The 96,222-nt window shown below is 66.5% G+C and carries 84 protein-coding genes, 2 tRNA genes, 2 rRNA genes and 3 riboswitches (1 of these 91 cut by a window edge); of the genes, 29 read left to right on the plus strand and 59 right to left on the minus strand.

Going from position 1 to position 96,222, the window contains the following annotated elements; translation table 11 throughout:
• From AB0280_RS18595 to AB0280_RS18650, 12 genes are all read right to left on the minus strand, one after another.
• Positions 1-348: the 5' portion of a ribose-5-phosphate isomerase gene (locus tag AB0280_RS18595; RefSeq protein WP_224025091.1), read on the minus strand. The gene continues 147 nt to the left of window position 1, outside the view; only the first 348 of its 495 coding nucleotides appear in the window; its start codon is at positions 346-348; its stop codon lies beyond the left edge, outside the window.
• Positions 349-360: 12 nt separating this feature from the next.
• A complete protein-coding gene (locus AB0280_RS18600) occupies positions 361-2,082 on the minus strand; it encodes a dihydroxyacetone kinase family protein (RefSeq protein WP_366368289.1) in 1,722 nt (573 codons plus the stop codon).
• Between the two features lie 43 nt (positions 2,083-2,125).
• Complete coding sequence (locus tag AB0280_RS18605) at positions 2,126-3,124, minus strand: sugar phosphate isomerase/epimerase family protein (protein ID WP_366368291.1); 999 nt, start codon at positions 3,122-3,124, stop codon at positions 2,126-2,128.
• Positions 3,125-3,254: 130 nt separating this feature from the next.
• Positions 3,255-3,944, minus strand: a complete 690-nt coding sequence (locus AB0280_RS18610) for a GntR family transcriptional regulator (protein ID WP_255174540.1) — start codon at positions 3,942-3,944, stop codon at positions 3,255-3,257.
• Positions 3,945-4,065: 121 nt separating this feature from the next.
• Positions 4,066-4,842, minus strand: a complete 777-nt coding sequence (locus AB0280_RS18615) for an SDR family NAD(P)-dependent oxidoreductase (protein ID WP_366368293.1) — start codon at positions 4,840-4,842, stop codon at positions 4,066-4,068.
• Between the two features lie 9 nt (positions 4,843-4,851).
• The gene (locus AB0280_RS18620) at positions 4,852-6,201 is read right to left on the minus strand and encodes an MFS transporter (protein WP_159632835.1); all 1,350 of its coding nucleotides are present in this window, start codon (positions 6,199-6,201) and stop codon (positions 4,852-4,854) included.
• Positions 6,202-6,426: 225 nt separating this feature from the next.
• Positions 6,427-7,158 carry a FadR/GntR family transcriptional regulator gene (locus tag AB0280_RS18625; RefSeq protein WP_159632836.1) on the minus strand — a complete coding sequence of 244 codons (732 nt, stop codon included), beginning with the start codon at positions 7,156-7,158 and terminating at the stop codon, positions 6,427-6,429.
• Positions 7,159-7,341: 183 nt separating this feature from the next.
• On the minus strand, positions 7,342-8,244 hold the full coding sequence (sucD, locus tag AB0280_RS18630; RefSeq protein ID WP_104996906.1) for a succinate--CoA ligase subunit alpha: 903 nt from the start codon (positions 8,242-8,244) through the stop codon (positions 7,342-7,344).
• Between the two features lie 11 nt (positions 8,245-8,255).
• Positions 8,256-9,425: an ADP-forming succinate--CoA ligase subunit beta gene (gene sucC, locus AB0280_RS18635; protein WP_159632837.1), complete on the minus strand. Its 1,170-nt coding sequence runs from the start codon at positions 9,423-9,425 to the stop codon at positions 8,256-8,258.
• A 224-nt stretch (positions 9,426-9,649) separates the two neighbouring features.
• Positions 9,650-10,357: a hypothetical protein gene (locus AB0280_RS18640; RefSeq protein WP_307492109.1), complete on the minus strand. Its 708-nt coding sequence runs from the start codon at positions 10,355-10,357 to the stop codon at positions 9,650-9,652.
• 21 nt (positions 10,358-10,378) lie between these two features.
• Positions 10,379-12,925, minus strand: coding sequence for a DNA helicase PcrA (pcrA, locus tag AB0280_RS18645; protein WP_370871817.1), 2,547 nt, complete (start codon positions 12,923-12,925; stop codon positions 10,379-10,381).
• A gap of 83 nt (positions 12,926-13,008) precedes the next feature.
• A complete protein-coding gene (locus tag AB0280_RS18650) occupies positions 13,009-13,839 on the minus strand; it encodes an inositol monophosphatase family protein (RefSeq protein WP_224025082.1) in 831 nt (276 codons plus the stop codon).
• 32 nt (positions 13,840-13,871) lie between these two features.
• On the opposite strand from AB0280_RS18650, the gene AB0280_RS18655 reads away from it, so the two are divergent.
• Positions 13,872-14,498, plus strand: a complete 627-nt coding sequence (locus tag AB0280_RS18655) for a hypothetical protein (protein WP_307492105.1) — start codon at positions 13,872-13,874, stop codon at positions 14,496-14,498.
• Here the strand turns inward: AB0280_RS18655 and AB0280_RS18660 are convergent.
• The gene (locus tag AB0280_RS18660) at positions 14,495-15,268 is read right to left on the minus strand and encodes a DUF998 domain-containing protein (protein WP_159632841.1); all 774 of its coding nucleotides are present in this window, start codon (positions 15,266-15,268) and stop codon (positions 14,495-14,497) included. The two genes, AB0280_RS18655 and AB0280_RS18660, sit on opposite strands and share 4 nt — an antisense overlap.
• An 85-nt stretch (positions 15,269-15,353) precedes the next feature.
• Between AB0280_RS18660 and AB0280_RS18665 the strand changes: the two genes are divergently transcribed.
• The 3 genes from AB0280_RS18665 (at position 15,354) to AB0280_RS18675 (ending at position 16,320) form a co-directional block, all read left to right on the plus strand.
• Positions 15,354-15,426 (plus strand) — tRNA-Arg (locus tag AB0280_RS18665).
• Position 15,427: 1 nt separating this feature from the next.
• Positions 15,428-15,907, plus strand: coding sequence for a DUF6314 family protein (locus tag AB0280_RS18670; protein WP_307492103.1), 480 nt, complete (start codon positions 15,428-15,430; stop codon positions 15,905-15,907).
• Positions 15,904-16,320 carry an NUDIX hydrolase gene (locus AB0280_RS18675; protein WP_159632842.1) on the plus strand — a complete coding sequence of 139 codons (417 nt, stop codon included), beginning with the start codon at positions 15,904-15,906 and terminating at the stop codon, positions 16,318-16,320. The genes AB0280_RS18670 and AB0280_RS18675 overlap by 4 nt, the downstream gene beginning before the upstream one ends.
• 22 nt (positions 16,321-16,342) lie before the next feature.
• Here AB0280_RS18675 and AB0280_RS18680 read toward each other — a convergent pair whose 3' ends face one another.
• Entirely contained in the window at positions 16,343-18,256 is a 1,914-nt protein-coding gene (locus AB0280_RS18680; protein WP_275181856.1) for an ABC transporter ATP-binding protein, read from the minus strand.
• A gap of 2 nt (positions 18,257-18,258) precedes the next feature.
• On the minus strand, positions 18,259-19,920 hold the full coding sequence (locus AB0280_RS18685; RefSeq protein ID WP_307492099.1) for an ABC-F family ATP-binding cassette domain-containing protein: 1,662 nt from the start codon (positions 19,918-19,920) through the stop codon (positions 18,259-18,261).
• A 262-nt stretch (positions 19,921-20,182) separates the two neighbouring features.
• On the opposite strand from AB0280_RS18685, the gene AB0280_RS18690 reads away from it, so the two are divergent.
• Both AB0280_RS18690 and AB0280_RS18695 read left to right on the plus strand, forming a co-directional pair.
• Positions 20,183-20,914 (plus strand): hypothetical protein, encoded by a 732-nt coding sequence (locus tag AB0280_RS18690; RefSeq protein ID WP_159632845.1) that lies wholly within the window; start codon positions 20,183-20,185, stop codon positions 20,912-20,914.
• A complete protein-coding gene (locus AB0280_RS18695) occupies positions 20,911-21,648 on the plus strand; it encodes a hypothetical protein (protein WP_224025074.1) in 738 nt (245 codons plus the stop codon). Before AB0280_RS18690 ends, AB0280_RS18695 begins: the two co-directional genes overlap by 4 nt.
• Positions 21,649-21,869: 221 nt before the next feature.
• Here the strand turns inward: AB0280_RS18695 and AB0280_RS18700 are convergent, their stop codons facing one another.
• The 10 genes from AB0280_RS18700 to AB0280_RS18745 all read right to left on the minus strand — a co-directional run bounded on the left by AB0280_RS18700 (position 21,870) and on the right by AB0280_RS18745 (position 33,083).
• On the minus strand, positions 21,870-24,902 hold the full coding sequence (locus tag AB0280_RS18700; RefSeq protein ID WP_307492096.1) for an alpha-mannosidase: 3,033 nt from the start codon (positions 24,900-24,902) through the stop codon (positions 21,870-21,872).
• 124 nt (positions 24,903-25,026) lie between these two features.
• Complete coding sequence (gene fdhD / locus AB0280_RS18705; RefSeq protein ID WP_307492094.1) at positions 25,027-25,905, minus strand: formate dehydrogenase accessory sulfurtransferase FdhD; 879 nt, start codon at positions 25,903-25,905, stop codon at positions 25,027-25,029.
• A gap of 79 nt (positions 25,906-25,984) precedes the next feature.
• Positions 25,985-27,397, minus strand: coding sequence for a molybdopterin molybdotransferase MoeA (locus tag AB0280_RS18710; protein ID WP_307492092.1), 1,413 nt, complete (start codon positions 27,395-27,397; stop codon positions 25,985-25,987).
• Positions 27,394-27,687: a DUF6457 domain-containing protein gene (locus AB0280_RS18715; RefSeq protein ID WP_275181861.1), complete on the minus strand. Its 294-nt coding sequence runs from the start codon at positions 27,685-27,687 to the stop codon at positions 27,394-27,396. Before AB0280_RS18715 ends, AB0280_RS18710 begins: the two co-directional genes overlap by 4 nt.
• Positions 27,684-28,400, minus strand: coding sequence for a molybdenum cofactor guanylyltransferase (gene mobA, locus AB0280_RS18720; protein ID WP_307492089.1), 717 nt, complete (start codon positions 28,398-28,400; stop codon positions 27,684-27,686). Before mobA ends, AB0280_RS18715 begins: the two co-directional genes overlap by 4 nt.
• A gap of 46 nt (positions 28,401-28,446) precedes the next feature.
• Positions 28,447-28,947, minus strand: a complete 501-nt coding sequence (locus tag AB0280_RS18725) for an HNH endonuclease (RefSeq protein WP_056331149.1) — start codon at positions 28,945-28,947, stop codon at positions 28,447-28,449.
• Positions 28,948-29,212: 265 nt separating this feature from the next.
• A complete protein-coding gene (locus AB0280_RS18730; RefSeq protein ID WP_224025063.1) occupies positions 29,213-29,977 on the minus strand; it encodes an NlpC/P60 family protein in 765 nt (254 codons plus the stop codon).
• Between the two features lie 164 nt (positions 29,978-30,141).
• The gene (locus tag AB0280_RS18735; RefSeq protein WP_307492242.1) at positions 30,142-30,822 is read right to left on the minus strand and encodes a C40 family peptidase; all 681 of its coding nucleotides are present in this window, start codon (positions 30,820-30,822) and stop codon (positions 30,142-30,144) included.
• 70 nt (positions 30,823-30,892) lie between these two features.
• A riboswitch (cyclic di-AMP (ydaO/yuaA leader) is annotated at positions 30,893-31,072 on the minus strand.
• A 128-nt stretch (positions 31,073-31,200) separates the two neighbouring features.
• Positions 31,201-32,022: a M23 family metallopeptidase gene (locus AB0280_RS18740; RefSeq protein ID WP_224027277.1), complete on the minus strand. Its 822-nt coding sequence runs from the start codon at positions 32,020-32,022 to the stop codon at positions 31,201-31,203.
• A gap of 10 nt (positions 32,023-32,032) precedes the next feature.
• Positions 32,033-32,244, minus strand: a riboswitch (cyclic di-AMP (ydaO/yuaA leader).
• 137 nt (positions 32,245-32,381) lie between these two features.
• The gene (locus AB0280_RS18745; protein WP_159632851.1) at positions 32,382-33,083 is read right to left on the minus strand and encodes a metal-dependent transcriptional regulator; all 702 of its coding nucleotides are present in this window, start codon (positions 33,081-33,083) and stop codon (positions 32,382-32,384) included.
• 296 nt (positions 33,084-33,379) lie between these two features.
• Here AB0280_RS18745 and serC point away from each other — a divergent pair, with 296 nt between their 5' ends.
• On the plus strand, positions 33,380-34,510 hold the full coding sequence (gene serC, locus AB0280_RS18750; protein ID WP_366368297.1) for a phosphoserine transaminase: 1,131 nt from the start codon (positions 33,380-33,382) through the stop codon (positions 34,508-34,510).
• A 114-nt stretch (positions 34,511-34,624) separates the two neighbouring features.
• On the opposite strand, the gene AB0280_RS18755 is transcribed toward serC, so the two are convergent.
• Both AB0280_RS18755 and AB0280_RS18760 read right to left on the minus strand, forming a co-directional pair.
• Positions 34,625-35,170, minus strand: a complete 546-nt coding sequence (locus tag AB0280_RS18755; RefSeq protein WP_366368298.1) for a DUF3027 domain-containing protein — start codon at positions 35,168-35,170, stop codon at positions 34,625-34,627.
• A 6-nt stretch (positions 35,171-35,176) separates the two neighbouring features.
• Positions 35,177-35,560 carry a cold-shock protein gene (locus tag AB0280_RS18760; protein WP_018762148.1) on the minus strand — a complete coding sequence of 128 codons (384 nt, stop codon included), beginning with the start codon at positions 35,558-35,560 and terminating at the stop codon, positions 35,177-35,179.
• A 224-nt stretch (positions 35,561-35,784) separates the two neighbouring features.
• Here AB0280_RS18760 and AB0280_RS18765 point away from each other — a divergent pair, with 224 nt between their 5' ends.
• The 3 genes from AB0280_RS18765 to AB0280_RS18775 are packed head-to-tail and all read left to right on the plus strand — an operon-like array spanning position 35,785 to position 40,166.
• The gene (locus AB0280_RS18765; RefSeq protein WP_275181864.1) at positions 35,785-36,018 is read left to right on the plus strand and encodes a hypothetical protein; all 234 of its coding nucleotides are present in this window, start codon (positions 35,785-35,787) and stop codon (positions 36,016-36,018) included.
• A gap of 10 nt (positions 36,019-36,028) precedes the next feature.
• Entirely contained in the window at positions 36,029-38,506 is a 2,478-nt protein-coding gene (locus AB0280_RS18770; protein ID WP_275181865.1) for a helicase-associated domain-containing protein, read from the plus strand.
• 13 nt (positions 38,507-38,519) lie between these two features.
• Positions 38,520-40,166, plus strand: a complete 1,647-nt coding sequence (locus AB0280_RS18775) for a DNA repair helicase XPB (RefSeq protein WP_366368300.1) — start codon at positions 38,520-38,522, stop codon at positions 40,164-40,166.
• A gap of 18 nt (positions 40,167-40,184) precedes the next feature.
• Here the strand turns inward: AB0280_RS18775 and AB0280_RS18780 are convergent, their stop codons facing one another.
• Both AB0280_RS18780 and AB0280_RS18785 read right to left on the minus strand, forming a co-directional pair.
• Positions 40,185-41,054: an FHA domain-containing protein gene (locus AB0280_RS18780; protein WP_275181866.1), complete on the minus strand. Its 870-nt coding sequence runs from the start codon at positions 41,052-41,054 to the stop codon at positions 40,185-40,187.
• Between the two features lie 5 nt (positions 41,055-41,059).
• Positions 41,060-41,317 (minus strand): hypothetical protein, encoded by a 258-nt coding sequence (locus AB0280_RS18785; RefSeq protein ID WP_159632858.1) that lies wholly within the window; start codon positions 41,315-41,317, stop codon positions 41,060-41,062.
• Between the two features lie 245 nt (positions 41,318-41,562).
• Here AB0280_RS18785 and AB0280_RS18790 point away from each other — a divergent pair, with 245 nt between their 5' ends.
• From AB0280_RS18790 to AB0280_RS18805, 4 genes are all read left to right on the plus strand, one after another.
• Complete coding sequence (locus AB0280_RS18790; protein ID WP_159632859.1) at positions 41,563-42,063, plus strand: DUF427 domain-containing protein; 501 nt, start codon at positions 41,563-41,565, stop codon at positions 42,061-42,063.
• Between the two features lie 73 nt (positions 42,064-42,136).
• On the plus strand, positions 42,137-42,847 hold the full coding sequence (locus tag AB0280_RS18795) for a response regulator transcription factor (protein WP_056331118.1): 711 nt from the start codon (positions 42,137-42,139) through the stop codon (positions 42,845-42,847).
• 2 nt (positions 42,848-42,849) lie between these two features.
• Positions 42,850-44,358: a sensor histidine kinase gene (locus AB0280_RS18800; RefSeq protein WP_366368303.1), complete on the plus strand. Its 1,509-nt coding sequence runs from the start codon at positions 42,850-42,852 to the stop codon at positions 44,356-44,358.
• 106 nt (positions 44,359-44,464) lie between these two features.
• A complete protein-coding gene (locus AB0280_RS18805) occupies positions 44,465-44,752 on the plus strand; it encodes a WXG100 family type VII secretion target (protein WP_159632861.1) in 288 nt (95 codons plus the stop codon).
• 9 nt (positions 44,753-44,761) lie between these two features.
• Here AB0280_RS18805 and AB0280_RS18810 read toward each other — a convergent pair whose 3' ends face one another.
• Positions 44,762-45,838: a ribonuclease HI family protein gene (locus tag AB0280_RS18810; RefSeq protein WP_366368305.1), complete on the minus strand. Its 1,077-nt coding sequence runs from the start codon at positions 45,836-45,838 to the stop codon at positions 44,762-44,764.
• A gap of 196 nt (positions 45,839-46,034) precedes the next feature.
• On the opposite strand from AB0280_RS18810, the gene AB0280_RS18815 reads away from it, so the two are divergent.
• Positions 46,035-47,345 carry an ABC transporter substrate-binding protein gene (locus AB0280_RS18815; RefSeq protein ID WP_366368307.1) on the plus strand — a complete coding sequence of 437 codons (1,311 nt, stop codon included), beginning with the start codon at positions 46,035-46,037 and terminating at the stop codon, positions 47,343-47,345.
• Positions 47,346-47,444: 99 nt separating this feature from the next.
• Here AB0280_RS18815 and groL read toward each other — a convergent pair whose 3' ends face one another.
• The 5 genes from groL to AB0280_RS18840 all read right to left on the minus strand — a co-directional run bounded on the left by groL (position 47,445) and on the right by AB0280_RS18840 (position 51,932).
• A complete protein-coding gene (groL, locus tag AB0280_RS18820) occupies positions 47,445-49,079 on the minus strand; it encodes a chaperonin GroEL (RefSeq protein WP_159632864.1) in 1,635 nt (544 codons plus the stop codon).
• 290 nt (positions 49,080-49,369) lie between these two features.
• Complete coding sequence (locus AB0280_RS18825) at positions 49,370-50,638, minus strand: ABC transporter substrate-binding protein (protein WP_366368309.1); 1,269 nt, start codon at positions 50,636-50,638, stop codon at positions 49,370-49,372.
• Positions 50,638-50,844 (minus strand): cold-shock protein, encoded by a 207-nt coding sequence (locus AB0280_RS18830; protein WP_141180812.1) that lies wholly within the window; start codon positions 50,842-50,844, stop codon positions 50,638-50,640. The genes AB0280_RS18825 and AB0280_RS18830 overlap by 1 nt, the downstream gene beginning before the upstream one ends.
• A gap of 65 nt (positions 50,845-50,909) precedes the next feature.
• Positions 50,910-51,551, minus strand: coding sequence for a LytR C-terminal domain-containing protein (locus tag AB0280_RS18835; protein WP_159632866.1), 642 nt, complete (start codon positions 51,549-51,551; stop codon positions 50,910-50,912).
• A 51-nt stretch (positions 51,552-51,602) separates the two neighbouring features.
• Complete coding sequence (locus AB0280_RS18840) at positions 51,603-51,932, minus strand: DUF3263 domain-containing protein (RefSeq protein WP_159632867.1); 330 nt, start codon at positions 51,930-51,932, stop codon at positions 51,603-51,605.
• A 127-nt stretch (positions 51,933-52,059) separates the two neighbouring features.
• Between AB0280_RS18840 and AB0280_RS18845 the strand changes: the two genes are divergently transcribed.
• Positions 52,060-52,830 carry a uracil-DNA glycosylase gene (locus AB0280_RS18845; protein WP_366368312.1) on the plus strand — a complete coding sequence of 257 codons (771 nt, stop codon included), beginning with the start codon at positions 52,060-52,062 and terminating at the stop codon, positions 52,828-52,830.
• Positions 52,831-52,843: 13 nt separating this feature from the next.
• Positions 52,844-53,683 carry a siderophore-interacting protein gene (locus tag AB0280_RS18850; RefSeq protein WP_366368313.1) on the plus strand — a complete coding sequence of 280 codons (840 nt, stop codon included), beginning with the start codon at positions 52,844-52,846 and terminating at the stop codon, positions 53,681-53,683.
• Between the two features lie 20 nt (positions 53,684-53,703).
• Here AB0280_RS18850 and AB0280_RS18855 read toward each other — a convergent pair whose 3' ends face one another.
• The 3 genes from AB0280_RS18855 to AB0280_RS18865 all read right to left on the minus strand — a co-directional run bounded on the left by AB0280_RS18855 (position 53,704) and on the right by AB0280_RS18865 (position 57,837).
• Positions 53,704-55,191 (minus strand): threonine/serine ThrE exporter family protein, encoded by a 1,488-nt coding sequence (locus tag AB0280_RS18855; RefSeq protein ID WP_159632870.1) that lies wholly within the window; start codon positions 55,189-55,191, stop codon positions 53,704-53,706.
• Between the two features lie 34 nt (positions 55,192-55,225).
• Complete coding sequence (locus AB0280_RS18860; protein WP_275181874.1) at positions 55,226-56,542, minus strand: peptidoglycan bridge formation glycyltransferase FemA/FemB family protein; 1,317 nt, start codon at positions 56,540-56,542, stop codon at positions 55,226-55,228.
• Positions 56,543-56,703: 161 nt separating this feature from the next.
• A complete protein-coding gene (locus AB0280_RS18865) occupies positions 56,704-57,837 on the minus strand; it encodes a lipid II:glycine glycyltransferase FemX (protein ID WP_307492053.1) in 1,134 nt (377 codons plus the stop codon).
• 121 nt (positions 57,838-57,958) lie between these two features.
• On the opposite strand from AB0280_RS18865, the gene AB0280_RS18870 reads away from it, so the two are divergent.
• A complete protein-coding gene (locus AB0280_RS18870) occupies positions 57,959-58,504 on the plus strand; it encodes a TspO/MBR family protein (RefSeq protein WP_159632873.1) in 546 nt (181 codons plus the stop codon).
• 49 nt (positions 58,505-58,553) lie between these two features.
• Here the strand turns inward: AB0280_RS18870 and AB0280_RS18875 are convergent, their stop codons facing one another.
• The 4 genes from AB0280_RS18875 to AB0280_RS18890 form a co-directional block, all read right to left on the minus strand.
• On the minus strand, positions 58,554-60,005 hold the full coding sequence (locus AB0280_RS18875) for an L-serine ammonia-lyase (RefSeq protein WP_307492049.1): 1,452 nt from the start codon (positions 60,003-60,005) through the stop codon (positions 58,554-58,556).
• Positions 60,006-60,304: 299 nt separating this feature from the next.
• Positions 60,305-61,453, minus strand: a complete 1,149-nt coding sequence (gene gcvT / locus AB0280_RS18880; protein WP_307492047.1) for a glycine cleavage system aminomethyltransferase GcvT — start codon at positions 61,451-61,453, stop codon at positions 60,305-60,307.
• Positions 61,454-61,465: 12 nt separating this feature from the next.
• Complete coding sequence (gene gcvP / locus AB0280_RS18885; RefSeq protein WP_366368315.1) at positions 61,466-64,315, minus strand: aminomethyl-transferring glycine dehydrogenase; 2,850 nt, start codon at positions 64,313-64,315, stop codon at positions 61,466-61,468.
• 192 nt (positions 64,316-64,507) lie between these two features.
• Positions 64,508-64,605, minus strand: a riboswitch (glycine riboswitch).
• A 91-nt stretch (positions 64,606-64,696) separates the two neighbouring features.
• Positions 64,697-65,233, minus strand: coding sequence for a TetR/AcrR family transcriptional regulator (locus AB0280_RS18890; protein ID WP_364403463.1), 537 nt, complete (start codon positions 65,231-65,233; stop codon positions 64,697-64,699).
• Positions 65,234-65,316: 83 nt separating this feature from the next.
• Here AB0280_RS18890 and AB0280_RS18895 point away from each other — a divergent pair, with 83 nt between their 5' ends.
• A complete protein-coding gene (locus AB0280_RS18895; protein ID WP_366368316.1) occupies positions 65,317-66,873 on the plus strand; it encodes an MFS transporter in 1,557 nt (518 codons plus the stop codon).
• An 88-nt stretch (positions 66,874-66,961) separates the two neighbouring features.
• Here the strand turns inward: AB0280_RS18895 and AB0280_RS18900 are convergent, their stop codons facing one another.
• Entirely contained in the window at positions 66,962-67,441 is a 480-nt protein-coding gene (locus tag AB0280_RS18900; protein WP_366368318.1) for a Dps family protein, read from the minus strand.
• A gap of 221 nt (positions 67,442-67,662) precedes the next feature.
• Between AB0280_RS18900 and AB0280_RS18905 the strand changes: the two genes are divergently transcribed.
• Positions 67,663-69,219: an APC family permease gene (locus tag AB0280_RS18905; RefSeq protein ID WP_324644227.1), complete on the plus strand. Its 1,557-nt coding sequence runs from the start codon at positions 67,663-67,665 to the stop codon at positions 69,217-69,219.
• Positions 69,220-69,290: 71 nt separating this feature from the next.
• On the opposite strand, the gene AB0280_RS18910 is transcribed toward AB0280_RS18905, so the two are convergent.
• The 7 genes from AB0280_RS18910 to araB form a co-directional block, all read right to left on the minus strand.
• A complete protein-coding gene (locus tag AB0280_RS18910; RefSeq protein WP_366368320.1) occupies positions 69,291-69,842 on the minus strand; it encodes an AMIN-like domain-containing (lipo)protein in 552 nt (183 codons plus the stop codon).
• Positions 69,843-70,028: 186 nt separating this feature from the next.
• The gene (locus tag AB0280_RS18915; RefSeq protein ID WP_142131097.1) at positions 70,029-70,331 is read right to left on the minus strand and encodes a DUF4193 domain-containing protein; all 303 of its coding nucleotides are present in this window, start codon (positions 70,329-70,331) and stop codon (positions 70,029-70,031) included.
• A 92-nt stretch (positions 70,332-70,423) separates the two neighbouring features.
• Complete coding sequence (locus AB0280_RS18920) at positions 70,424-70,627, minus strand: hypothetical protein (RefSeq protein WP_159632882.1); 204 nt, start codon at positions 70,625-70,627, stop codon at positions 70,424-70,426.
• 76 nt (positions 70,628-70,703) lie between these two features.
• Positions 70,704-71,735, minus strand: coding sequence for a LacI family DNA-binding transcriptional regulator (locus AB0280_RS18925; RefSeq protein ID WP_366368322.1), 1,032 nt, complete (start codon positions 71,733-71,735; stop codon positions 70,704-70,706).
• A 39-nt stretch (positions 71,736-71,774) separates the two neighbouring features.
• Positions 71,775-73,295 carry an L-arabinose isomerase gene (gene araA / locus AB0280_RS18930; protein ID WP_159632884.1) on the minus strand — a complete coding sequence of 507 codons (1,521 nt, stop codon included), beginning with the start codon at positions 73,293-73,295 and terminating at the stop codon, positions 71,775-71,777.
• A 29-nt stretch (positions 73,296-73,324) separates the two neighbouring features.
• The gene (locus tag AB0280_RS18935; RefSeq protein ID WP_366368324.1) at positions 73,325-74,053 is read right to left on the minus strand and encodes an L-ribulose-5-phosphate 4-epimerase; all 729 of its coding nucleotides are present in this window, start codon (positions 74,051-74,053) and stop codon (positions 73,325-73,327) included.
• Complete coding sequence (gene araB, locus AB0280_RS18940; protein ID WP_366368326.1) at positions 74,050-75,810, minus strand: ribulokinase; 1,761 nt, start codon at positions 75,808-75,810, stop codon at positions 74,050-74,052. The genes AB0280_RS18935 and araB overlap by 4 nt, the downstream gene beginning before the upstream one ends.
• Before the next feature lie 267 nt (positions 75,811-76,077).
• Between araB and chvE the strand changes: the two genes are divergently transcribed.
• From chvE to mmsB, 3 genes are all read left to right on the plus strand, one after another.
• The gene (gene chvE / locus AB0280_RS18945) at positions 76,078-77,205 is read left to right on the plus strand and encodes a multiple monosaccharide ABC transporter substrate-binding protein (RefSeq protein ID WP_224025006.1); all 1,128 of its coding nucleotides are present in this window, start codon (positions 76,078-76,080) and stop codon (positions 77,203-77,205) included.
• A 106-nt stretch (positions 77,206-77,311) separates the two neighbouring features.
• The gene (gene mmsA / locus AB0280_RS18950; RefSeq protein ID WP_224025004.1) at positions 77,312-78,841 is read left to right on the plus strand and encodes a multiple monosaccharide ABC transporter ATP-binding protein; all 1,530 of its coding nucleotides are present in this window, start codon (positions 77,312-77,314) and stop codon (positions 78,839-78,841) included.
• A 4-nt stretch (positions 78,842-78,845) separates the two neighbouring features.
• On the plus strand, positions 78,846-80,126 hold the full coding sequence (gene mmsB, locus AB0280_RS18955; RefSeq protein ID WP_307492022.1) for a multiple monosaccharide ABC transporter permease: 1,281 nt from the start codon (positions 78,846-78,848) through the stop codon (positions 80,124-80,126).
• Positions 80,127-80,227: 101 nt separating this feature from the next.
• Here mmsB and AB0280_RS18960 read toward each other — a convergent pair whose 3' ends face one another.
• The 5 genes from AB0280_RS18960 to AB0280_RS18980 all read right to left on the minus strand — a co-directional run bounded on the left by AB0280_RS18960 (position 80,228) and on the right by AB0280_RS18980 (position 85,382).
• Positions 80,228-81,478, minus strand: coding sequence for an MFS transporter (locus AB0280_RS18960; RefSeq protein WP_307492020.1), 1,251 nt, complete (start codon positions 81,476-81,478; stop codon positions 80,228-80,230).
• Positions 81,479-81,517: 39 nt separating this feature from the next.
• A complete protein-coding gene (locus AB0280_RS18965) occupies positions 81,518-83,689 on the minus strand; it encodes an elongation factor G-like protein EF-G2 (protein ID WP_366368328.1) in 2,172 nt (723 codons plus the stop codon).
• A gap of 85 nt (positions 83,690-83,774) precedes the next feature.
• Positions 83,775-84,200 (minus strand): ChaB family protein, encoded by a 426-nt coding sequence (locus tag AB0280_RS18970; protein WP_366368330.1) that lies wholly within the window; start codon positions 84,198-84,200, stop codon positions 83,775-83,777.
• Positions 84,201-84,268: 68 nt separating this feature from the next.
• Positions 84,269-84,345, minus strand: a tRNA-Thr gene (locus AB0280_RS18975).
• 149 nt (positions 84,346-84,494) lie between these two features.
• Positions 84,495-85,382 (minus strand): DsbA family protein, encoded by an 888-nt coding sequence (locus AB0280_RS18980; RefSeq protein WP_366368331.1) that lies wholly within the window; start codon positions 85,380-85,382, stop codon positions 84,495-84,497.
• Positions 85,383-85,560: 178 nt separating this feature from the next.
• Between AB0280_RS18980 and AB0280_RS18985 the strand changes: the two genes are divergently transcribed.
• The 4 genes from AB0280_RS18985 (at position 85,561) to AB0280_RS19000 (ending at position 90,759) form a co-directional block, all read left to right on the plus strand.
• A complete protein-coding gene (locus AB0280_RS18985) occupies positions 85,561-87,063 on the plus strand; it encodes an alpha,alpha-trehalose-phosphate synthase (UDP-forming) (protein ID WP_366368332.1) in 1,503 nt (500 codons plus the stop codon).
• On the plus strand, positions 87,053-87,889 hold the full coding sequence (otsB, locus tag AB0280_RS18990) for a trehalose-phosphatase (RefSeq protein ID WP_366368333.1): 837 nt from the start codon (positions 87,053-87,055) through the stop codon (positions 87,887-87,889). Before AB0280_RS18985 ends, otsB begins: the two co-directional genes overlap by 11 nt.
• A 217-nt stretch (positions 87,890-88,106) precedes the next feature.
• A complete protein-coding gene (locus tag AB0280_RS18995; RefSeq protein ID WP_159632896.1) occupies positions 88,107-89,189 on the plus strand; it encodes an ABC transporter ATP-binding protein in 1,083 nt (360 codons plus the stop codon).
• Between the two features lie 151 nt (positions 89,190-89,340).
• Positions 89,341-90,759, plus strand: coding sequence for a DUF4032 domain-containing protein (locus tag AB0280_RS19000; RefSeq protein WP_142131112.1), 1,419 nt, complete (start codon positions 89,341-89,343; stop codon positions 90,757-90,759).
• Between the two features lie 3 nt (positions 90,760-90,762).
• Here the strand turns inward: AB0280_RS19000 and AB0280_RS19005 are convergent, their stop codons facing one another.
• Positions 90,763-92,133 (minus strand): FAD-binding oxidoreductase, encoded by a 1,371-nt coding sequence (locus tag AB0280_RS19005; protein ID WP_224024996.1) that lies wholly within the window; start codon positions 92,131-92,133, stop codon positions 90,763-90,765.
• 189 nt (positions 92,134-92,322) lie between these two features.
• Between AB0280_RS19005 and AB0280_RS19010 the strand changes: the two genes are divergently transcribed.
• Positions 92,323-94,056 carry a glycoside hydrolase family 13 protein gene (locus AB0280_RS19010; RefSeq protein ID WP_425328627.1) on the plus strand — a complete coding sequence of 578 codons (1,734 nt, stop codon included), beginning with the start codon at positions 92,323-92,325 and terminating at the stop codon, positions 94,054-94,056.
• Positions 94,057-94,058: 2 nt separating this feature from the next.
• Positions 94,059-95,114 carry a LacI family DNA-binding transcriptional regulator gene (locus tag AB0280_RS19015; protein ID WP_366368334.1) on the plus strand — a complete coding sequence of 352 codons (1,056 nt, stop codon included), beginning with the start codon at positions 94,059-94,061 and terminating at the stop codon, positions 95,112-95,114.
• Here the strand turns inward: AB0280_RS19015 and AB0280_RS19020 are convergent.
• The 3 genes from AB0280_RS19020 to AB0280_RS19030 form a co-directional block, all read right to left on the minus strand.
• On the minus strand, positions 95,111-95,638 hold the full coding sequence (locus AB0280_RS19020) for a hypothetical protein (protein WP_224024990.1): 528 nt from the start codon (positions 95,636-95,638) through the stop codon (positions 95,111-95,113). The genes AB0280_RS19015 and AB0280_RS19020 overlap by 4 nt on opposite strands.
• 104 nt (positions 95,639-95,742) lie before the next feature.
• Positions 95,743-95,859 (minus strand): 5S ribosomal RNA (rrf, locus tag AB0280_RS19025).
• A gap of 158 nt (positions 95,860-96,017) precedes the next feature.
• Positions 96,018-96,222: ribosomal RNA gene (locus tag AB0280_RS19030) — 23S ribosomal RNA — on the minus strand; the annotation flags it as partial.

A 96,222-nucleotide genomic window follows, 5' to 3' on the forward strand; every position in this document is an offset into this window, starting at 1 on the left:
CATGGTCAGGACCTGGGCGTTGTTGGACAGCACGGAGCGTTCCACGGAGTAGCTGTCGTGCGCGGTGACGGCCCGGATGCCCGGCACCTTGTTGGCGGAGATGGCGACCCCCAGGCCGGTTCCGCAGATCAGGAGGGCGCGGTCCGCTTCGCCGGCGGCCACTTTGCGGGCGGCGGCGACGGCCAGGTGGGGGTAGGCGGTGGTGTCGTCGGCGCCGACTCCCACGTCCTCCACCGAGGCGACGCGGGGGTCCGCCTCCAGCAGTTCGCGCAGGGCGTTCTTGTATTCGACGCCGGCTTCGTCATTGCCGACGACGATGCGCCAGCCTGGCTGGGATTGCTCAGTCATAAGGGTTCTCCTTTAGTGGCTTTCGATGGTGGCGGCGTAATCGGCCACCCTGCGGGCGATGAGGCCGAAGGACACAGCCCCGGGGTCGGGGTGGCCCAGGCTCTTTTCGGCCAGGGGGCGGGCACGGCCCTTCTTCGGGCTGAGCCCGGCGGTTTCGTCAGCGGCTTTTGCTGCCGCCTCCGCAGCTGCACGGAGGCTCCCGGCCAGGCTGCCGCCGTCGTCTATTGCCCGGTTGAACGTCTCGGCAAACGGAAGCAGCGCGTCCACCATGGTCTTGTCCCCGGCTTCGGCCTTGCCCAGGGTGATGATGGCGTCGCGGAGGGCGTTGACGGCGGCGGCCGCGTCCGCCGCCGTGTAGGAGTCCTTGCTGCCAAGGGTCCTGCCGACAGCGGTGACGGCAGCGCCCCAGAGGGCCCCGGAGGTTCCGCCGGCGCGTTCGGCCCACTGCTCCCCCGCTGCGGTGAGGAGTTCCTCGAGTCCCGCGCCGGCCGCGTGGGACTTCTCGGCGGCAGCGACGGCGGCATCAACGCCGCGGCGCATGCCGATGCCGTGGTCGCCGTCCCCGGCGATGGCGTCCAGTTTCCCAAGCGCGTCCTCATGTTCGACGACGACGGACCGGGCTTCCTTCAGCGCGCCCACCGCCGTGGCGGCCAGGGCTGTCGACGCCGGGGTGGCGGCGAGCGCCGGCGCCGTTGCCGCCTCGGCGAGGGATTCGACGGACCGGGCACGGCGCGGGGCCAGGTTGCCTTTGCGGAAGGCGGGGGTGTCAGCCGGCGCGGCCCAGAATTTCTCCAGTTCCGCGTCCAGCCAGAACAGCGTCAGGGACAGTCCGGACATGTCCAGGCTGGTTACCAGTTCGCCGCACTCCGGTTCCACGATCTCCAGTCCGGCCCCGGTCAGCAGCGCCTCGATCTTGCCGAACAGCAGGAAGAGTTCGTCATACTTGACCGTTCCCAGGCCGTTCAGGATCGGCACCACCCTGGTGCCCGCGGCTTCCGGCTTGTCCGTGAGCAGCCCGTCCACCAGGAGCCCGGCAAGTTCGCTGGCGGTGGGCAGGGGCTGCTCGGAGATGCCCGGTTCACCGTGGATGCCGAGCCCCACGGACATCATGCCGTCGGGCACGGTGAACAGAGGTTCGGCTGCTCCGGGCAGGGTGCAGCCGGCAAAGGCAACGCCGAGCGAGCGGGTGTGGTGGTTGGCCTTGATGGCGAGGCGCTCCACCTCGTCCAGGTCCAGGCCGGCTTCCGCTGCCGCGCCGGCCACCTTGAAGACAGTCAGGTCCCCGGCGATGCCGCGGCGCTTGGCGATTTCCTCCAGCGGAGCGCTGGCGATGTCATCGGTGACCAGGACGGTCCGGGTTTCGATGCCTTCGGCGTTCAGTTTGTCCTGGGCCTGGCCGAAGTGGAGGACGTCGCCGGCGTAGTTTCCGTAGCTGAGCAGGACTCCCCCGCCGGCCTGGGATGCCTTGGCCACACGGTACACCTGCCCCGCTGACGGGGATGCAAACATGTTGCCGCAGGCGCTTCCTGCCGCCAGCCCGGCACCCACCAAGCCGGCGAAGGCCGGGTAGTGGCCGGAGCCCCCGCCGATGACCAGTGCCACCTGGCCGGCGGGTGATTCGGTGGAGCGGACAACGCCGCCGTCAACGCGCGCAACATACTGGCGGTTGGCGGCCACGAAGCCGTCGAGGGCGTCGTCTGCGAACTGCGCTGGATCGTCAAATATCTTTGTCATGATTCCTCGTTGAACCGGTTGTCTCGGTTGGGGTGCCTGCCGGCTAGCGTGCGGGGACTGCCGCCGGAGTTTGCCGGCCCTGGGCCACCAGGCTGGTGCCCAGGGCGTAGCCGTCGCGCTTGGGGAGGACCTGGCGGCGCAGGTAGTCCTGGTTGGCGGCGGTGATGCTCAGGCCGTCGCCACCGTAGTGCTCCGTGCAGATGACGCCCTGGAAGCCGACGGAGATGGCGAACTGGAAGGCCTCGCGGTAGCTGATGAGGCCTGATTCCATGGGGGCCGGCATGGCGACGTACTGGTTCCGGGCTTGGTTTTCATCGCGGATGTAGTTCTTGACGTGCCAGTAGTTGGAGTACGGCAGGGTCTTGTGCACCAGTTCACGCCAGTCCTCGATGGGGCGGTGCAGCCGGATCAGGTTGCCCAGGTCCGGGTTCAGCCCCACGTTGGGCAGGTCGATGTCCTGGACCAGCTGCACGGAGGAATCGCCGGTGCCCAGGTAGGTGTCCTCATACATTTCCAGGGACACCAGGAGGCCAAGTTCCGCGGCGTGCTTGCCCACTTCGCGGATGCGGGTGACGGCGTTGTTCCAGCTTTCCTTGTCACCCACCGGGTCCTTGTGGCCCTCGACGGTCCAAAACCACAGCTGCTTCTGCTGCTCGGGGGTGATGGCCTGGTGGAGCCCGATCGAGACAACCTCGCAGCCAAGCTGTGCTGCGGCTTCGAGGGTGCGGTGGGTGTAGGCCAGGTTGTCTTCCCAGTTGCCTTCCTCGATCACGCTGCGGCGGATGGCGGAGATGGAGGGAAGTCCGAGGCCGGCGGCCGTGGCGGCGGCCTTCAGTTCGTCCAGCCGGGCGCTGGAGAGATCCCCGGGGCGGACCCAGCTGTCGGTGAGGTCGGCGTTGGTGAAACCGGCGTCGGCCACTTCCTCGAAGACCTGCTGCCAGTCGCTGGCGGGGGCATCTTGGACGGTGGTTCCGTCCTGCCTGGTTCCGGGGAACTGCAGCAGGGCGGCGGCGATGGGCCAGTTTTCAGCGGTGTACGGCATTGTCACTCCAGATCATAAATCGCATTTCCTATAGGATCTATGTTGCTAATGGATCCTGTCAAGGGTTCGTTGGTGGACTCCCCGGGGTGGAGTCGGGGATGAGGGGGCCTGCCGGCCCCTGGGCGTGCTGCTAGCTGCGCACTTCGCTGTCGTGCTGCGAGCGCTGCTTGACGCCCTCGATGTGGTCGATCATTTTTTGCCGGGCGAGTTCGGCGTCGCCGGCTTCAAAGGCCTTGAGGATCTCGGTATGTTCGGCGATGGCGTAGTCCGCGTCCGTTACGCCCAGGCCGCCAAAAAAGCGGAAACGCTGCACTTGGCCACCCAGTGCGTTGTATGCGGACAGCAGGAACTGGTTGTCCGCCGATTCGGCGATGAGCCGGTGGAACCGTTCATCCGCTTCCCAGTACGCGCGGAACTCGGCGAACGACGGGCCGCGAGGCGCGGCCTTGAGGTCCTCGATGGCCTGCTGGAGCTGCCCGGTCAGCTCCTGGTCTGCGTGCTTGCAGGCCATGAAGGCGTTCGCCGGTTCGATCACCAGCCGGGCGTCCATCAGGTCCGCCAGCTCTTCCGGAGAGAACAGCGGGGCTACCCGGTAGCCGCGCAGGGCCATCCTTCGAACCATGCCGGTGGCTTCCAGCCGGGCAAGCGCCTCCCGCACGGGCGTTGGTGAGACGTCCAGTTCCCTGGCCATCCCGTCGATACTGACCGGGGTGCCTGCTTCCAGCCGGCCGTCCATGAGGGCAACCAAAAGCGCCTCATAGACGTGGTCCGCGAGGACCTGCCTGCTCACCCCGCCGGTGGCCTGGTTCTTGGTTGCCATGTAGAAATCCTATAGCCGCTGCAGGGCGGGACGTTGCGGATGACGCGCCCCGGGCACGGTACCGTGCGGCCGCTGGGGCCGTGCGGCACCGTGCTCCGGGAGCGCCGGGAAAACAGGGGCGTCAGGAAACCTGCAGGCCGCCATTGATGTCATAGGTCGCGGCCGTGATGTAGCCGGCATCCTCGCTGAGGAGGAACCCGATCAGGGCAGCCACTTCCTCCCGGGTTCCCACCCGGCCCATCATGATCCCCTCGGACATCTGGGCCTTGCGCTCATCGCTCAGCGTTCCGCCCATGATGTCCGTGTCGATCGGGCCCGGTGCGATGGCGTTCACCGTGATGTTGTGCTCACCGACTTCACGTGCCAGGGCGCGGGTGAACCCGAGGATGCCGGCCTTGGAGGCACTGTAGGCAACCTTGGAGTAGGTTCCACCGCCACGCTGGGCGGAGATGGAGGAGATGCTGACGATCCGTCCCAGCTCCCGCTCAATCATTCCCTTGAGCACGCGCTGGGACACCACGAAGGTGCCACGCATGTTGATCGCGAAGACCTTGTCCCATTCCTCCACGGTGGTTTCCATGAAGGGAGTGGGGGAACTGATTCCGGCCAGGTTGACCAGTCCCACGATGGGCGGGAGGGACTGCTCGATTTCCGTGATGGCACGGTCCACCGACGCCTCGTCCGAGACGTCGGCACCCACGCCGATGGCCTTGACGGCCCGGCTGGAGCCAATTTCCGCCGCGGCCGCCTTGGCGTCTTCGGCGTTGATGTCCAGGATGGCGATGGACCAGCCCTGGCTGGCCAGCCGGTCTGCGGTTGCGCGGCCAATGCCCCGGGCGGATGCCGCCCCGGTCAGGACCGCGGTACGTTCTGTGGGGAATTCGTGCTCTGTAGTCATTGCTGTTTCCTAATGGGTTTCGGCGGCAGGAGCGGTGGCTGCGGGGGCGGAGACACCTTCAGGCCGGTTGCGTGCATAGAGGTAAGTGGCGACGGCGGTCACCGCGAGGCAGGCAGCCAGGAAGACCAGGCCCGTCTGGCTGTTTCCGGTCGCGTCCTTGAGGATGCCGACGATGTAGGGGGCCACGAAGCCGCCCAGGTTGCCGAGCGAGTTGACCATGGCCAGCCCGGCTGCTGCCGCGGCGCCGGTGAGCGCGGCGGACGGCATGGCCAGGAAGGGCGCAATCGCGGAGTAGATGCCCATGGCTGCCAGGGTCAGGAAGACCATGGCGAGCAAGGCATTGACGGGGAGCAGGAAGCCGGCGCCCAGGAGGCCGACGGCGGCAAGCACCATGCTGACGCTGGCATGCCACACGCGGTTGCCTGTACGGTCGGACCGCTTGCTCCAGAAGTAGACGAACACCGCTGCGATGGCGTACGGGATGAAGACAATGAACCCCACCTGCGTTGAGTCAAACTTGCCCAGCGCCTTGACGATGGTGGGCAGCCAGAGTCCCAGGCCGTAAATGCCGCACACCAGGCCGAAGTACAGCGCCGAGTAGGCAATGGTGCGGGGGTCCTTCAGGCCGGCCAGGAAGTTGTGGTTTCCGGACTTTTGCTTGTGGGCCAGTTCAGCGGCCATGGTGGTGGAGAGCCATTCACGCTCTTCGGGCTTGAGCCACTTGGCGTGTTCAGGGCGGTCCGTCATGACGAACGGCGTGATGATGCCCAGGATGATGGCCGGGATGCCCTCGAGGATGTAGAGCCACTGCCAGCCGTGCAGGCCTGCGACGCCTTCCAGGTTCAGGAGCATGCCCGATACCGGTGCGCCCAGGGCATTCGAGATGGGCTGGGCGAGGATGAAGATGCCCAGCACCGTCACGCGCTGGGCCGCCGGGAACCACAGCGTCAGGTAGAAGAGGATCGCCGGGAAGAAGCCGGCCTCTGCCGCGCCGAGGAGGAAGCGGATGACGTAGAACGTGGTTTCACCGTTCACCAGGAACATGGCAGTTGCGAAGATTCCCCAAGTGATGAGGATCCTGGCGATCCATTTGCGGGCACCATACCGGTACATGCCGCCGTTGCTGGGGATCTCAAGCAAGGCGTAGCCAAGGAAGAAGATGCCGGCGCCCAGGCCGTACGCGGCTTCGGTCAGGCCGATGTCGCCCTGCATGCCGAGCTTGGCAAAGCCGACATTGTTCCGGTCGAGGTAGGCGATGAAGTACAGCAGGACGATCAGGGGCATCAGCCGGCGGCGCACCTTGCGGAGGGTGGTCTCGCCCAGCTGGCTGAGTGCGGGGGCAGTGGTGCGGGAGGTCATCGCAAGCCTCCAGGAGTGGTGTGGGGACCCTCAAAAGGGGAATGCGCGCGCATGAAGACTCCTTTGGCTGGCGGCATTTTGGGGTGTGATATCAGATGTCTGATGTCTGACTGAGATTCTAATCACAGGTGGTTGTGGGCGTCAACATAATCGCCGTGCACGCGGACAGGGAGGCAGGCCACCGGGTCCCGGGCCTGTCGGGCGGGGTTCCTGGCGGGCGAGCCTCTAGCGGCCGGTGGTTCCGCTGCGGCTGGACATGGCAAGGAACTGCTCGTAGTCCTCAAAGGTCTGGGTGATGTGGGCATCCATGGTGGACCGCGCCGTGGCGGGATCGCCCGCCGCGATGGCCGCCAGGACCATCTTGTGGTGGTGGATCGCGTGGCGCTGCACGTCCGGGAAGGCCGAGGTTTCCCGCCGCATGGCGTACAGCAGGGTGGAAAGCTGTCCCAGCAGGGCGGGTACGAACGGGTTGCCGGATGCACGCAGCACGGTGTCATGGAAGGCGATATCGGCCACGGTCAGTGCATCGACGTCTCCGGCCAGGTGCGCGGCTTCCATTTGCTCCACGCTGTCCTGCAGCGCAGCGAGGTCAACCGGCCGGTGGCGGGAGGCAGCGAGTTCGGCGGCCCCGGTCTCCACCATGCGGCGGACCTCCAGCAGGCGGAGCGCCACCTGGTCCGAGGCCACTCCCCTGGAAGCTGCACGCATGATGGCGTCCAGCCCGGTCCAGCGCTCGGGCGGGTTGACGAAAGTGCCCCGGCCGCGCTTTACGTAGACAACGTCCTGCGCTTTGAGCACCTTCATGGCTTCCCGGGCCGTCAGCCTGCTGACTCCCGATTCCTTGGCGATGTCGGCCTCCGGCGGCAGGGCGTCGTCGGCCTGTATTTCTCCGCTGATGATGTGCTCAAGGACCTTGTCCACGACGGCGTCGACCAGGGTGGGTCGCTTTTCTGCCATCGTCAATCCCCTGCCTGTGCGCCCGGGGCGCCCTGTTTTTCCTGTCCCAACATTACTCGACCGGGTTGGGCAGGCACCGCCCGCCGCCGTCGTCATCCGTTAAACAGCGAACGCGGGGCCACCCGCAGGTCCGTCCCATCACTGGAAACGGACCGGGGGTGGCCCCGCGTCGTGACGTGCTGCCTAGAGGGCGGCGTAGACCTCGCGGAGCAGCTTGGCGGTCTCGGACGGCGTCTTGCCGACCTTCACGCCGGCAGCCTCGAGGGCTTCCTTCTTGGCCTGGGCGGTACCGGCGGAGCCGGAGACGATGGCGCCTGCGTGCCCCATGGTCTTGCCTTCGGGGGCGGTGAAGCCGGCAACGTAGCCGACGACCGGCTTGGTGACGTTGGCCTTGATGAAGTCGGCTGCGCGCTCTTCGGCGTCGCCGCCGATCTCGCCGATCATGACGATGGCCTTGGTCTCGGGGTCAGCCTCGAACGCGGCCAGGGCGTCGATGTGCGTGGTGCCGATGATGGGGTCGCCGCCGATGCCGATGGCGGTGGAGAAGCCCAAGTCGCGCAGTTCGTACATCATCTGGTAGGTCAGCGTGCCGGACTTGGAAACCAGGCCGATGGGGCCCTTGCCGGTGATGTTGGCCGGGGTGATGCCAACCAGCGCTTCGCCGGGGGTGATGATGCCGGGGCAGTTCGGGCCGATGATGCGGGTGACCTGGTTGCCGTCGGCGTCCACCTTGGACTGGGCCAGGGCCCAGAATTCGGCGGAGTCCTGGACGGGAACGCCCTCGGTGATGACGACGACCAGGCCGATGCCGGCCTCGATGGCTTCGACGACGGCGTTCTTGGTGAATGCCGGCGGCACGAAGACGATGGAGACGTCGGCGCCGGTTTCAGCCATGGCTTCCTTGACGGTGCCGTAGACGTTGATTTCCTTCTCGCCGTGCAGGACCGTGGTGCCGGCCTTGCGGGCGTTGACGCCGCCAACGATGTTGGTGCCGGCCTTGAGCATCAGGGCGGTGTGCTTGGTGCCTTCGCCGCCGGTGATGCCCTGGACGATGACCTTGGAGTCTTTGTTCAGATAGATAGACATGGTGCGTCCCTTTACTTCGCTGCGTTGGCGAGCTCGGCGGCCTTGTCGGCGCCCTCGTCCATGGTGGCGGCCAGGGTAACCAGCGGGTGGTTGGCCTCGTTGAGGATGCGGCGGCCTTCCTCGACGTTGTTGCCGTCGAGGCGGACTACCAGCGGCTTGTTGGCGGTGTGGCCCAGTTCGGCCAGTGCGCCGACGATGCCCTTGGCGACCGCGTCGCATGCGGTGATGCCGCCGAAGACGTTGACGAACACGGACTTGACCTGCTCGTCACCCAGGATGACGTCCAGGCCGGCGGCCATGACCTCGGCCGAGGCGCCGCCGCCGATGTCCAGGAAGTTGGCGGGCTTGACGTTGCCGTGGTTTTCACCGGCGTAGGCGACGACGTCCAGGGTGGACATGACCAGGCCTGCACCGTTGCCGATGATGCCTACTTCGCCGTCGAGCTTGACGTAGTTGAGGTCCTGCGCCTTTGCCTTGGCCTCAAGCGGGTCTGCAGCGTCCTTGTCCTCGAGCTGCGCGTGCTTGGCGTGGCGGAAGTCGGCGTTCTCGTCCAGGGAGACCTTGCCGTCCAGTGCCACGATGTCGCCGGCGCCGGTCTTGACCAGCGGGTTGACCTCCACCAGGGTGGCGTCTTCCTTCTTGAAGACATCCCAGAGCTTGAGGATTACGGCGGCGACCTTGCCGCGCAGTTCCTCGGCGAAGCCTGCGGCTGCGACGATTTCGTCGGCCTTGGCCTGGTCGATGCCCACGGCGGGATCGATGGCGATCTTGGCCAGCGCTTCGGGACGTTCGACGGCGAGCTGCTCGATCTCCATGCCGCCTTCAACCGAGCACATGGCCAGGTAGTTGCGGTTGGCGCGGTCCAGCAGGACGGAGAAGTAGAACTCCTCGGCGATGTCCGCACCCTGGGCAATCATCACCTTTTTGACGGTGTGGCCCTTGATGTCCATGCCCAGGATGTTGGTGGCGTGCTCAAACGCCTCATCAGCGGACTTTGCGACCTTGACGCCGCCGGCCTTGCCACGGCCGCCTACCTTGACCTGTGCCTTGACAACGGTCACGCCGCCGATCTTCTCGGCAGCTGCCTTTGCTTCTTCTGGGGTGTACGCCACGATGCCGGCAAGCACGGGTACACCGTGCGCCTCGAACATATCGCGCGCCTGGTATTCAAACAGGTCCACGGTTTAGTGTCCTTCTACGTCGAAGTAGTTTCTGTACAGTCGGACACCATCTGTACGACGATGACCGGGCTGCGGATTGCACGCACCGGCGGCCTGTCTGGAAACGAGCCACGCGGCGTAATGCTCCATGGGGAACTCTAGTCCTTTGGAGGGACCGGGCCGTCCCAGACTACCCCTTATGTGAGTAAGCACACTATTCTATGCGGCGTAGAAAAACCGCGGAATTACGGGGTTTTTTGGCCCTCCTGCTGCGGCGGCTGGCCGCTTTTGGCCGGCCCCTGAATCAGCTCGTAACGTTTGGGCGAAACGAAGAATCCGACGCCGGCGGAGACGTTTCCGCATGCCACGCCGCCGTTGTATGCGGAGCAGCGCAGCCCGTTGCGTTCCAGGTTCTGCCCGTCCGCAAGCACGGGCAGCTGGGTCAGCGTTCCCGCCTTGCTCCCCTTGGGCCCGTAGGTTCCTTCCATGGATGTGACGCCGGAGCGGCATTCACCGTAGCGGGCGGTGTCCGGCGACAGGAGGGCCACACCGCCCAGGTATCCAAGATGGGTTCCGGCGCAGTCGTCCTTGATATCGCCTGGCTCGGGCGCCGGGTAGGAGGCGAGCTCGCAGTGGGCCACAGGGACGATGGGCAGCCTGTTGTTGGCGGCGTCGCTGTAGCGGTTCTGCTCGTAGGGCAAGTTGAGGTGTTCCCCGCGGGCGGACGTGAGCGAGCACGCGATGGTCCGGTCGGCGGTGATGAAAGAGAGGACATCTGCACCGCTGGAGAACGTCTTCGCATCGGCCAGTGGCGCCTTTTCCAGCTGTTCCATGGGTTGCAGCGGAGCCGGCGGAACGTAGGCCGGGTCTTTGGTGGTCACCGTGCAGCCCGTGGCGGTGATAAGGAAAAGGGCGGCGAGCATCCCCCATACAGTCCGTCGCATGGCCTCCATTATGCCCGTCCGCGGGCGTTCCTAGGCGTCGAGTTTGGTGAGCGGGGCGTAGCGCAGCAGCAGGCGCTTTTCACCGACGTCGAACTTCACCTTGGCCACGGTCTTGTCTCCTGCACCTTCGAGGGCCAGGACCGTTCCGTTGCCGAAACTGGTGTGGTTGACCTTGTCCCCCACGCTGACGGCGATGATTTCCTTCTGCGGCTGCACCCGGTTCTTGGCGATGAACGCCGGAACGTCGGCATTGAAGCCGGCGGAAGAATCTGCTGCGGCTCCGCGGGCGGTACCGGCGCCCCAGAACGATCCGCTGTACCGGCCCGAGCCGATTGAACCGCCGCCGGCCCACGACTGCCGGCTGGTTCCTTCCCGTTTCCATTCCAGGAGCTCGGCGGGGATTTCCTCGAGGAATTGGCTGGCCGGGTTGTACTGGCTCTGGCCCCACATGCTGCGTACCTCGGACCGGGTCACGTACAGCCGCTTCCGGGCACGGGTGAGGCCCACGTAGGCCAGCCGGCGTTCCTCAGCCAGTTCCTTGGGATCGGTGGCGGAGCGTTGGTGCGGGAAGAGCCCGTGCTCCATGCCGGTGAGGAACACCACCGGGAACTCCAGGCCCTTGGCGGTGTGCAGGGTCATCAGCGTCACTACGCCCAGCCGTTTGGCCTCGGCGACGGCGGCGTCAATGTCCGCGCCGGGGGCATCCGGGATCTGGTCGGCGTCTGCCACAAGGGACACCTGTTCCAGGAAGGCGCCCAGGCTGCCCTCGGGATTTTCCTGTTCGTACTCGCGCACCACGGCCACGAGCTCGGCCAGGTTCTCCACGCGGGACTCGTCCTGCGGATCGGTGCTGGACCGCAGCGCGGCAAGGTAGCCGGTTTGCTCGAGCACTGCTTCGAGTGCCGCGGCAGCCCCGGACCCGGCAGCCACCTCGGCGAGATCGTCCAGCATTTTCACGAAGCCCAGGACGGCGTTGACCGAACGGGTGGCCATGCCGGGCGCCTGGTCGGCGCGGCGGGCGGCCGCCATGAAGGAGGTGCGTTCGCGGCTGGCGAGGGCCGCCACGGCGCCTTCGGCTCGGTCGCCGATGCCGCGCTTGGGTTCGTTGAGCACCCGGCGGAGGTTGACGTCGTCGTCCGGGTTCACCAGGACGCGCAGGTAGGCCAGGGCGTCCTTGATTTCCTTGCGCTCGTAGAAGCGGGTGCCGCCCACCACCTTGTACGGCAGGCCCACGCGCACCAGCACGTCCTCGATGGAACGGGACTGGGCGTTGGTGCGGTAGAAGATGGCGACGTCGCCCGGGCGGAGGTTCTCCTCGTCCTGGAGCCGGTCGATCTCCTTCGCGATGAACTGCGCTTCGTCGTGTTCGTTTTCGCCGACGTAGCCAATGATTTTGTGGCCTTCGCCCTCGGCGGTCCACAGCCGCTTCTCCGGCCGGTTGGGGTTGCGGGAGATGACCGAGTTGGCGGCACTCAGGATGTTCTGGGTGGAACGGTAGTTCTGCTCCAGCTTGATGGTGCGGGCCTCGGGGTAGTCCTTTTCGAACTCCACGATGTTCCGGATGTCCGCACCGCGGAAGGCATAGATGGACTGGTCCGAGTCGCCAACAACGGTGAGCTCCGAGGCACCGGGGCCCTCCCCCACGATCTCCCGGACCAGGGCATACTGGGCGTGGTTGGTGTCCTGGTATTCGTCCACCAGGACGTGGCGGAACCGGCGGCGGTAGGACTCCGCCAGCGCCGGAAAGGCGCGGAACATGTAGACGGTCTCCGCGATGAGGTCGTCGAAGTCCATGGCGTTGGCCTGGCGGAGCCGCTGCGTGTAGCCCTTGTAGACGTCTGCCACCGCATGTTCGAAGGGGTCGTTGTAGTTGGCTGCCGAAGCAAAGGATTCGGCGTCGATCAGTTCGTTCTTCAACGCCGAAATCTTGTGCTGGATGGCTTTTGGCGCGAACTTCTTGGGGTCCAGGTCAAGGGTTTTTGAAACCTGGGTGACCAGGCGGAGGGAGTCGGCGGAGTCATAGATGGAGAAGTTGGATTTCAGGCCGACGTTGGCCGCTTCCTGCCGCAGGATCCGGACGCAGGACGAGTGGAACGTGGAGATCCACATGATTTTGGCGCGGCCACCCACCAGCGCCTCGATGCGCTCCCGCATTTCCGCGGCCGCCTTGTTGGTGAACGTGATGGCCAGGATTTCGCCGTGGTGGGCACGGCCGGTGGCGATGAGGTACGCGATCCGGTTACTGAGCACGCGCGTCTTGCCGGATCCGGCGCCGGCGACGATCAGCAGCGCCGATCCGCCGTGCTTGACCGCTTCCTCCTGCTGCGGGTTCAGTCCCTCCAGCAGCTGGGCGGCGCCGGGGCGGCGACTGCCTTGGTGACCGTCACCGTGGTGCCGGTTGCCGGCGTCGTGGTTGGACTGTTGCCAGCCCCCGGAGGTGTTGTGCCCGCCGGCGTTTGGCTCCGGCATTCCGCCCGGCCCTGCCGTGGTGGCAACGCCCTCAGGCTCCGTCCTTGTCCGAGCGGTGGAGGCGGGAGCGGCCTTGAACGGTCCGTCAGAGTACGGGTCAAACAACATATCCATGGTGCCTACAAGTCTAGGCGGTGGGACCGACAACGCCTTCCAGCCTGTGGATTACTCCCGCTGCGCGGGCAATTGCTTCAGGACACCGAGCCTGACTCGAGGGCCGCACGCAGCTCGCGGACCGCCGTCGTTCCTCCTGCGATGAACCACTCCAGCCCGTTGACCCGGACGGTGTCCACGGCGCCCCCGGCCGCAAGGACGATCGCCTTTCCCGGCAGCCAGTCCCATTCCGGGCAGCTGTGCTGGAACCAGCACCCCAGCTGCCCGTCGGCAACCCGGCCGAGGTCGCAGGAACCGGATCCCAGCATGCGGAGGGATGCGGCGGAGGTGGCTGCAGCGTGCCACGGCATGGCACACATCGGGTCCATCAACCAGGTGGGGTGGATGTAGGTGGCAGCGCCGAGTTCGGCGACGCTGGTGGTGTTGCGCCTGCCTTCGTCGACGGCAAACGAGGTCAGCGCTTCACCGTTCAAGGTGGCCTGCCGGTCATGCCCGCCCAGCCACAGCTTGTCCTCTTCAGGCTGGAAGACGGCGCCCAGCAGCACATCGCGGCGGTCCTTGAGGGCGATGGCTGAGCACCAGTACGTGGAACCGTGCAGGAAGTTGTAGGTGCCGTCCACGGGGTCGATTACCCACGTCCGGCCGCTGGTGCCCTGGACGGAAGCACCTTCCTCGCCCACGATCCCATCGTCCGGCCGGCAGCGCCGCAGTTGTTCCAGGACGTAGGCTTCAGCGGCGTGGTCGGCCGCGGTGACGACGTCGGACACAGAAGTCTTTTGTTCCGACTCAAGCCCGGCCATGCGCATCAGGAGCGCCAGCTGCCCGGCTTCCCGGACCAGGGCGGCTGCCAGGTCGTAGTCATCCAATGAGGGGTCAAGAACAGCTGCGCTGTGTCGGCCAGTGGTCATGGGTTCAGTTTATGGGGCGGGATAATGGTGCCATGGCCAAAACCCCTGCCCAGCGGATCAAGAAGCACGGCGCCAACGCGGCTGTGCCGCAGCACCACCTGCCGCCGGTGGTCAACCCCACCACGTCGCGCACGCCGGAAAAGGCGCAGGGAAACAGCAACCTGATCGTCATTGCCGGTGTGGTGGCCAGCCTGTTCCTGTTCTGGTACCTGCACCTGCTGACCCTGACCCAGCTCACGCAGCTGTCCCAGGACATGGCCATGCCGGATTCCCTGGTCGGCGGTTTTGACGCCGGCTACATCGGCAGGCTCCAGGGCGTTATGAACGGCGATGCCCTGGGCCAGCTGAGTTACGTCCACAAGACCGCCGGGACGCTCTTCCCACTGATTTTCGGCTTCACGTGGCTGCTGCTCATCGGCACCAACGTGGCGAAGAAGTCGTTGCGTTGGGCACTCTGGTCGCTGCCCATGCTCTTCGTGGTGGTCCGGCTGTGGGGCAACGTGGCCATTGACGCCATGATGGGCACGCCGGGTCCCGACGCCGGCCAGGTCGCCTTGGCGTCCACCCTCACCATTGCAGGCTGGGTGCTTTTGGTGCTGAGCCTTCTGGCCGGGGGCGCGGCGGTGTTCCTCAACAGCCGCAAAAGGAAAGAGCCCTAAACGCCAGTTGCCCTTGCGGCAGCGGCCGCAGCCCGCCGTTGCTTCCGGTGCCGGTGCACCCGCTGGGCAATGACCAGCCCCGCGGCGGCCATCCCCACCGTGACCGGGTAGCCCATCAGCCGCTCCAGCGTGCCGGGCTCGGGAACCATCATGCGGGTGAGTCCACCGGTGGCGGTGGCGGCCAGTGAGACGCCGCCGCACACCAGCAGGAACCACGCCATCCCGGTCTTCCGCAGCCACAGGATGCCCAGCACCAGCAATGCCAGCCCACCGGAGATGAAGTACGTGATGGCCCCGGCGTAGTGCCAGGGTGAGCCAGCGTCCTCCGGCACCAGCCCCACCACCATGGTCCCGGCCCCGGCTGCTCCGGTGAGCAGCCGGACGGCGGAGGCCGCAAGCCAGGGTTCCCGGCGCCGCCAGTCCACCCGTGTACCGGGCCGGGCGGCCACGCGCAGCAGCCCCGACGTCAGCAGCACCGCGCCCACCAGCAGCCCCAGGCCCTGGACCACGAAGGACGCATTCATCAGCCAGTTCAACGGCGAACAGACATCCCTGCCGGAATAGATTCCGCAGTGGAGCGCCCCCAGGTCGCTGATGTACCCGGTCCGCAGGTTGTACGGACGGGGCCCCGCCCACGCCATGGCCACGGCAGCCTCGGCCGCGAAGTACTGCAGCACGCTCAGTACTGCCCACGCCCCGATGTACTGCCGGGTGGACGCTACGTTCGGGGTGAAGGCAGTGGCGGGAGCGGCAGTGGGGGCTGGACTCATGCCTTGAGCGTAGTACGGCCCGGCACCTTGTATGCTTGTAACCGTGTCCGGACGGACCGGCCCCGCCGAGCCCCACCGGACACCCGCCCTCGTAGCTCAGTGGATAGAGCACGGCTCTCCTAAAGCCGGTGTCGTTGGTTCGATTCCAATCGAGGGCACTTGAATTCTCCTTCCCCGGAGCCAAGCCTCCGCGCCTACCTCCTGGGCGTCCACGAACCCCACATCGCCGGCCAGCCTGGCCGTTGGCGGCTTGAGCGGGACCTGCTGGACAGGTCGGACGGCACCCGCGGAACCTTTTCCGGCGTCCTGATTTTCACGCCAACGGACGACGGCGGCCTGGCCCTTCGCGAGGAAGGCACCATGCGCTGGCCTTCTTTTACCGGTCCCGCCTCGCGGGAATACGTCCTGAAACCCGTGCCGCAGCCCGATGCGCTGGACGTGTTCTTTCCCGACGGGAAGCCGTTCCACCGCATGAGCTTCACTCCTGACACCAGCCAGGACACCCACTGGTGCGACCCCGACACCTACCGCGTGTCCTACACCCGCCAGGGCCCGGACGCGTTCAGCTACAGCTGGGACGTCACCGGCCCCCGCAAGGATTTGCTGCTCGTCTCGCGCCTGGCAAGGATCACCGCATGAAGGACCGGATTGTGGTCTCCGCTGTCTGCGTGTTTGACGACGCCGGGCGCCTCCTGACCGTGCGGAAGCGCGGGACCGGCATGTTCATGCACCCCGGCGGCAAGCCGGAGCCGGGCGAAACCGCTGTACAGGCAGCCGCGAGGGAACTCGCCGAGGAGGTAGGGATCGTGGTCCGCCCCCAGGAGCTTGAACTGATGGGGGTGTGGATCGCCGACGCCGCGAATGAGGCCGCCACTGATATCGAAGCCACCGTCTTCATCGCCCCGGGCACATGGGAGGCCACTCCCGCGGCTGAGATCGCCGAGATCCGGTGGCTGGACATCAGCGGGCCGGCGGACGCGGCCCTCCCCCGGGACCTCGCGCCGCTGCTGACGGACCACATCCTGCCCCTGTTGGCCTCGCGGGCCCTCTAGGCAGCGGCCGGGCGTCCAGCCCTTAGAACTCGGGGACGGATTCCTGTGCCACTGCCGTGGCCTCGGCGAACTGCGTCTGGTAGAGCTCGGCGTAGCGGCCGCCGGCTGCCAGCAGTTCGGTGTGGGTGCCGCGTTCCACGATCTGGCCGCCCTCCACCACCAGGATGGCGTCCGCCGCGCGGACGGTGGAGAGCCGGTGCGCAATCACGACGGCGGTACGCCCCTCGAGTGCGGCGCCCAGGGCTGCCTGCACAGCGGCTTCGTTCGTGGAGTCGAGCGCGGCAGTGGCCTCATCGAGGATGACCACCCGCGGCTGGGCAATGAGGAGCCGGGCGATGGTGAGCCGTTGGCGTTCGCCGCCGGAAAGCCGGTAGCCGCGCTCCCCCACCACTGTCTCCAGGCCGTCCGGCAGGGACCTGATCATGGTCTCCAGCCGGGCCTGGCGCAGGACGTCCCACATGTCTTCGTCCGTGGCGTCGGGCCGGGCCAGCCGAAGGTTGGAGGCGATGGTTTCGTGGAACAGGTGGCCGTCCTGGGTGACCATGCCCAGGGTGTCCCGCAGCGAATCGAAGGTGGTGTCCCGGACGTCCAGCCCCGTCCCCGGCGCGGTGCCGCCAAGACGCACGGCGCCCGAGTCGACGTCGTACAGCCGCGACAGCAACTGGGCGATGGTGGACTTGCCGGCGCCGGAGGAGCCCACCAGGGCCACTGTCTGGCCTGGTTCCACCCGGAAGCTGACGCCGTGCAGCACTTCCTCGCCGCCCCGCGTGTCCAGGGTGGAGACCTCCTCCAACGAGGCCAGGGAGACCTTGTCCGCGGAGGGATAGGCGAAGCGGACGTTGTCGAACTCCACGGACACGGGCCCGGCAGGAACGGGCACGGCGTCCGGTTTCTGCTGGATCAGCGGTTTCAGGTCCAGGATCTCAAAGACCCGTTCAAAGCTGACCAGCGCGCTCATGACTTCAACGCGGGCGTTGGACAGTGCCGTGAGCGGAGCGTAGAGCCGAGTCAGGAGCAGCGCCAGGACCACCACATCGCCGGGCGCGAGCTGGCCGCCCAGGGCGAGCCAGCCGCCCAGTCCGTAGACCAGCGCGAGTGCGAGCGCGGAGACCAGGGTCAGGGCCGTGACGAACGTGAACTGCAGCATGGCCATGCGGACGCCGATGTCACGGACGCGGCCCGCGCGGGCAGCGAACTCGCGGGATTCCTCATCCGGGCGGCCGAAGAGTTTCACCAGTGTGGCGCCGGGCGCGGAGAACCGCTCCGTCATCTGGGTGCCCATGGCGGCGTTGTGCGCAGCGGCTTCGCGGCGCAGGTCCGCCAGTTTGGAGCCCATGCGCCGGGCCGGGATCAGGAAGATCGGCAGCAGGACCATGGCGAGCACGGTGACCAGCCAGGACTTGTTGAGCATCACGATCAGGGTCAGGGCCAGCGCCACGGAGTTGCTCACCACACCGGAAAGCGTGCCGGCAAAGGCCGACTGCGCTCCGATGACGTCGTTGTTGAGGCGGCTGACCAAGGCTCCCGTCCGGGTGCGGGTGAAGAAGGCAATGGGCATGCGCTGCACGTGGTCGAACACCCGGGTGCGCAGGTCCACGATGACGCCTTCGCCGATGGTCGAGGACAGCCAGCGGGTCAACAGCCCCACCCCCGCTTCGCCCACCGCCACGATGGCGATCAGCACGGCCAGCCAGATCACGGTACCGGCATCTGTCTTGGCGATGATGGCGTCAACCACCTGGCCGGCAAGCACCGGGGTGGCGACGGCAAGGAAGGCCGCTGCGATGGAGGAGAGTACGAAGGCGACGAGCTTGCCCTTGTGGGGAGCGGCGAAGGCCAGCACCCGCTTCAGGGTTTCCTTGGAGAACGGCTTGGAGCCGCTCTTGGCGGTGCTGATGTTGTAGAGCGAGCTCCACGCCACGCGGTCCATGCTCATGGTTATTTCTCCTGGCTTGCAGTGTGGTGGAGCTCCTGGACCGTGCCGTTTTCCAGGTGCCACCGGTAGTCGAGTCGGACGTTTTCGAGCAGCCGGCGGTCGTGGGTGACCAGCAGCAGCGCTCCGTCGTAGCTTTCAAGGGCCTCTTCCAGCTGCTCGATGGCCGGCAGGTCGAGGTGGTTGGTGGGTTCGTCAAGCACCAGCAGGTTCACGCCGCGCGCCTGGAGCAGGGCCAGGGCTGCCCGTGTCCGCTCCCCCGGCGACAGGGAATCCACGGTCCGCGACGTGTGGTCCGCCTTGAGGCCGAACTTGGCCAGGAGGGTACGGACGTCCGCGCTGTTCCAGTCGGCCAGCACGGCCTCGACGGCGTCGCCCAGTGGCTGGGCACCGTCCAGCAGTCCCCGGGCCTGGTCGATTTCGCCGACGGCGACGGTGGCACCCATGGAGGCGTCGCCGTCGTCCGGTGCCTGGGTTCCCAGCAGCAGGCGCAGCAGGGTGGACTTCCCCGCGCCGTTCGGGCCCGTGATCCCGATCCGCTCACCACCGTTGAGCTGGAGGTTCACCGGCCCCAGCGTGAAGTCCCCCTGTCGTGCCACGGCGTTGCGCAACGTGGCGACGACGGCGCTGGAGCGCGGTGCCTGGCCGATGCTGAACTGCAGCTGCCATTCCTTCCGGGGCTCCTCCACCACGTCCAACCGGGCGATGCGGGATTCCATCTGCCGGACCTTCTGGGCCTGCTTCTCGGAGGACTCGGTGCTGGCGGCGCGCCGGATCTTGTCGTTGTCCGGGTTCTTCTTCATGGCGTTCCGGACGCCCTGCGAACTCCACTCACGCTGGGTCCGTGCCCGGGACACCAGGTCTGCCTTGGTGGCGGCGAACTCGTCGTACTTCTCGCGGGCGTGCCGGCGGGCCACTGCGCGTTCCTCGAGGAAGGCGTCGTAGCCGCCGTCGTACACGGCCACGCTGTTCTGTGCCAGGTCCAGCTCCACCACCCTGGTCACGCAGCGGGCGAGGAATTCACGGTCATGGCTGACCAGCACCACCCCGCCGCGCAACCCTGTCACGAAGCTTTCGAGGGTGGCCAGGCCGGCGAGGTCGAGGTCGTTGGTGGGCTCGTCCAGCAGCACCACATCGAAGCGGCTCAGCAGCAGGGCAGCCAGTGCCACCCGTGCCGTCTGGCCGCCGGAAAGCCCGGTCATCAGCGCGTCCGGGCCGGCGTCCAGCCCCAGCTCCGCAAGCACGGCAGGGATGCGGTCATCCAGGTCTGCGGCGCCGGAGGCCATCCAGCGGTCAAAGGCCCGGGCATACGCATCATCTGCGCCGGGAGCACCCGAACCAAGGCCCTCCGCGCTGGATTCCATCTCAAGGGAGGCTTCTGCGCAGCCGGTCCGGCGGCCGATGTAGGCTGCCACCGTTTCACCTGGAACACGTTCGTGTTCCTGGGGCAGCCAGCCGACGAAGGCATCGGCCGGGGCAAGGCTGACGGAGCCCTCATGGGGCTGGTCGACGCCGGCAAGGAGGCGCAGCAGCGTGGATTTCCCCGCCCCGTTGGCACCCACGACGCCCACCACGTCCCCGGGCGCCACTGTCAGCGAGAGCCCGGAAAAAAGCGTGCGGTGCCCATGGCCACCGGAGACGTCCTTGGCAACAAGGGTTGCAGTCATTGATTCGTCCTTTCGCCGCTGCCCGGACAGCCGTCGACGGCCGGCAGAGGCGGCATAATTGCGGCCGCGGCGCCGCTGGGGCTGCAGGACATAGAAGAACCCGCTGGTCCGGACTTGGGGGGTGTACGGACCAGCGGGCTCGACCAACAACTATAGAGGAAAGTGGCCCTGGGGCAAAATCCGCGGCATGGCGGGCACGAGCCGGCAGGGCAGGCGGGCACGGTAAAATCGTCGTCACCACCCGTTCTGCAGAGAGCACCCCATGACCCTTTCCGCCAAGGCGTTCCAGCGCTGGCTGCAGGGCATCGCACCCGATGCCAGCACTGCCGACGTCTGCCGGGTCTCGGGGATCAAACGGACCACGTTGGCCCAGCAACTGGTCCGTGGCAAGGTCTCGGTGAGTACGGTGGTCAGCATCAGCCGCGCCTACAAAATCAACCCGGTGGCAGCGCTGGCCGGGTTCGATGCCTACAGCGCCCTCGCCGGTCCGCCCCGCCCGCCCACCAGGAACGAGCTGGTGAGCCAGATCTCCAGCGCAGACCTCCTCCGGGCCCTCCTGGCCCGTCCGGCCATGGACGCCGCGCGGGGGGCGGCCGCTCCCGCCCTCAGCGCTGCCCCGCACGCCACCTCCGTGAAGAACTGGGTTGACGCCATTGACGACGGCGAGGTGCGGCACCGTGTTTCGGCCGCCACCGGCGTGGCCCCACAGAATTATTCCGCCCAGCTGACCGCCAACCGCTTGTCCCCCGAGCTTGCCATGGCCACGGCGTTGGCTGCAGGGGTGGGACCAGCCGGCGGGTTGGTGGCCACCGGCCTCATCACGGAGGAGGAGGCCGGCTGGCCCCCGGGAGCCCGGCAGGCGGCGCTGGACAGCCTTTCTGACGGAGAACTAACCGCGCTTGCAGGAGACAGACTCCAGGCACTGGGCAAAGTATTGCGCCGGCAGGAGCAGGACCAGGCGCAGACAGAGAAGATTTGGGAGAACCTGGGATGATCGAGACCCTTCAATGGACCACGCTGGCCGTCTGCGCATTCGTTGCGGCGGCACGCATTCCCAGCACCCTCCGCGGTGAGAACCGCTCCCTCTTCGGCATCTTTGCCATGATGACCCTGGCCATCCTGTTGAGCATCCAGGGCCCGTACCTGGTGATCGACCAGGCGCTGGGGGGTTTCAACCTGGCCAATCTGCTGCTCCGTTTCGTGATCTTCGGTGCCATCTTCTTCATGGGCATCCGCATCTCCAAGGGGTTTGATGCAAAGGACGCATACCGGTTCATCACCGGGCGGACAGGAATGGCAGTCCTCGCAGTCATATCCGCGGTCGCTGTGACACTGTTCTTCCTGATGGACACCAGTGGTTCCTCCGCAGGTCTTACGGGCGTGGTGGGCACCGATCCCTGGAACTCCGCGCTGCTCGAATATTACGGGGCTGCGGGCAGGGCGTACCCCGCCTATGTTGCGTTGGCCCTGCTTCCAGCCATGGTCCGCGCCGTGTCGAGTCGCCTGCCCGGTTTAGTCCGGGCTGCCGCCGCCCTGCTGGGCCTTGGCGCCGTGGCGACGGGGCTGAGCTTGTCGTTCCCCCTGATCCCGCCGGCCCTCGGCCAAATTGAGTTCATCATCAACTACACCGCGGTGCTGTGCTTCGTCGTTGGACTGGCGCTGATCTGGGCGGCCAAGGTGGTCAACGCGCGTACGGTCCGCAGCCGCAGGACATCTACCGAAACGTAACCTTCGCGGGCTTTCACAAAATCATTAGTGTGTGACACAATCATGAATGTGTGAAGGCGGGGCTGCCAAGCGTTTTCGAACGGGGATAAATTCCAAAACGCGGGAGTCCCGGAGGCCTTTGCACACATTGGGGGGATGAGTGGTGGCGGATCGTTGGGGACCGCCCCCACTCAGCCTGTTTAAGGCCCTTTTCGGCAGCCCGCGGCCTGCACGCCGCGCATCTACGCCCGGGCAAACCTCAGTGTCACCAGCTGGAACGGCCGGAGCCTGAGTACGGCACCCGCGCCGGTGGGCTGGACTCCAGCAGCTTCGGTGGTGCGCTCCAGGAGGTCCGTAGGCACAACGTCCCGCACCGGGAAGTTCGCCGTAATGTTTCCTTGGGAGCGCTGCCCCAGCGACTCATACAGCCGGACCACCACGTCCCCGGATCCGTCCTGCGCCAGTTTCACCGCTTCGATGACCAGGGCAGGATTGCTGACGGAGAACAGCGGCTCCACGCCGGCGCCTCCGCTGACCAGCCGGGGCGCCAGGTTTGTCCGGTACCCTTCCTCGACGGCATCGGCAATGTCAGCACCCGGGCGGATGGTCACGGTCAACTCGTGCCGCCCCCGGTCTGCGTCCGGGTCGGGGAACTTGGGCGCCCGCAGCAGGGACAGGCGCACCGTGGTGGTGGTTCCGCCGTCGGATTCCCTGATGTTCCTACCCACGTCATGGCCATAGGTGGAGGAGTTGGACACGGCCACGCCGTAGCCGTGTTCACCCACGTGGATCCAGCGGTGGGCGCAGATTTCGAACTTCGCGGCCTCCCACGAGGTGTTGGTGTGGGTGGGCCGGAAAACGTGGCCGAACTGCGTTTCGGCAGCCGACCTGTCAGCCCGGACGTCGAGGGCAAAGCCGAGCTTCAGCAGCTTTTCGCGCTCCTGCCAGTCCACTGACGTGGTGATCTCCAGTGACGGGCTGCCGGGGGCAAGCGTGATGCGCTGGGTCAGCGGGGAGGCGCCGGCCACCCGTTCCACCACAACGACGGCGCTGCCGCCTTCGGTGGCAAGCCGGACCGATTCTGCGTGGACCAGCTGCGTAACGTTGCGCCGGTAGAACTCGTCGATATCCCAGGCATCCCACTCATTGGGGGTATCCCGGTGAAGCTCCAGCAGATTGCCGTGCTGGCCCGGAGCGATTGCCTCACGGCCGCTGGCGTGGTCGCACAGGGAGGAGAGCAGTCCGTCGGCATCCACCACGGCGCGGATGATCCCGTTGTCCAGGATGTAGCCACCTTCATGCGGTGTGGCCTGCACCGGCTCCCGGTCCACCGCCGCTTCAGCCGCCGCCAGCGCGGGAACTCCATCCCGGGCATGCGGTGCGGCGTTCAGCAGGAACCGGCGATCGCCCGGGCCCAGCATGGCGGCGGCAGCACGGCCGATCAGCGACTCGAGGGCGGCTTCGATGGCCTGGTAGTTCCGCTCGGCATCCTGGTGCACCCAGGCAATGGAGCTGCCGGGAAGAATGTCATGGAACTGCTGCAGCAGGACCAGCTGCCACAGGCGCTTGAGCTCGGCGCCGGGATACTCGTAGGCACCGGCCGCGCGGACGGCAGCCGTGGCACACCACAATTCGGCTTCACGCAGCAGGTGCTCGCTGCGCCGGTTGCCCTTCTTGGTGCGTGCCTGGCTCGTGTAGGTGCCGCGGTGCAGCTCCAGGTACATCTCGCCCACCCAGACCGGCAAGGCTGGATAGTCTTCCTCGGCCTGCCGGAAGAAACTTTCCGCGGAGCCGATCCTGACCTTTGGCGATCCTTCCAGGTCCGCCGTGCGTGCAGCGGCGGCAAGCATTTCGCGGGTGGGGCCGCCGCCGCCGTCGCCATACCCGAACGGCACCAGCGACACGGTGCCGCGGCCGTGGTCCCGGTAGTTGCGCTCGGCGTGGGCCAGGTCCCTGCCGCTGAGGTCGGAGTTGTAGGTGTCCACCGGGGGGAAGTGGGTGAAGAGCCGGGTGCCGTCGATCCCCTCCCAGTTGAACGTGTGGTGGGGCATCCTGTTGGTCTGGTTCCAGGAGATCTTCTGCGTGAGGAACCAGCGGCTGCCCGCAGCCTTCACGATCTGGGGCAGGGCCGCGCTGTAGCCGAACGAGTCCGGGAGCCACGCCTCCCTGCATTCAATGCCGAATTCGTCCAGGAAGAAACCCTTGCCCTCCACGAACTGCCGGGCCATAGCTTCGCCGCCGGGCATGTTGGTGTCCGATTCGACCCACATGCCGCCGACCGGGACGAACTGCCCGGCGCGGACTTTTTCCCTGATCCGGCCGAACAGGTCCGGGTACAGCTCCTTGATCCAGGCCAGCTGCTGCGCGGAGGAGCAGGAGAAGACAAAGCCGGGGTCCTCGTCCATCAGGGCCACCACGTTGGAGAACGTCCGGGCGCATTTGCGGATGGTTTCCCGGACCGGCCAGAGCCAGGCGGAGTCGATGTGCGCATGCCCGGTGGCAACCAGTTGGTGCGCGGAGGCATAGGCGGGCCTGGTCAGGACGTCGGTAAGCGCCCGCCGCCCTGCCGCCGCGGTCCCGGCAACATCGTCAGGGTCCATCACGTCCATCATGTGTTCGAGCGCCCGGAGGATCTCGTGGCGGCGCGGGAGCTCCAGCGGAAGCTGCTCCATGAGGCCGGCAAGGGTCCAGATGTCCTGCTGGAGTTCCCACACGGTCTGGTTCAGTTCGGCGATGGCGATGTTTCCCAGCCGGTACTGCGGGGCTTCCCCAGCGGTCGCCCTGTCCCCCAACGGGGTGGCGGCAAACGTCCAGCCCTGGGCCATGTCCGGGTTCGCGGCCGCCTCAACGTAGAAGTCCACGGCCATGCCGCTGCCCAGCAGCTTGAGCGGGATGTACTGGTTGCGGGGTGATATTGCCTTGATGATGCTGCCATCGGAGCGCCAGGCGATGCCCTCGCACTGGAACCCCGGGGCCTCGGTGGTGAACCCCAGGTCCACCACCACCTCCACCGTGGTGTCCGGGCCGCCGCCCCAGGATTCGGGCACTTCCCCCTGCAGCCGCAGCCAGGTAGTACCCCACGGCCTACCCCAGGGGGCACCGTGCTCCTGCGGCTGGAACTCCTGCCTCATCGCCTCGAGCGCGGTGACCGGCTCACCGGGCACTTCCCAACTGCTCAGGGCAAGCGGGACTGTCCTGCTGTAAACGGCAGGGACAATGCGCTCCCGCACAAACCTGGCCAGGCGGACTTCCGTGATCCTGCGGTCGTCATGCAATATAGGTCCTCTTTAAGCTGGAGACTGGATCATCGAGTCCATTCGATGGACAAATCTACCCGCTGACAGCACTGCAACCAACCCCCTGCGCCCAGGCAGCGGGCCGGCCCGGGCGTTGGCGCCGCTACGTCCTTGGGACGGCGGGTTCGGGCCTCAGGATCCGGGAGTCCCCGGCATAGATGTTGAAACTGGTGCCGCGGCTGAATCCCGCCACGGTCAAACCGTTCGCTTCTGCCAGTTCCACGGCGAGGCTGGACGGGGCACTGACGGCGGCCAGGACGGGAATTCCGGCGAGCGAGGCTTTCTGCACCAGCTCGAAGGATGCCCGGCCGGACACTTGGAGGACCGTCCCGGTCAACGGCAGGAGCCCTTCGCGCAGCGCCCAGCCCACCACTTTGTCCACCGCATTGTGCCGCCCCACGTCTTCGCGCAGGCACAGGAGCCGTGGCGCGCCGTCGTCGTCGATCCTGAACAGGCCCGCCGCGTGAACGCCACCGGTGTCATCAAAGACGCGCTGGGACTCCCGCAGCATGTCCGGCAGGGAGGCCAGGACCTTGGCGTCCACCGTCAGCGGGTCCGCCTGCGGGCTGTGGTGCGAGGACTTCTGCACGGCTTCGATGGAGTCCGTCCCGCAAATGCCGCAGGAGCTGGACGTATAGACCCTGCGGCCGGTGTCGGGGAGTGGAACGTCCGGCCGCAACTGGGCCTCCACCACGTTGAATGTCTGGACGCCGTTTTCGTCCTCGCCGGCGCAGAACCGCAGCGACACCAGCTGTTCAGGGGTCCAGATAACACCTTCGGACACCAGGAATCCGGCCACCAGGTCAAAATCGTCGCCGGGCGTGCGCATGGTGACCGAGTAGGACAGCCCGCCCAGCCGGATTTCCAGCGGTTCTTCCACGGCGAGGACATCCTCGCGGTGGCGGACCGGGTACTCCAGGGCACCCGGAGAACCATCCAGGAGATATTTGTGCACCTTGCGGCGCTGGGTTACTCGTCCCATGTTCCACCCTGCCTGTTCATTACTCCATCATGGCACCAACAGAGCCTGCCCCGGCCCACGGGACCAACCCAGGACCGGCTTAGCCCAGGAGGGCGCTCCAGTCCACGGGTCCACTGGGTGCCGGCTTGGCCTTGGGCTGGCCGGTCCGGGCAGTGCTCCGCGGTTTGGCTTTGGCCTCCCCGTCACCGCGGCGCGGAATGGGCGGCCCCCAGGGCAGCGCGAAGGCCGGCACCAGTTCGCCCAGCTGCACTCCGTGCGGCGGCACCACCAGGACCCCATCGGCAGCGGCCAGCCCGCGCATCATGCCCGGTCCCGTATGCTGCGCCGGAGACGCCATGCCGTACAGCAGCCGGAACGGCATCAGCCTGGTGCGTCCGGGGTCCGGCTCAACCATCGTCCCGCAGGGCACTTCCTCCACGGGCGGCATGGGGCGGTGCCCCAACGCGGCCAGCAGCGGAGCACCCACGGTGGAGAGGGCCATCATGGCCGCCAGCGGGTTGCCAGGAAGCCCCAGGACGAAGCGGCCGTCCGGAAGTTCGGCGAGAACCGCGGGGTGTCCCGGACGCATTGCCACGCCGTCGATGATGAGCCGTCCGCCGAGCTCCGCCACAGCCCGCCGCAGGTGGTCCGTTCCGGAGCGCCCGGTACCCCCGGTGGTGATAACGACGTCGGCGGGCAGGTCCGGCGCGCCGGGCACCTCCGGCAGCACGTCCTCAAGCGCCGCCAGCCATTCGTCGTACGAATCGCCGATCCGCTGCTGTCCGCCGGTGATGCCGCCCAGCATGGCAACGACGTCGGGCAACTGGGGGCCGAACGTGTCGCGCACCTGGCCCGGGGCCGGCGTGCCCTGTTCCACCACCTCTGACCCCGTAAGCACCAGACGGACCACCGGCTTCCCCTGGACCTGGACTTCGTCGTAACCGGCCAGGGCGGCCAGCGCCAGGTGTGCCGGGTTGAGCTCCACCCCTGCCTTGACCAGGGTGTCCCCTTCCAATGCTTCCTCCCCGGCCTTGCGGATGTGCTCTCCGGCGCGGGGCTCACCCGGGCGCGCCGTGCCGCCGGTCATCAGGATGGGGAGCCCTTCATCGTCCGTGCTGAGGACAGCATTTTCGGTGCGAAGAACTGCCTTGGCGCCGGGCGGGATGAGGCCTCCCGTGGCGATGGGACTGGCCTGGTGCGGTGCCAGCCGCGTTCCGGGCTCCACGGGGATCCACGGGCCGCTGCCGTTGACCGCCCAGCCGTCCATGGCTGAGGACGCGTAGTGGGGCATGTCCTGAAGGGCCACGATGTCCCGGTCAAGCCGTCGGCCCAGGGCTATCCGGAGCGCCACCGGCCCGGGGGGTATGGGGGTTGCTGCATCGAACGCAGCTTGCCGGGCTTCTTGCCAGGTGTGGGCCGCATGATGGTGGGCATCATGCGGCTGTTCAGTTTTGTGCGCCTCTGCATCACTGCCCGGTGGCGCCTCCGGATCGCTGTGGGGTTCTACTGTCATTCGCCGGGAGTCCCGGCGGCTTCAGCGTCGTAGTCTTCGGCCAGGGAACGGGCAACGGCCAGCGCCGCGTCCATCGATGCTGCGTCCATTTCCCTGCCGGGAGCAGCCGCCAGTCCCGCGGCGAAGCCTGCGATGAAGGTGGTCAGCGGCGCGGCCGGTCTGACAACCGCATGGGCAGCGACGCCGGCCAGCGCCAGCACGGCGTTGACATCCACCTGGACATCTTCAAGCTTGTAGGCCTGGAGAAGCGCCCTGCACCACTCTTCCAGCGTCTCGTCCTGGCTTTTCACGACTTGCCTCCCACGTTAGCTCCGCCCATGAACCGGTCCTGGCCCGCGCGCTGGTTCCCGGCGGAAATCCCCAGCGCGGCAGCATCGTCCCAGGTATCCACATCGGATGTGGACCCGGCGGGTACCGTGACAAGCTGCACGTCCAGACTAGCAAGGAGCGCCCGCACGGATCCGTTGACCAGGGCGTTGCGGGCTGCCAGGTCCGCGCAGGCTTTTGTTAACCCAGCCATGCTGTAAAAACCTGCCAGGGGCTGGGCCCTGCCATCCCCGGAACAAGCCATCACGCCGCCCCCACCGTCCGCCACATCGGTGCGCGTCAGGGCATCCTTCAGCACAGCCACCGCCTGGAAGGCCAGCGGCATGTCGCACGCCAGCACCAGGCAGTAGGGCGCCCCTTCGCCTCCCTTGGCCAGCGCGGCCAGGCCTGCGGCTATTGCGGCAGCAGGCCCGGCGAACCGCGGCTCCTCGCGGCACATCAGCAGGGTGGACGGCCGGGTTGACGGGGCCGCCAGACCCGCGGCCCCGGACTCTCCCGGCAGGGATCCCGCATCACCGACCACCACGGTGCGGCGGGCCCCGGCTGCCGCGGCCACGGCACGCTCGAGGAGGGTCTGGCCCTGGAAGACCAGGGACTGCTTGGGTACCCCGCCCAGCCGGGATGACCGTCCCCCGGCGAGGATCAGGGCGTCGAAAACCAACATGCTCTTTTGCACTCCCCCAGCCTAGCGATCAGCTGGGCTGCCGGGCAGCGCGAGGGCGTCAGGCGGCGCGCTCCGGGAGCAGGAACGGATCCCACGCCGGCGTCGGCTTCTCCAGTTCCTTGATCTGCCAGATCGTTCCGTGCGGCGGCTCGGGCACGAACCGAAGGGTCCAGCCCATTTCCGCGGGAGTGTGGTCGCCCTTGACGTTGTTGCACCGCAGGCAGGCGGCCACAAGGTTCTCCCATGAATCGGCACCGCCCCGGGACTTCGGGTGAACGTGGTCGATTGTGTGCGCCGCCTTGCCGCAGTAGGCACATTTATGTCCGTCGCGCCGGAGCACACCCCTGCGGCTGACTGCCGTCGAGTGGTTGTACCGGGGCCGGATGTAGCGGTTGAGGAGGATCACGGACGGGCGGCCCAGGACGTCGGTGGGCCCTACCACCGGGTCATCCCCTTCGGCCACCACGCTTGCCTTGCCCGTGAGCACAAGCACCAGCGCCCGGCGGAAAGTGATAACCGCCAGCGGTTCATATCCAGCATTCAGAACGAGAGTGCGCATGCACTTACCTCTTCACGGCCGCACCCGTCAGGGGCACGAGGGCCGGCTGCCCCCGGCATGTCCGGGCTATGGATCGACATCACAAGAGTAAACAAAGAAATGCAGAATCAGGTAATCGCCGCCCCGGAGCCTAATCGGGTCCGAAGACGGGAAAGGCAAGGGCTCCACTTGAGAAGCCCGCTAAAGCGCAAGGGACCCCCGCCTGGTGGCGGGGGTCCCTTGCCCAATTCGCGGCCTGCGCTGGATCAGGCCGCCACTGGAATGCTTAGTTGACGCGGATGAAGACGGGGCCGGAACCCACGTTCGCGCTGAAGACCACGGTCTGGTTTCCGTTGTAGCCACCGTGGACGGCCATGCCGTTGCCGGCGTACACAGCGATGTGGGCCATGCCCGAGCCGCCGTTGGCGTAGTAGATAAGGTCGCCCGGCTGCGCTTCGGCTGCACTCACGGTGCGGCCCAGGGACAGGTAACCGGCCGGCCAGTCGTGGAAGTGGATGCCCACGGCGGCCAGGGAGTTGGTCACCAGCATGGTGCAGTCCTGCATGACACCGAGCTGCGCGTAGGCTGCGGACAGGATGGCAGCACCCTTGCCGCTGGCCGAAGCCTGGGCTGCAGGGGCGGCCGGAGCGGCAGCCGTGGCAACCTTGGCTGTGACCTTGGGAGCAGCCGGCTGGGCGGCAGGTGCAGCTTCCTGTACCTGAACCTCGGGCTCAGGCTCGGCGACGGGAGCCGGCGTGGTGGTAACGGCAGGCTTCTCGTAGCTGATGGCAATGGTGGAAGCCGCGGAGATCGGGGCGTCGACGACGGATTCAACTTCCATCTGGGATGCGGGAGCGGAATCGCGCTTGACGTTGGTGTCGGCGGCGTTGGCCGCAATGCCGCTGGTCAGGACCAGGCCGGAAGCAGCAGCGATGACAGCAGCCTGGCGGCCCATGCCACCGGCGTTGTCGCTGACAGCTTTGGCAATGACAGAGATCGAGTTGGTTTTGGTGACCTCGGCGCGGTGCCGTGCGGTAGCACGAGTCGTCATCAGTTCTCTCTTTCGTTTTTCCTTCGAACCGCGTGTAGGCAGGCAAAGGGAAGCTGGATGCGCCGGCATCTTGGGGGTACGCCGGCGCATCCCGAACGGGGATGTGGTTTCTAGCGAAAAAGCTTTGGGCAAAGAAATAGCCCTTGGAGCGTGAAGCCCAAGAACTATTTGTTGAGGTGGTAGTACGACGAGGTACCGGTGGCTGCAGGCGAGTGGAGCAGCGTGCCCTGGGAAGGGTTGAGTGCGCTGACCATCATGCCGTTGCCGACGTAGATGCCCACGTGCGCGCCGCCGTTCTGGACCACAAGGTCGCCCGGCTGCGGGGTGGAGGTGGGGGTCATGATGTTCCACGCGTTGGTGCGGGGGATGCTGATGCCGGCCTGGGCGTAGACCCACTGGACGAACCCGGAGCAGTCCCAGCCGGTGACGGGGCTGGTGCCGCCCCAGACGTAGGAGTGGCCGATGCCGGTGTAGGCGATTGCTGCAATACCGGAGGTTGCGGCGGAGACAGTCTCGGCAGCCTTGGCGGCAGGGGCCGCGTCCTGGCCTGCGGTGGCAGCGGCGTCGCGCACGGCCGGGGCGATGGACTGGGGACGCACCGCTTCCACCTTCGGAGCTGCGGTGGTCTTGACGGCGGGACGCTCGAAGGAAACCGTAGCCGTGGGGGCGGCGGTGACGGCGAGGGCCGTCTGGGCCGAACCGGACTCGGTGGATGCGGAGACACCAGCGGTGGTGTCAGCTGCGGTGGCGGGCAGGCCCATGCTCAGGATAAGGCCCGATGCGGCTGCCACAACGGCAGCCTGGCGGCCTACGGTCCCGGCATTTGCACTGACGGCCTTGGACACGGCGTCCAGGGGGTTGGTGCGAACTGTTTGCGCACGGTGGCGCGCAGAATGATGGCGTGAAGACACGAAGGTAGCCTCTCCCAATGCCTGCGAGGTGAGCTGTCGGATTCGGATGGGAGTCACCCGGCCACTCTGCTTCCTGGGAAGCTCATGACTTAACCCCAAGGCCTTCAGGAAATGAAGGCCAAAATTGGTTCCCCCGCCCCTGCCAGACGATGAAATGCGAACGGACCTTGAGCGGTGGCAGAGTTAGGCAATCCACTCAAGAGCGTCAACTTCGGAAAAGTTGACGCGAGTTAGACGGTACAGCAGTTTTGTTTCAATGTCACATTCAGGTCACGGCAGGTCGCTGCGATCTGAGAGTGCACACTCATTCGGTTACAGCCAGCCCATGGGATCGACCACTTCGCCGTTGACCTGGACCTCAAAGTGCAGGTGGCAGCCGGTGGATGCGCCCGTGGTGCCGCTGAGCGCCACGACCTCGCCGCGGGAGACGGTCTGTCCCACCTTGACGTTGAACGACGACAGGTGGTTGTAGGTGGTCTCCAGCCCATTGCCGTGATCGATGACCACCCGGTTCCCACCGCCGTACTGGTGCCAGCCTGCGAAGGTCACGGTGCCGGTCGCGGCCGCCAGGACGGACGTTCCGCACTGCGCCACGAAGTCCTGGCCGCGGTGGAAGTCTCCGGAGCCGCCGGTGATGGGGCTCACCCGGTAGCCAAAGGGCGACGCGGTGGTGAGGGATGCCAGCGGTGCGGCCAGGGTGCCGGCCGAGGCTGCCCGGGTGACGGAGCCGGCGGACTGGGCGCTCAGGAGCTGCTTCAGCTTCCCGTCGGGGTCGGCCTGGGTCACCACTGCCGAACGGCTGAAGTCGATCTGGGCGCCAATATCAGCGGAAATCTGGGGCTGCGGACTGACGGCGGAGGCTGCCAATGGCGCGTTGCCGGCGGCATCGGTGGCCATGACGGGGCTGGTGGCGGGCACCGTGACCGTCAGCACCAGACCGGTGGCGGCCAGGGCGATTCCGGCTTTCTGGCCAATGCCGCTGGCGGCGGCAAACTCCGTCACCTGCCGGAACGGACCCCGGCGGCGGCGCGCGTCACGATGCAGATCGCGGGGGCGCTCCGCTGCGACATCTTCGACAACCCGGGGTGCCGAAGGGGGGCCTGCCGCGCGGCGGCGGCCCCGGGAGGTCTGCATGGTCAAGAAGGGTTCCTCTCTGGAAAAGCCTGCGGAGTTAGCTGTCGGATTCGGGTCAGAGAGATCAAAGACCCGGCCCGTCATGGGCAAGCTTCTGCACAGGGGTATTCCCGGAAGAATCCTTCACTGGAGAGGCTTGCTGCTGACGGACTTCACCCCAAGGCAGTCCCCCGCCGCCAATTGTGGTTCCCCCGCCTCTGCCAGTAACGACTCATGCACCCGATCCGCTGGCAGAGCTCGGCTCCGGATCGGGTAACGCTTAAGTATCAACGATTGGTTCCACTATAGGGCCTTAAGACCCTAGGTAACAATTCCGTTATCTTTGCGTGGAAGCGCTTCGCCGGGGTATGAGGCGCGGCTCAGGGCTGGGTGACGGCGACAAAAACATGCGCGGCAACCTCGGGCGGCAGCTCCAGTGCCCCTTCGATTCCGGACACCCGCACGGAGATGTAATCTCCCACGCGTTCCAGCGCAACGGCGGCGCCGGGCCGGATCCCGCCTTCGTCCAGCTGCGCCAGCAGTTCGGGCTCCACCTGGATGGGTTCGGCCAGCCGGCTGATGGTCACGGCAGAGGCGGGGCCGTAGCCCTTCATGGCCTCCACCAGGCTGATGACCGCGTCGGCGGAGCCGGTGGCCGGCTGTCCGCCCAGGGCGGCGAGGCCGGGGATCGGGTTGCCGTAGGGCGATTCGGTGGGGTGGTCCAGCATCTCGTAGATGCGCCGCTCAACGCGCTCGCTCATGACGTGTTCCCAGCGGCAGGCTTCGTCGTGCACGTAGGCCCAGTCCAAACCGATGACGTCAGCCAGCAGGCGTTCGGCCAGCCGGTGCTTGCGCATGACCTCGGTGGCCCGCTTGCGGCCCGTGTCCGTGAGTTCCAGGTGCCTGTCGCCGGAGACGACGACGAGTCCGTCGCGTTCCATCCTGCCGATGGTCTGGGACACCGTGGGGCCGGAGTGGCGCAGACGCTCGGCGATACGGGCCCGAAGGGCAACGATGTTTTCTTCCTCAAGCTCCAGGATGGTCCTGAGGTACATCTCCGTAGTGTCGATCAGATCCGTCATCCAGCTCAGCTCCTCGAGCGCAGTACCTTGCGTTGTCCCACCGTACCGCTCTGTTCCCGCGAGGTAGTCCGGGGGCTAGCTTAGCCTATTTTGACTTTGTCCGAATAGCTGCCCCCTGCGCAGCCACCCCTGGACGGGACCGTCTCATTGTCTGGACTTTGCCCGCACCGGCTCCCGCACCCACTGCCCTTCAGGCAGAATGGAACAGGCCTGCCACGCAGCCACCGCGCGCTGCCGGCCACCCCTTACCCGCCCGTCCGGACCAAAGTTTTCGTCCCCGCCGAATTGGAGCACCTGTGAGCGACACCAGCATCACGATCCCCGCCGACCTCCTGCCCAAGGACGGGCGGTTCGGCGCCGGCCCGTCAAAGGTCCGCCAGGAACAGATGGATGCCCTGGCAGCAGCGTCCAAGACCATCCTCGGCACCTCGCACCGGCAGGCGCCGGTCAAGAACCTGGTCGGATCCGTCCGCGACGGCCTGAGCCAGTTCTTCCGTGCCCCGGAGGGGTATGAGGTGGTCCTCGGCGTTGGCGGCTCCACGGCGTTCTGGGACATCGCAAGCTTTGGCCTGGTGGAGAAGAAGGCCCAGCACCTCTCCTTCGGTGAATTCGGGTCAAAGTTCGCCGCAGCCACCAACAAGGCGCCCTTCCTGGAGTCCTCCTCGATCATCAAATCCGAGCCCGGCACCCGTCCGGCGGCGCAGGCCGAGGCCGGCGTGGACGTCTATGCCTGGCCGCAGAATGAGACCTCCACCGGTGTGGCGGCGCCGGTCACGCGCGTCTCCGGGGCCGACGAGGGATCGCTGGTGCTGGTGGACGCCACCTCGGCGGCCGGCGGCCTGGACGTGGACGTTGCCCAGAGCGACGTCTACTACTTCGCCCCGCAAAAGAACTTCGCCTCCGACGGCGGCCTCTGGCTTGGCCTGTTCTCCCCCGCCGCCATCGAGCGTGCCGCGCGGATCAAGGCCAGCGGCCGGTGGATCCCGGATTTCCTGGACCTCCAGACCGCCATCGACAACTCCCGCCTGAACCAGACGTACAACACTCCCTCGCTGTCCACGCTGGTCACCCTGGACGCCCAGGTCCAGTGGCTGAACTCCAACGGCGGCCTGGACTTTGCCGCCGCGCGCACCGCTGACTCCGCAGGGCGCATCTACAGCTGGGCCGAGGCCGCCGACTTTGCCACCCCGTTCGTGGCCAACCCGGAGGAACGCTCCAACGTCATCGCCACCATCGACTTCGACGAATCAATTGATGCGGCAGCTGTTGCCAAGGTCCTGCGCGCCAACGGCATCGTGGACACTGAGCCCTACCGGAAGCTGGGCCGCAACCAGCTGCGCATCGCCACCTTCGTGGCCATCGAGCCGGACGATGTCTCGGCCCTGCTGTCCAGCATCGACTACGTGGTGGGCGAGCTGCGGAAGTAGGCACGGCCTGCACGTACGCATAACGTACGACGGCGCCGCCCGGGTTCTTCCCGGACGGCGCCGTTTTTCGTTGTCCCCGGCCTGGGGGTGGCCGGTTTCCCGGCGGAGGTGCGGTCAGGCTCCTGCCTGGGTGCCGGCGTCGGCCGTCGAACCCCGGGCCTCTTCCGCTGATTCCTGGCCGTCCCCTGCGGGGGCGTCCTCGTCAGGGTTGTCCTTTTCAGGGGCATTCGCTTCAGGGGCGTCTGCTTCGGACTCCTGCTGCTGGTCCTCAGGGCGGACGCGTTCGGCCCAGGGCACCCACTCGGGGGCGAGGATCGAATCCTCGGACGGCAGCAGGCCCAGCTCATTGACCGTTACCACCTTGGAGCGCGAGTTGCGGGTCAGCACCGCGTACCACTGCCACCCTGCGTAGCCGGGCAGCCTCGACTCGAACAGGTGCGTGACCAGCCGGTCGCCCTCGCTCTTGGCCGCCAGGTGCGGGCCAATGGTGGCCGCCGGCGTGATGCCCTCCAACGCGGTCCGGGCAGTGTCCACCGCCGCGGCCAGGAAAGCGTCCGGCTTGCCTGTGCGCCACACGGGCACCCCGGCCTTGCGCTTGGCCGGAGTCTTGGCGGCCTGCTCCTGCACTGGGGTGCCCAGCTGTTCAGAATCGGGAGTCATGGGCGCCTAAACGTCCAGCTCGTCGGCGACCTTGCGCAGGGCGGCAGCAATGGCCTTGCCCTTGTTGCCGTCCGGGTACTTGCCCTTGGACAGGGTCCCGGACAGGTTGTCCAGGACGGTCACGAGGTCCTGCACCAGCGGGGCGAGGTCCTTGGCGCTGGGACGCTTGGCCTTGGCAATGGATGGCGTCTTGTCCAGCACCCGCAGGCCCAGTGCCTGGGCGCCCTTGCGCCCGTCAGCTACTCCGAACTCCACCCGGGTGCCGGCCTTCAGCTCCGTGACGCCCTCGGGCAACGATGACTTGGGCAGGAAAACCTCCTGGCCGTCTTCGCCCGCGAGGAACCCAAAGCCCTTGTCCTTGTCATACCACTTGACCTTGCCGGTAGGCACGTAATCAACCTTCTTCGTTCTGCTGTCATGAGACACGGCCGGCTGCCACCGCATCCGCATTGTTGTGCGGGTTCAGGGTATGGCAAACGGAAACCGTGTTGGTCTGTATGCTTCAAGGTTATCCTGCCGCATGGCCTATTGATGCTTTGGGCAGCACTGTTCCGCCGCAGGCGCAAGGCCCCGGCTTTTACCCGCACCGCTGTGGGCGCGGTAGCGTTGCGTCCATGACTCCCTCGCGTTACCGGCGGCCGTTGATGGTCCTCGCAGCAGTTGTTGCCGTGATGTCCCTGATAGCCGTGGCGGCTGTCATGGCGCTTGCCTTCGCCGGCTCGGTAGCTCCTGCCTGGATCACCTACACCGCGCTTTACGGCCTGCCGGTGGCCTTCATCCTGATGCTCCTGCTGGTCCTGGACGGTGTTGCCGCCCGGCGGCGGGCGGGAAGGGCGCAGCAGCGGTAACGTTGGACTGATGTCCCTCATTCGCGCGCTTGGCAAGGACCTGGAGGCACGCAGCGACGATTCGTTGCGGGCCCTGTTCGCCGCGCGGCCGGACCTCATATCCCCATCCGTGCCGGACTTTGCCGCACTGGCGGCACGCGCCAGTTCCCGCGTCAGCGTCCAGCGCGCCCTGGAGCGGCTCGACCGGCCGCACATGCAGGTCCTGGAAACCCTCCATCTGTGCACCAACACCGACACCGGACACAGCGCCTCCGCTGAAGGAGTGCACAGACTGATCCACGGCTCCGCCCTGGCTACCGTCACTCAAATCCTGGGCACCCTGCAGGAGCTGGCCCTGGTGCACCCTGCCCCTCCCCCGCACGGCACCCCTTCCCCGGCCGCCGACCAGCCGTTCTACCTCCCGGTGGGCTCCCTCAAGGACGTGGTGGGGATCTATCCGGCCGGCCTGGGCCGCAGCTATACCGAGCTGGTCCGCCTGCAGCCGGCCTTCGCCCAGCGCGCCGTGCAGCTGGTCTCGGAGCTGCACCACAGCGGGTTCGCAATCCAGGAAGCCACCACGCCCATGGAGGCGGCCCTGGCCCTTCAGCACTGGACCTCCTCCCCGGAGGCACTGCGGGACATCCTCGCCGGCGCCCCGGAACGGACGACGGCGCTGCTCGCCAGGTTCCGGAACTGGGCCATGGGTGCCGTCCCCCAGGCGCAGCGGAAAGCGTCGGTCACCACGGAGGGCGCCGACGTCGGGCCCGTTGACTGGCTCCTTGCCCGCGGGCTGCTGGTTCCACTGGACGCCGCCCACGTAGAACTGCCCCACAGCGTGGGGCTGGCCCTGCGCGGTGGCGCGATCATCAACGATTTCACCCTGGCGCCACCGGTCCCCGAGCTGGGCCGGACCACGGCGGCGCTGCGCAGGAATGCGGCCCTGAGCTCCATCTCGGAAACCCTGCGGCTGGTCTCGGAACTGCTGTATGCCGTCAGGGAACACCCGCTGGCCACGCTGCGCAGTGGAGGTGTGGGCGTCCGCGAGATACGCCGCCTGGCCGAGCACCTGCGGATTGACCAGGGTGCGGTAGGTCTGCTGCTGGAACTGTGCGGCCTGGCCGGGCTGATCCGGCTCGACGTCGACTCCTCATCGTGGGTGCAGCCGCCGCAGCTGGAATGGCTGGTCCTTCCCCGGCAGGAACAATGGCTGTGGCTGGTGAACGCGTGGCTGGCCAGCGAGCGCGTGCCGTCCATGGTGGGCCAGCCGGTGAATTCGGCGCCGAGCGCGGCGGCCGGCCGGTCGGCGTCGGGAACCACCATCGCCGCACTGTCCGCCGGGGCGCAGCGGCCCGACGCCCCCGTCGTCCGCAAACGGATCCTGGAGATCCTGCACGAGCTCACCCAGCAGGCGGCCGCGTCCGACGGCGACGCTCCCGTCCTTGACGCCGCCGCTGTCCTGCAGCGTGCGGAGTGGTCGCAGCCTCGGATGGCCCGGCGGTTCAGCTCACTCATCCGCGGGGTCCTGGCCGAAGCGGAGATGCTGGGCCTGGTGGGTTCGGGTGCCCTGAGCCAACTCGGCAGCGCCGTCGCCGAGGACGAGCCTGATGCCGCCCTTGCCATCCTGGGCGAGCACCTGCCTGCGGCCCTGAACCATGTGCTGCTGCAGGCGGACCTGACCGCTGTGGCCCCCGGCTACCTGGCACCGTCGCTGACCGAAAAGCTCCTGGTCATGGCCGACGCCGAGGGGCAGGGCCCGGCCACCATCTACCGCTTCTCCGAAGAGTCCATAAAACGGGCACTCGACCACGGCTACGACGCCGCGGCCCTGCTGGCGTTTCTTCGCGAACACTCAGCCACCGCCGTGCCGCAGCCGCTGGAGTACCTGGTGGAAGACACAGCGTCCCGGCACGGCCGGCTCCGCGTGGGCCAGGCCGCCAGCTTCATCCAAAGCGACGACGAAGCAGCCCTGCGCGAGCTGCTGGCAGGTCCGAAAGCCGCCCAGCTGGGCCTGGCCGGCCTGTCGCCCACGGTTGTGACCTCATCGGCGCCGCCGCGCGAACTGGCCGCCGCACTCCGGAGCCTGGGACTGTCCCCGTCCGTGGACGGGGCCGAACCCGCGGCCCACCTGCGCCGGCCTTCCACGCCGCAGGAAAGCTCCCGCCCCGTCTACACCGCCCCGCGGATGGCGCCCCCGGCGGAGGAGGTTGAAGCCCAGCTGGGCGTCCTGCGGCAGGCGGGCGCCGGCGTCGGACACCACCCCGGCGCCGTTGCCGGCAGCGAGGCAGCCACCCAGCTGGGGCTTGAGGCCCTGCAAAGGGCCATCCGGCTGAAGCAGCGGATCCACATGAACGTGGTGGACAGCCTGGGGAATGCCAGCCTGGAGGTCGTTGTTCCGCTATCTGTCAGCGGGGGCAGGGTCCGTGTCTTCGATCCCGCCAAGGACACAGAACGGGTCCTGTCCGTGCACCGCATCATCGATATCGAGGCCGCAGAGGAACTGCGCCAGTGAAGGATCTCCCCGCGTGACCGACGGACCCCTGATCGTCCAAAGCGACAAAACCATCCTCCTTGAGGTGGACCACGAGCTGGCCACCGAAGCGCGGCACGCCATCGCGCCTTTCGCCGAGCTGGAGCGGGCACCCGAGCATATGCACAGCTACCGGCTGACCCCGCTGGGCCTGTGGAACGCACGGGCCGCCGGGCTGGACGCCGAAAAGGTGCTGGACGCCCTGCTGAAGTACTCCCGCTTCCCCGTGCCGCACGCCCTGTTGATTGACGTCGCGGAAACCATGTCCCGGTACGGCAGGCTGCGGCTGGAAAAAGACCCCCGCCACGGGCTGGTCATGCGGACGGACGACTACCCCGTCCTGGAGGAAGTGATCCGGGCCAAGAAGATCGCGCCGCTGCTGGGGCCCAGGATCGACGGCGAGACGGTGGTGGTGCACGCCTCCCAGCGCGGCCAGCTCAAGCAGCTGCTGCTGAAGATCGGCTGGCCGGCGGAGGACCTGGCAGGCTACGTGGACGGCACCCCGCACCTTATCTCCCTCAACGAGGACGGCTGGGAACTGCGGCCATACCAGCGCCTGGCCAGTGAAAACTTCTGGGCGGGCGGCAGCGGCGTGGTGGTCCTGCCCTGCGGTGCCGGCAAGACCCTGGTGGGAGCGGCGGCCATGGCCACTGGGTCCACCACCACGCTGATCCTGGTCACCAACACGGTGGCTGCCCGGCAGTGGAAGGACGAACTGATCAGGCGCACCTCCCTCACGGAGGATGAGGTGGGTGAATACTCCGGCGCCCTCAAGGAGGTCAGGCCGGTGACCATCGCCACCTACCAGGTGCTCACCACCAGGCGCGGCGGCATCTACCCCCATCTGGAACTGGTGGACGGCCACGACTGGGGCCTGATCATTTATGACGAAGTCCACCTCCTCCCGGCACCGATCTTCCGGATGACCGCCGACCTGCAGGCCCGCCGCCGGCTTGGGCTCACCGCCACCCTGGTCCGGGAGGACGGGCGCGAGGGCGAGGTCTTCAGCCTGATCGGGCCCAAGCGCTATGACGCCCCATGGAAGGACATCGAGTCCCAGGGCTATATCGCGCCCGCGGATTGCGTGGAGGTCCGCGTGGACCTGCCAGGTGATGAACGCGTTGCCTATGCCATGGCCGATGATGCGGACAAGTACCGGCTCTGCGCTACCTCGGAGTCCAAGACCCAGGTAGTGGAGCAGCTGGCGGCACGGCACGCCGGGGAGCAGCTGCTGGTGATCGGCCAGTACATCGACCAGCTGGATGACCTTGGCGCACGCCTGAAGGCACCCGTGATCAAGGGCGATACCCCGGTCAAGGTACGGCAGAAGCTTTTTGACGCATTCCGTTCCGGGGAACTGCAGACCCTGGTGGTGTCCAAGGTGGCCAACTTCTCGATCGACCTGCCCGAAGCCTCGGTGGCCATCCAGGTGTCCGGCTCCTTCGGGTCACGGCAGGAGGAAGCGCAACGGCTGGGCCGGCTGCTGCGGCCCAAGAAGGACGGCCGCGCCGCCCGCTTCTACTCCCTGGTGGCACGGGACACCCTGGACCAGGATTTCGCCGCCAAGCGCCAACGGTTCCTTGCCGAGCAGGGCTATGCCTACCGGATCATGGACGCCAAGGACGTGCAGGCCGCGGAATAGCCCGCGGCCTGCACGTCCTCAGCTGATGCCCTCGGAGCTGTCACGCTCCATGGTTCCCGTCCGTGGGTCCAGCTGGGGGCGTTCGTAGGCCAGTTCGCCGCCGCTCCGGCCGCCATAGGGGCGGCCGTGGTCGGCGAATTCCTCCCGGAAGAAGGCAAGGCACCACTGCCCCATTTGGATCCTTGCCCCGGTCCGCAGTACGGAAGGCCCTGTCCTGGAAACACTTCCGCTGACCGGCCCGTAAGGTACCAGGACGTACTCATCCTGCTCGTCGTGCCTGATTTCGGCGTGGAGTGCATCCAGGCCCTCCAGCTGGACATCCGACCCGGGGCTGCCGCCTATGGTCGTGACCTCCCCGGAGAGGGCCACCTCCCGCGGGATCTGGCCGGTCCAGGTGGCGGCATCCTGAACAAAGATCAGCCGCGGCCGGCCGCCACCCCTGGCGTAGTGGGTGGTGGTGATGCGCCGGATGATGTTCCGCTGGACTGTGGGGACCAACGGCAAGGGCGTGGCTGGGGGCAGCAGTGGCATACCCCTGGGCCTCCGCCTTCCCTGCCTGACCAGCGGCAGCAGGGAGCCGAGCTTGCCCAGTTTGATATGGGGCGAGCGCGTCACCAGCCGCTGTGACGCCGGGCTGTCCACGTTGCCCAGGCTGAGGATGGTTCCGTCAGGTCCGGCAACGGTGACGCTGATCCCCTTGCGGGCCAGCAGCTCCGCCAGCGGTTTAATCTCTTCAAGCGATGGCAGGCCGCCGCCGGTCAGCGGGGCGAGGCCTTCCAGTGACAAGGTCACCTCCGTACCGGCGGCCTTGGCACGGCCGTTGGTGACAGCACCCGACCCGTCCGTGTACGAAAAGTCCAGATCGATGTCCAGACGGTTCTCCGCCATGTCCGTCAACCGCGGTTCGAGTCCGCTCCGGCGGCGTCCCGGTCACTGGTGGTGACGCGCAGGCTTCCGTTGAGCTTCCAGGTGGCACGCGGTGCGTCGGGGCCGATGTCACGCGGAACCTCAACGGTCATGTCGATGAACTGGTAGTTGATCGCGGCACCTTTGCCGGTGAGATAGGACCACATCTCCTCGGCAAGGTCCGCCCAGTCCCGGATGCTGCGTTCATTGGCAGCTGGTTTGTCAGTCGCACTCAGGTCAGTCATGATGGTCAATCCCCTTCGATGGGCCAGGAGCTATCGGAAAACTACCGGTGGTGGGGTGGAGCCACGGGGGTGCGGAAAAACGGCTGCCGGTGCTCCGTTGGAACGCTGGTGCCGGGCTTGGCCGCCCGGCAAGCATCACTGTATTCCCGCAGCAGGGGCGGGGGAAGACGCGGGACGCGGAACGTTTCTTGCCGCGAATTGGGTTCCCGGGTGCGGAACGCCGCGTCCGGACGCACACTGGAAGCATGACTACAAGAATCGTCCCTGCCACGCCCGGACCCGGGCAGGAGTCGGTCTGGGACTATCCCCGGCCGCCGCGGATCGAGCCCAGCACTGAACGGATCCGCATCGTCCTGGGCGGTGAGCTGATCCTCGATACCACCGATTCGCTGCGCGTCCTCGAAACCAGCCACCCACCGGTGTACTACATCCTCAAGTCAGCATTCGCCGCCGGTTCCCTGGAGCCCGCCTCGGGCAGCAGCTTCTGCGAGTTCAAGGGTTCCGCGAAGTACCTGACCGTGCGTGGCGGCGGCAAGGAAGCGGACAGCGCCGCCTGGTCCTATCCCGAGCCGGCCTCCGGCTTCGAGGCACTCGCTGACCGGGTGGCGGTCTACCCCGGCCGGATGGATTACTGCGAAGTGGATGGCGAACGGGTGACGGCCCAGCCCGGCCGCTTCTACGGTGGCTGGATCACCAGCCGGGTGGTGGGCCCGTTCAAAGGCGAGCCGGGGACCATGGACTGGTGACCGCAAGCCCACCATCACCATGCTCACAACGAATATCCAGACAACTCCCAGAGACTGGGAGCATGATGGGAGCATGAACAAGAACGGTCCAGAAGCCCGGCTGCTCGTCGTTGATGATGAACCCAACATCCGCGAGCTCCTCTCCACGTCGCTCCGGTTCGCCGGCTTTGAAGTGGTTTCCGCCGCGAACGGCCGCGACGCCCTCGCCGCGGCCGATACCCACGCCCCCGACCTGGCCGTGCTGGACGTCATGCTCCCTGACATGGACGGCTTCACCGTGACCCGGCGGCTTCGTGCCTCCGGCAAGCACTTCCCCGTTCTCTTCCTGACCGCCAAGGACGACACGGAGGACAAGGTAACGGGCCTGACCGTGGGCGGCGACGACTACGTCACCAAGCCCTTCAGCCTCGACGAAGTGGTGGCCAGGATCCGTGCCGTGCTCCGCCGCACGCAGCCCCTGCTCGACGACGACGCGGTCATCCGCGTGGACGACCTCGAACTCGACGACGACGCCCATGAGGTGCGCCGTGGCGGCACCGTCATTGAACTCTCCCCCACCGAGTTCAAGCTCCTGCGCTACCTCATGCTCAACCCCAACCGGGTCCTGTCCAAGTCGCAGATCCTTGACCACGTCTGGGAGTACAACTTCAACGGGGACGCGTCCATCGTGGAGTCCTACATCTCCTACCTGCGGCGGAAAGTGGACATCGACCCCGAGGCGCCGGCCCTGATCCAGACCAAGCGCGGCGTGGGCTACGTCCTGCGGACGGCCGAAAAGCGCTGACCTTGCTGAAGCGGTGGAAGTCGGCCTCACTCAGGTCGCAGCTGGTGGCCATGATCATGGCCCTGCTGATTGTGGCCCTGACAGTGACCGGTGCGGTGACTCTGACACTGCTGCACAGCTACCTTCAGGGCCAGGTGGATGACAAACTGAACGCCGCCGTCGACTCCGCCCGGAAACAACGCTCCTTCACCCAGCTGCAGGCTCCCAGCTCCATACCCACCGACTACTCGCTGATGCTCTTCGCGCCGGGCGAGCAGCCGTACACGTTCGGCGGTGATCCCGACGACCACCCGGACATCAGCTCCATGACGGTGGAACAGGCGCAGGCCCGCGACCTGGCCCCCTTCCAGGTCCGCGGGACGGACGGGGAGAACTGGCGCGTGGTGGCCGTGACGGTCCAGAACGGCCAAACCACTGCCGTGGTGGTGATTGGGCTGCCGCTGGAGAGCGTGGACGACGTCCTCAAGCATGCCACCCTGGTGGTCACCGGGGTGGGCCTGCTGACGCTGCTGCTGGCCTCGCTCATTGCGAGCTGGACCGTGTCGCGTTCCTTCCGGCCTCTTGCCAGGGTGGAAAAAACGGCCGCCGCCATTGCCGCCGGCGACCTCTCCCGCCGCGTGGAAGTGGAGAACCCCACTACCGAGCTGGGCCGGCTCAGCAGTTCGCTGAATGCCATGCTGGCGCATATTGAAACCGCCTTCGCAGCGCGGACCGCCTCCGAAGCCAGGATGCGCCGCTTTGCCGCCGACGCCTCCCACGAGCTGCGTACCCCGCTGGTGACCATCCGCGGGTTCTCCGAGTTGTACCGCCACGGCGCCCTGGGCACGGACGAGGACGTGGCCACAGCCATGGGACGGATAGAAAGCGAAGCCAAGCGCATGGGGTCGATGGTTGAGGACCTGCTCCTGCTGGCCCGCCTCGATGAGCAGCGGCCCCTGCAGCAGAAGCCGGTGGACCTGCAGCTGATCGCGCACGATGCCGTGGTGGACACGCAGGCGAGCGACCGTTCCAGGGTGATTTCACTGACCGGGCTCGACGGCGGACCGGCGGCACCTGCCCCGGTGCTCGGGGATGAGGCCAAGCTGCGCCAGGTGGTGGGAAACCTTGTGGGCAACGCCTTGCGCTACACCCCGGAGGGCAGTCCTATCGAACTCGCCGTTGGGGTGCGCAGTGCCGACGGCGGGGAGCGCTCCGTCATCGAAGTGCGGGACCACGGACCGGGCATTTCCGAAGAGGAGGCGGCCAAGGTCTTCGAACGCTTCTACCGTGCGGACACCTCCCGCACCAGGGACACGGGTGGCAGCGGCCTGGGGCTAGCCATCGTGGCGGCAATCGTGGGATCCCACGGCGGCTCGGTGCGGGTGGAGAAGACCGACGGCGGCGGCGCCACCCTGGTGGTCAGCCTGCCGCGGCGTGAAGACCCACCCCGGGATGGCGGCGCAGACGGCCAGGAACCAGCCGGAAGCACCGCCGGCGCCAGGGGCAGCGACGGATCGGTTATCCACATATAGCCGGCCGGCAATGGCTCCGGCCCGCCGCCGCTCCATAGGCTCGTCCCAGCAGCCCGGAACCGCCGGGCGCGGGGCCACTCCCCCGCCCTATCTGAGAGGCACAGCCATGAGCATCATTTCCGTCGACACAGAATTACTTCAGCTGAAGTCCGCCAACGTGCAGGCCACGGTGGACCGGATCAGCGCCGACGTGCAAACCATGAAACGCGGACTGGATGAACTCCAGGGTTCATGGCGGGGCTCCGCCGCCACCAACTTCCAGGCACTCGTCACCGAATGGACCATCACCCAGGGCCGGGTGGAGGCTTCACTGGCATCCATCAACACCGCCTTGGCCTCTGCCGCCGCCACCTATGCCCAGGCGGAGCAGGGGAACGCGCAGCGGTTCAGCTGACACCTGGGCTCAGGCCTCCGGAGTCCCCTGGTGGAACCGCAACCGCCAGCGGTCCCCATCGAGGACCCACAGCGAACTGCGGAGCGTAGTGCCGGATCGCGTAAAGCTTCGGTACGTCAGCAGGACCGCACTGGTGCCGATGCGCTCCGCACCCAGGATTTCAATGTCGGTCCGTTCCCCCGGGTCCTCTTCCAGGGCCATCATCATGGCGTCCCGGGTCCAGACCCTTCCGGAACTCCCGATTTCCATGAAGTCCGGGTGAAGGAGGACGGCGGTCCGCCCGATATCCCCCCGCACCAAGGGACCCAGCAGCTCACGTTCGAGCTCTTCCACCAGCGCCTCGGGCGGGACTGAGCCGGCCTGCTGGGTTGCCTCGGCCACTTCGAGGGCTTCGTTGTCCAGTTCGCTGAACAGGTCAAGTTCCTCGAAGGCCGGGACGGGCGCCGGAGTGGCCCGCGGCCTCCCCGAAGCATCAGCGCCACGGACTGCCTGAACGTCGCCAGGCGCCGCTGCAGGACGGGCCGGTGCGGCGGGCGGGATGTCCAGCGTGGCGGGCGGAAGGCCCGCGCCGGAGGCAGGCTGCGGGGCCGCGGCGCGCCCGGAGGTGCCCGGGTGCTGGCCGCCGGGGAAGCCTGGACCCGACCTTGCTGCCACTCCCTGCTGGTAGGCGGTTGCCGCAGCCCTGGCGCGCTCGTCGGCTGCCTCATTGAGGTCGTGGCCGGCGTGCCCCTTGACCCATTCGAAGGTGTAGGTCCTGCCGGCCAGTTCGCGGTCAAGTTCCTTCAGCAGTTCCACGTTCAGGACAGGCTTTCCATCGGCCTTGCGCCAGCCTTTGCGCTTCCATCCCGGCATCCATTTGGTAATGGAGTTGATCACGTACTGGCTGTCGCAAAGGATGCGCAGGTCTTCCCCGGGCAGGTGCGCTGTAGCGCGCAGGAGGTCAAGGACAGCCATCAGCTCCCCCTGGTTGTTGGTCCCGTGGGGCCATCCGCCGGCGCGCCAGCAATCGTCATTCACATACCAGGCCCATCCGGCCGGGCCGGGGTTTCCCAAGGCCGAACCATCAGCCGCTGCAGTAATCGTCACCGGTCCATCCTGCCAGAAGCGGCCGACAGCGGCCCGGCGAAGATGTGGGAAAACGTTTACCGAAAATTCTTGACGGGGGTGCCGGATGCGCGAAACAATCACAGCATCACATGAGAAAGCGGTTTCTCTCATCCTTGGACTACGCCGGGCGACCGTGCTGGGCCGCGCCGGAGAAGCCAACCCGGAAGGAACATCAATGACGATTCCAGTCGTAAGCCGCCGCAGTTTCCAGCTTGGCGCTGCCGCCCTTGCCCTGTCCATCCTGGCCACAGGCTGCGGAGCCCCGGGCGGATCGGGCGACAACGGCCAGGTAACCCTGCGGTTCGCATGGTGGGGCAACGAGTACCTCAACGGACAGACAGACAAGGTCATCGCCGCGTTTGAGGCGTCCCATCCAAACATCAAGGTCAAGGCCGAGCCCGGCGAATGGTCCAGCTACTGGGACAAGCTGGCCACAAAGACCGCCGCCAATGATGCGCCCGACGTCATTCAGATGGACCAGAAGTACATCGCCGAATACGGCGGCCGCGGCGCCCTCATGGACTTGTCCAAGCAGGACGGCATCGACACGTCGAAACTGGACAAGGAAGCCCTCGCGTCCGGCCAGTACAGCGGCGCACAGTATGGCCTGAGCACAGGCCAGAATGCCTACGTCATCATGGCCAACACCAAGGTATTTGAAGCGGCCGGCATACCCGTCCCGGATGACAAGACGTGGACGTGGAAAGAATTCATGGACACCGCCGCGAAGCTCAGCGCCGCGAGTGACGGGAAGACCTATGGTGCCGCCTACGGCAGCAACGAGGCCGACCTGATCATCTGGCTGCGCCAGCACGGGGAAAACCTCTACTCCGCTGACGGCAAGCTCGGCTTCGAGGCCGGCACGGCCGCCTCCTTCTGGGAACGGCTCAAGGAACAACGCGATTCCAAGGCCAGCCCGCCGGCGAACGTGGCGACGGAAGACGGCGGGGCCAGCCTTGAGCAAAGCCTCTTCGGCACCAACCGGGTGGGTATGGCCTGGTGGTGGACCAACCAACTTGGATCGCTTGAGGCCACCACCGGCAGCAACATCAAAATGCTGCGCGCTCCGAGCGTCGACGGCGCGGCGGCCAGTAACGGCATGTACTACAAGCCGACGATGTTCTGGTCCGCCTCGTCACGTTCAAAGCATCCCAAGGAAGCCGCGGAGTTCATCAACTACCTCACCAACAGCCCGGAGGCCGGGGCCATCCTGATGACGGACAGGGGTGTACCGACCAACAGCGACATCGTTTCCAGCATCACGTCCTCGCTCAAGCCGGCAGACACCACCGTGGTGGGGTTCCTGAAGGACATTGCGCCGGATATCAAGGACGCGCCCCCGGTTCCTCCTGTGGGTGCGGGAAGCGTCCAGAATGTCATCAAGCGCTACACGGATGAAGTGCTGTATGACCGGCAGACCCCCCAGGCTGCCGCCGAAGCCTTCAAGAACGAAGTCCAGGGGATGCTGGATTCGGCCAGGAAGTAGATCCCGGCAGGATCCCGGCAGCGGGACAAAAAAGTGCGGCCCCCTCCGAAGAGGGGGCCGCACTTTCGTAACTGGCGGGGCAGGTCCCGGCCGGGAGGCTTAGAAGCCGCCCATGCCGCCCATGCCGCCCATGTCGTCGCCACCGGCGGGGGCAGAAACCTTCTCCGGCTTGTCAGCCACCACTGCTTCGGTGGTGAGGAACAGGCCGGCGATCGAGGCAGCGTTCTGCAGGGCAGAGCGGGTCACCTTTACGGGGTCGTTGACGCCGGCAGCCAGCAGGTCGACGTACTCGCCGGTTGCTGCGTTCAGGCCGTGGCCTGCGGGCAGGCCGCGGACCTTGTCGACAACTACGCCAGGCTCCATGCCGGCGTTGAAGGCGATCTGCTTCAGCGGAGCGTCGATGGCAACGCGGACGATGTTGGCGCCCGTTGCTTCGTCGCCGGAGAGCTGAAGGTTGGCAAATGCCTTGGCACCGGCCTGGATCAGGGCCACGCCGCCACCGGCGACGATGCCTTCTTCAACTGCAGCCTTGGCGTTGCGCACGGCGTCTTCAATGCGGTGCTTGCGCTCCTTGAGCTCAACCTCGGTTGCAGCTCCGGCCTTGATAACTGCAACGCCGCCGGCCAGCTTGGCCAGGCGCTCCTGCAGCTTCTCGCGGTCGTAGTCGGAGTCGGAGTTCTCGATCTCGGCGCGGATCTGGGAAACGCGGCCGGCGATCTGGTCGGCGTCGCCGGCACCTTCGACGATGGTGGTCTCGTCCTTGGTGACAACAACCTTGCGGGCCTGGCCCAGGAGCTCCAGGCCGGCAGTCTCCAGCTTGAGGCCAACTTCCTCGGAGATGACCTGGCCGCCGGTGAGGACGGCGATGTCGGCGAGCTGGGCCTTGCGGCGGTCACCGAAGCCCGGAGCCTTGACGGCGACGGACTTGAAGGTGCCGCGGATCTTGTTGACGATCAGGGTGGCCAGGGCCTCGCCCTCGATGTCCTCGGCAATGATCAGCAGCGGTTTGTTGGACTGCATGACCTTTTCCAGGACAGCAACCAGTTCCTTGACGTTGGAGATCTTGGAGTTGACGATCAGGATGTACGGATCCTCGAGGACCGTTTCCTGGCGCTCAGCGTCGGTGACGAAGTAGGCGGAGATGTAACCCTTGTCGAAGCGCATGCCTTCGGTGAGTTCCAGCTCCAGGCCGAAGGTGTTGGACTCCTCGACCGTGATGACGCCTTCCTTGCCCACCTTGTCCAGGGCTTCGGCGATAAGGGCACCGATCTCGTCGTCACCGGCGGAGATGGAGGCGGTAGCCGCGATCTCTTCCTTGGTTTCGATTTCCTTGGCGGAGTTCAGCAGCTCGGCCGTGACGGCCTCAACAGCCTTTTCGATACCGCGCTTGAGGGACAGCGGGTCGGCGCCGGCGGCAACGTTGCGCAGGCCTTCCTTGACCAGGGCCTGGGCCAGGACGGTTGCCGTGGTGGTGCCGTCACCGGCAACGTCGTCGGTCTTCTTGGCAACTTCCTTGACCAGCTCTGCGCCGATCTTCTCGTAGGGATCGTCCAGCTCGATCTCCTTGGCGATGGAAACACCATCGTTGGTGATCGTGGGGGCGCCCCACTTCTTTTCGAGGACGACGTTGCGTCCACGCGGGCCGAGGGTGACCTTAACGGCGTCGGCGAGGGTGTTCAGGCCACGCTCAAGGCCGCGGCGTGCCTCTTCATCAAATGCAATGATCTTGGCCATAACGGCAGTAGTCCTTTCGGGACAGTCGTTAAGAATGAACCTTCGCTGCAGTGCCCGCGACGGACGATCCTTTGCCGGCGGCCTCTGTATGCCTCCGGGCGGGGATCTCACTGAAGTGAGGTGTTTCTTTCGCTCCTCGACCGGTGCCGTGCGCCGCCGGCCGGAACCAGGCATTGCTTTAGCAGTCGGTGCGTCAGAGTGCTAAGTCAATAATTAGCACTCCCCAGGTGAGAGTGCAAGCGAAAAGACGCGTGACACCCCGCAGGACGGGGCCGCTTCGCCCAGGGCGATCAGCCGGAGTGGCCCGCTGTCTCCCGGCCGGACAGCGAGGGGTTGTTGTCGGGTCCGAAGGTGTACACGGAGAAGAGGGCCGTGGTGATGTCGCCCTTGGCATCGAAGGCCACCGGGCCCGATTCGCCGTCGTAGTTGATGTCCGGGCCGGCAGCAAGGCCGCCCAGGCACTCCTTGTAGCTCAGGCATGGGGCGGCTGGCACTCCGGCGCCGGGGCCGGCTGCCCCTCCGGAGACGGCAATCAGGTTGCCGGCAATGGAGCGTCCGGCGTCATCCTGGGCACGTGCTGCGGCGAGGGCCGCCAGCGTGACGGCGTCGTAGGTTTCGGCAGCGTAGGAGACGTCCTTGAGGGCAGGGTCCACCGCCAGCAGTTTTGCCTGGAAGGCAGCGGTGGGCAACTGTCCGGGGACGACGGCGCGTGTGCCCTCGAGGGTCCCGGAGGCGAGCCTGGAGCCGTAGCGGGCAAACGCGCCGTCGCTGAGGATGATCCGTGAACCGGTGAGGCCGGCGCTGTCCAGCCCGGCCAAGGCGTCCTGCGCGCCCTCGCGGGCAATCAGGACGACGGCGTCAGGCTTGGCCTTTGCAGTGGAGCGCGCGGCTTCGGCGGCGGCACCGTCCTTGAACCCGGCCCCGGGCAGGACCGTGAGTCCGGACTTTGTCGCAGCGTCCGTGACGGCAGCGGAGAGGTCCTTGCCGTAGGAGCCTTCCTGGTACAGCACAGTGATGGTGGCCGCCCCGGAGTCCTTGGCGAGTTTTGCCAGCACGGGGCCCTGGGCGACGTCGGCTGCGGCGGTGCGGAAATAGTAGCCTCCGCTGGCGAGCCCTGACAGGCCTGCAGCTGTGTTGGCCGGCGAGATGACCGGTATGCGCGCGTGGGACAGAACGTCCACCGCGGCGGCCGCATGGCTGGAATCGGTGGGTCCGATCACCACATCCGCTTTGGCGGCGGCGAGGTCCTTCGCCTGCTTTCCCGGGTCCTGGTCCGGGTGCACCGGGAGGAGCTCCACCGGCCGGCCTTTGTGTCCGCCGGCGGCGTTGATCTCCTGGATGGCGAGCTTGGCGGCGGCCAGCTGGGGAGCGTTAAGGAAGGCATTGTCACCGGCATTGTCCAGGATCATCCCCACCCGCAGCACGCCGTCGCCGGAGGCCTCCGCCGTTTCCACCCTGGCGTTGCCGCCGGTACCGGCGCATGCCGTCATCGAGAGAACTGCTGCCGCGGACAGGGCGAGGGCCGCCCGGACGCGGCCATCTCGCCGCAGAGCAGGCATCACTGGGCCGGCCGGACGTTTTCCGCCTGCGGACCCTTTTCGCCCTCGCCCACATCGAGCTGCACCCGCTGCCCTTCGGCCAGGGCACGGTACCCCTCCCCTTGGATTGCGGACCAGTGGACAAAAATGTCATCACCGGAGCCGTCAACGGTGATGAAGCCGTAGCCCTTTTCAGCGTTGAACCATTTCACGGTTCCCAGTGCCATGATGAACAACTCTTTCCGTTTGGGGCCAGGTGGAGACCGGACCGGCGTTACTGGACGGCGTGCGGCTACCGGTAACCCGGGCCCAGGACCACAACGAGCGGCGACTGGAATTCGGTACTGTCCACCACGGTGGGGATGTTCAGCAGACCGGCAAGCGCCTGGGCGCTGGCCAGGTGCTGGGGGCCCGCGTAGAAAATCACGGAGGACTTTTGCGGGGCTCCGGACCAGTTACCAACCTGGCCGAGCCGCCAACCGTCACCCTGGACGGTTCCGCCTACCCGGCTGGCCAGCCCCGCCGTACCGGCGGCGTTGTAGATGGCAACGGCCTGGGTCCTGTCGACGACGGCCTGCTGGCTGGCAGGGGCCGTGGACTCCGGAGAGAGGGCGGCGTCCTGGGTTGGCTCGGAAGAAGCGGAGGGCACCGTGGAAGCCACGGGCGCGGAAGCGGAAGGCGTGGCCGAAGGGGCTGTGCCGGTGCCGGCCAGCGGAGCTGACTCCACGCTGGCCGAGGCCTGGCTGGCGGTGGTGTTGAAGCCAAGTTTGGGAAGGATCAGGAAGGACACCAACCCTATGGCCAAGGCCGCCACTCCCATCGCCAGGATGGGCCACAGCCGCACGCGGGACGGGGCCGAGGCCGTCCGGTGGACACCTTGTCGCGACGCAGCCTCCGGGACTTTGTCGAATTCATCGCGGGCGTATCTGGTCATGGTGGAAGGACATCCTTGTTGATTGCGGCTGTTGTCCCGGCCTGGGGCGTCTTAAGCGTCGGATCCCAGGCGCCGGGCAGTACGTGCACGGTGGCGCGACGTACGTAGTCTACGCAATCTCTTGACCAGCATGGGATCGTGGGCGAGCGCATCCTCGCGGTCGATCAATGCGTTCAGGAGCTGGTAGTAATGGGTGGCGGAGAGGTCAAACAGGTCACGGATGGCCTGCTCCTTGGCTCCCGCGTACTTCCACCACTGCCGTTCCAGCGCCAGCATCTGTTGTTCACGCTCGGACAGGGAGGACTCACGAAGGGTGAAATCCGCCAGGAGGGAGTTCCCTGGATCCTGCTCCGGCAGGTGTTCCCGGGCCGGTTCCGCCACGGCGCACTCCTTCGCTGGTAAGGGTCAATGTCTTACCCCTATGCTAGCCGCCGAATAACAAGGGTGTCATTTACGCCCGGCTGGATGTTCCCGGCCGGCCCTGCTCCGTCCCTGCAACAATGGAACGATGGTTGAATCGGACGCCCTCTTCGAGCTGCAGCAGGACCCTGCGGACGCCGCCGGCTTCGCCCATCTGGCGCAGCTGCCACTGGCAGAGCTGATGGCTCCGGACTGGGCCGCGGCGCTGCAGGGCGTCGAAGCCCAGCTCCGGAAGGTCCTGGCGTTCCTCGCAGACGAAGAGGCGGCCGGGCACCAGCTCCTGCCGCCGCCGTCGAACGTCCTGCGCGCCTTCCGCCAGCCCTTCGCGGACGTGAAGGTCCTCATCGTGGGGCAGGACCCCTACCCCACGCCGGGACACGCCGTCGGCCTGTCGTTTTCGGTTGACCCGCACGTCCGCCCCCTCCCCCGCAGCCTGGTCAACATTTACCGGGAGCTGGAGTCGGACCTGGGCATTCCCCCGCGCGTCCATGGGGATTTGTCCGCGTGGACGGAGCAGGGGGTGCTGCTCCTGAACCGGGTGCTCACCGTCCGGGCCGGCGCGGCGGGCTCCCACCGGGGCAAGGGCTGGGAGGAAATTACGACGGCGGCAGTCACCGCACTGGCCGCCCGCAAGTCCCCGGACGGGTCAGGGATGCCGCTGGTGGCGGTGTTGTGGGGCAAGGAGGCTGAGGGCGTCCGGCCGCTCCTGGGCGGGGCCCCTGCGGTCACCAGCCCGCACCCCAGTCCGCTGTCCGCTTCCCGCGGGTTCTTTGGTTCCAGGCCGTTCAGCCGCGTAAACCAGCTGCTCCGGGAACAGGGTGCGCGGGACGTAACCTGGGAACTCCCGCCGCTGCCCTAGCTAGGCTTGCCTTATGAGCACTGTCCCCGCCGCCACCAGCGCAACCAAGAAGAGCCGTCCGCAGGTCAACCTCACCGTGCTGCGGAAGGAACAGCTCTCCCCGCACATGGTCCGGATCGTGGCCGGCGGAGAGGGCTTCGGCGATTTCGTCAACAACGGGTTCGTTGACCGTTACGTGAAGATCGTCTTTCCACAGCCCGGCGTGGAGTACCCCTCCCCGCTGGATCTCTGGACGGTGCGGGAAACCATGCCGCGTGAGCAGTGGCCGTTCACCCGCACCTATACGCTGCGCTGGGTGGATCCCGGGGCCCGGGAACTGGCCATCGACTTCGTGGTCCACGGCGATGAAGGGTTCGCCGGTCCGTGGGCGGCCAACGCCCAGCCGGGTGAGCCGTTGATCTTTACCGGCCCCGGCGGCGCGTACAACCCCAACCCCGAGGCCGACTGGTACCTCTTTGCCGGTGACGAGGCGGCCCTGCCCGCCATCGCCGCCTGCATCGAGTCACTGCCGGCAGGGGCAACCGGGCTGGCCTTCCTGGAGGTCGGATCCGAGGCGGACATCCAGCCCATTGCCGCCCCGGCTGGACTGCACATCACCTGGCTGCCCCGCAACGGCGCTCCGGCGGGTTCCAGCGACCTGCTGGTGAACGCAGTGGCGGACGCGGAATGGCCCGATGGCACGGTGGATGTCTTTGCGCACGGCGAACGCGGCTACATGAAAGCCCTGCGCGAGGTCCTGTTCAAGCAGCGCGGACTGGAGCGCCGGCAGGTGTCCCTCTCCGGGTACTGGGCGCAGGGCCGGGTAGAGGACGACTTCCAGGCCGAGAAGAAGCTTCCGGTCGGCCAGATCTAGCCTGGACAGGCGGCCGTGGCTTAGCGGCGGCGGGCCCGGCGCCGCTCGTTGCTTGCCAGGCTGCGGGTCAGTGGACGGGCCAGCACGTCGCCCAGCACAATTCCGCCCGCCGTGCCCAGCACAATGGCGCCGGCACTCAGCATGCCGCCGGCACCGGCCAGGACTTCAGACTCCTCAACGGTGAGCACATACATGGACCGGAAAATCGTGAGGCCCGGCAGCAGGATGAGTGCCGCGGGGACTGCCACCACCAGCTGCGGTGCGCCCATGCGCAGCGCTACCACCCGTGCCAGCAGGCCAATGACGACGGCGGCCATGGCAGGTGCAAACCGGTCCCCGATGCCCAGCTGGCCGCAGCCGAGCAGCACCAGGTAGCCGGCCACGCCCACGGCTGCCGTGGGCAGCAGGAGCTTCCACGTGGTCTGTTCCGTGATGCCGATGGCCATGACAGCGGCAGCCACGAAGAGGATCAGGACCCACAGATCGTAGGCGGGCGGGAAGGTCTGCGTGACGTCGATGCGCTGCAGCCCGGTCAACTCCCCCACCACGAAGGCCACAGCGATTCCCGCCACGATGGCGCCGAAGGTCAGCAGGGTGGAGAGGAACCGGCCCGCCGCGGTCACGGGGAAGCCGTTGATGGCGTCCTGCACGGAGGACACCAGGCGCCCGGTGGGCAGGAGGAGCAGGATGCCGCCCACCACCACGATGGACGGCGACGTGGTGAGCCCCAGCTGCCAGAGCAACAGCGCCAGCATGGTCACCACGAAAGAGCAGCTCGCGGTGATGAAGAAGTCAGGAACCCGCCAGCGTCCCAGTTGCCGGGCCAGCAGGCTGATGCCGATGTTGGCCACGAACGCGATCACCGACGATACCGGCCCGCCGCCCAGCACCCCCACGAACACCGCGGCGAAAATGCCGAACGCTACGGTGACCATCCACCGCGGGTAGGGCTTGGGGCTGGTGATGGCCTCATTGAGCCTGCGGATTGCTTCGTCACGGCCCACACCCCCGGCCACGATGTCGGTGACCAGCTGGTGCACCTTGGCCAGCCCGGCGTAGTTGTTGGTCCAGGACCGCACCACGCGCAGCAGGGCGATGGGGGTCTGGTCCTTGGGCGCGTAGTTGATGCCCACGGACTGGTTGGTGATGTCCACTTCGATGTTCTTCAGCCCCAGGGCCGCCGTGACCGCGATGATGCTGGTTTCGACTTCCAGGGCGCCCGCGCCGTAGCGGAACATGGTCTCAGCCAGGTGCAGGGCGAAGTCCAGGGTTTTGCGCGCGGACGTATCCACGCCGCCCACCTGGATGGTGGGGTTGGCGTACGGGCTGCCCGCCAGCCGGTCCACGATGCTCAGCGGAGCCGTGGGAGGATTCTCGCCCTGCACCAGGCGGCGCAGCATCCTCTTGGCGGCGGCGTCCTGCCGAAGCTGTGCAGGGGTCAGCGGTTCAGTCTTGGGCAGGCCATCAGTCTTCGGCCTGGACCCTGGCCGTTCGGGCCGGTTGGTCATGCCCGTTTCCTCCCTGTGCGCGGTTGATGGACTCTCAGGATGCGCGCTTCAGCGGCAGTTTACCCAGCAGTGTGCGGGCGGCAGCGGCAGCGGACCTGGCCAGCCGGTTGGCGTGGAAGACGGCGGGGCGGACCGGGAGGACGAAGTCCCCCACCAGCTGGACCACTTCCCCGCCGAATCCCTTCTTGAATTCGTAGCCGCCGTGGCCCTCCTCGTCCTGCCCGGAGATGCCGAACGTGCCGTAGAAGTTGTACCGCGGGTAGCCCTTCTCCAGGGCGTGCAGCATCATTCCCCAGTAAAGGGAGGTTGCGCCGTTGAAGTAGATGTAGTCCTGGACGGTGCCGCCGATCACGCACACCACCTCGTCGCCGTAGCAGACGAAGTGGATGGCCGCGACGGTGGCCGTTCCCACGGAGTCGGGGAAGCGTTCGATGTCCTTCAGGCTCCGCTCGTAGCTGTCCACCAGGTCCTGGACCACTTTGAGCCGGTTGGCCTTCTTCTTGCTGCCGGTCTCCTCCACCTCGCGGCGGAGGTCCGCCGCTGTGGCCGACTCCGCGGCCAGCCGTTCGGTGATGGATTTGCGGTAGGCCGGGATGTCGATCTTGGCCATCATCAGCTTGGTGAACTCCGTGGAGGTGGTGCGGAGCAGGTTCTCGTAGTAGGCGCGTTCGCGGTACACGAACCCTTTTTCGTCGCCTGCCCGGCTCAGGGCGCCGTAGAAATCGTCGAGGGTTTCCAGGGTGGCCTGTTCGAGGAAGACGCCGTTCTTTTCCGCCTTGCGGATGGCTTTGCGGGTGCGGTAGCTGGTGCCCATGATCAGTTCTTCGGCGTCCTGGATCCCCACCAGGTTCTTGATGAACATCCAGTTGACGTTGATGAAGTTCATGTCCAGGCCCTGGTGCTGGAATCCGAGCTGTTCCAGGTCCGCCACCAGCGGCCTGTTGTCTTCGACGTCCGGGTGTTCGGCGCCATCAGCGTCGCGTGCGATGTACCTGATGTTCGGCGAGATCCGCAGTTCAGCCGCCTTGCGCTCAGCGGCATGGTTGCGGAGAAGCCCGACGACGGCGCGCACCAGGTCCCGGTCCGAGTAGTCCATGAGGGGGCCCTTGGCACACTCGCAGACGGTGTAGCCGAGGCGGGTGGTGGTGTAGTTAAGCTTTCCTGCGGCCACGAGTTCGCCGTCGCGCCGGACCCCGAAGAGTTCCACCTGCTGGCCCCGGGCACGCTGGAAGCGGGCGAAGTCGATGGACTGCAGGAAGCTGTTCTGCGGGTGCTTCAGGGCGAAGGCCTCGAATTCGGCGTCGCTGAGGTTGGCGTATTCAAGCCCGGTCGCGGCGGAAACTGGATTCAAGGGGTGACCTTCTTCTGGACTCTTCGCGGCCTGTGGGCACGCACTGGGTGGAGGGTGTTCAGGGTGGACAGTGTTCAGGGCGGACGGCGTTCGGGCCCGCCGGGTTCCCGCAGCGTACGGGCCGCGCGGGGCGCTCAGGAGAGGGCCCTGGCGGCAGCGGGTCAGTAGAACTGCTGCCCGGTTCGTGCGGTCTCGATCCGGCGGAACACTTTCTCTCCACCGTTGACCCAGAGCCGGTGCCGGAGCGGGGACAGGATGTAGTCGTGGCAGCCCACAAAGTCGGTGACCGTCTTGGTGAAGCTGGTCTTGAACATGCCCATTCCGTAAAGGTTGTGGGTCTTGTCCTTGATGCGGGCAGCCGGCGGGGTGCCGCAGAAGTCGTATTCCGTGCAGCCGAGTTCCTGCATCCGCCGGATGGCCGTCCACTGCACCAGGTGCGAGTCTCCGTACTGCTTGCGGTTCTGGGTGGAACCGCCGTCCTTGTACGTTGCCTTGCCCCCGTAGTTGATGACAAAGGCACCAACACTGGGTTTTCCGTCCTCGTAGGCGAAGAAAAAGTTGCCCTGGCCGCGGTTGCAGAACTCGTCCCAGAACCGCTCGTAGTACTCATAGCTGCGAAGGGGCATGGAACCCTTTGCGTTGACCGTGTCGGCCATCAGGTCGTACAGGGCCCGGTAGGTTTCCGGTCCCTGTTCCTGCCGGACCACCTGGCAGCCCTCGCGCTCCGCGCGCCGGATCGCGTTCCTGGCCCGGGAAGAGATGGCCTTAAGGACTTCCTCCTCCGTGCCGGAGATATCCAGCAGGGCGGTGGAATCGTTGGACTGGATGTTGGGGGCTTTGGCCAGGTGGGCTGCTGCCAGTTCCCGCTGCGCTTCGTCTGAGTCGATGATGTCCGGTTCCACTTTGATGGTGAACACCTTCAGCTTGCTGCTGCGGACCAGCTGCGCGCACGCTTCGAGGGCAGCGCCCAGGTCTGCTGCCCCTGCCAGGTCGGGGCCCTTGATGAGGTACCAGAGCCGTCCCAGGACAGGGAAGCTTTTCTCCAGCACCAGGTTGTAGCTGGCGTTCCCGCCGCCTTCCAGCACCAGGAACCGGACTTTCCAGCCGCTTCCGTTCTTGACCGATGCGTAGGCGGCGGACTGCAGCATGTTGCCGCCGTTCGGGTTGGCCGTGACGTGCTTGTCCCAGTTTTCAATTTCCTCGGCTGTGGCAAAACGTGCGGTGAATTCTCGCAAGGGGGCCGTGTCCAATCGGGTTTGTGCGCGGTTTCGGTACTTCTGGATGCGTGCGGACATGCAGCCTCAAGTCTAAAGCCTCAGGCGCTCCCGGCTTTTCTCCGGCATGCCCGGGACGGCGGCCGCCCGGGTGTGGAGCGTCACCTTGACGGAGCTCAGGATGTTCAACAAGGGTTGGGGTATGAGGCCGGATGGGGAACAGAGCACCGCTCCCGCGGGCAGCGGCGGGAAGCCGTACAGTGCCGGGGTGCAGGCCGCCGCGCTTGCCGGTTTCCTGTTGGCGTCCTTGGTGGTGGCGGCGCTGGGCGGTTTGGCATCGGCGGCCAATGTCACTGGCTGGTATGCAGCCGCGGACAAGGCCCCCTGGTCCCCGCCCAATGGTGTGTTCGGTCCGGTGTGGACCATCCTTTATGCGGCAATGGCCCTCGCTGCATGGCTGGTTTGGCGTAAACGCACCGCTGGGACACGGCAGGCCATGGTGGTTTACGCCATCCAGCTGGCCCTCAATCTCACCTGGACCCCGGTCTTTTTCGCCCTTTACCCGGCTCTTGGCACGGCGGCCCTGTGGCTGGGCCTGGCCATCATCGTGGCCCTGGTCGCCGCGGTGACGGTGACGGTGCTGCATTTCGGTCCGATCAGCCGGACGGCCGGGCTGCTCCTGCTCCCCTACATCTCATGGCTGGTGTTCGCTGCCAGCCTCAATTGGTGGGCGGCAACTCACAATTAGGCGCACGGGCACCGCCCGTCCCGCCATTCGGGCGGGTGTCAGCGGGGTGTCAGCATTCGACGACGTTGACGGCGAGGCCGCCCATGGCGGTTTCCTTGTATTTGTCGCTCATGTCTTTGCCGGTTTCGCGCATGGTGATGATGACTTCGTCGAGGGAGACGCGGTGGGTGCCGTCGCCCCAGAGCGCCATTTTCGCGGCGTTGATCGCTTTCGCGGCGGCGATCGCGTTCCGTTCGATGCAGGGGACCTGGACCAGCCCGCCGATCGGGTCGCACGTCAGGCCCAGGTTGTGTTCCATCGCGATTTCGGCGGCGTTCTCCACTTGGGCCGGGGTGCCGCCCATGACCTCGGCCAGGCCCGCGGCGGCCATTGAGGACGCGGACCCGACCTCGCCCTGGCAGCCCACCTCGGCCCCGGAGATCGAGGCCTGTTCCTTGTAGAGCACCCCGACCGCGCCGGCGGCGAGCAGGAACCGCACCACCACACCGTCGCGGTCGGCCTGGGTGGCCTGGTCCATGCCCGGGGCGAAGTGCAGGGCGTAGAACAGCACCGCGGGGATGATCCCGGCCGCCCCGTTCGTGGGGGCGGTGACCACCCTCCCGCCGGAGGCGTTTTCCTCGTTCACCGCCAACGCCACCAAGTTAACCCACTCCTGCCAATACCTGGGGTCATAGTGGTCCTGACCGTCCTGGCCGTCATGGCCGGTGTCTTCGGGGCGGGCGGTTTCCTTCTTCAACCGCTCGTACCAGTCCGGGGCGCGGCGGCGGACCTTCAACCCGCCCGGCAGCACCCCTTCACGCTTGAGCGAGGTGGCCACGCAGTTCTCCATCACCGACCAGATATGCCCCAGCCCGGCCCGGATCTCCTCCTCGGACCGGGAGGCCTTCTCGTTCACGAACATCACGTCCGCGATGCCCAGCCCGGTCACCGCGCAGTGCTCCAGCAGTTCCGCCGCGGTCCGGAACGGCAGCGGCAGCACCTCCTTGGAGGCGTCCAGTTCCTGCTGCGCGGCGTCCTCTTCACCCTCGCGGACGATGAACCCGCCACCGACCGAGAAGAACGTCGCCGCATGCACCACATCCCCGGCCGCGTCGGTGACGGTGAACGTCATCCCGTTCGTGTGCCGCGGCAACACCGTCAACGGCCGCAACACCATGTCGCCCACCCCGTACGGCAACGCCATACCCTCACCACCAGCACCGGCCAGGTTCAGGATCCCGGTCTCCGCGATCGAAGCCAGCCGCTCCTCCACCTCTTCGGGCAGGATCAGTTCCGGATGGAACCCCTCCAACCCCAACAGGATCGCGGTCATCGTCCCATGCCCATGCCCCGTCGCCGCCAGCGACCCATACAAATCCACCCGCAACGACGCCACCTCAGCCAGCTTCCCCGAGGCCTTCAACTCCTCAGCAAACACGGCAGCAGCCCGCATCGGCCCCACCGTATGCGAGCTCGACGGGCCAATCCCGATCGAAAAAAGATCAAAGACACCAACGGCCATGAGGAAATTCCTAACTAAAACAGGTTGTTGGGGTTGGAGCGGGCAGGACATCCTCTGCGTGCTCGGTCGCGAAGACGCCCGCTGCGCGGACGTGACGCTCCCTTAGACGCACGCTGCCGGATGCCCCGCCCACTCCGCAAGCACGTCACCAAGGCGACGCGGCAAGCAGGTAACGTCGTGCCCACGAGCGCCGGCGGAGCCGGACTTTTCGAAAGCGTGCGTCAAAGCGAGGAACGAGCAGCACGCGTGAAAATGTCCGGTCCGCCGTCGCGAAGGTGACCACGGGGTGGAACAAGGGACTACTTGGCGCGGCGGTAGAACGGGAGGTCGACCACTTCGAAGGGTTCTGCCTTGCCGCGGAGATCGATGTCCAGGGCTGTGCCGGGTGCCGAGTACTCGACGTCGACGTAGGCCATGGCGATCGGGTAGCCGAGGGTGGGCGAGGGCTGGCCGGAGGTGACTTCCCCGACCGTGGCGCCGTCCTTGAGCACGGGGTAGTGTGCCCGTCCGGCGCGTCGGCCCTTGCCTTTGAGCCCCACGAGGCGGCGGCCGGAGGTGGTGCCGGCGCCGGCTTCCTTCATGGAGACCAGCGCAGCCTTGCCAACAAAGTCGCCTTCCTTGGAGAGCGCGACGACGGGGCCCAGGCCTGCAGCGAACGGGTCACCCTGCAGGGACAGTTCGTTGCCGTACAGCGGCATCCCCGCTTCCAGGCGAAGCGAGTCGCGGGAGGCAAGGCCGGCCGGGGTCAGCTCCCCGTCGTCGGCGATGGCGACCAGTGCCTGCCACAGTGCCGGGGCGTCTGCGTTGTCCACGAAGATCTCGAACCCGTCCTCACCGGTGTACCCGGTGCGCGCGAGCAGGAGTTCCTTGCCGGCGCCGCCCACCAGGAACGGAACCTCCACGGCGGCGTAGTACTTCAGCTCCGTCACCAGGGAGTGCTGTGCGGCCGGGACCAGGCGCAACAGGAGTTCCTGTGCCTTGGGGCCCTGCACTGCGATCAGCGATGTGCGGGCCGAGGCGTCCTCCACCAGCACGTCAAACCCTGCGGCCCGTTCCTGCAGGGCTGCCGCCACCACCGCGGCGTTGCCCGCATTGGGCACCACAAGGAAGACATCTGTTCCGTCTTCAGCGGCGGGACGGCGGTAGGTGATGAGGTCGTCGATGATGCCGCCGTCCTCGTTGCAGATCAGCGAGTACTTGGCCTTGCCCACGGCCATGGCGGAGATCTTGCCCGCCAGGGCGTAGTCGAGGAAAGTGGCGGCCTGCGGTCCGGTGACCCAGACTTCGCCCATGTGGGAGAGGTCGAACAGGCCGGCGGTGTTGCGGACGGCGTGGTGTTCAGCCAGTTCGGAGCTGTACTTCAATGGCATCTGCCAGCCGCCGAAGTCGGTGAAGGAGGCGCCAAGCTTTTTATGTTCGTCGTAAAGGGCGGTGTATTTCTCGGTCACGGTGCCGGTCCTTTAGTTTTCGAACTCTTCGAGCGGCGGGCAGGAGCAGATGAGGTTCCGGTCTCCACCGGCGCCGTCGATCCGGCCCACCGGCGGGAAGTACTTGTCCTGCTTGAGGTGGTGGACGGGGAAGACGGCCTGCTCGCGGCTGTACTGGCGGGTCCATTCGGAGTTCACGACGGCGGACGCGGTGTGGGGTGCGTTGCGCAGCGGGGAGTCCGCTACGGCAAAGTCGCCGTTGGCCACCTGGTCGATTTCCTTGCGGATGGTGATCATGGCTTCGATAAAGCGGTCGATCTCGGCCAGGTCCTCGGACTCGGTGGGCTCCACCATCAGGGTGCCTGCCACCGGGAAGGCCAGGGTGGGGGCGTGGAAGCCGAAGTCGATGAGGCGCTTGGCCACATCCTCGGCCGTGACACCGGTCTTGGCGGTGAGGTCGCGCAGGTCCAGGATGCATTCGTGCGCCACGAGGCCGCCTTCGCCGGTGTAGAGCACCGGGAAGTACTCGTTCAGCCGGGCTGCGACGTAATTGGCAGCCAGCAGCGCGGACTTGGTGGCCTCGGTGAGCCCTTCCCCGCCCATGAGCTTCACGTACGCCCAGGAGATCGGCAGGACGCCGGCCGAACCGAAGCGGGAAGCCGAGATCGCGACCCCGTGGCCTTCCTCATGCGTTGCCTTGTTGGCGTCGCCGGGCATGAAGGGCGCCAGGTGTGCCTTGGCTGCCACGGGCCCGACGCCGGGTCCGCCGCCGCCGTGGGGGATGCAGAAGGTCTTGTGGAGGTTGAGGTGGGAGACGTCGCCGCCGAACTTGCCGGGCTGGGCCAGTCCCACCAGGGCGTTCAGGTTGGCGCCGTCGATGTAGACCTGGCCGGCCGCCGCGTGCACGGCGTCGCAGACCTCACGGACGTCCCCGTCATAGACGCCGTGGGTGGACGGGTACGTGATCATGATGCAGGACAGGACGTCCTTGTTCGCTTCGATCTTGGCCGTCAGGTCATCGTGGTTGATGGTGCCGTCAGCGGCCGTGGCAACGACGACGACCTTCATGCCGGCCAGGACGGCGGAGGCGGCGTTGGTGCCGTGGGCGGAGGCGGGGATCAGGCAGACGTTGCGCTGCTCTTCCCCGCGGGAGTGGTGGTAGCCGCGGATGGCCAGCAGGCCGGCGAGCTCGCCCTGGGATCCGGCATTGGGCTGGATGGACACCTGGTCGTACCCGGTGATCGCGGTCAGGTCCGCCTCCAGGTCGGCAATCAGTTCACGCCAGCCTTCGGTCTGGGAGTCCGGGGCGAAGGGGTGGATGGAGGCGAATTCCGGCCAGGAGATGGCTTCCATCTCGGCGGTGGCGTTCAGCTTCATGGTGCACGAGCCCAGCGGGATCATGGTGCGGTCCAGCGCCAGGTCCCGGTCCGACAGCTTCCGGATGTAGCGCAGCAGCTGGGTTTCGGACCGGTGCGTGTTGAACACCGGGTGCTGCAGGTAGTCGGAGGAACGTCCGACGGCGGCCTCCAGTCCGAAGCCTTCAGCCGCGGCAACGGAGGCCCCAAAGACATCCGCGACGTCGGCGACGATGGCCGCCGTCGTGGTTTCATCGAGCGAGATGCCCACGGTATCGGCGTCGATGGAACGCAGGTTGATGCCGCGCGCTTCGGCATCCGCGACAAGCGCGGCAGCGCGTCCGGGGACGCGGACGGTAAGGGTGTCGAAGAAGCTCGTGTGCAGCACCTCCACACCGGCAGCTGCCAGCGAGGCCGCCAGCACCCGGGCGTGGCCGTGCGTCGTTTCCGCAATCGCCTTCAGCCCGTCGGGGCCGTGGTAGACGGCGTACATCGAGGAGACGATGGCCAGCAGGGCCTGCGCGGTGCAGATGTTGGACGTGGCCTTTTCACGGCGGATGTGCTGCTCGCGGGTCTGCAGCGCCAGGCGGTACGCGGGCACCCCTGCGTCGTCCTTGGACACACCCACCAGGCGGCCGGGCAGCGACCGCTCCAGGCCCTTGCGGACAGCCATGTAGGCGGCGTGCGGGCCGCCGAAGAACAACGGCACCCCGAAGCGCTGGGTGGAGCCCACGGCGATGTCGGCGCCCTGCTCGCCCGGAGGAGTGATCAGGGTCAGTGCCAGCAGGTCAGCGGCCACGGTGACCAGCGCGCCGCGGTCCTTCGCCGCCGCAATAGTGGCGGACTGGTCCCAGACCCGGCCGGAGGCACCGGGCTGCTGGAGCACGATGCCGTTGATGTCGCCGTCGGGCAGGCCGTTGGACAGGTCGGCGACCTCAACCTCGAAGCCGAGCGCCTCGGCGCGGCCCTTGACGATGGCGATGGTCTGCGGCAGCACGTCGATGTCCAGGACAGTCTTGCCGTCCGCTGCAGGCTTGGTCTTGTTGGAGCGGCGCATCAGCAGCACGGCCTCGGCCACGGCGGTGGCTTCATCGAGCAGGGACGCGTTGGCGATGGGCAGGCCCACCAGGTCCTGGACCATGGTCTGGAAATTCAGGAGTGCCTCGAGCCGGCCCTGGGAAATCTCGGGCTGGTACGGGGTGTAGGCGGTGTACCAGGCCGGGGCCTCGAGGATGTTCCGGCGGATCACGGCAGGGGTGATGGTGTCGTAGTAGCCCTGGCCGATCAGTTGCACGGCCGTCTTGTTCTTGGCGGCGAGCCTGCGCAGCTCCGCAAGGACTTCAACTTCGCTGAGGGCATCCTGCAGGCGGAGGGCTGTTTCCTGGCGGATGACTTTGGGTACGGCGGTGTCCACCAGGGAATCGACCGTGCCGTAACCAACGGCTTTGAGCATGGCGTCGACGTCGTCCTGGCGGCGTGCGCCAATGTGGCGGTCTACGAAGGTGGTGGAGGCTGGGGTAACCGACACGAAGGAACTCCATTTATTCAGGCGGCGAAGGGTACGCCACAGCTATTCGGGTCCCTCCCCGCTCTGTATTGGACCTGAGAGTTTCCGCGTTGCCTGCCTGGGCAGGACCCGCTTGCACCGTCGGTGAGCACAACAGCCGTTTCGCTTCCCCCAAGGGAGGCCGGACAACTGCCTGCTGCTTTCCAGAGGTGCCTCGCCGCGGCGGTACAGGGGCCTGCGAGATTCCTGGGGAGGATTTGCTCCTACGGCGCCTGCCTGTACTTCCGGCAGAACTCTCCCGCCGCAGATCAAAGGCTATTCATTTGTTGATGATGACGGCCGGTGACAGCCCTCACAACTCTCCATTGTCCTACGCCACAAGCCCTCCCGGCAAATGGAAAACTACCTGCGGAGCCGTTCCAAAGCAGCCAGGAGTTCCTCCACATCGGCGGCCGCTCCGCCTTCCGGCGCAGGGCCCACCGAAAGCATGGCATTGAAGTACAACCCGTCACCCATATACAGGACAGCCTTGGCCAGGCCGTGCCCCACATCTGCTGCGATCTCGTCCAGCCACCGCTGCTGGATGGCGGCGAACCGGCGGCGGGTCTCTTCATGTGCCACCTCGGCAAGCCGCGTGGCAGCCACGATGACCCGGTCAAGCGGAGTATCCGCCCAGACGGAGGAGCGGATGAAATACGCGGCAGCACCTTCGCTGGCGGAAGCCATCGCGTCGGCGTCCGCCTTGGCCAGGCCTTCCAGGCGGTCAAGCAGCACGGAGATGAGCGCTTCCTTATTGGGAAAGTGATAGAGGAGGCCACCTTTGGACACCCCGGCCTTCCGGGCTACGGCATCGAGGGTTGCAGCGCGCTCCCCCACGTCGATCAGCAGGGACTCGAAGGCGTCAAGGACCGCATCACGGGCTACAGGCTTTCGGGGCATGCCTTCCATCATGCCCTCCACCGGCAGGGAAGAAGGAATGCCCGCGTTTTCAAACTGTACCGTCCAGACGGTACAGTTATTGCATGACGACTTCCATCAGCCCGGCCCCCACCCAAAGGGACAGCACCGCCGCGCGGCCTCCGTGGCGGGATTGGCTTGCGCTGGGGCTGCTGATGTTTCCCGTGCTGCTGGTGGCAGTGGACAACACTGCCCTGACGTTTGCCCTGCCCGCCATCGCACGTGCCCTGGAACCGACCGGCCTGCAGCTGCTGTGGATCGTGGACTCCTATCCGCTGGTCCTGGCCGGGCTGCTGGTGTCAATGGGAAGCCTCGGCGACCGGATTGGGCGGCGGCGGCTGCTGGTCATCGGCAGCCTGGGCTTCGCCGGACTGTCCGCCGCCACGGCCTTCGCGCCCACCCCGGAGTGGCTGATCGCCGGCCGCGCGGCGCTCGGGTTCTTCGGCGCCATGCTGATGCCGTCCACCCTGTCGCTGATCCGCAATATATTCCCGGAACCCAACCGCCGGCGGCTTGCAGTGGCCATCTGGGCGGCCGGATTCTCCGGCGGCGCCGCCCTGGGCCCCATCCTGGGTGGATGGCTGGTGGAGCACTTCTGGTGGGGCGCCGTTTTCCTGGTGGCCGTGCCGCTCATGCTGCCCCTGCTGGCGCTGGGGCCGGCCTTCATTCCGGAATCAAAGGATCCCGCGCCGGGCAGGGTGGATATCCCAAGCGTCCTGCTCTCCATGCTGGTCATGGTGCCCGTGGTGTACGGCATCAAGTCAGTAGCCACCGAAGGCCCGGGCACGGCCGGGCTGGGCAGCATCGCCTTTGGCGTGGCCATGGGGATCGTGTTCGTGCGCCGCCAGCAACGCCTGGAATACCCGCTGCTGGACATGTCGCTGTTCCGGAACAGGGTGTTCAGCATGGCCATCAGCGCCAACATCCTGGCCCTGTTTTCCTTCAACGGATTTATCCTTTTCCTTGCCCAGCACCTCCAACTCCTGGAGGGGATGACGCCGTCCGCGGCGGGCATTGCCATGCTTCCGGCACTGGCAGCCACAGTGGCGGCAGGCCTGGTGGTAGTCCCGCTGGTCCGGAAGGTCCGCCCGGGGTACGTAGTGGCCGCCGGCCTGTCCTTCAGCGCCGTCGGCTACAGCATGGTGGCCTTCGGAAACCACGACGGCGGGCCTTCCCTGCTGCTGGCAGCACTGCTGGCCCTGGCGCTGGGCGTCGGCACGGCGGAAACCATCTCGAACGACCTCATCCTCGGCTCGGCCCCGCCGGCGAAATCAGGCGCTGCGGCGGCGATTTCCGAGACTGGCTACGAGGTGGGCTCGCTGCTGGGGACTGCAGTGCTGGGCTCCATCCTGACCGCGTCCTACCAGCAGAACCTGCGGTTGCCGGCGGGGCTGGAGGCCATGCTGCCCGGAGCCTCACTGCACAACGCCGGGGAAACGCTGGCCGGCGCGGTGGAGGCGGCCGGCCTGCTGCCCGAATCAGTCGCGGGGGCAGTCCGGGATGCCGCGGCCGCCGCGTTCGATTCCGGCGTGCACATCACGGCCGCAATTGGGCTGGCACTAATGGCGACGGCGGCAGTGCTCGCCGCCGTCGTGCTTAGGAAAGTTCCCAAAGCGGCCTAGCAGTACAACGGCAGTGCTGTCCGGGGCAAAAAGAAAGCGTCCTGCGCCGGGGCAACCCCGGCGCAGGACGCCCTCGGTGGACTGTCCGCTACTTGGAATCGGCCGGGGTGACCTTGGCGGTGGGCTTCATGTTTTCCGCCTGCACCATCCAGGCGAACTGCTCCAGCCGGGCGATGAACTCGTGCAGGAGGTCCGCGGAGGTGGGGTCTTCCTCATCCACTTCGTCGTGGACCTTGCGCATGGTGCCAACGGCAGCTTCCATGGCGGCGACGATCCGCTCGATCGCGTCCTTAGTGCTGATCAGGCCGTCAGGGAACTGGGCCAGGCTGGTGGTCCCGGCCACGGTGGAGCTGCGGCCGTCCGGAAGCGCGTGCAGGGCACGCATGCGCTCGGCGGTGTCGTCGGCGAACTGGCGGGCGGCGTCGACGATCTCATCGAGCTGCAGGTGGAGGTCGCGGAAGTTGGTGCCCACGATGTTCCAGTGCGCCTGCTTGCCCTGGATATGGAGCTCGATCAGGTCCGCCAGGACGGCCTGCAGGTTGTTGGTCAGTGTCGGTGAAGCTTTCATGCGTCCTCCTCAATTGGTCCAGTACGGCAGACGCTACCAGCCGTGGACGGCGCGGCGGCAGGGCCAAAGACAATTTCTCAGTGAGCTTACTAATTTCGAAAACCAGTCATAAACGAATGTGATTCATATTGCGTCTTGCATCACACGCCCGCCACCCCCATACTAAATGAACGCCATTCATATAGTGACCTCCGTCTCACAGCCTTCCAGAAAGTGGTGCCATGACAGAGACAATCCGCACCAGTACTGCCAAACCCGGTCCGCACGCCCACGCCCCCTCCGCGGACGGCGTCAGTGCCAAGGGACTCAAGGGCGGCCAGCTCGGGCTCCTGGCCGTCGTCGTCCTGGGCATTTCAACTATCGCCCCCGCCTACACCCTCACCAGCGCACTGGGACCCACCGTCAATGAAGCCGGCCTCCAGCTGCCCGTCATCTTCCTCATCGGGTTCATCCCCATGATCCTGGTCTCGCTGGCCTACCGGGAACTCAACGCCGACTCCCCGGACAGCGGCACCACCTTCACCTGGGTCACCAAGGCCTTTGGCCCGTGGGTGGGCTGGATGGGCGGCTGGGGCCTGCTGGCAGCAAACATCATCGTGCTGTCCAACCTGGCGGGCGTCGCCGTCGACTTCTTCTACCTCTTCCTGTCGCAGCTCACCGGCTCCCCCGAACTGGCGGACCTGGCGGACAACAAAGCCCTGAACGTCATTACCTGCTTCGTCTTCGTGGCGCTGGCCGTCTGGGTCAGCTACCGCGGCCTTCACACCACCAAGCTGGTCCAGTACAGCCTGGTGGGCTTCCAGTTGCTGGTGCTGGGCCTGTTCGTCGCGATGGCTTTTGCCAACTGGTCCACCTCGGAAACGGCCATCCCGTTCAGCTGGGAGTGGTTCGACGTCACCAGGATCGAGACGTTCGGTCAGATTGCCGCCGGCATCTCCCTGTCGATCTTCGTGTACTGGGGCTGGGACGTCTGCCTCACCGTGAACGAGGAAACGGCCAACGGCAAGAAGACCGCCGGCGTGGCAGGCACCCTGACCGCCGTCATCGTCCTCGCCATCTACCTGCTGGTCAGCATCGCCACCATGATGTTTGCCGGCGTCGGCGATACCGGCAACGGCCTGAACAACGCCGAAAACCACGAAAACATCTTTACCGCACTGGCCTCCCCCATCATGGGCCCGTTCGCCATCCTGATGTCCCTCGCCGTGCTCTCCAGCTCCGCTGCGTCCCTGCAGTCAACCTTCATGTCGCCGTCGCGCAGCCTGCTGGCCATGGCCCACTACGGCGCACTGCCGGAACCCTTCAGCAGAATGAGCAGGAAGTTCGCCACGCCGGGCTTCGCCACCATCGCCGCCGGCGTCATGTCAGCGGGGTTCTACGCCGTGATGCACGTGGTCAGCGAGAACGTCCTGAACGACACCATCCTGGCCCTGGGCCTGATGATCTGCTTCTACTACGGCCTTACCGCCCTGGCCTGCACCTGGTACTTCCGCCACAGCCTGTTCAACAGCGTGCGCCACTTCGTGCTGCGGCTGGTATGCCCGGTGGTGGGCGGCGTGGGCCTGTTCGTGGTGTTTGTCCAGACCGCCGTGGACAGCCTTGCGCCGGAGTTCGGCAGCGGTTCCGAGGTGTTCGGCGTGGGCCTGGTGTTCATCCTGGGCGTCGGCATCCTGGCCCTGGGCGCCGTGGTCATGCTGGTCATGTCCCGCACTCACCCGGGCTTCTTCCGCGGCGAAACCCTCAAGCAGGACACCCCCGCGCTGGTCGTTCCGGAATAGCCTCCAGCCCAAAAAGGTGCCGTGCCCCCGCCAGGGGCACGGCACCTTTTGTGTTGGCGACGCCGGATGGCTCACCAGTAGTGCGCCACGTCGACCACCAGGCGCGAGCCGGAGCCCGGGCCGTCGAGGGTGAACACCCGGAACGGCAGCCGGGCACGGACGCCGAGCCCGATGGTGGTCTGGCCCTCGAAGCTTCCGGCCCAAACCACCTGGCGGAAGGTCTGGTAGCCCGAAACGTTGGAGAGCTCAGCCTTGTCGGCAGGGGTGTAGGTGGGCTGGCCGTTGTTGTCATAGGCCGGCGCCTTGACGACGACCTGCAGCCGGGCGCCGCCCCGCGTTGGCACCACTGCCCCCGAGCCGTCCTGGATGATCTGGGGGACGTAGCGGACCGTGTAGCCGGGGGCCGGCGCGCCGCCCAGGTCAACCACCAGCCGGTCAAAGCAATAGTGCTGCCCGGTCCGGACATTGGTCACGGGTGCGCCGCCCATGGCGCCGTCCGACTTCATCAGCGAACCCCACGTGAGTCCGCAGTACGACGTGGTTGCCGAGGCGGCGCCCGGAACCACCAGGCCCAGGCCTGCAGCCAGCAGGACAGCTGAGAGCCAGATGAAGAACTTTTTCATTGCAGTGCCATCCAAAATGAGAGCCATTGGATGCTTCCAGCGTAGGAGCGTTCGCGGGCGGAAACGAGGGGTCATTTTGGTAACGACGGCGGCACCGGGCCGAAGCAGCCGGGCCAAGCAGCACAGGACAAAGAAGCGCCGGCCACCTCGGGTGAGGTGGCCGGCGCCGGAAAACCAGGATGGAAATTAGCCTTCGCAGTCGCGGCAGTACTTCAGGCCGTTCTTTTCGCGGGCAACCTGCGACCGGTGGCGGACCAGGAAGCACGACGAGCAGGTGAACTCGTCAGACTGCTCGGGAACCACAATGACGGTCAGTTCCTCGTTGGAGAGGTCGGCGCCGGGCAGGTCGATACCTTCAGCGGTGTCGTTCTCGTCGACATCGATAACCGCGGTCTGCGCGTTGCCGCTCCGTGATGCCTGGAGGGCCTCGAGAGAGTCGGCCGGCGACTCTTCTTCCTGCTTGCGTGGAGCATCGTAATCGGTAGCCATAGCATGTTCACTTTCGTTGCTGCGCAGCGCCATTTCAAGCACCTCAGTGAAGCAGTTTAGGGCATTATCCCGCTACCGGCGCAATAGTGTGCTTAACCAGACATCGGGCCGGTTTCTGCCGTTGTTCCCGCGTGCACCGAGCGGGCGTGGCCGGCTCCGATGGACACTCCGCTCAAGGCCGGCAGCCAGCCCCACCGGGTGGCGTCAGCCATGGCGCCGGCGGCATCCGTTTCGGAGTCGAAAGTGAGGGTGTCCAGCAGCCAGCCGCGGAGCCGGACGAACAGGGTAGGCGTCATGCCTGAAACCTACGCAGCTATTGTTGTGGCCACGTTTCGCCGCTGTCTCCTCCGGATTAATTCCACGGCCCCGGCGTTACCGCGCCGGCGGCGCCGTGCTGCTGCGCAGGATGAGCTCGGGCTCCACAACAAGGGTCCGCGGGCCGCCCGTGCCATCGAACGCAGTGAGCATCATGTCCATGCACCGCCGGCCCAGTTCTTCAAAGTCCTGCCGGACCACCGTCAGCGGAGGACTGAAATAGCCGGCTTCGGGCTGGTCGTCGAAGCCCACCACGGATACGTCCCCGGGCACCTTGATGCCTGCCTCGTTCAGGGCACGCAGGACCCCGAGGGCCATCTGGTCGTTGCCGACGAAGAGAGCCGTGGCCCTGCGGCCGGCTGCCAGCCGCCTGCCGATCCCGTATCCGCTGCCCGCGCTCCAGTCGCCCTCGATGATCAGGTCTGCCTCGAGCCCGGCCGAGACCAGGGCTCCCCGCCAGCCGTCGGCGCGGGCTACTGCGTCGATCCAGTCCTGTGGCCCCGCGACGTGTCCGATCCGGACGTGCCCCTGCCCGATGAGGTGTTCCACTGCCAGTTCCGCGCCGCGGCGCTGGTCCACCTTGACCCCGCCTACGGAGTCATTTCCGTTGGGACCGACGGCCACCACCGGCACTCCAATGGGCAGTTCCGCCAGGGCGGCCAGCGTCTCCAGGTGCGGGACGATCACTACTATTCCGTCCACCGACTGGTCCAGGAAGTGCCGGACGGCGTCCAGGATCGCGTCCCGGTTGACCTCCCGCAGCGCTGCGACGCTGACGAAGTACCCTGCGTCCCGTGCAGCACGTTCCACTCCCAGCAGGGTGTTGGCAGGGCCGTACTGCGAGAGCTCGCTGCCCAGGACGCCGATGGTCTGCGAGCGCCGCGTGACCAGGCTCCGCGCGGCGGTGTTGCGGCGGTAGCCGAGGGCGGCAATCGCCGCTTCCACCTTGCCGCGGGTGCCGGAGCTGACATTGGGGTGGCTGTTGACCACCCGTGACACGGTCTGGTGCGAAACCCCGGCCAGTTCCGCCACGTCCTCGAGCGTTGGCAGCCGGGGTGGCCTGCCGTCCGTCACGGGGTTCCGCTCCATGGCAGCCGCCGGGGCCGGCACCTCAGCCGTGCCACTGGGTCAGATCCCGCCGGCCAGTTTGTAGTAGGCGGCGTTCCAGTTCAGGTCCTTCTTGAACTGGCGGATGGTGGTGCCTTCGTCGATGGTGAGCAGTTCGGTTTTGGCGATTTCGGCGAAGTCCTCGAAGACGTCCATGCCCACCTGGGTGGAGAGCACGGTGTGGTGGGCGGCGCCGGCGGTCAGCCAGGCGGCCGCCGAGGTGGCGAAGTCCGGCTTTGGCTCCCACAGCGCGCGGGCCACGGGGAGGTTGGGCAGCGGCTGGTCCAGGGGAACGACGTCGACGGCGTTGGCCACCAGGCGGAAACGGTCCCGCATGTCGGACAGGGCGACGACGACGCCCGGGGAGGCGTCGGCGTCGAACACCAACCGGACAGGGTCTTCCTTGCCGCCGATACCCAGGGGGTGGATTTCCAGCCGCGGCTTTGCTGCCGTGAGGGAGGGGCAGACCTCGAGCATGTGGGCGCCCAGGATCTTTTCGGAGCCGGGTTCCAGGTGGTACGTGTAGTCCTCCATGAGGGACGCGCCGCCGGGGAGGCCCGCGCCCATGACCTTGGCGGCCCGGACCAGGATGGCGGTCTTCCAGTCGCCCTCGGCGCCGAACCCGTACCCGGCGGCCATGAGCCGCTGCACGGCCAGGCCCGGCAGCTGGCGGAGGGCACCGAGGTCCTCGAAGGACGTGGTGAAGGCGGCGGAGCCGTTGCCTTCCAGGAAGCTGCGCAGGCCCAGTTCGATCCGGGCGCCGTACCGCAGCGATTCGTGCCGGGCCGCGCCTGCGCGGAGCTCCGGCACCACGTCGTAAAGGTCCTCATACTCGGCCACCAAGGCGTCGACGTCGGACTCTGCCGCACCGTGGACGGCGTCCGCGAGCTCGTTGACGGACCAGGTGTTGACCGCGACGCCGAAGCGCAGCTCGGCCTCGGTCTTGTCACCTTCGGTCACGGCGACGTTGCGCATGTTGTCGCCGAAGCGGGTGAGCTTCAGGCTCCGGACGGCGGCCCAGCCGGCGGCGGCCCGCTGCCAGGAGCCCACTTGGCGGGCCACCTCGGGGTTGGAGACGTGCCCGACGACGGTCTTCCGGGCGATGCCCAGGCGGGACTGGATGTAGCCGAACTCGCGGTCGCCGTGGGCGGCCTGGTTCAGGTTCATGAAGTCGAAGTCGATGTCCGCCCACGGCAGGTCGCGGTTGGCCTGCGTATGCAGGTGCAGCAGGGGCTTGCGCAGCAGGTCCAGGCCCTGGATCCACATCTTGGCCGGGCTGAAGGTGTGCATCCAGGCCGTCACTCCAATGACCGAGTCATCCGAGTTTGCCTCCAGGGCGGTGCGCCGGATGGCATCGGAGTCGGTCAGGACCGGCTTCCACACGATCCGCACGGGCACCGACGAGGAGGCATTGAGCTGGTTGGCGATCTCCTGCGACTGGGCGGCCACCTGCTTGAGGACTTCCTCCCCGTAGAGGTGCTGGCTGCCGGTGAGGAACCAGACTTCGTAGCCGTCGAGGGAGGTGTTTGCTGCGGTGCTCATGGATTCTCCTGGGAAGAGTCTTGGGCCGGTTATTGGCCGTAAACGTTCTGGTAGCGGGCGTAGAGGGAGTCGATGTGGTCCTGGTCGATGGGCAGCGGCTCGCCCAGTTGCCGGGAGATGTGCACGGTGCGGGCCACTTCCTCGCACATGACGGCGGCCTTCACGGCGGACCGGGCGTCCTTGCCGATGGTGAACGGGCCGTGGTTCTGCATCAGGACCGCCGGGGATTTGGAATTCTTCAGCGTCTCCACGATCCCGTGGCCGATCGAGTCGTCGCCGATCAGCGCGAACGGGCCCACCGGGATGGAGCCGCCGAACTCGTCCCCCATCATGGTCAGCACGCACGGGATGGCTTCGCCCCGGGCGGCCCAGGCGGTGGCGTAGGTGGAGTGGGTATGCACCACCCCGCCCACCTCCGGCATGTGCCGGTACACATAGGCGTGCGCGGCGGTGTCCGACGACGGCGACAGCGGCGGGTTGCCCCAGTCCACCGTGCCGCCCCCACCAAGGTTGGTGCCCCTGACCGGGGTGCCGTACAGGTCGGTCACGATCATCTGCTCCGGGGTCAGGTCCTGGTACGAGACACCGGAGGGCTTGATGACCATGAGGTCGGTGCCGGGCACGCGGGCGGAGACGTTGCCCGCGGTCCACACCACCAGGCCATACCGGGTCAGCTCGGCGTGCAGGGCGCACACCTCCGCCCGGACACGGGCGATGGTTTCCAGGAGGCCGGTTCCGGCGCCTGCTGCGGCGCTCATGCGGACACCTCCACGGGTGATTCGGAAACGGAGCCTGCGCCGGAGAGGCCGGTGCGCGCGGCTTTGCGCTGGATGGCCTTGAGCCGGTGCATGACGTCGTTGCCGCCCCTGCCGAAGTAGTCGTGGAGGGCCTTGTATTCCTGGAACAGTTCTTCGTAAGCGGCCGCGTTTTCGGGAATTGGGGTGTAGACCTCCCCGGGCTCGGCGCCCATGGCCGCGGCGGCCGCACGGATGTCCGCGTATTCGCCCGCTGCGACAGCAGCGTGGATGGCCGATCCCAGGGCCGGACCCTGATCCGAGCCGATGGTGGACAGCTGCAGGCCGGTGGCGTCTGCGTAGATCTGCATCAGGAGTTTGTTCTTGAGCAGGCCGCCGGCCACGATGAATTCCTTGACCGGAACCCCAGCGTCGCGGAAGGCGTCCACGATGGTGCGGGTTCCAAAGGCGGTGGCTTCCAGCAGCGCGCGGTAGGTGTCCTCGGGCCTTGTGGCCAGGGTCTGGCCCACCACAATGCCCGAAAGCTCGTGGTCCACCAGGACCGAACGGTTGCCGGAATGCCAGTCGAGCGCGATCAGGCCGTGCTCTCCGATGGCCTGCCGGGATGCCAGTTCGGTGAGGTACTCGTGGATCCCCAGTCCGGCGCCCTCGGCAGCCTGGTGGTATTCGGGCGGGACGCCGTACTTGGTGAACCAGCCGAAGATGTCTCCCACGCCTGACTGTCCGGCCTCGTAGCCCCACAGGCCCGGCACGATGCCACCATCCACGGCACCGCACATTCCCGGTACCTCGCGCAGCTCGCTGCCGTTCATGACGTGGCAGGTGGAGGTGCCCATGATCGCCACCAGCTGGCCGGAGTCCACCGCCTTCGCGGCCGGGGCCGTGACATGGGCGTCAACGTTTCCCACGGCCACCGCGATGCCCTCCGGCAGCCCGGTCCAGGCGGCTGCCTCCGCCGTCAGGGTGCCGGCGGCGTCCCCCAGCTGGCCGATGGTGTGCTCCAGCTTGGAGCTGACAAAGTCCTTGAAGTCCGGGTTCAGGGCGGCCAGGAAATCCTCCGACGGATACCGGCCATCCTGGTAGATGCCCTTGTAGCCGGCAGTGCAGGCGTTGCGGACATACCGGCCGCAGAGCTGCCAGACGATCCAGTCCGCAGCCTCCACCCAGTGGTCCATCGCGGCGTAGGCCTCCGGGTCCTCCTCCAGCAGCTGCAGCCCCTTGGCGAATTCCCATTCGGAGGAGATCAGGCCCCCGTAACGGGGAAGCCAGTCCTCCCCCCGTTCAGCGGCAAGCCGGTTGATCCGGTCGGCCTGGCCCTGCGCAGCATGGTGGCGCCAGAGCTTTACATAGGCGTGCGGGCGGTTGGCGAAGCCGGGCAGTTCGTTGAGGGGCGTGCCGTCCGACTTAACCGGAACCATGGTGCAGGCAGTGAAATCCGTGGCAATGCCGACGACGGCGGCGGGGTCGACCCCGGCGTCCGCCACCGCGGCGGGGACGGCGGTCCGCAGGACGTCCCGGTAGTCGTTGGGCACCTGAAGTGCCCATTCCCCGGGAAGGCGGGCGCCGTCGTCGCCCGCGGTGTCCCGGGGCAGGACGTCGGTAACCACCGCGTGGGGGTACTCATGGACGGCGCTGCCCAGTTCCTTGCCGTCGCGGACGCGCACCACCACGGCACGGCCTGAAAGGGTTCCGTAATCCACCCCGATGACGCAATGGTCATGGCGGGACTCGGAGCCGGGAGTGAACAGCGCATCTGGCATGGGGTTGCCTCCGTCCGGGAGGCATAGGCCTCATTACCGGGTTTGTAGGGGTCAGGGTGTAGCTACGTGCTGCAGCAAGTGTGAACGCTAACAAAGAAGAAGTCAATGAAGCCGAAAAGTTTCCGAAATTCCTGCCGCGCGCTCTTGTTAGCGTTCACAAACCGGTCTATATTGAACCGACACATCAACAATGTGGCCAGGACCAGGGAGCACTGGTGCTGCCTGGTCCACCAACACTTCGCGGCAGTGCTGCCGCGGAAGGAGAAAATGGTGAGAATCAAGAAACTGATGGGCGCGGTGGCCCTCGTCCTCGCCCTGACGGTGGGCGCCACAGGTTGCGGCTCCCGCGGCGGGGCCAGCGAATCCAGCGGTGCCGCCAAGCCCAGTGATTCACTGGTAGGCATTTCAATGCCCACGCAGACATCCGAACGGTGGATCGCTGACGGCGCCAACGTGGAGAAGTCGCTGAAGGACCTCGGCTACAAGACGGACCTGCAGTTCGCCAATGACGATATCCCCACGCAGGTGTCGCAGATCGAGAACATGCTGACCAAGGGCGCCAAGGCCCTGATCATCGCCGCCATTGACGGCACCACCCTGACTGACGTCCTGGCCAAGGCCAAGGAGCAGAACGTCAAGGTCATCGCGTACGACCGCCTCATCAACGGCACGCCCAACGTCGACTACTACACCACGTTCGACAACTACACCGTTGGTGTCCAGCAGGCCACCTCGCTGCTGACCGGGCTGGGCCTCGTTGATGCCAGCGGCAAGAAGGTGGACGGCAAGGGCCCCTTCAACATCGAGCTTTTCGCGGGCAGCCCCGACGACAACAACGCCAACTTCTTCTGGACCGGCGCCATGGACACCCTCAAGCCGTACATGGATGCCGGCACCCTGAAGGTCCCCAGCGGACAGACCAAATTTGAGCAGGCAGCGATCCTCCGCTGGCAGGCACCCGTGGCCCAGAAGCGCATGGAGGACATCATCACCTCCGCGTACAGCTCCGGCACCAAGCTGAACGGCGTCCTGTCCCCGTATGACGGCCTGTCCATCGGCATCATCTCGGCCCTCACCAGCACCGGCGGCTACGCCAAGGGAAGCCTGCCCGTAGTAACCGGCCAGGATGCCGAAAAGGGTTCCGTGAAGTCCATCGTCGCCGGTGAGCAGTACTCCACCATCTTCAAGGACACCCGCCAGCTCGGCGCGCAGGCCGTCAAGATGGTTGATGCTGTCCTCAAGGGCCAGGAACCGGAAACCAATGACACCAAGACCTACAACAACAAGGTCAAGGTTGTCCCGGCCTTCCTGCTGAAGTCCGTGATCATCACCAAGGACAACTACAAGAAGGAACTGATCGACTCGGGTTACTACAAGGACTCCGACGTCAAGTAGTCAGCGTCCGGGGGCTGTGGCCGGACCTCCATCCGGCCACAGCCCCGCCCGCAGCCTCCTGCAGCAGCAGGAAGGCCCAGCTTCGACCAGTCAGTGGGAATTGACGATGAACACACCCATTCTTCAAATGCGAGGAATCACCAAGACGTTCCCGGGCGTGAAAGCGCTGCAGGACGTCACCCTGGATGTGAACCGTGGCGAGGTCCACGCCATCTGCGGTGAAAACGGGGCCGGCAAATCAACGCTCATGAAAGTGTTGTCCGGCGTCTATGCACACAACACCTTCGACGGGGAGATCCTGTTCGAGAACGAACCCTGCAACTTCTCCAGCATCTCGGACAGCGAGAAGCGCGGGATTGTCATCATCCACCAGGAACTGGCCCTGAGCCCGTTCCTCTCCATCGCCGAGAACATCTACCTGGGCAATGAACAGGCCACCAATGGATGGGTGGACTGGCGCAAGACCAACCTCGAGGCAGCCAAGCTGCTGGCCCGCGTTGGCCTGGACGAGAATCCTGTCACCCCCGTGCAGCACATCAGTGTCGGTAAGCAGCAGCTGGTGGAAATCGCCAAGGCCCTCTCCAAGGAAGTGAAGCTGCTGATCCTGGACGAGCCCACGGCCGCCCTCAATGACGAGGATTCCGGCCACCTGCTGGACCTGATCCTCCACCTGAAGGGCCAGGGCGTCACCAGCATCATCATCAGCCACAAACTCAATGAGATCCGCAAGGTGGCGGACGCCGTCACCATCATCCGGGACGGCAGGACTATCGAGACCCTGCGGCTCGACGAAGGCCAGATCACCCAGGAGCGGATCATCCGCGGCATGGTGGGCCGGGACCTGGAGAGCCTGTACCCGGACCGCGAGCCGCGAATCGGCGAGGAAGTGCTGCGGATTGAGGACTGGTCCGTGCGCCATCCCCAGGACCACAGCCGCATGGTGGTCAACAACGCCAACCTCCACGTCAGGAAGGGCGAGGTGGTGGGCCTTGCCGGCCTCATGGGTGCCGGCCGCACCGAACTTGCCATGAGCGTCTTCGGCCGCACCTACGGCACCGCCACCTCCGGCAAGGTCTACAAGTACGGCGAGGAAATCAACACCGCAACGGTGTCCGACGCCATCAGGCACGGCATCGCCTACGCCACCGAGGACCGGAAGCACTACGGGCTGAACCTCATCGAGGACATCAAGCGGAACATTTCCCTGGCAGCCCTGCGCAAGCTCGCCAAGCGCGGCTTCGTGGACAAGAACCAGGAAACCGTGGTGGCCAACGGCTACCGCACGAGCATGAACATCAAAGCCCCGTCGGTGGCCGCCATCACCGGGAAGCTGTCCGGCGGAAACCAGCAGAAGGTGGTACTGAGCAAATGGATGTTCTCCGACCCGGACGTACTCATCCTCGATGAGCCCACCCGCGGAATCGATGTCGGGGCCAAGTACGAGATCTACACGATCATCGCCAAACTCGCGGCCGAAGGAAAAGCCGTGATTGTGATTTCCTCGGAGCTCCCCGAGCTCCTGGGCATCTGCGACCGAATTTACACCCTCGCTGCCGGGCACATCACCGGTGAGGTGCCCATCGCCGAGGCCACACAGGAGACCCTGATGCACTACATGACCAAAGAGAAGGAATAGCGAAATGTCCGCCCTACGAGAATCGCTCGGATTCCTCACCAGCCGCCTCCGCCAGGTCGGCATCTTCGTTGCCCTGATCCTGATCGTCCTGCTGTTCCAGGGACTGACGGGCGGGATCCTGCTGGAACCGCAGAACGTCACCAACCTGGTGGTCCAGAACAGCTACATCCTCATCCTGGCCATCGGCATGGTGATGGTGATCATCGCCGGGCACATCGATCTTTCCGTCGGGTCGGTGGCCGGGTTCATCGGCGCCGTGGCCGGTGTCATGATTGTGCACTGGGGCTGGCCGTGGTGGGCCGCCATCCCCGCCTGCCTGCTGGTCGGCGCCCTGGTGGGTGCCTGGCAGGGCTACTGGATCGCCTACGTGGGGATCCCGGCCTTCATCGTCACGCTGGCGGGCATGCTGATCTTCCGGGGGCTGACCCTCATCACCCTGAAGAACCAGCAGATCACCCCCTTCCCCGCCGAGCTGCGTGCCCTGGGCGGCGGCTTCCTTCCGGACATCTCCGGCGGCACCTCGGTACTGGAATGGCTCACCGTCATCCTGGGCGTCGGCGCCACGGCGGCACTGCTGATCCAGGCCCTCAAGGAGCGCAGGATCCGCCGGAAGTTCGATCTGGAAAGCGAACCCCTGGTCTGGTTCGTCATCAAGACCGCCTTCACGGCCCTGCTCATGCTCGTCATCACCTTCCTGCTGGCGTCCTACCGGGGCACGCCGATCGTCCTGGTGGTGCTGGCCGCACTGGTAATCGCCTACACGGCCCTGATGAACAACAGCGTCTTCGGGCGCCACACGTACGCCATCGGCGGCAACCTCCATGCAGCTGAACTGTCGGGCATCAAGACCAAGGCCGTCACGTTCCGGCTCTTCGTGAACATGGGCGTGCTCTCCGCGCTGGCCGGCCTGGTCTTCACCGCCCGGCTCAACTCCGCCCAGCCCGCAGGCGGAACCGGCTTCGAACTCGATTCCATCGCCGCAGCCTTCATAGGCGGCGCCGCCGTCACTGGCGGCATCGGCACGGTGGCGGGAGCCATGATCGGTGGCCTCATCATGGGCGTGCTGAACAACGGCATGTCCATCCTGGGCCTGGGCACGGACTACCAGCAGCTCATCAAGGGCCTGGTGCTCCTTGTCGCGGTCGGTTTCGACATCTTCAACAAGAACCGCAGCGGTGGCGGCGGCGACATTGGCAAGCGCTTCAAGCTCAAGACCAGCCCTCCGCCGGCAGCAGAGAAGCCGGCGCCGGCCGCCAGCGAAACGGTGGAGGCAGGCATCAAGTAGGAAACACCTCCACCCGTACATGTGTTGGCCCCCGCCGCCCGGACCGAGTCCTGGCAGCGGGGGCCTTCCTGCGTGCGGCCCCGGTGGTTCCGGGCAACTGCTCAGGGGGCAGCCAGGCCTGCGGCAACATCGGCAGGCGAGCGCCGGCGGCGGCTCAGCACGATGAAGGGGGCCGCCAGCAGCTGCACCGCGCCGCCCAGGGCCAGTGACGCCGGGTAGCCGTAGAGGTCTGCGGTCCTCCCGAGCAGCGGTTGCACCACCACTCCCCCGCTGGACCCCATGAGCGAGGCGAAGCTCAGGACGGTGGCCCGCTGCTTCGAGGCGATCATGTCGTTGAGGTACGCCTGGCGCACGGGGGTTCCGGCGGAGGCAACCACCGCCCAGAGCGCCAGGAGCACCAGGGCCAGCCAGAAGATGTGGGTGGCCAGGAGCACCACCAGGACCGCTGAGCTGGTGATGGTGGAGGCGATCAGGATCGTGGTGCGCCGGCGGACCAGCTTCCGGACCAGCGGGGCAAGCCAGCCGCCCACGATGTCCGCGCCGGCAACGATGGCTGCTGCCAGGCCTGCGATGGCGTAGGCCCTGGGATCGCCGAAGAGCTGCAGCAGGTAGGGCTGGAGGGCGTAGAAAACGTAGAATCCCACGCCCTCCGTGAACGGGGCGGCCAGCATCATGAACCGCACCGGGGGGTTCTTCAGTCCGCCGTCCACCGAGGCCTGCAGGACTGCGCGGGTGGCCTGCAGGGGGTGCGCCGACCGCTCGGGGGTGAAGCCGACGTCGTGCATGAGCAGGAAGGCAACAGCGAACATGGCCACCAGCACCGCGACGCGCAGCAGGAACGGCACGCCCAGGTTGGTGGCCTGGGCAATGACGCCGCCCGCTACTGATCCGGCCAGCATGGCGATGCCGGAAACCATCTGGCCCCGGCCCAGGACGGCTTCGAGTCCGCCGTCGTAGCCGGAAAAGTGGAGGGCGTCCACCAGCCAGGCTTCCACGGCCCCCGAGAAGAAGGTGAAGCCAAGGCCCAGCAGTGCAGACACTGCTGCCCACCACCAGAACGGAGCCGACAACTGCCACAGCAGGTAGTAAAGGTAGGTGGACCCGGCCAGGGTCACGGTGCCCAGCAGGAAGGACGTGCGGCGTCCCCAGCTGTCGGCCACCACCCCGGTGGGCACCTCGAAGAGCACCATCCCCGCGGTGAAGAAGGCGTTGGCCGCGAAGGCTTCCAGGTTGGTGAGCCCGGCATCGAGCAGGAAGAGCGTGTTAATGCCCCAAATGAACGACGCCGCAAGGGTGTTTCCCAGCGTCAGCGTCAGGTAGACGTTCTGGATCTTTCGTGCAGCGGCGTTCACCGGCGGCCGTTCCCTTCGGGCTGTTCCTGGCCGGGCGGATCAGGACGGGCTGAAGTTGGGGGGAACGGGGTCGTGCCGCAGGTACTGCCGGCGGAACCGGCCCGTACCTGCCGTCAGGGCCCGCAGTTCCACTGCGTACCGCAGGAGTTCCTGGTCCGGGACTTCGGCGCTGATCTCCGTCAGCCCTTCGCCGGAGGAGGTTGTGCCGGTGAGGCGTCCGCGCCGGCCGGACAAATCGCTCATCACGGTGCCCACATGTTCGTCGGCAACGGTGATGGAGACGGAGGACACCGGTTCCAGGAGCTGGATCTTTCCGGCGGCGGCCGCCTCGCGGAGCGCCAGGGCCCCCGCCGCCTGGAATGCCGCGTCGGAGGAATCGACGCTGTGGGCCTTCCCGCCGGTCAGGGTCACCCGCAGGTCCACCACGGGAAAACCCGCAGACACTCCCCTGTCCATTTGGGCCCGGACTCCTTTTTCGATGGACGGGATGAACGTTCCCGGGATGACGCCGCCCACTGTCTTGTCCACGAATTCGAAGCCGCCGCCGCGGTCCAGCGGTTCAACCTGGATGTCGCACACGGCGTACTGGCCGTGGCCGCCGGACTGCTTGACGTGGCGTCCATGGCCGGTGGCGGGGGCAGCGAAGGTTTCCCGCAGCGGTGTCACCACGTCCACGGTGTGCAGTTTCACCCCCTGTTCCCGCAGCCGGTCCAGGACCACCTCGGCGTGTGCCTCCCCCATGCACCACAGCACCAGCTGGTGCGTTTCAGCGTTCCGCTCCACCCGCAGGGTGGGATCCCCGGCCGCAATCCGGCCCAGGCTGCGGGCCAGCGCATCCTCGTCGCTGCGGGAATCCGCTTCCACGGCAACCGGCAGCAGCGGTTCGGGCATCTCCCACGTGGCCAGCAGCAGCGGGCTTTCCCGGGCGGAAATGGTGTCCCCGGTTTCAGCGCTGCCCAGCTTCGCCAGGGCGCACATGTCACCTGCCACGGAGAAGGGAACAGGCCGCAGGCTGGCACCCAGCGGGGAGTAAATGTGGGTGACTCGTTCATCGGTATCGTGGTCCTGGTGCCCGCGGTCAGCGAGGCCGTGGCCGGCCACGTGGACAGGCGTGTCCTCCTGCAGTGTCCCGGAGAAGACGCGCACCAGGCAGATGCGGCCCAGGAAGGGATCGTTGGAGGTCCGCACTACTTCAGCGGCGAGCGGCCCATCGGGATCGCAGGACAGTCTTCCACCCGGTTCCCCTGCAAGGTCGGTCGTGTCCGGCAGTCTGCCTTCCAATGGTGCCGGGAAGGCGCGCACCAGGACGTCGAGCAGTTCCGCCGTGCCGAGGCCGGTGACGGCGGACGTGGGCAGGACGGGGAAGAACGAGCCGCGGGCGACGGCGGTTTCCAGGTCGTCCGCCAGCACCCCTGTATCGATGTCCTCCCCTTCCAGGTAGCGGTCCATCAGCGTTTCGTCTTCGCTCTCGGCGATGATGCCCTCGATCAGGGCGCCCCGCGCGGCGCCGGCGGCTGCAAGTTCCTCCGGGGCGGCTGGACGGACCTCCGGTGCGGGATCTCCGGAGGAGTAGTCAGTCACCTCCTGGGACAGCAGGCCGAGGAGGCCGGCCGCCCCGCCTTCGGCCGGCACCGGGACGTACAGCGGGAGCACGCCGTCGCCGAACGCTTTCTGGCAGGCGGCCAGGGCGCCGTCGTAATCCGCCCGCGGGTGGTCCACCCTGGTGATGACGACGGCGCGTGGCAGGCTCATGTGCGCGCACTCGGCCCAGAGCGCGGTGGTGGTCGCGTCGATGCCGTCCACGGCGGAGACCACAAAAAGGGCGGCATCCGAGGCCCTGAGCCCCGCCCTCAGCTCCCCGATGAAGTCCGGGTAGCCGGGGGTGTCCAGGAGGTTCACTTTGACGTCGTCGACCATCAGCGGCACCAGGGACAGCGTGACCGAGCGTTGCTGGTGGACCGCTGCCGGGTCCGAGTCGCTGACCGTGGACCCGTCCGCGATGGAGCCCTTGCGGGTAATCACCCCGTTGGCTGCCAGCAGCGCCTCGATCAGCAAGGTCTTCCCGGCGCCGGAGTGCCCCACCAGGGCCACGTTCCGGATCCGGGCCGGGTCCTGCGCCGCGATGCCGGCGGCCTGGTCTGCCCGCTTCGAATCAGGCCCGTTCCTGCCGCCCGCTGCCCGCGCTGACTCCCTGGAGCTCTTCACCGACATTGGAACCTCCTGGCATCATTGCCGACCGGACCGGACGTGTCCTCTGATTCGACACCTTGGGACGGCGGGACGGCAAGAGCACAGGCTATTTGCTGCGGGCTTTGCGGGTAGCGGCGTCGTTGGCCTTCTGGAGGGCGTGGACCAGCTGGTCCTTGTCCATCTTCGAGCGGCCCTTGACATCCAATTCCCTGGCGAGCTTGTAGAGGTGCTCCTTGGAGGCGTTGGCATCGACGCCGCCGGCGGTGGGTTCGGACGAACGGACACCCTGCTCCGCGCGCTTGTCAGAGGGGCCGCGCTTTTCCTTGGGCTCCCAGTGGTCGCCCACCTTCTCATAGCTGTGCTTCAGGGAGGCGTAGGCTGCACGGGCAGCGCGCTCTTCGTCCTGGTCGTAGGACTCAAGGGCGGAATCGTAGGTTTTCGCGAACGTGTCCTGGGCCTTCTGGTCCGAACGCTGCAGGGTCGAGGGAAGCTCGTCCTTGCGGGCATGGTCGTTCTTGCCGGTCTTGGGCATGGCAGCCATCCTCCTTTAGTCAGCAGGCTGATTATTCGGATGGATCCAGCTTAGACCCGGCGTTGGTGTGGAGCCCCCTGTCGGATTCGAACCGACGACCCCCGCTTTACAAGAGCGGTGCTCTGGCCAACTGAGCTAAGGAGGCGTGCCCCTGGGGGCGTGCGCCCGGAAGGCGCTAGATAAGGTTAGCCCAACTCCCGCCGGGCGTAAAAACGCGCCGGAACCGCCGCCGGACGCGGCAGGGGCCCGCCCCGGAGATGATCCGGAGCGGGCCCCTGCCCTGGCTGTTGGCCCTTAGCCCTTGGCCGTGATGGCTGCCTGCAGGAAGTCCGGGAACGGCGTCTGGGCGCTGTCCCCCTTGCCCCACTGCTTTCCGTCCACGAACACCGTAGGCGTACCGGTCACGCCGATCGCCGCTGCTTCCTTGGTGGTGAACTTCACGAACGGACGGTAGGTCTTGTCATCCACGCAGGAGTCGATGTTCACGCCCATGTCGGAGGCCATCTTCTTCAGGTCGTTGTCCGACAGGCCTGCGCTGCCCTCCGCAGGCTGCTTGGCAAACAGCGCGTTGACGAAGTCGGAGTACTTCTCCGGTGATGCGTTGACCACGCAGGCCGCGGCGTTGGCGGCGCGGGACGAGTAGTTGGTGGTTGACCGGCTGTCCAGGAAGCCGAGGGCACGGTATTCCACGGTGATCTTGCCGTCATTGCGCAGCGAGGTGAGCTGGTCGTTGTACTGGGCCTCGAAGTTCTTGCAGACGGGGCAGATGAAGTCGATGTAGAGGACAACCTTCACCGGCTTGCCGGCTTCCGCCTCGGCACCCGGGGCCACTACCTCGGCGGGCGGAGTCTTCGGGGCATCCCCCACGGAAGCCGCGTCAACGGTTGCCGCTTCGGTCTTGGCCACGCCCGTGTTGGCCAGCAGGGTCACGCCGCCGTGGGCGTTGGCATTGGCCGGAACGGGGCCCTGGTCCGCAACCGGTGCGTTTTGCTTGAGGCTGTTGGTGACCACCAGGGCCACCACCACCAGGATGGCCACGACCGCCGCCACGATACCCCAGCCGATCAGCATCTTGTTGCGCTTGTCCTTCTTTACCTGCGCTTCGCGGATCAGGCGCGCTTTTTCCCGCGCCTCGGCGGTTCGCTCAGCCTTGGACTTACGTACTTCGTTTGCGGGGCTCATGAGTTCCTTGGGTCGGTCGACGTAGGGGGACCACTTGGTGGCACCCCAACATTTTAGGGGAGAAAGCTGAGAGCTTGCGGGTTCAACCATTCTTCCGGGTTGACCAACGGACGAATAGCCCCGATGATTCCGTCCGGCTAGGGTGGCTTAGAGGCACAAGCAACCCCAGGGGGCCGCAATGCAAACACCCGTCCAGGAAAAACCAGCCGGAACAGCTACGGCCGGCAGTTCCGGTTCCGGCCACGCCGGCCATACCAAGTACGACTTCATGGTGGTCTCCAACAGGCTGCCCGTCGACCGGGTGGCGCCGGGGGACGACAGCGATGACGGCTCCGGCTGGCGGCGGTCGCCCGGAGGCCTGGTGACCGCCCTGGCACCGATGATGACCAAGACGGACGGCGCCTGGGTGGGCTGGCATGGTGCCCCTGACGAGACGGTCGAGCCATTCAGCCACGGCGGCATGGACCTCGTTCCAGTACAGCTCAGCACCGATGACGTGGAGCTGTACTACGAAGGGTTCTCCAACGCCAGCCTTTGGCCGCTGTACCACGACGTCATTGCCCCGCCGGAGTTCCACCGCACCTGGTGGGACGCCTACCGCCGGGTTAACCGCAGGTTCGCCGACGCCGTGGTGCGCCACGCGGACCAGGGGGCCACCGTGTGGGTTCAGGACTACCAGCTGCAGCTGGTGCCCCGGCTGCTGCGCGAAGCACGGCCTGACCTGCGGATCGGCTTCTTCAACCACATCCCGTTCCCGCCGCCTGAGATCTTTGCCCAGCTCCCCTGGCGCCAGGCCATCATCGACGGCCTGCTGGGTGCCGACCTGGTGGGCTTCCAGCGGCCCAGCGACGCTGGAAACTTCATGCGCTCCGCGCGCCGCTTCCTGGGTGCCAGCGTCAAGCAGCAGCAGGTGCACGTCAAGGACCACAACGGCCAGCTGACCCACATCGCGCGGGCGCAGGCCTTCCCCATCTCCATCGACGTCAAGCAAATCACAGAACTCGCTGCCAGGCCGGACATCATCGAACGCGCCCGGCAGATCCGGCAGGACCTTGGCAACCCCAAGACCATCCTGCTCGGCGTGGACCGGCTGGATTACACAAAGGGCATCCGGCACCGGCTGAAAGCCTTCGAGGAGCTCCTGGCGGACGGCCGGCTCACGGTGGGCGACGCGACCCTCATCCAGGTCGCCTCCCCCAGCCGGGAGCGGGTGGAACAGTACCGGCTCCTGCGCGAGGAGGTGGAAGGCACCGTTGGACACATCAACGGCACCTACGACACCCTCGAAAACACCGCCGTCCGCTATCTGCACCACAACTACCCCGTGGAGGAGATGGTGGCGCTGTACCTGGCCGCGGACGTCATGCTGGTCACCGCCCTGCGGGACGGGATGAACCTCGTGGCCAAGGAATATGTCACCGCGCGCAACAACAACGATGGCGCCCTGGTCCTGAGCGAGTTCGCCGGGGCGGCCGACCAGCTGAAGCAGGCGCTGCTGATCAACCCGCACGACATCGCCGGCCTGAAGAACACCATCATGACCGCCGTCGAACTGACCCCGCGGGAGGCCTCGCGCCGGATGAGGGCCATGCGAAAGCAGATCCTGGACCACGACGTGGACCACTGGTCCGCCGACTTCCTGCGCGCGCTGAATGAAAAGGTGGTCCGCGATGACTCCTGAGGGCCGCCGCGCCAAGGCGCCGCTGGCGCTCTCCCCGGAACTGCGGGAGGCCCTGCGCCGGATCGCCGGCACGGAGCACCTGCTCGTGGCCATGGATTTTGATGGCACCATGGCGCCCATCGTGGGCCGCGCACAGGATGCGCGGCCGCTTCCGCGGTCCGCCGCAGCGTTCGCGGGCCTCGCCGTGCTGCCACGCACGACGACGGCCCTCATCTCCGGACGCGCCCTCGCCAGCCTGCGGGAGGTCGCCTCCCCGCCGGTCGACACGTTGCTGATCGGCAGCCATGGCGCCGAGGCGTGGCTGGGGCCGGGCTCCACCGAACTGGCCCTTGAAGAGGACCAGAAGGCGCTCCTTGAAGAGGTCCGCGCCGAGTTGGCCGGCATCGTCGCCGAGGCGCCCGGCACCTCCCTGGAGGACAAGCCTGCCGGCGTCGTCCTGCATACCCGCCAGGCGGAGGACGACGTGGCAGAAGATGCAGTGGCGGCAGCACGGTCGGTGCTCCAGGACCGCAAGGGAGTCTTCCTGAAGGAAGGAAAACGCGTCCTGGAGATTTCGGTTGTCAATGCCTCCAAGGGCGAAGGTGTCACCTTCCTGCGGCAGGCCACCGGGGCCACTGCCGTGCTGTTCGCCGGCGACGACGTCACGGACGAGGACGCTTTTGGCCGGCTCGAACCGGGCGACGTGGGGGTCAAGGTAGGTCTTGATTTCACCCAGGCCCAATACCGGGTGGAGGCTCCCGTCCACATTGCGGAACTGCTGGAGGCCCTGCTCCAGGAGCGGAGCATCGCGGTTGCCGAGGAGGATCCGCAGGCCGCGTCAGGTTAGGACGTGGCCGGCGGCACATGTGACGTTCGTAACATTTTCGCAAGGAAGCGCAACCTCTGGCATACTCTGTGTGTGATGTGGCGCACAACCAGCGTGCGGCGTCATTTTGTGCCCCGGGCTCAGGCTCGGAGCACTTTGCAGGAACAAAACTGAATAAACATGAACCATTCACAACGGATCGTCCGGCACGTACCTGCCGGTGAAGGGATTGATAACTGTGGCTACAGTTACTTTTGATAACGCTACGCGTCTGTACCCGGGCACAGATAAGCCCGCCGTCGATAAGCTCAACATCGACATCGCCGATGGCGAATTCCTGGTCCTCGTGGGACCCTCCGGTTGCGGCAAGTCCACCTCCCTGCGCATGCTCGCAGGACTGGAGGACGTCAACGCCGGCCGCATCCTGATCGGTGACCGTGACGTTACCGATGTTCCGCCGAAGGACCGCGACATCGCGATGGTTTTCCAGAACTACGCGCTGTACCCGCACATGACTGTGGCCGACAACATGGGCTTCGCCCTGAAGATCGCCGGTGTCTCCAAGGAAGAGCGCGCCGAGCGCGTCCGCGAAGCCGCAAAGCTCCTTGACCTTGAGCAGTACCTGGACCGCAAGCCGAAGGCACTCTCCGGCGGCCAGCGCCAGCGTGTTGCCATGGGCCGCGCCATCGTTCGTAACCCCCAGGTCTTCCTCATGGATGAGCCGCTGTCCAACCTGGACGCCAAGCTCCGCGTCCAGACCCGCACCCAGATCGCGTCCCTGACCCGCCGCCTCGGCGTCACCACCGTCTACGTGACGCACGACCAGGTTGAAGCCATGACCATGGGCGACCGCGTGGCCGTGCTGAAGGACGGCCTGCTGCAGCAGGTGGACACCCCACGCAACCTCTACGACCGCCCCAAGAACGTCTTCGTTGCCGGGTTCATCGGCTCCCCCGCCATGAACCTGCTGGAGCTTCCCGTGGTGGACGGCGGCGTCCAGTTCGGCGGCACCGTCTACCCCGTGCCGCGCGACGTCCTCGAAGAGGCACACGGCTCCACGGTCACGCTGGGCAGCCGTCCCGAAGACCTGGAAACCGCTCCCCAGGGTGAAGGCCTGAAGGTGGAAGTGGACGTCGTCGAAGAACTCGGCGCCGACGCCTACGTCTACGGCCACACCAACCTCGACGGCAAGGACCACGACATCGTGGCCCGCGTCGACGGCCGCCGTCCCCCGATGAAGGGCGAGGTCATCTACGTCCGTCCGCAGTCGGGCCACGTGCACCTCTTCGACACCAAGACCGGCCTGCGCCTCGGCGACTGATTCCTTGGCTCCGGCGGTTGGGCCTGGCACAACCGCCGCTTGTCCGACGGCGGCCCGCACCTTTTTCGTAAACGGTGCGGGCCGCCGTCGGCCTTTAACGATGTCCGGGCGAAATTTAGCCGCCCTGCCCCGAGTACGGAAGAATTGACCCATGACCGAGGAATACAGCGCCCAGTGGCACGATGAACCCACCGACTACGCGCAGATCGGTAAACTGCCGCGGTTCGTGGCAGCCAGTGCCGATGACAACAAGGCAGCCTCGGTAGCATCGTCGCTGAATATCACTGCGGCAGCGGCGGATCCCGAACTGCTGGACCTGCCGTGGCACATCGCCCTCGAGGAGTGGCCGGCGCAGTACCTCGCGGCACTCCCCCGAGGCATCTCCCGGCACATCGTGCGCTTTGCCCACCTGGGCGGCTCTGTCATCGCCATTAAGGAAACCTCCGAGCACGTGGCCCGGCACGAGTACCACATGCTCCGCAAGCTGGCCCGCTTCGATGTGCCGTGCGTGGAGCCGGTTGCGGTGATCACCGGGCGCACCACCCCCGACGGACGCCCGCTCAACCCGGTCCTCGTGACCCGGCACCTGAAATTCTCCATGCCCTACCGCGCCCTCTTTTCCCAGATGCTGCGCAAGGACACCCTCACCCGCCTCATCGACGCGCAGGCCCTGCTGCTGGTGCGCCTGCACCTCATCGGTTTTTACTGGGGCGACGTCTCGCTGTCCAACACGCTGTTCCGCCGCGACGCCGGCGCCTTCGCCGCGTACCTGGTGGACGCCGAAACGGGCGAGCTTTACCCCGACCTCTCCACAGGGCAGCGCGAATACGACCTTGAAATTGCCCGGGTCAACATCGCCGGCGAACTGATGGACCTGCTGGACGGCGGCCTCATCGAGGAGAAGGTGGACCCCGTGGCCACCAGCGAGCTGATCATGGACAGCTACCGGCGGCTGTGGGCTGAGCTGACCGAGAAGGAATCCTTTGAACTGGGCGAACGCTGGCGGGTGGGCGCCCGCATCCGGCGCCTGAACGAGCTCGGCTTCGACGTCGAGGAATATGCCATCAAAACCACCCAGAACGGCTCCACCATCCAGCTGCAGCCCAAGGTGGTGGACGCAGGGCACCACCAGCGGCGGCTGCTGCGGCTCACCGGCCTGGATGCGCAGGAGAACCAGGCCCGCCGCCTCCTCAACGACATGGACTCGTTCCGGGCGGACAACAACCCGGAGATGGATGAGGAATACAGCGCCCACCTGTGGGTGAGCCAGATCTTCGAGCCGATCGTGCGCTCCATCCCCCGGGACCTCTCCGGCAAGCTCGAGCATGCCGAGGTGGTGCACGAGGTCCTGGAGCACCGGTGGTACATGTCGGAGAAGCAGGAGCGCCATATTCCGCTGGCAGAGGCAGTGCAGTCCTACATCGACTCGATCCTCCGGCACCGCCGGGACGAGGCCGCGATCATGCTGAACCCGGACACCGAACTGCTGAAGATCCTCGAGGTGGAAAACGAGGAATCCCGCTACGGTGCCGATGAGTCAGAGGACGAATACCCGGATTCGGACGACTGAGGCCTAGATCGCCTTTCCGGGGTTGAGGATTCCGGCAGGATCGAACAGCTCCTTGATCCTGCGCTGGAGTTCCCGGACCGGCTCCGGTTGCTCCTGGCCAAGCCAGCGCAGCTTGTACTGGCCCACGCCGTGCTCCCCCGTGATGGTTCCACCCATTGCCAGAGCGGCGGTAATGGACTCGTCCAGGGCCACCTGGAGCCGCTCCATGGCGCCGGCTTCAACGTCGGGGCCCTGCCGGTCGATCCAGAATGTGGGGTGCAGGTTCCCGTCGCCGGCGTGTGCCACCACCTTGAGGTGCACCTGCTGGGCGGCGGCCATGGCCTCGAGTGCCGCGACGTAGTCCACCAGGCGGGAGCGGGGAACAGCGACGTCTTCGCCCACGCGGTACTCGTCGTCCACCTCGGTGCCCCTGCTGTGCCGTCGCAGCTCCACCAGCCGCTCGGCTTCGGCGCTGGCCTCGGTGCTGACGGCGGCCCCGCCTTCGCGCAGGACCTGCCGCACCACATCGGCTTCCGCGGCAGCCCCAAACCCGTCTGTCTGGATCAGCAGCAGTGATGTGCCGCGTGCGGTGAGGTCGGAGCCATGGATGTCGTCGAGCTGGGCCAGTGTGCCGCCGTCGAGCAGTTCCATGATGGCGGGCTGGACGCGGGCCCTTCCCACCGCCAGGACGCCTGCGGCGGCAAGCCTGAAGTCCGGGTAGAACGCGGCAATGGTGTGTACTTCCCGGGGCAGGTACTTCAGCCGCACGGTAATTCCGACGACGATGCCCAGCGTGCCCTCGGACCCCACGAAGAGGCCCGTGAGGTCATAGCCCGCCACGCCTTTGAAGGTCTGGTGGCCGGTGTGGATGAGGGAGCCGTCCGCAAGAACGACATCCAGGGCCAGGATCGAGTCCCGGGTGACCCCATACTTGGCGCAGCGCAGGCCACCGGCGTTGGTGGCAACGTTGCCACCGATCGTGGAGCTCCGGAAGCTGGCAGGGTCCGGCGCGTACATGAGGCCATGCTCTGCGGCCGCTTCATTCAGGACGGCATTGACCACACCGGGCTCCACCATGGCGGTTTCATCGTCCGGGTTCAGGGCGAGGATCCGGTCCATCCGCTCCAGGGAGAGGATGATGCAGTTGGTGGTGGCATGGGCACCGCCGGATACACCCGTTCCGGCGCCCCGGGGGACGATCGCCACCCCGCTGCCGAGGCAGGCTTTCACCACCGCCTGCACGTCCGCCACTGATTCGGGGAACACCACGGCCAGCGGAAGCTGGAAGTCGATCACGGGCGCCTGATCTACGGCGTACCGGCGGAGCGGGACCTCGCCCGTGTCGACCTGACCCGGCGCCAGGAAGGCTTCCAGCTCGTCAACGATGCTTCCCACAAAGCCTCCACCCGTCGTCGGACATACCTTCACAGTCTAGGTGCGCTGCCGGCTGATGCCGCGGCTACCCGCCCGTGTAATCGTTTCCAGTTCCCTTGCTGTGCATGCATTCGCCTGCGCGATGAGCGCCGCGAAACAATTATGGAAGCGTTTTCAGTCAATCGGCGTGACGCAGCTATGCTGACTTCCATGTCTGTCGAAACTGTGACCCAGGACACTCTGGCTTGTGCCGGGCCCCTGACGCTCATCCATGCTGCTGACACCGCTCCAGGCTGGTGGCGCTCTGCTGTGATCTACCAGGTCTACCCCCGGTCCTTCCGTGACTTAAACGGCGACGGCATTGGCGACTTGGCCGGAATTACCCAGGAGCTCCCGCATCTCGCAGACCTGGGAGTCGATGCAGTCTGGCTCTCGCCCTTCTACCGTTCCCCGCAGCGTGACGCCGGCTATGACGTCAGCGACTACTGCGACGTGGACCCGGTCTTCGGTACGCTGGCCGACTTCGACGGCATGATGGCCGAATCCCACCGCCTGGGCCTGCGGGTCATCGTGGACCTGGTGCCCAACCACTGCTCCGACCAGCACCCGGCATTCCAGGCAGCCATTGCCGCGCCGGCCGGAAGCCCCGAGCGGGACATGTTCATCTTCCGGGACGGGACCGGCCACGACGGACAGGAACCACCCAACAACTGGCAGTCCCACTTTGGCGGACCTGCCTGGACTCGGGTGGCAGGAACTGACGGGCAGCCGGGGCAGTGGTACCTCCACCTCTTCGATTCCTCGCAGCCGGACTTCAACTGGGACAACCCCGCCGTCCACGCAGAATTCGAACGCGTGCTCCGTTTCTGGCTGGACCGCGGCGTCTCAGGTTTCCGGGTGGACGTCGCCCATGCGCTGGTCAAGGCCCCCGGACTGCCCGCCTGGGGCGGCCGCGCCGACGGCGGCAGCAGCGACGGGTACCCGGGCCATGAGGCTCCCATGTTCGGCCAACCAGCTGTCCACGATATCTACCGCACATGGCGGCTGATCCTGGACGAATACGGACCCGACCGGATCCTCTGCGCCGAGGCCAGCGTGGACCTGCACCGGCTGGCGCACTGGGTCCGGCCCGACGAGATGCACCAGGCGTTCAACTTCCCGTACCTCCACGCGGGCCTGGACGTCTACCGCCTCCGCTCCGTCATCACCGATTCCCTGACAGTCCTCGACGGGGTAGGTGCTCCCAGCACCTGGGTACTGTCGAACCATGACGTGGTCCGCCACGCCAGCCGGTTCGGGTACAACGGGCTTGGTCCGCGGGACGGCGACGGCATTGGCCCGGCAGATCACCAGCCGGACCATGATCTTGGCCGCCGCCGCGCGGCCGCTGCCTCGATGTTCATGCTGGGACTCCCCGGCGCCGCGTACCTGTACCAGGGCGAAGAGCTCGGGTTGCCGGACGGCATCGACATTCCTGACCACCTGCGCCAGGACCCCACGTTCGCCCGCACCGGCGGCCAGCGGCTGGGCCGTGACGGTTGCAGGGTGCCGCTGCCCTGGCGGGGCGGGGACCCGCACCTGGGGTTTGGCTCGGGCAGCGACCCCTGGCTGCCCATTCCTGCCACGTTCAAGGCGCTGGCGAGGGACCTGCAGGCGGAATCACCGTCGTCGCACCTGTCCCTGTACCGTGACGCCCTGGCCTTCCGCCGGGAGCTGGACCTGGGCAGGGGATCCTTGTCCTGGGCCGAGGACTGGTGCACCGGCTACTCCCTGGGCTACCTGAACGGCACTACGCTGGTGGTTATGAACCTGAACCACGAGCCGCTGGAAATGCCTGCGGGACATGTCCTGATCCGCAGCCTGCCCGCAGGTGCGGGCCGCGCCCTTGCCTCCGGTGAGACCGCGTGGATCCAGCTTGGACCGGACGCCGCAGCAGCCCTCTGACCGTGGCAGGCATCAAAGAAGTTGCCAGCCGGGCCGGGCTGTCGGTGGCCACCGTCTCGCGGGCACTGAGCGGCAAGTCCAACGTCTCTTCCAAGAGCCGCCGGCTGGCCCAGGAGGCTGCCCGGGAACTCGGGTTCGTTCCGTCCTACCACGCGTCGAGCCTCGCCTCAGGGCGGAACCACAACATCGGGCTGGTGGTACCCAACGTCCAGCGCTGGTACTTCTCTTCTGTACTGGAAGGCGTTTCCGAAACCCTGCTCGATGCCGGCTATGACCTGACGCTCTATAACGTGGGTGAACAGCCGGAGCGGCGCAACAGCATCCTGACCGACTTCCTGCTGCGGAAACGCCTGGATGCGGTAATCGCCGTGGCGCTGGTGCTCAGTGAGGAAGAGATCGGGCAGCTGCTGGCCGTGCACCGTCCCATCGTGGTGATCGGAGGCGCCCTGCCCGGGGCGTCCACCATCAGGATCGACGACGAGGGCCTGGCGAAGATGGCCACCAGCCATCTGATTGGGCTGGGACATACCCGGATTGCGCATATCACCGGGGACGCGGGGCTGAACAGGGACTTCAAGCTTCCTCAGCTCCGGCAAAAGGGCTTCGCGGCGGCCATGGCGGCAGCAGGGCTTGGGTTTCGGCCCGAGTGGCATGCCACTGCCGACTTCACCATCCAGGGCGCTTACGCGGCAGGCCGCCGGCTGCTGGGAACACCCACCGAACGGCCCACGGCAGTCTTTGCCGCCTCCGATGAGATGGCGGTGGGCGTCATGCTTGCCGCGCGCGACTTCGGCCTTCGGGTTCCGGAGGATCTCTCCGTGGTGGGGATTGACGGGCACGAGCTGGCAGAGACCTTCGGGCTGACCACTGTGAGCCAGGACCCGCGGGGCCAGGGGAAGCTGGCGGCCGCGACTGCTTTGGCCCTGCTGGAGGGCGCCGGCAGGCATCCCGACGGCGGTCCGGCAGTTACGGCAGCCCAGGACCAGGAATACCCTACGGAATTCGTGATCCGGCACAGCACCGCCGTACCACCGGACGTTGCCGCGAGGATGGCCTAGGACAGGCCTTCGGAAGGGGCGGCATCCGTTGGGTCGCCGGCACCCATGAACCGTGCAAACCGTTCCAGGATCAACGGCCACGCCTCCACATAGGCTTCGCGGGCGGCAACCGGGTCCTCGGCCCCTTCCCAGCCCTCATGGAAGACCCGGACCTCCGTTTCCGCCTCAACGGCGCGGAACACCACCAGGAGCTCGGTGGACCACAGCGCCGTGGTTCCGGGGTGCCAGGAGGCATGGAAGGACAGCGGCGGCTGCCAGTCATCGAGGGTCCCCCAGATGCTGGTGCGGCCATCGTCAGCCGTCTCAAGGATGAGGTTCTCCTCGAACTCCACATAGGAGCCGGCCCCATAGACGCCGTGCCGCTCCAAGGGCCACCACAGGTGGGCGTGGTCGGTGAAGCCTGCGAAAGCCCGGGCCACCGGTCCCGGTACGCGGACGGTGTTCACCACGGGTTCCAAGGGATCTGAGGCCTGGCGGCCGTCGTCTTGGGAGGGGTCCTGGGCGTGGCTGAAGATGCTGCTCATGAGGGTCAATCCTACCCGCGGACCTTTGGCCGTCCGGCGGCACCGGTCTTGGGGTTAAAGTCGAAGGGCCCTGACAATCCTTGTCAGGGCCCTTCGTAATGTATGTCCGGCGGTGACCTACTCTCCCACACCCTCCCGGGTGCAGTACCATCGGCGCTGTGGGTCTTAGCTTCCGGGTTCGGAATGGGACCGGGCGTTTCCCCCACGCTATGACCGCCGTAACCCTTGTACCCGAACCCCGCAGGGGGTTGGGAAGTCTTGTGGTTACAACATCCCTGCCCGTGGGCAGGGGGTGGTGTTGTTATTTAGTTGTTTGGTTCCGCCAACAGGGTTGTTGGTTGGGAACCACATAGTGGACGCAAGCAGAATGTTTTTCTGTGTGGTGTAAGTTATTGGCCTATTAGTACCGGTCAGCTTCACGAGTCGTTAGTCCTCGCTTCCACATCCGGCCTATCAACCCAGTGGTCTGGCTGGGGGCCTCTCACACATAATGTGTATGGAAATCTCATCTTGAAGCGAGCTTCCCGCTTAGATGCTTTCAGCGGTTATCCCATCCGAACGTAGCTAATCAGCGGTGCACTTGG

The sequence above is a fragment of the Pseudarthrobacter sp. 902506025 genome (genome assembly GCF_040702325.1).
In the GTDB taxonomy this organism is placed as follows: domain Bacteria; phylum Actinomycetota; class Actinomycetes; order Actinomycetales; family Micrococcaceae; genus Arthrobacter.

Excerpts from the sequence above, each read along its gene's own strand:
- AB0280_RS18805 (WP_159632861.1), top strand. The coding sequence starts at position 44,465 with ATGAGCATCATTTCCGTCGACACAGAATTACTTCAGCTGAAGTCCGCC.
- AB0280_RS18875 (WP_307492049.1), bottom strand. The coding sequence starts at position 60,005 with ATGGCCGTTGGTGTCTTTGATCTTTTTTCGATCGGGATTGGCCCGTCG.
- otsB (WP_366368333.1), top strand. The coding sequence starts at position 87,053 with ATGACTCCTGAGGGCCGCCGCGCCAAGGCGCCGCTGGCGCTCTCCCCG.
- AB0280_RS18625 (WP_159632836.1), bottom strand. The coding sequence starts at position 7,158 with ATGGCAGAAAAGCGACCCACCCTGGTCGACGCCGTCGTGGACAAGGTC.
- AB0280_RS18765 (WP_275181864.1), top strand. The coding sequence starts at position 35,785 with ATGACTCCCTCGCGTTACCGGCGGCCGTTGATGGTCCTCGCAGCAGTT.
- AB0280_RS18855 (WP_159632870.1), bottom strand. The coding sequence starts at position 55,191 with ATGACCAACCGGCCCGAACGGCCAGGGTCCAGGCCGAAGACTGATGGC.
- AB0280_RS18745 (WP_159632851.1), bottom strand. The coding sequence starts at position 33,083 with ATGACGGATCTGATCGACACTACGGAGATGTACCTCAGGACCATCCTG.
- AB0280_RS18825 (WP_366368309.1), bottom strand. The coding sequence starts at position 50,638 with ATGCCTGCTCTGCGGCGAGATGGCCGCGTCCGGGCGGCCCTCGCCCTG.
- AB0280_RS18965 (WP_366368328.1), bottom strand. The coding sequence starts at position 83,689 with ATGTCGGTGAAGAGCTCCAGGGAGTCAGCGCGGGCAGCGGGCGGCAGG.
- AB0280_RS18980 (WP_366368331.1), bottom strand. The coding sequence starts at position 85,382 with ATGAGCCCCGCAAACGAAGTACGTAAGTCCAAGGCTGAGCGAACCGCC.
- AB0280_RS18680 (WP_275181856.1), bottom strand. The coding sequence starts at position 18,256 with ATGAGCATGGACCGCGTGGCGTGGAGCTCGCTCTACAACATCAGCACC.
- AB0280_RS18770 (WP_275181865.1), top strand. The coding sequence starts at position 36,029 with ATGTCCCTCATTCGCGCGCTTGGCAAGGACCTGGAGGCACGCAGCGAC.
- pcrA (WP_370871817.1), bottom strand. The coding sequence starts at position 12,925 with ATGTTGTTTGACCCGTACTCTGACGGACCGTTCAAGGCCGCTCCCGCC.
- AB0280_RS18835 (WP_159632866.1), bottom strand. The coding sequence starts at position 51,551 with ATGACCAGATACGCCCGCGATGAATTCGACAAAGTCCCGGAGGCTGCG.
- AB0280_RS18725 (WP_056331149.1), bottom strand. The coding sequence starts at position 28,947 with ATGCGCACTCTCGTTCTGAATGCTGGATATGAACCGCTGGCGGTTATC.
- AB0280_RS18695 (WP_224025074.1), top strand. The coding sequence starts at position 20,911 with ATGATCGAGACCCTTCAATGGACCACGCTGGCCGTCTGCGCATTCGTT.
- AB0280_RS18615 (WP_366368293.1), bottom strand. The coding sequence starts at position 4,842 with ATGACTACAGAGCACGAATTCCCCACAGAACGTACCGCGGTCCTGACC.
- mmsA (WP_224025004.1), top strand. The coding sequence starts at position 77,312 with ATGAACACACCCATTCTTCAAATGCGAGGAATCACCAAGACGTTCCCG.
- AB0280_RS18690 (WP_159632845.1), top strand. The coding sequence starts at position 20,183 with ATGACCCTTTCCGCCAAGGCGTTCCAGCGCTGGCTGCAGGGCATCGCA.
- AB0280_RS18600 (WP_366368289.1), bottom strand. The coding sequence starts at position 2,082 with ATGACAAAGATATTTGACGATCCAGCGCAGTTCGCAGACGACGCCCTC.
- AB0280_RS18895 (WP_366368316.1), top strand. The coding sequence starts at position 65,317 with ATGACGACTTCCATCAGCCCGGCCCCCACCCAAAGGGACAGCACCGCC.
- AB0280_RS18790 (WP_159632859.1), top strand. The coding sequence starts at position 41,563 with ATGACTACAAGAATCGTCCCTGCCACGCCCGGACCCGGGCAGGAGTCG.
- AB0280_RS18755 (WP_366368298.1), bottom strand. The coding sequence starts at position 35,170 with ATGACTCCCGATTCTGAACAGCTGGGCACCCCAGTGCAGGAGCAGGCC.
- AB0280_RS18795 (WP_056331118.1), top strand. The coding sequence starts at position 42,137 with ATGAACAAGAACGGTCCAGAAGCCCGGCTGCTCGTCGTTGATGATGAA.
- araA (WP_159632884.1), bottom strand. The coding sequence starts at position 73,295 with ATGAGCACCGCAGCAAACACCTCCCTCGACGGCTACGAAGTCTGGTTC.
- AB0280_RS18815 (WP_366368307.1), top strand. The coding sequence starts at position 46,035 with ATGACGATTCCAGTCGTAAGCCGCCGCAGTTTCCAGCTTGGCGCTGCC.
- AB0280_RS18640 (WP_307492109.1), bottom strand. The coding sequence starts at position 10,357 with ATGGAGGCCATGCGACGGACTGTATGGGGGATGCTCGCCGCCCTTTTC.
- AB0280_RS18935 (WP_366368324.1), bottom strand. The coding sequence starts at position 74,053 with ATGAGCGCCGCAGCAGGCGCCGGAACCGGCCTCCTGGAAACCATCGCC.
- AB0280_RS18655 (WP_307492105.1), top strand. The coding sequence starts at position 13,872 with ATGGCCAAAACCCCTGCCCAGCGGATCAAGAAGCACGGCGCCAACGCG.
- AB0280_RS18685 (WP_307492099.1), bottom strand. The coding sequence starts at position 19,920 with ATGACTGCAACCCTTGTTGCCAAGGACGTCTCCGGTGGCCATGGGCAC.
- AB0280_RS18660 (WP_159632841.1), bottom strand. The coding sequence starts at position 15,268 with ATGAGTCCAGCCCCCACTGCCGCTCCCGCCACTGCCTTCACCCCGAAC.
- AB0280_RS18890 (WP_364403463.1), bottom strand. The coding sequence starts at position 65,233 with ATGCCCCGAAAGCCTGTAGCCCGTGATGCGGTCCTTGACGCCTTCGAG.
- mmsB (WP_307492022.1), top strand. The coding sequence starts at position 78,846 with ATGTCCGCCCTACGAGAATCGCTCGGATTCCTCACCAGCCGCCTCCGC.
- chvE (WP_224025006.1), top strand. The coding sequence starts at position 76,078 with ATGGTGAGAATCAAGAAACTGATGGGCGCGGTGGCCCTCGTCCTCGCC.
- AB0280_RS18730 (WP_224025063.1), bottom strand. The coding sequence starts at position 29,977 with ATGACGACTCGTGCTACCGCACGGCACCGCGCCGAGGTCACCAAAACC.
- AB0280_RS18610 (WP_255174540.1), bottom strand. The coding sequence starts at position 3,944 with ATGGCAACCAAGAACCAGGCCACCGGCGGGGTGAGCAGGCAGGTCCTC.
- AB0280_RS18650 (WP_224025082.1), bottom strand. The coding sequence starts at position 13,839 with ATGACCACTGGCCGACACAGCGCAGCTGTTCTTGACCCCTCATTGGAT.
- AB0280_RS18925 (WP_366368322.1), bottom strand. The coding sequence starts at position 71,735 with ATGGAGCGGAACCCCGTGACGGACGGCAGGCCACCCCGGCTGCCAACG.
- AB0280_RS18830 (WP_141180812.1), bottom strand. The coding sequence starts at position 50,844 with ATGGCACTGGGAACCGTGAAATGGTTCAACGCTGAAAAGGGCTACGGC.
- AB0280_RS19000 (WP_142131112.1), top strand. The coding sequence starts at position 89,341 with ATGACCGAGGAATACAGCGCCCAGTGGCACGATGAACCCACCGACTAC.
- AB0280_RS18865 (WP_307492053.1), bottom strand. The coding sequence starts at position 57,837 with ATGTCCGCACGCATCCAGAAGTACCGAAACCGCGCACAAACCCGATTG.
- AB0280_RS18850 (WP_366368313.1), top strand. The coding sequence starts at position 52,844 with ATGAGCACTGTCCCCGCCGCCACCAGCGCAACCAAGAAGAGCCGTCCG.
- AB0280_RS18985 (WP_366368332.1), top strand. The coding sequence starts at position 85,561 with ATGCAAACACCCGTCCAGGAAAAACCAGCCGGAACAGCTACGGCCGGC.
- AB0280_RS18740 (WP_224027277.1), bottom strand. The coding sequence starts at position 32,022 with ATGCAGACCTCCCGGGGCCGCCGCCGCGCGGCAGGCCCCCCTTCGGCA.
- AB0280_RS18910 (WP_366368320.1), bottom strand. The coding sequence starts at position 69,842 with ATGAAAAAGTTCTTCATCTGGCTCTCAGCTGTCCTGCTGGCTGCAGGC.
- AB0280_RS18970 (WP_366368330.1), bottom strand. The coding sequence starts at position 84,200 with ATGCCCAAGACCGGCAAGAACGACCATGCCCGCAAGGACGAGCTTCCC.
- AB0280_RS18905 (WP_324644227.1), top strand. The coding sequence starts at position 67,663 with ATGACAGAGACAATCCGCACCAGTACTGCCAAACCCGGTCCGCACGCC.
- AB0280_RS18620 (WP_159632835.1), bottom strand. The coding sequence starts at position 6,201 with ATGACCTCCCGCACCACTGCCCCCGCACTCAGCCAGCTGGGCGAGACC.
- groL (WP_159632864.1), bottom strand. The coding sequence starts at position 49,079 with ATGGCCAAGATCATTGCATTTGATGAAGAGGCACGCCGCGGCCTTGAG.
- araB (WP_366368326.1), bottom strand. The coding sequence starts at position 75,810 with ATGCCAGATGCGCTGTTCACTCCCGGCTCCGAGTCCCGCCATGACCAT.
- AB0280_RS18915 (WP_142131097.1), bottom strand. The coding sequence starts at position 70,331 with ATGGCTACCGATTACGATGCTCCACGCAAGCAGGAAGAAGAGTCGCCG.
- AB0280_RS18785 (WP_159632858.1), bottom strand. The coding sequence starts at position 41,317 with ATGACTGACCTGAGTGCGACTGACAAACCAGCTGCCAATGAACGCAGC.
- AB0280_RS18710 (WP_307492092.1), bottom strand. The coding sequence starts at position 27,397 with ATGACAGTAGAACCCCACAGCGATCCGGAGGCGCCACCGGGCAGTGAT.
- AB0280_RS18845 (WP_366368312.1), top strand. The coding sequence starts at position 52,060 with ATGGTTGAATCGGACGCCCTCTTCGAGCTGCAGCAGGACCCTGCGGAC.
- AB0280_RS18920 (WP_159632882.1), bottom strand. The coding sequence starts at position 70,627 with ATGACGCCTACCCTGTTCGTCCGGCTCCGCGGCTGGCTGCTGGACACC.
- AB0280_RS19010 (WP_425328627.1), top strand. The coding sequence starts at position 92,323 with ATGTCTGTCGAAACTGTGACCCAGGACACTCTGGCTTGTGCCGGGCCC.
- AB0280_RS18870 (WP_159632873.1), top strand. The coding sequence starts at position 57,959 with ATGAGGCCGGATGGGGAACAGAGCACCGCTCCCGCGGGCAGCGGCGGG.
- AB0280_RS19020 (WP_224024990.1), bottom strand. The coding sequence starts at position 95,638 with ATGAGCAGCATCTTCAGCCACGCCCAGGACCCCTCCCAAGACGACGGC.
- fdhD (WP_307492094.1), bottom strand. The coding sequence starts at position 25,905 with ATGGGACGAGTAACCCAGCGCCGCAAGGTGCACAAATATCTCCTGGAT.
- sucD (WP_104996906.1), bottom strand. The coding sequence starts at position 8,244 with ATGTCTATCTATCTGAACAAAGACTCCAAGGTCATCGTCCAGGGCATC.
- AB0280_RS18675 (WP_159632842.1), top strand. The coding sequence starts at position 15,904 with ATGAAGGACCGGATTGTGGTCTCCGCTGTCTGCGTGTTTGACGACGCC.
- AB0280_RS18900 (WP_366368318.1), bottom strand. The coding sequence starts at position 67,441 with ATGAAAGCTTCACCGACACTGACCAACAACCTGCAGGCCGTCCTGGCG.
- AB0280_RS18605 (WP_366368291.1), bottom strand. The coding sequence starts at position 3,124 with ATGCCGTACACCGCTGAAAACTGGCCCATCGCCGCCGCCCTGCTGCAG.
- AB0280_RS18780 (WP_275181866.1), bottom strand. The coding sequence starts at position 41,054 with ATGGCGGAGAACCGTCTGGACATCGATCTGGACTTTTCGTACACGGAC.